The 115,343-nt window shown below is 58.3% G+C and carries 102 protein-coding genes and 1 riboswitch (2 of these 103 cut by a window edge); of the genes, 67 read left to right on the forward strand and 35 right to left on the reverse strand.

What is annotated here, in order from left to right:
- The 5 genes from tkt to ACFFT4_RS05160 all read left to right on the forward strand — a co-directional run.
- On the forward strand, nt 1-1,400 hold the 3' portion of the coding sequence (gene tkt / locus ACFFT4_RS05140; protein WP_378045621.1) for a transketolase. It extends 595 nt beyond the left edge of the window; the window shows 1,400 of its 1,995 coding nt (coding positions 596-1,995); the start codon falls outside the window, past its left edge; its stop codon occupies nt 1,398-1,400.
- Nucleotides 1,401-1,426: 26 nt separating this feature from the next.
- Nucleotides 1,427-2,092: a fructose-6-phosphate aldolase gene (fsa, locus tag ACFFT4_RS05145; RefSeq protein ID WP_378045623.1), complete on the forward strand. Its 666-nt coding sequence runs from the start codon at nt 1,427-1,429 to the stop codon at nt 2,090-2,092.
- 73 nt (nt 2,093-2,165) lie between these two features.
- A complete protein-coding gene (gene gnd / locus ACFFT4_RS05150) occupies nt 2,166-3,572 on the forward strand; it encodes an NADP-dependent phosphogluconate dehydrogenase (RefSeq protein WP_378045624.1) in 1,407 nt (468 codons plus the stop codon).
- 449 nt (nt 3,573-4,021) lie between these two features.
- On the forward strand, nt 4,022-6,217 hold the full coding sequence (locus ACFFT4_RS05155) for an S-layer homology domain-containing protein (RefSeq protein ID WP_378045625.1): 2,196 nt from the start codon (nt 4,022-4,024) through the stop codon (nt 6,215-6,217).
- Between the two features lie 95 nt (nt 6,218-6,312).
- Nucleotides 6,313-7,065: an HAD-IIB family hydrolase gene (locus ACFFT4_RS05160; protein ID WP_378045627.1), complete on the forward strand. Its 753-nt coding sequence runs from the start codon at nt 6,313-6,315 to the stop codon at nt 7,063-7,065.
- Nucleotides 7,066-7,132: 67 nt separating this feature from the next.
- Here the strand turns inward: ACFFT4_RS05160 and ACFFT4_RS05165 are convergent, their stop codons facing one another.
- From ACFFT4_RS05165 to ACFFT4_RS05175, 3 genes are read right to left on the reverse strand one after another with little or no spacing between them, the layout of a single operon-like run.
- Nucleotides 7,133-7,744, reverse strand: coding sequence for an SCO family protein (locus tag ACFFT4_RS05165; protein WP_378045629.1), 612 nt, complete (start codon nt 7,742-7,744; stop codon nt 7,133-7,135).
- A 22-nt stretch (nt 7,745-7,766) separates the two neighbouring features.
- Complete coding sequence (locus ACFFT4_RS05170) at nt 7,767-8,186, reverse strand: disulfide oxidoreductase (RefSeq protein ID WP_378045631.1); 420 nt, start codon at nt 8,184-8,186, stop codon at nt 7,767-7,769.
- A gap of 21 nt (nt 8,187-8,207) precedes the next feature.
- Nucleotides 8,208-8,570: a c-type cytochrome gene (locus tag ACFFT4_RS05175; RefSeq protein ID WP_378045632.1), complete on the reverse strand. Its 363-nt coding sequence runs from the start codon at nt 8,568-8,570 to the stop codon at nt 8,208-8,210.
- Between the two features lie 212 nt (nt 8,571-8,782).
- Between ACFFT4_RS05175 and ACFFT4_RS05180 the strand changes: the two genes are divergently transcribed.
- Entirely contained in the window at nt 8,783-9,448 is a 666-nt protein-coding gene (locus tag ACFFT4_RS05180) for a response regulator (RefSeq protein WP_378045633.1), read from the forward strand.
- Nucleotides 9,449-9,608: 160 nt separating this feature from the next.
- Nucleotides 9,609-10,412, forward strand: a complete 804-nt coding sequence (locus ACFFT4_RS05185) for a Nif3-like dinuclear metal center hexameric protein (protein WP_378045634.1) — start codon at nt 9,609-9,611, stop codon at nt 10,410-10,412.
- A 251-nt stretch (nt 10,413-10,663) separates the two neighbouring features.
- Here the strand turns inward: ACFFT4_RS05185 and ACFFT4_RS05190 are convergent, their stop codons facing one another.
- The 7 genes from ACFFT4_RS05190 to ACFFT4_RS05220 form a co-directional block, all read right to left on the reverse strand.
- A complete protein-coding gene (locus ACFFT4_RS05190; RefSeq protein ID WP_378045636.1) occupies nt 10,664-11,545 on the reverse strand; it encodes a glycoside hydrolase family 43 protein in 882 nt (293 codons plus the stop codon).
- Nucleotides 11,546-11,572: 27 nt separating this feature from the next.
- A complete protein-coding gene (locus tag ACFFT4_RS05195; RefSeq protein ID WP_378045638.1) occupies nt 11,573-13,216 on the reverse strand; it encodes an MGH1-like glycoside hydrolase domain-containing protein in 1,644 nt (547 codons plus the stop codon).
- Nucleotides 13,217-13,243: 27 nt separating this feature from the next.
- Nucleotides 13,244-14,878 carry a response regulator transcription factor gene (locus ACFFT4_RS05200; RefSeq protein WP_378045640.1) on the reverse strand — a complete coding sequence of 545 codons (1,635 nt, stop codon included), beginning with the start codon at nt 14,876-14,878 and terminating at the stop codon, nt 13,244-13,246.
- Nucleotides 14,853-16,676, reverse strand: coding sequence for a sensor histidine kinase (locus tag ACFFT4_RS05205; protein WP_378045642.1), 1,824 nt, complete (start codon nt 16,674-16,676; stop codon nt 14,853-14,855). Before ACFFT4_RS05205 ends, ACFFT4_RS05200 begins: the two co-directional genes overlap by 26 nt.
- Nucleotides 16,677-16,710: 34 nt before the next feature.
- Nucleotides 16,711-17,550, reverse strand: coding sequence for a carbohydrate ABC transporter permease (locus ACFFT4_RS05210; RefSeq protein WP_378045644.1), 840 nt, complete (start codon nt 17,548-17,550; stop codon nt 16,711-16,713).
- 3 nt (nt 17,551-17,553) lie between these two features.
- Nucleotides 17,554-18,444, reverse strand: coding sequence for a carbohydrate ABC transporter permease (locus ACFFT4_RS05215; protein ID WP_378045646.1), 891 nt, complete (start codon nt 18,442-18,444; stop codon nt 17,554-17,556).
- 72 nt (nt 18,445-18,516) lie between these two features.
- Complete coding sequence (locus ACFFT4_RS05220) at nt 18,517-19,854, reverse strand: ABC transporter substrate-binding protein (protein WP_378045648.1); 1,338 nt, start codon at nt 19,852-19,854, stop codon at nt 18,517-18,519.
- 580 nt (nt 19,855-20,434) lie between these two features.
- On the opposite strand from ACFFT4_RS05220, the gene abc-f reads away from it, so the two are divergent.
- A complete protein-coding gene (abc-f, locus tag ACFFT4_RS05225; protein ID WP_378045650.1) occupies nt 20,435-21,913 on the forward strand; it encodes a ribosomal protection-like ABC-F family protein in 1,479 nt (492 codons plus the stop codon).
- 784 nt (nt 21,914-22,697) lie between these two features.
- Here the strand turns inward: abc-f and ACFFT4_RS05230 are convergent.
- The 8 genes from ACFFT4_RS05230 to ACFFT4_RS05265 form a co-directional block, all read right to left on the reverse strand.
- Nucleotides 22,698-23,741: an NADH:flavin oxidoreductase/NADH oxidase gene (locus tag ACFFT4_RS05230; RefSeq protein ID WP_378045652.1), complete on the reverse strand. Its 1,044-nt coding sequence runs from the start codon at nt 23,739-23,741 to the stop codon at nt 22,698-22,700.
- A gap of 115 nt (nt 23,742-23,856) precedes the next feature.
- Entirely contained in the window at nt 23,857-24,711 is an 855-nt protein-coding gene (locus tag ACFFT4_RS05235) for an SDR family oxidoreductase (RefSeq protein ID WP_378045653.1), read from the reverse strand.
- A gap of 291 nt (nt 24,712-25,002) precedes the next feature.
- Nucleotides 25,003-26,157: a GNAT family N-acetyltransferase gene (locus ACFFT4_RS05240; protein WP_378045655.1), complete on the reverse strand. Its 1,155-nt coding sequence runs from the start codon at nt 26,155-26,157 to the stop codon at nt 25,003-25,005.
- On the reverse strand, nt 26,154-27,476 hold the full coding sequence (locus tag ACFFT4_RS05245) for a F390 synthetase-related protein (protein ID WP_378045656.1): 1,323 nt from the start codon (nt 27,474-27,476) through the stop codon (nt 26,154-26,156). The genes ACFFT4_RS05240 and ACFFT4_RS05245 overlap by 4 nt, the downstream gene beginning before the upstream one ends.
- Entirely contained in the window at nt 27,473-28,336 is an 864-nt protein-coding gene (locus ACFFT4_RS05250; RefSeq protein WP_378045658.1) for an MBL fold metallo-hydrolase, read from the reverse strand. The genes ACFFT4_RS05245 and ACFFT4_RS05250 overlap by 4 nt, the downstream gene beginning before the upstream one ends.
- Nucleotides 28,333-29,331 (reverse strand): NAD-dependent epimerase/dehydratase family protein, encoded by a 999-nt coding sequence (locus ACFFT4_RS05255; protein ID WP_378045660.1) that lies wholly within the window; start codon nt 29,329-29,331, stop codon nt 28,333-28,335. The genes ACFFT4_RS05250 and ACFFT4_RS05255 overlap by 4 nt, the downstream gene beginning before the upstream one ends.
- The gene (locus tag ACFFT4_RS05260; protein ID WP_378045662.1) at nt 29,328-30,569 is read right to left on the reverse strand and encodes an ATP-grasp domain-containing protein; all 1,242 of its coding nucleotides are present in this window, start codon (nt 30,567-30,569) and stop codon (nt 29,328-29,330) included. The genes ACFFT4_RS05255 and ACFFT4_RS05260 overlap by 4 nt, the downstream gene beginning before the upstream one ends.
- A complete protein-coding gene (locus ACFFT4_RS05265) occupies nt 30,559-31,560 on the reverse strand; it encodes a beta-ketoacyl-ACP synthase III (protein ID WP_378045664.1) in 1,002 nt (333 codons plus the stop codon). Before ACFFT4_RS05265 ends, ACFFT4_RS05260 begins: the two co-directional genes overlap by 11 nt.
- Before the next feature lie 698 nt (nt 31,561-32,258).
- Here ACFFT4_RS05265 and cyoE point away from each other — a divergent pair.
- The 12 genes from cyoE to ACFFT4_RS05325 all read left to right on the forward strand — a co-directional run bounded on the left by cyoE (nt 32,259) and on the right by ACFFT4_RS05325 (nt 43,243).
- Entirely contained in the window at nt 32,259-33,146 is an 888-nt protein-coding gene (gene cyoE / locus ACFFT4_RS05270) for a heme o synthase (RefSeq protein ID WP_378045942.1), read from the forward strand.
- A gap of 355 nt (nt 33,147-33,501) precedes the next feature.
- Nucleotides 33,502-34,413 carry an ectoine/hydroxyectoine ABC transporter substrate-binding protein EhuB gene (ehuB, locus tag ACFFT4_RS05275; RefSeq protein WP_378045666.1) on the forward strand — a complete coding sequence of 304 codons (912 nt, stop codon included), beginning with the start codon at nt 33,502-33,504 and terminating at the stop codon, nt 34,411-34,413.
- On the forward strand, nt 34,413-35,069 hold the full coding sequence (gene ehuC, locus ACFFT4_RS05280; protein ID WP_378045668.1) for an ectoine/hydroxyectoine ABC transporter permease subunit EhuC: 657 nt from the start codon (nt 34,413-34,415) through the stop codon (nt 35,067-35,069). The genes ehuB and ehuC overlap by 1 nt, the downstream gene beginning before the upstream one ends.
- A gap of 3 nt (nt 35,070-35,072) precedes the next feature.
- Nucleotides 35,073-35,747 (forward strand): ectoine/hydroxyectoine ABC transporter permease subunit EhuD, encoded by a 675-nt coding sequence (ehuD, locus tag ACFFT4_RS05285; RefSeq protein WP_378045669.1) that lies wholly within the window; start codon nt 35,073-35,075, stop codon nt 35,745-35,747.
- A complete protein-coding gene (gene ehuA, locus ACFFT4_RS05290) occupies nt 35,744-36,592 on the forward strand; it encodes an ectoine/hydroxyectoine ABC transporter ATP-binding protein EhuA (protein ID WP_378045671.1) in 849 nt (282 codons plus the stop codon). The genes ehuD and ehuA overlap by 4 nt, the downstream gene beginning before the upstream one ends.
- On the forward strand, nt 36,589-37,089 hold the full coding sequence (ectA, locus tag ACFFT4_RS05295) for a diaminobutyrate acetyltransferase (RefSeq protein WP_378045672.1): 501 nt from the start codon (nt 36,589-36,591) through the stop codon (nt 37,087-37,089). The genes ehuA and ectA overlap by 4 nt, the downstream gene beginning before the upstream one ends.
- 26 nt (nt 37,090-37,115) lie before the next feature.
- The gene (ectB, locus tag ACFFT4_RS05300) at nt 37,116-38,414 is read left to right on the forward strand and encodes a diaminobutyrate--2-oxoglutarate transaminase (RefSeq protein ID WP_378045673.1); all 1,299 of its coding nucleotides are present in this window, start codon (nt 37,116-37,118) and stop codon (nt 38,412-38,414) included.
- A 39-nt stretch (nt 38,415-38,453) separates the two neighbouring features.
- Nucleotides 38,454-38,843: an ectoine synthase gene (locus tag ACFFT4_RS05305; RefSeq protein ID WP_378045675.1), complete on the forward strand. Its 390-nt coding sequence runs from the start codon at nt 38,454-38,456 to the stop codon at nt 38,841-38,843.
- Nucleotides 38,844-38,861: 18 nt separating this feature from the next.
- Nucleotides 38,862-39,734, forward strand: a complete 873-nt coding sequence (gene thpD / locus ACFFT4_RS05310) for an ectoine hydroxylase (protein WP_378045677.1) — start codon at nt 38,862-38,864, stop codon at nt 39,732-39,734.
- A gap of 267 nt (nt 39,735-40,001) precedes the next feature.
- Complete coding sequence (gene ahpC, locus ACFFT4_RS05315) at nt 40,002-40,565, forward strand: alkyl hydroperoxide reductase subunit C (protein ID WP_378045678.1); 564 nt, start codon at nt 40,002-40,004, stop codon at nt 40,563-40,565.
- Nucleotides 40,566-40,579: 14 nt separating this feature from the next.
- Nucleotides 40,580-42,109, forward strand: a complete 1,530-nt coding sequence (gene ahpF / locus ACFFT4_RS05320; RefSeq protein WP_378045679.1) for an alkyl hydroperoxide reductase subunit F — start codon at nt 40,580-40,582, stop codon at nt 42,107-42,109.
- Between the two features lie 138 nt (nt 42,110-42,247).
- The gene (locus ACFFT4_RS05325) at nt 42,248-43,243 is read left to right on the forward strand and encodes a Gfo/Idh/MocA family protein (RefSeq protein WP_378045681.1); all 996 of its coding nucleotides are present in this window, start codon (nt 42,248-42,250) and stop codon (nt 43,241-43,243) included.
- A gap of 279 nt (nt 43,244-43,522) precedes the next feature.
- Here ACFFT4_RS05325 and ACFFT4_RS05330 read toward each other — a convergent pair whose 3' ends face one another.
- Nucleotides 43,523-44,473: a serine hydrolase domain-containing protein gene (locus tag ACFFT4_RS05330; RefSeq protein ID WP_378045683.1), complete on the reverse strand. Its 951-nt coding sequence runs from the start codon at nt 44,471-44,473 to the stop codon at nt 43,523-43,525.
- 168 nt (nt 44,474-44,641) lie between these two features.
- On the opposite strand from ACFFT4_RS05330, the gene selD reads away from it, so the two are divergent.
- From selD to ACFFT4_RS05355, 5 genes are all read left to right on the forward strand, one after another.
- A complete protein-coding gene (selD, locus tag ACFFT4_RS05335) occupies nt 44,642-45,694 on the forward strand; it encodes a selenide, water dikinase SelD (protein WP_378045684.1) in 1,053 nt (350 codons plus the stop codon).
- 27 nt (nt 45,695-45,721) lie between these two features.
- Nucleotides 45,722-46,807 carry a tRNA 2-selenouridine(34) synthase MnmH gene (gene mnmH, locus ACFFT4_RS05340; RefSeq protein WP_378045686.1) on the forward strand — a complete coding sequence of 362 codons (1,086 nt, stop codon included), beginning with the start codon at nt 45,722-45,724 and terminating at the stop codon, nt 46,805-46,807.
- A gap of 119 nt (nt 46,808-46,926) precedes the next feature.
- On the forward strand, nt 46,927-47,160 hold the full coding sequence (locus tag ACFFT4_RS05345; protein WP_378045687.1) for a hypothetical protein: 234 nt from the start codon (nt 46,927-46,929) through the stop codon (nt 47,158-47,160).
- Nucleotides 47,161-47,396: 236 nt separating this feature from the next.
- A complete protein-coding gene (locus ACFFT4_RS05350; RefSeq protein ID WP_378045689.1) occupies nt 47,397-49,127 on the forward strand; it encodes a pyrroloquinoline quinone-dependent dehydrogenase in 1,731 nt (576 codons plus the stop codon).
- A 16-nt stretch (nt 49,128-49,143) separates the two neighbouring features.
- Nucleotides 49,144-50,259, forward strand: a complete 1,116-nt coding sequence (locus tag ACFFT4_RS05355; RefSeq protein ID WP_378045691.1) for a carboxypeptidase-like regulatory domain-containing protein — start codon at nt 49,144-49,146, stop codon at nt 50,257-50,259.
- A 66-nt stretch (nt 50,260-50,325) separates the two neighbouring features.
- Here ACFFT4_RS05355 and ACFFT4_RS05360 read toward each other — a convergent pair whose 3' ends face one another.
- The 7 genes from ACFFT4_RS05360 to ACFFT4_RS05390 all read right to left on the reverse strand — a co-directional run bounded on the left by ACFFT4_RS05360 (nt 50,326) and on the right by ACFFT4_RS05390 (nt 54,933).
- Nucleotides 50,326-51,276, reverse strand: coding sequence for a dipeptidase (locus ACFFT4_RS05360; protein ID WP_378045692.1), 951 nt, complete (start codon nt 51,274-51,276; stop codon nt 50,326-50,328).
- A 7-nt stretch (nt 51,277-51,283) separates the two neighbouring features.
- The gene (pqqE, locus tag ACFFT4_RS05365) at nt 51,284-52,366 is read right to left on the reverse strand and encodes a pyrroloquinoline quinone biosynthesis protein PqqE (RefSeq protein ID WP_378045693.1); all 1,083 of its coding nucleotides are present in this window, start codon (nt 52,364-52,366) and stop codon (nt 51,284-51,286) included.
- Complete coding sequence (gene pqqD, locus ACFFT4_RS05370) at nt 52,357-52,635, reverse strand: pyrroloquinoline quinone biosynthesis peptide chaperone PqqD (protein WP_378045695.1); 279 nt, start codon at nt 52,633-52,635, stop codon at nt 52,357-52,359. Before pqqD ends, pqqE begins: the two co-directional genes overlap by 10 nt.
- A complete protein-coding gene (pqqC, locus tag ACFFT4_RS05375) occupies nt 52,632-53,342 on the reverse strand; it encodes a pyrroloquinoline-quinone synthase PqqC (protein ID WP_378045696.1) in 711 nt (236 codons plus the stop codon). Before pqqC ends, pqqD begins: the two co-directional genes overlap by 4 nt.
- Before the next feature lie 2 nt (nt 53,343-53,344).
- Nucleotides 53,345-54,250, reverse strand: a complete 906-nt coding sequence (pqqB, locus tag ACFFT4_RS05380; protein ID WP_378045698.1) for a pyrroloquinoline quinone biosynthesis protein PqqB — start codon at nt 54,248-54,250, stop codon at nt 53,345-53,347.
- Nucleotides 54,251-54,300: 50 nt separating this feature from the next.
- Nucleotides 54,301-54,372 carry a pyrroloquinoline quinone precursor peptide PqqA gene (pqqA, locus tag ACFFT4_RS35415; RefSeq protein ID WP_185123647.1) on the reverse strand — a complete coding sequence of 24 codons (72 nt, stop codon included), beginning with the start codon at nt 54,370-54,372 and terminating at the stop codon, nt 54,301-54,303.
- 141 nt (nt 54,373-54,513) lie between these two features.
- Nucleotides 54,514-54,933, reverse strand: a complete 420-nt coding sequence (locus ACFFT4_RS05390) for a WGxxGxxG family protein (protein WP_378045702.1) — start codon at nt 54,931-54,933, stop codon at nt 54,514-54,516.
- 132 nt (nt 54,934-55,065) lie between these two features.
- Between ACFFT4_RS05390 and ACFFT4_RS05395 the strand changes: the two genes are divergently transcribed.
- Nucleotides 55,066-55,611: a manganese efflux pump MntP gene (locus ACFFT4_RS05395; RefSeq protein ID WP_378045703.1), complete on the forward strand. Its 546-nt coding sequence runs from the start codon at nt 55,066-55,068 to the stop codon at nt 55,609-55,611.
- Nucleotides 55,612-55,684: 73 nt separating this feature from the next.
- On the opposite strand, the gene ACFFT4_RS05400 is transcribed toward ACFFT4_RS05395, so the two are convergent.
- The gene (locus ACFFT4_RS05400) at nt 55,685-57,136 is read right to left on the reverse strand and encodes a CAP-associated domain-containing protein (RefSeq protein ID WP_378045705.1); all 1,452 of its coding nucleotides are present in this window, start codon (nt 57,134-57,136) and stop codon (nt 55,685-55,687) included.
- A gap of 473 nt (nt 57,137-57,609) precedes the next feature.
- Here ACFFT4_RS05400 and ACFFT4_RS05405 point away from each other — a divergent pair, with 473 nt between their 5' ends.
- Together ACFFT4_RS05405 and ACFFT4_RS05410 are read left to right on the forward strand one after the other, a co-directional pair.
- Nucleotides 57,610-58,188 (forward strand): sigma-70 family RNA polymerase sigma factor, encoded by a 579-nt coding sequence (locus tag ACFFT4_RS05405; RefSeq protein ID WP_378045706.1) that lies wholly within the window; start codon nt 57,610-57,612, stop codon nt 58,186-58,188.
- Nucleotides 58,151-58,948, forward strand: a complete 798-nt coding sequence (locus tag ACFFT4_RS05410; RefSeq protein ID WP_378045708.1) for a hypothetical protein — start codon at nt 58,151-58,153, stop codon at nt 58,946-58,948. Before ACFFT4_RS05405 ends, ACFFT4_RS05410 begins: the two co-directional genes overlap by 38 nt.
- A 126-nt stretch (nt 58,949-59,074) precedes the next feature.
- Here ACFFT4_RS05410 and ACFFT4_RS05415 read toward each other — a convergent pair whose 3' ends face one another.
- Complete coding sequence (locus tag ACFFT4_RS05415; protein ID WP_378045943.1) at nt 59,075-60,508, reverse strand: DHA2 family efflux MFS transporter permease subunit; 1,434 nt, start codon at nt 60,506-60,508, stop codon at nt 59,075-59,077.
- 280 nt (nt 60,509-60,788) lie between these two features.
- On the opposite strand from ACFFT4_RS05415, the gene ACFFT4_RS05420 reads away from it, so the two are divergent.
- The 5 genes from ACFFT4_RS05420 (at nt 60,789) to ACFFT4_RS05440 (ending at nt 65,342) form a co-directional block, all read left to right on the forward strand.
- The gene (locus ACFFT4_RS05420; protein ID WP_378045710.1) at nt 60,789-61,376 is read left to right on the forward strand and encodes a TetR/AcrR family transcriptional regulator; all 588 of its coding nucleotides are present in this window, start codon (nt 60,789-60,791) and stop codon (nt 61,374-61,376) included.
- Between the two features lie 136 nt (nt 61,377-61,512).
- Nucleotides 61,513-61,842: an ArsR/SmtB family transcription factor gene (locus ACFFT4_RS05425; RefSeq protein WP_378045712.1), complete on the forward strand. Its 330-nt coding sequence runs from the start codon at nt 61,513-61,515 to the stop codon at nt 61,840-61,842.
- Nucleotides 61,839-62,258, forward strand: coding sequence for an SRPBCC family protein (locus ACFFT4_RS05430; RefSeq protein WP_378045714.1), 420 nt, complete (start codon nt 61,839-61,841; stop codon nt 62,256-62,258). Before ACFFT4_RS05425 ends, ACFFT4_RS05430 begins: the two co-directional genes overlap by 4 nt.
- Nucleotides 62,259-62,362: 104 nt before the next feature.
- On the forward strand, nt 62,363-64,618 hold the full coding sequence (locus ACFFT4_RS05435) for an ATP-binding cassette domain-containing protein (RefSeq protein WP_378045716.1): 2,256 nt from the start codon (nt 62,363-62,365) through the stop codon (nt 64,616-64,618).
- Between the two features lie 16 nt (nt 64,619-64,634).
- Nucleotides 64,635-65,342 carry an FAD-dependent oxidoreductase gene (locus tag ACFFT4_RS05440; RefSeq protein ID WP_378045718.1) on the forward strand — a complete coding sequence of 236 codons (708 nt, stop codon included), beginning with the start codon at nt 64,635-64,637 and terminating at the stop codon, nt 65,340-65,342.
- Between the two features lie 377 nt (nt 65,343-65,719).
- On the opposite strand, the gene ACFFT4_RS05445 is transcribed toward ACFFT4_RS05440, so the two are convergent.
- A complete protein-coding gene (locus tag ACFFT4_RS05445) occupies nt 65,720-66,481 on the reverse strand; it encodes an EcsC family protein (RefSeq protein WP_378045720.1) in 762 nt (253 codons plus the stop codon).
- Between the two features lie 336 nt (nt 66,482-66,817).
- On the opposite strand from ACFFT4_RS05445, the gene ACFFT4_RS05450 reads away from it, so the two are divergent.
- The 17 genes from ACFFT4_RS05450 to ACFFT4_RS05530 all read left to right on the forward strand — a co-directional run bounded on the left by ACFFT4_RS05450 (nt 66,818) and on the right by ACFFT4_RS05530 (nt 87,088).
- The gene (locus ACFFT4_RS05450; protein WP_378045722.1) at nt 66,818-67,960 is read left to right on the forward strand and encodes a cysteine desulfurase family protein; all 1,143 of its coding nucleotides are present in this window, start codon (nt 66,818-66,820) and stop codon (nt 67,958-67,960) included.
- Nucleotides 67,961-68,338: 378 nt separating this feature from the next.
- Nucleotides 68,339-68,563 carry a glutaredoxin family protein gene (locus tag ACFFT4_RS05455; protein ID WP_378045723.1) on the forward strand — a complete coding sequence of 75 codons (225 nt, stop codon included), beginning with the start codon at nt 68,339-68,341 and terminating at the stop codon, nt 68,561-68,563.
- The gene (gene nrdI / locus ACFFT4_RS05460) at nt 68,560-68,955 is read left to right on the forward strand and encodes a class Ib ribonucleoside-diphosphate reductase assembly flavoprotein NrdI (protein WP_378045725.1); all 396 of its coding nucleotides are present in this window, start codon (nt 68,560-68,562) and stop codon (nt 68,953-68,955) included. Before ACFFT4_RS05455 ends, nrdI begins: the two co-directional genes overlap by 4 nt.
- Nucleotides 68,930-71,023, forward strand: coding sequence for a class 1b ribonucleoside-diphosphate reductase subunit alpha (gene nrdE / locus ACFFT4_RS05465; RefSeq protein WP_378045727.1), 2,094 nt, complete (start codon nt 68,930-68,932; stop codon nt 71,021-71,023). Before nrdI ends, nrdE begins: the two co-directional genes overlap by 26 nt.
- Nucleotides 71,011-71,976 carry a class 1b ribonucleoside-diphosphate reductase subunit beta gene (gene nrdF, locus ACFFT4_RS05470; protein WP_378045729.1) on the forward strand — a complete coding sequence of 322 codons (966 nt, stop codon included), beginning with the start codon at nt 71,011-71,013 and terminating at the stop codon, nt 71,974-71,976. The genes nrdE and nrdF overlap by 13 nt, the downstream gene beginning before the upstream one ends.
- A 182-nt stretch (nt 71,977-72,158) precedes the next feature.
- A riboswitch (cobalamin riboswitch) is annotated at nt 72,159-72,360 on the forward strand.
- A gap of 157 nt (nt 72,361-72,517) precedes the next feature.
- The gene (locus ACFFT4_RS05475; RefSeq protein ID WP_378045731.1) at nt 72,518-72,691 is read left to right on the forward strand and encodes a hypothetical protein; all 174 of its coding nucleotides are present in this window, start codon (nt 72,518-72,520) and stop codon (nt 72,689-72,691) included.
- Between the two features lie 54 nt (nt 72,692-72,745).
- Nucleotides 72,746-75,037 carry a 5-methyltetrahydropteroyltriglutamate--homocysteine S-methyltransferase gene (metE, locus tag ACFFT4_RS05480; protein ID WP_378045733.1) on the forward strand — a complete coding sequence of 764 codons (2,292 nt, stop codon included), beginning with the start codon at nt 72,746-72,748 and terminating at the stop codon, nt 75,035-75,037.
- Between the two features lie 212 nt (nt 75,038-75,249).
- Nucleotides 75,250-76,731 (forward strand): PepSY-associated TM helix domain-containing protein, encoded by a 1,482-nt coding sequence (locus ACFFT4_RS05485; protein ID WP_378045735.1) that lies wholly within the window; start codon nt 75,250-75,252, stop codon nt 76,729-76,731.
- Between the two features lie 20 nt (nt 76,732-76,751).
- The gene (locus ACFFT4_RS05490; RefSeq protein ID WP_378045737.1) at nt 76,752-77,243 is read left to right on the forward strand and encodes a FixH family protein; all 492 of its coding nucleotides are present in this window, start codon (nt 76,752-76,754) and stop codon (nt 77,241-77,243) included.
- Nucleotides 77,244-77,522: 279 nt separating this feature from the next.
- The gene (locus ACFFT4_RS05495) at nt 77,523-78,935 is read left to right on the forward strand and encodes a cytochrome ubiquinol oxidase subunit I (RefSeq protein WP_378045739.1); all 1,413 of its coding nucleotides are present in this window, start codon (nt 77,523-77,525) and stop codon (nt 78,933-78,935) included.
- Nucleotides 78,922-79,935: a cytochrome d ubiquinol oxidase subunit II gene (cydB, locus tag ACFFT4_RS05500; RefSeq protein WP_378045740.1), complete on the forward strand. Its 1,014-nt coding sequence runs from the start codon at nt 78,922-78,924 to the stop codon at nt 79,933-79,935. The genes ACFFT4_RS05495 and cydB overlap by 14 nt, the downstream gene beginning before the upstream one ends.
- Entirely contained in the window at nt 79,935-81,665 is a 1,731-nt protein-coding gene (cydD, locus tag ACFFT4_RS05505) for a thiol reductant ABC exporter subunit CydD (protein ID WP_378045742.1), read from the forward strand. Before cydB ends, cydD begins: the two co-directional genes overlap by 1 nt.
- On the forward strand, nt 81,662-83,398 hold the full coding sequence (gene cydC, locus ACFFT4_RS05510) for a thiol reductant ABC exporter subunit CydC (protein WP_378045743.1): 1,737 nt from the start codon (nt 81,662-81,664) through the stop codon (nt 83,396-83,398). The genes cydD and cydC overlap by 4 nt, the downstream gene beginning before the upstream one ends.
- Before the next feature lie 21 nt (nt 83,399-83,419).
- Complete coding sequence (locus tag ACFFT4_RS05515) at nt 83,420-84,703, forward strand: hypothetical protein (RefSeq protein ID WP_378045744.1); 1,284 nt, start codon at nt 83,420-83,422, stop codon at nt 84,701-84,703.
- 89 nt (nt 84,704-84,792) lie between these two features.
- Nucleotides 84,793-85,617: a sensor histidine kinase gene (locus ACFFT4_RS05520; protein ID WP_378045746.1), complete on the forward strand. Its 825-nt coding sequence runs from the start codon at nt 84,793-84,795 to the stop codon at nt 85,615-85,617.
- A 1-nt stretch (nt 85,618) separates the two neighbouring features.
- Nucleotides 85,619-86,266, forward strand: a complete 648-nt coding sequence (locus ACFFT4_RS05525; protein ID WP_378045747.1) for a response regulator — start codon at nt 85,619-85,621, stop codon at nt 86,264-86,266.
- Nucleotides 86,267-86,335: 69 nt separating this feature from the next.
- A complete protein-coding gene (locus tag ACFFT4_RS05530; protein ID WP_378045749.1) occupies nt 86,336-87,088 on the forward strand; it encodes a cytochrome c oxidase assembly protein in 753 nt (250 codons plus the stop codon).
- Nucleotides 87,089-87,091: 3 nt separating this feature from the next.
- Here ACFFT4_RS05530 and ACFFT4_RS05535 read toward each other — a convergent pair whose 3' ends face one another.
- Nucleotides 87,092-87,832 (reverse strand): response regulator transcription factor, encoded by a 741-nt coding sequence (locus ACFFT4_RS05535; RefSeq protein ID WP_378045751.1) that lies wholly within the window; start codon nt 87,830-87,832, stop codon nt 87,092-87,094.
- A gap of 295 nt (nt 87,833-88,127) precedes the next feature.
- Here ACFFT4_RS05535 and ACFFT4_RS05540 point away from each other — a divergent pair, with 295 nt between their 5' ends.
- The gene (locus ACFFT4_RS05540) at nt 88,128-89,498 is read left to right on the forward strand and encodes a c-type cytochrome (RefSeq protein WP_378045753.1); all 1,371 of its coding nucleotides are present in this window, start codon (nt 88,128-88,130) and stop codon (nt 89,496-89,498) included.
- 15 nt (nt 89,499-89,513) lie between these two features.
- Complete coding sequence (locus tag ACFFT4_RS05545; protein ID WP_378045755.1) at nt 89,514-90,536, forward strand: cytochrome c class I; 1,023 nt, start codon at nt 89,514-89,516, stop codon at nt 90,534-90,536.
- A gap of 63 nt (nt 90,537-90,599) precedes the next feature.
- Here ACFFT4_RS05545 and ACFFT4_RS05550 read toward each other — a convergent pair whose 3' ends face one another.
- Nucleotides 90,600-91,307, reverse strand: a complete 708-nt coding sequence (locus ACFFT4_RS05550; RefSeq protein ID WP_378045757.1) for a response regulator transcription factor — start codon at nt 91,305-91,307, stop codon at nt 90,600-90,602.
- A gap of 193 nt (nt 91,308-91,500) precedes the next feature.
- On the opposite strand from ACFFT4_RS05550, the gene ACFFT4_RS05555 reads away from it, so the two are divergent.
- Genes ACFFT4_RS05555 through ACFFT4_RS05565 form a run of 3 tightly spaced genes read left to right on the forward strand, consistent with a single transcriptional unit; the run spans nt 91,501 to nt 93,366 of the window.
- Nucleotides 91,501-92,355 carry an ABC transporter ATP-binding protein gene (locus ACFFT4_RS05555; RefSeq protein ID WP_378045759.1) on the forward strand — a complete coding sequence of 285 codons (855 nt, stop codon included), beginning with the start codon at nt 91,501-91,503 and terminating at the stop codon, nt 92,353-92,355.
- Nucleotides 92,348-93,004 (forward strand): ABC-2 transporter permease, encoded by a 657-nt coding sequence (locus ACFFT4_RS05560; RefSeq protein WP_378045761.1) that lies wholly within the window; start codon nt 92,348-92,350, stop codon nt 93,002-93,004. The genes ACFFT4_RS05555 and ACFFT4_RS05560 overlap by 8 nt, the downstream gene beginning before the upstream one ends.
- On the forward strand, nt 93,001-93,366 hold the full coding sequence (locus tag ACFFT4_RS05565; RefSeq protein WP_378045762.1) for a GntR family transcriptional regulator: 366 nt from the start codon (nt 93,001-93,003) through the stop codon (nt 93,364-93,366). Before ACFFT4_RS05560 ends, ACFFT4_RS05565 begins: the two co-directional genes overlap by 4 nt.
- A 23-nt stretch (nt 93,367-93,389) precedes the next feature.
- On the opposite strand, the gene arsC is transcribed toward ACFFT4_RS05565, so the two are convergent.
- A complete protein-coding gene (arsC, locus tag ACFFT4_RS05570) occupies nt 93,390-93,815 on the reverse strand; it encodes an arsenate reductase (thioredoxin) (RefSeq protein ID WP_378045764.1) in 426 nt (141 codons plus the stop codon).
- 22 nt (nt 93,816-93,837) lie between these two features.
- Nucleotides 93,838-95,130, reverse strand: a complete 1,293-nt coding sequence (locus ACFFT4_RS05575; RefSeq protein WP_378045766.1) for an arsenic transporter — start codon at nt 95,128-95,130, stop codon at nt 93,838-93,840.
- 92 nt (nt 95,131-95,222) lie between these two features.
- Between ACFFT4_RS05575 and ACFFT4_RS05580 the strand changes: the two genes are divergently transcribed.
- Nucleotides 95,223-95,606 carry a MerR family transcriptional regulator gene (locus ACFFT4_RS05580; protein ID WP_378045767.1) on the forward strand — a complete coding sequence of 128 codons (384 nt, stop codon included), beginning with the start codon at nt 95,223-95,225 and terminating at the stop codon, nt 95,604-95,606.
- 45 nt (nt 95,607-95,651) lie between these two features.
- Here the strand turns inward: ACFFT4_RS05580 and ACFFT4_RS05585 are convergent, their stop codons facing one another.
- Both ACFFT4_RS05585 and ACFFT4_RS05590 read right to left on the reverse strand, forming a co-directional pair.
- The gene (locus tag ACFFT4_RS05585; RefSeq protein WP_378045768.1) at nt 95,652-97,280 is read right to left on the reverse strand and encodes a response regulator; all 1,629 of its coding nucleotides are present in this window, start codon (nt 97,278-97,280) and stop codon (nt 95,652-95,654) included.
- The gene (locus ACFFT4_RS05590) at nt 97,277-99,007 is read right to left on the reverse strand and encodes a sensor histidine kinase (RefSeq protein ID WP_378045770.1); all 1,731 of its coding nucleotides are present in this window, start codon (nt 99,005-99,007) and stop codon (nt 97,277-97,279) included. The genes ACFFT4_RS05585 and ACFFT4_RS05590 overlap by 4 nt, the downstream gene beginning before the upstream one ends.
- A gap of 230 nt (nt 99,008-99,237) precedes the next feature.
- Here ACFFT4_RS05590 and ACFFT4_RS05595 point away from each other — a divergent pair, with 230 nt between their 5' ends.
- The 11 genes from ACFFT4_RS05595 to ACFFT4_RS05645 all read left to right on the forward strand — a co-directional run.
- Nucleotides 99,238-100,749, forward strand: coding sequence for an extracellular solute-binding protein (locus ACFFT4_RS05595; protein ID WP_378045772.1), 1,512 nt, complete (start codon nt 99,238-99,240; stop codon nt 100,747-100,749).
- A gap of 142 nt (nt 100,750-100,891) precedes the next feature.
- Nucleotides 100,892-102,007, forward strand: a complete 1,116-nt coding sequence (locus ACFFT4_RS05600; protein WP_378045774.1) for an ABC transporter ATP-binding protein — start codon at nt 100,892-100,894, stop codon at nt 102,005-102,007.
- A gap of 23 nt (nt 102,008-102,030) precedes the next feature.
- On the forward strand, nt 102,031-105,024 hold the full coding sequence (locus ACFFT4_RS05605) for an extracellular solute-binding protein (protein WP_378045776.1): 2,994 nt from the start codon (nt 102,031-102,033) through the stop codon (nt 105,022-105,024).
- Nucleotides 105,021-105,932 carry a carbohydrate ABC transporter permease gene (locus tag ACFFT4_RS05610; RefSeq protein ID WP_116059046.1) on the forward strand — a complete coding sequence of 304 codons (912 nt, stop codon included), beginning with the start codon at nt 105,021-105,023 and terminating at the stop codon, nt 105,930-105,932. The genes ACFFT4_RS05605 and ACFFT4_RS05610 overlap by 4 nt, the downstream gene beginning before the upstream one ends.
- A 3-nt stretch (nt 105,933-105,935) precedes the next feature.
- Nucleotides 105,936-106,802: a carbohydrate ABC transporter permease gene (locus ACFFT4_RS05615; protein ID WP_378045778.1), complete on the forward strand. Its 867-nt coding sequence runs from the start codon at nt 105,936-105,938 to the stop codon at nt 106,800-106,802.
- Between the two features lie 34 nt (nt 106,803-106,836).
- Nucleotides 106,837-108,885 (forward strand): YIP1 family protein, encoded by a 2,049-nt coding sequence (locus ACFFT4_RS05620; protein WP_378045780.1) that lies wholly within the window; start codon nt 106,837-106,839, stop codon nt 108,883-108,885.
- Nucleotides 108,878-111,061, forward strand: a complete 2,184-nt coding sequence (locus ACFFT4_RS05625; RefSeq protein ID WP_378045782.1) for a DUF5696 domain-containing protein — start codon at nt 108,878-108,880, stop codon at nt 111,059-111,061. Before ACFFT4_RS05620 ends, ACFFT4_RS05625 begins: the two co-directional genes overlap by 8 nt.
- Nucleotides 111,058-111,957 carry a carbohydrate ABC transporter permease gene (locus ACFFT4_RS05630; RefSeq protein ID WP_116059042.1) on the forward strand — a complete coding sequence of 300 codons (900 nt, stop codon included), beginning with the start codon at nt 111,058-111,060 and terminating at the stop codon, nt 111,955-111,957. Before ACFFT4_RS05625 ends, ACFFT4_RS05630 begins: the two co-directional genes overlap by 4 nt.
- On the forward strand, nt 111,954-112,931 hold the full coding sequence (locus ACFFT4_RS05635) for a carbohydrate ABC transporter permease (RefSeq protein ID WP_378045784.1): 978 nt from the start codon (nt 111,954-111,956) through the stop codon (nt 112,929-112,931). The genes ACFFT4_RS05630 and ACFFT4_RS05635 overlap by 4 nt, the downstream gene beginning before the upstream one ends.
- 119 nt (nt 112,932-113,050) lie before the next feature.
- Nucleotides 113,051-114,430 carry an ABC transporter substrate-binding protein gene (locus ACFFT4_RS05640; protein ID WP_378045785.1) on the forward strand — a complete coding sequence of 460 codons (1,380 nt, stop codon included), beginning with the start codon at nt 113,051-113,053 and terminating at the stop codon, nt 114,428-114,430.
- A gap of 107 nt (nt 114,431-114,537) precedes the next feature.
- Nucleotides 114,538-115,343, forward strand: partial view of an alpha-L-fucosidase gene (locus ACFFT4_RS05645; RefSeq protein WP_378045788.1) — the 5' portion only. It continues 439 nt past the right edge of the window; only the first 806 of its 1,245 coding nucleotides appear in the window; the start codon lies at nt 114,538-114,540; the stop codon falls past the right edge of the window.

The following is a 115,343-nucleotide window of genomic DNA, read 5'->3' on the forward strand; positions in this document are numbered from 1 at the left end:
TGTCGTTCGGGGAAAATATCCGCCAGAGAGCGGAATCGGCGAACTGGCACTACTTGCGCGTGGAGGACGGCAACGATATCGTTAAAATCAGCGAGGCCATCGCAGCCGCCAAGGCAAACGACGCGCAGCCGACGCTGATCGAGGTGCGCACGATTATCGGCTACGGCAGCAAAGCGGCCGGAACGAGCAAGGTGCACGGCAGCCCGCTCGGCAAGGACGAGGCCAAAGCGACGAAACAGGTGTACGGCTGGCCTTACGAGGAAGAGTTTACCGTTCCGGCGGAGGTTAGAGCGCATTTCGAGCAGCTCAAGCAAAACGGCGCGACAAAGGAAGAAGAGTGGAACAAACAACTGGCCGCCTACAAAACGCAGCATCCTTCGCTGGGCCGGGAGCTCGCTCAGGCAATCGACGGCACGGTCGCGATCGACACCACCGACATTTTGACGTTCGACGCCGCGAAGTCGGTATCGACGCGCGTCGCCAGCGGAGAAGCGATCAATCATTACGTGAAATCCGTTCCGGCGATTTTCGGAGGCAGCGCGGATCTGTCCGGTTCGACGATGACCGACATTAAAGGCCAGGGCAAGTTCGCCGTCGATTCCTACGCGGCCCGCAACGTCTACTTCGGCGTGCGCGAGCATGCGATGGGCGCGGCCGGCAACGGCATGGCGCTGCATGGCGGCGTGAAGCCTTTCGTCAGCACGTTCTTCGTCTTCTGCGACTACTTGCGCCCGTCGATCCGGCTTGCCGCGCTGCAGAAGCTGCCGGTGATCTACGTGTTCACCCACGATTCGATCGCCGTCGGGGAAGACGGACCGACGCACGAGCCGGTCGAGCACTTGGCCGCCCTGCGCACGATTCCGGGACTGACGGTCATTCGTCCGAGCGATGCGAACGAGACCGCAAGCGCATGGGCGTATGCGCTGGAGCAGAAGGAAGGCCCGGTCGCCCTTATCCTGAGCCGGCAAAACCTCCCGGTCTACGAGGAGACGAAAGCGAACAAGGAGCAAGTCTCCAAAGGCGCGTACGTACTGACGGAGACGAACGACCGGCCGGACCTCATTCTCATCGGAACCGGCTCAGAGGTTTCTCTGGCGGTTAACGCCAAGGCGGAGCTGGAAAAGGACAATCTGTCCGTGCGCGTCGTCGCGATGCCGAGCCGGGAGCTGTTCGAGCGTCAATCCCAGGACTACAAGGAAAGCGTGCTGCCTCGTACGTCCGCGAAGCGCGTCGCCATCGAAGCCGGCATCTCGCTCGGCTGGGATCGCTACGTCGGGCCGGACGGCATAACGCTGTCGATCGACACGTTCGGCGCTTCCGGTCCGGGCGGCGAAGTGCTGGAATACTTCGGATTTTCGGTCGGTCATGTGGTACGATTGGCAAAGGATTTGCTGAAATAATCCAAATATAACGGAGGTTATCGATCATGAAATTTTTTATCGACACCGCGAATTTGCAGGACATCAGGAAGGCGTACAAAATCGGCGTTCTGTCCGGCGTAACGACGAATCCGTCGCTGGTCGCCAAGGAAGGCGTCAAGTTCGAGGACCGGATCGCGGAAATTTTGCGCGAGGTGCCGGAGGTGGAGTCGGTGTCCGCGGAAGTTACGCCCGATGCGCTCACCGCCGAAGAGATGATCGCCCAAGCCGACGAACTGATCAAGATCAACGATTACGACAAAAACATTACGATCAAGCTGCCGATGACGCTGGCCGGCCTGGAAGCTTGCCGCTACTTGAACAAAAAAGGCGTCAAAACGAACGTAACGCTTATCTTCACGGTGAATCAGGCGCTGCTCGCCGCTCGCGCGGGTGCGACCTACGTGTCTCCGTTCCTCGGCCGCCTGGACGATATTTCGGAGGACGGCGTGCTGTTGGTGACGAAGGTCGCCGAGCTGTTCCGCACGCATAATCTGGACACCCAGATCATCGCCGCTTCCGTTCGCCACCCGGACCACGTGACCCGCGTCGCCATGGCCGGCGCGCATATCGCGACGATTCCGTTCTCCGTCATCGAGCAGATCTCCAAGCACCCGCTGACGGATCAAGGAATGGAGAAATTCGCCGCCGACTGGAAAAAAGCCGTCCAATAAGGACGGTTTTTCCCGGAATGCGGGCTTAATGAGATTAAATATAGATAATGGATAAGATGGGGAGGAACCGGCAATGAGCAAGCAGCAGATCGGCGTCGCCGGCTTGGCCGTCATGGGCAAAAACCTGGCGCTGAACATCGAAAGCAAGGGATTTTCCGTCGCATTATACAATCGTTCTCCGGAGAAGACGAAGGAGCTGCTGGAGGAGGCGAAGGGCAAAAATTTCGTCGGCACCTTCAGCGTCGAGGAATTCGTCGCTTCGCTGGAGACGCCGCGTAAAATTTTGATCATGGTCAAGGCCGGTCAGGCGACGGACGATACGATTAACCAGCTTGTGCCGCACCTGAGCCCCGGGGATATTCTGATCGACGGCGGCAACGCCTATTTCCCGGATACACAGAGAAGAAACAAGGAACTGCAGGAGAAAGGGTTTCGCTTCATCGGCGCAGGCGTGTCCGGCGGCGAAGAGGGCGCGCTTAACGGTCCGGCGATCATGCCGGGCGGCCAGAAGAGCGCGTACGAGCTGGTCGAACCGATTCTGACCGCCATCTCGGCGAAGGTCGACGGCGATCCATGCTGCACTTATATCGGCGAAGAGGGCGCGGGCCACTACGTCAAAATGGTGCACAACGGCATCGAATACGGCGATATGCAGCTGATCGGCGAAGCGTACCATCTGCTGAAGGACGTGCTCGGCGTCGGCACAAGCGAGCTGCACGAGATTTTCGCGGAGTGGAACAACGGCGAGCTGGACAGCTATCTGATCGAGATTACGGCGGACATCTTCTCCAAGAACGATCCGGAGACGGGCAAGCCGATGATCGACGTTATTTTGGATTCGGCCGGGCAGAAGGGCACGGGCAAATGGACGAGCCAAAGCTCGCTCGACCTCGGCGTGCCGCTGTCGATCATTACGGAGTCGGTGTTCGCGCGCTTCATTTCGGCGATGAAGGAAGAGCGCGTCGCCGCCAGCAAAAAGCTGGACGGACCGGTGGTATCCGCTTACGGCGGCGATCGCCGCGAGTTCATCGAAGCGGTCCGCCAGGCGCTGTACGCGAGCAAAATCGCGTCTTACGCGCAAGGCTTCGCGCAGATGAAGGCCGCCTCCGAGGCGTACGGCTGGAACCTGAACTACGGCGGCATCGCGATGATCTTCCGCGGAGGCTGCATTATCCGCGCCAGATTCCTGCAAAACATCAAGGACGCTTACGACCGCAATCCGGAGCTGACCAACCTGCTGCTGGACGACTATTTCGGCGGCGTCGTCAAAAACTATCAAGCGGCATGGCGCAAAGTCGTCGCCGTCGCAGTCGAAAGAGGCATCCCGGTTCCGGCATTCGCCTCCGCGCTGGCGTACTACGACAGCTATCGCACGGAGCGTCTGCCGGCCAACCTGCTGCAGGCGCAGCGCGACTACTTCGGCGCGCATACGTTCCAGCGCGTCGATCGCGAAGGCAGCTTCCACTTCCAGTGGATCTAATCGCTCATCTAAACCCCCTGCAAAGATCCATCGCGATCCTTGCAGGGGGTTTTTCTCTATACACACTCATTCACCCAACCGAAACGAACGCATCGCTCCCCCTAACCCTCTCGACGAAGGGCGGCATTGTCTGTAGGTGACGGTGATGTTCTACAGAATCGGCTATCTCCCACTAAAAAGCCTCGGATTGGCTCGAGATGTTCTACAGAATCGGTTATCTCTCACGGAAAAGCCACGGATTGGCTCGAGATGTTCTACAGAATCGGTTATCTCCCGCGGAAAAGCCACGGATTGGCTCGAGTTGTTCTACAGAATCGGTTATCCCATCGCCTCTAGGGAGGGATCGGTCAGCTTCGGAGAGCCGGATGGGGAAGTTGGGAAAATAGGCGAGGAGCGAAACTATCGGCGGGTTACCTTCGTCCAACTTAAGAGAGGAAGGGGAGAAAACGATGAAACAAGGGTCTGTACATAGTAAAACGAGGTGGATGGTGACGCTGCTGATCGCTTTGGCGGTGGTTGTGCAATCGGCAGGTTCGGCATGGGCGGCAGAGGGTGGAAACGGCGATGCGGGAGAGCGTTCGCCCGGATCGCCAATATTTACGGAAGAGATGGAGAAAGCGCTGGAGAAGGCGGAGCCGCTGCTGTACGCGCAGCTGCCGCAGTCGGATTGGGCGGCGGTTGCTTTGGCTCTGAACGGTAAAGAGGTTCCCGACAGCTATTTGCGGCACAAAGGCGACGAGCTGCTCGACAATCGCGGCAAATACGATAAAGTCAGCGAGCTTACCCGCTCGATGGCTGGCTACGCCGCGGCTGGAGGCGATGTTACCTTTATTGCCGGGCTCGACTTGTATCCGGTGCTGATGAACCATCCGGGCATGGAGGCGGAGGGTGTACCGGGGCTCGCCGTCGCTTATAGGGTGGCGAACCGCTCGATGTCGGGAACGCTGGCGCGTACCGAGTGGTATCCGGACCTGATTTATTACAAGCTGGTCGAACGGCAGGCCAAGGACGGAAGCTGGGCGTTGTCCGACAATGAGGCGGGAACAACCCAAAAGGCGGAGGCAACGGGAAGCGTGACGGCGACATCGCTTGCGTTGACGGCGCTGGCGGAGGGGGCGCCGGACTCGGAGGAGGTTCGCCGCGGGCTGGAGTGGCTGAAGGCGCAGCAGACCGACGACGGCGGCTTCGGCGGCACGTCCGATACGGCGCTGGCCGTAATCGCGTTGTCCGCGCTTCGGATCGACGCCGCGACCTGGACCCGAGCGGACGGAAGCCATCCGCTGCGCGATTTGCTGTCGCGGCAGACGGACGGCGGGCGTTTCGCCCAAGACGGAGACGGCGCGATGAGCTTGACGGAGACGACGCAGGCCTACCTGGCGCTGACCGTTTACAAGCGATTCGCTAACGGCGAGGCGCCGCTGAACGCCATACGGAAGCGGCCGGTCGCCGCGAACGGCGTGAAGGTATCCGTCGAAGGGCCGGAAGGCACGATTGCGCAGGGAAGGGGACAGAGCGGAGAGGGGTTCGCCTCCGCGCTGGCTTTTCTCGATCGGGAAGGCATCGCCTATAAGCTGAATACCGACCCGCAAGGCGGCAAAACGATCGATTCGATCGCCGGTATCGCCGCCGGACGTTACGGAGCCAAAGACGGCTGGAAGCTGGCCGCGCGCAGCAAGCTCGGCACTTGGATGTTCCCCGAGAACTTCCCGGGACTGTCGCTTGCGGACGGAGACGAGCTGCTCGTCTATTACGGCTCGGACAATACCGCCGTGCTCGATATGCTCGTAATCGAGTGGAATTATGAAGGGCAGACGATCGGCGGTTCCCCGATCCCCGCCGGCAAACCGTTCCGAATGGAGGTCAAAAAGGCGAATCGCCAGCTCGGATATTTGGTCGCCCAAGGCGTCACCGTCCGAATCGGCGGACAAACGGCGGTAAGCGACGCGCAAGGGAAGGTGTCGTTCGGCGGCCTGACGCCGGGCGTGTACCGAATCGAGACGACCGCGTACCGGAAAAACGCCGTGCCCACGGTAGCCAAAGGCAGTTTCCCGCTGCATGTCTCCGCGCCGGAGCTGTCCGCCTACAAGGATGAGAAGCAGGTGTCCTCGTGGGCGCGCGACGAGCTGTCGTTTATTTTGCGGGAAGGATATATGGAGGGCGTGGACGCGAAAACGCTGGCTCCGAAGCAGGCGCTGACCCGCGCCCAGTATGTCGTGCTGCTGCTCCGCCTGCTGGAGGAAGCGGCGTTGCCGAAGACGGGGACAACGTTCTCGGACGTAGCGGCAAGCGCGTGGTACAGCGGAGCGTTAGCCAAAGCGGCAAAGCTCGGCATCACCGACCGGTCGTCCGGCGCTTTCGAACCGAACCGCGCGATTACACGCGAAGAAGCGGCGATTATGGCGGCCAATGCCGGCCGCCTCGCCACCTACGGCAGCGCGGAGCGGATGGCGCTCTCCGACATCGGCGGCCTGTCCGCTGCAAGCCGCCAAGCGATCCAGGCGGTATTCGAGCACAGCGTCATGACCGGCAGCGACGGCAAGTTCCATCCGCGGCAGACGCTCGTGCGGGAACAGGCGGCGGCCATTCTGGCCAGGCTTCATGCGGTTCTGTCTCCCTACCATAGCGCTTATTATCCGTTTTCATAACGCAGTCCGCAGCACTTTTTCGCGAAATTCGACACCGGTCCTTCCCATCGCACAGGAAACTGCTAGAATGGGAGAAGCGAAAGGGGAGGACGACGTTGCAGTTTGTTTTCGATGTGGACGGGACGATTTGTTTTCAAGGGAAGCCGTTAAGCGAGCCGATCGTCGCCGCTTTGGACGTTCTGACGCGGCAAGGACACGAGCTTATTTTTGCTTCGGCCAGGCCGATCCGGGATTTGCTGCCGGTGCTGCCGCTCCATATGCGTCAAAACGCGATGGTGGGCGGCAACGGGGCGTTCGCGGCGGCGGAAGGGCGGATCGTGGCCGCCGTTCGTTTCGACGAAGTAACGGCGGAAGCGATTGTTCGGCTTATCCGGAAATACGATGCGGATTATTTGGTCGACAGTACGTGGGACTACGCCTACTCGAGCAGAGCGGACCATCCGATCCGCCGCAATCTCGACCCCGAGCGGCTGGCCCGCAGCCTTCCGTTGGAGCAGATGACGGAGATGGTCAAGGCGGTTTTCCTGAGCAGCTCGGACTTGACGGGACTGACGGAGGAACTGCGCAGGCTGCCGGTCGTTCTCTACCGGCACGGAACGGAGGATGTCGTCGATGTCAGTCCGGGAGGCGCGGATAAGTGGACGGGCTTGCAGGCGCTTAACGTCAAGCCGCGCGGGTTCGTGGCCTTCGGCAACGACGCGAACGATGCGCCGATGTTCAGGCAGGCGTTCCGCTCCGTATGCGTCGGCGATCACGAGGAGCTGCTGACGCTCTCTACGGAGCAGGTCCCGGCAGACGAGAGACTCATCGCCGGGCGAATCCGAGCGCTCGGCGAGCAGCTGGCCTGACCGGCGCAGGTCCCGTTCATGCGAATAAAACTCCGAAACGCTTGTCAGGCGGATCGGAGTTTTATTTTTATTCGTTCAGCAGGCTGGCAATATCCTTCAGCACTTCGTCGTTGTCCATGCCGTCGCCCATTTCGTACACGCGCCGAACCTGCTGCCTGGCGTCGATCAATTGCAGCGAAGTGACGTTATGCACGAATTGGCCGTCGCCCATGTTCATGACGTTGATGCCGTACCGGGAAGCCAGCTCCTTCGTCCCGGCTTCCTCTCCGCGCAGCACCTGCCAGCCGCTCATATCCATGCCCATGCGTTCGGCATATTTTTGCAGCACGTCCGGCGTGTCCCGCTCGGGATCGAACGTGACCGCGACGAACTGCACCTTGCTGCCGAATACGCCCTGCTGTATGAGCTTTTCCTGCAGCTGCACCATTTTGTAGGTCGTTACCGGACAAATGTCGGGACAGCTGGTGAACATAAATTCCATCAGCACGACTTTTCCTTCGTTGTCGCCGGCCCGGATCGGCCGTCCGTCGACGTTCGTCAGCTCGAAAGCCGGGGCGGACTGCACGACCGGAAGAGGGGAGCCGGATTCGTTCGCGCGAAAGACGAAGTAGCCGCCCAAACCGAGCACGAGTACGGCCAGCACAACCGGAAACAAATAGCTTTTCAGCCTGGGATTCATGGAACCGCAGCACCTCCTTGTTTCAATTTTCCGCGCGTCTGGCCAGCAGCAAACACGCGAAAATCATCGCGAACGCAGTCAGTGCCAGCATCGGCACGGTGAGAAAGCCGAAGGCGTTCAGTACGTCCGTGGCGCAGGAGACGGGACCGCAGAACGGGGCGTCCCCGCGATGCGGAAGCTCCTGAACCGCGATATGGTAGACGGAAAACCCGGCTCCCAGCACGACCAGAGGCAGGGCGTAGGGGACGATTTGCTTCTGGCCGCGCCAGGAAGCGATGCCGAGCAGCACCGCGAGCGGGTACATGAATATGCGCTGGTACCAGCACAGGCTGCAGGGGGTAAAATGCAAATATTCGCTCAGGTACAAGCTTCCGGCAGTGGCCGTGACCGCGACCGCCCAGGCGTTAAACAGCCAGGAGCCGGAGCCGATCCTTCGACGCATAGGCGACACCTCCAGGTTTGATCATTGCTGCGCGGCCAGCCACGTGGCGATCGTCGCGAGCTCGTCCTCCGTGAGCCGCTTCTCGAAGGCCGGCATGCCCCGTCTGCCTTCCTTGATTGTCTTGTAGAGCTGCTCCTTCGTCATGGCCGAGCCGACGTGCGCCAGCTCCGGTCCGACGGCGCCCTGGAGCCGGTCGCCGTGGCAGGAGATGCACAGGCTTTGGTAAATCTGCATGGAGGCATCCGCGTCTACGGCGCGTTCGGGCACGACGAAATCGGGACTCCGGTCGGCTGCTTCCTCTTTTTCCGGCAGCGCCGCAACCAACAAGTAGACGCCGAACAGACAGGCGGCCGCGATCAATCCGGACATCAGCCATTTGCTCATGACATATCCCCCTTCGATTTCTTTTCCCCTCCATCTTAACAACCGTCCTACCTGCCCGCTATAGCTCGAAAGGGTTACATGGCACCCCGTACAGCCTCGTCCGACAAAATAAATTCACAGCTTCGGCCCGTCAATAGCCCGCAAGAGTCATATGAAACGGAGCGTTTTTTTGTAGAATAGCGGTAAGAGGACGCAGGAGGAGGAGATCAGCGATGAACGCAGCCCGTTTCCGCGTGCTGGTCGTCGACGACAGCAGGCAGGCGAGGGAAGGCATCCGCACGATTCTCGGCGGCGATCCGCAATTCCATATCGTGGCGGAAGGGACGAGCGGGGAAGAGGCGCTGGAGCTTGCGGAGCAGTGGATGCCGGACATGATTCTGATGGACATTCATATGCCGGGGATGGACGGACTGGAAACGACGAGAAGGCTGAAGGAGAAATATCCGTACGTCAAAATCGTCATCGTAACCGTATCCGACGATATCGCCCATCTGTTCGACGCCCTGAAGAAGGGAGCGCAAGGCTATCTGTTGAAAAACCTGAACCCGCGGGCCTGGCTGGACTATTTGCGGGCGATCGCCGTGGACGAAGTGCCAATGACCCGCGAGCTGGCGTTCCGGATCTTGAAGGAGTTCTCGCCCGCGGCGGAGCGGCAGACCTCCGCGGCGAATCCGCTCACCGCCCGCGAGACGGAAATTCTCGGGCTTGTCGCCAAGGGGATGTCCAACCGCGACATCTCGTCGGAGCTGTCGATCTCGGAGCATACGGTCAAAAATCATTTGAAAAACATTCTGCACAAGCTGCATCTGGAAAACCGCGTACAGCTTGCGCGCTACGCTTACGAGCAAGGCTGGATGGGCGGAGGCGCCGAACGGTAACCCGATAGCCGACTGCCGTTCGCGATGACGCGGCTGCCGTTTCGTGCTACGATGACAATTGAAGAAGCTTCTGTGCGGACACGCGGAGTTTGTCCGTGCTTGCGGAAGGATTTTCGCGAGAGGTTGGCCGTCGGAAGCGAAAGGTAGAGGAGAGGACAGGATGGAGCGGATTAACGTACAGGATGTCATCGACGCTCTGTCGATGTGGGGCGGCGGGGCCTCCGGAGGGTCGGACCGGCTGCTTGCCGGCGACTCCTCGGCGCAGGTTCGGGGCATCGCGGTGGCGTTCATGGCAACGCTTGGCGCGATTCGGGAGGCGGTCGAGTCGGACGCGAACCTGCTTATCGTTCACGAAGGGGCGTTTTATTCCCACGACAACGATCCGGACGCGGAGCTTGCGGAGGGCGCGGTCTACGCGGAGAAGCGGCGCCGCATCGCGGACAGCGGGCTGCACGTCTACCGCTGCCACGATGCGGTGCACCGCAGCCGCCCGGACATTATCGAGGAAGGGCTGATTCGGGAGCTTGGTTGGGAGCGCTGCGAGATACGGCATTTGCCGGCCGCTTCGCTGGTCGAGCTTCCGGAGCGGATGACCGGAGAGCAGGTTGTCCGGTACGTCAAGGAGCGGCTTGGCCTCGACCGGGTTCGCGCGGCCGGAAATCTCGCCGCCGACTGCCGGCGGGTCGGGCTGCTCGTCGGCTACCGGGGAGGACGCAAGACGGCCGTTCCGCTGCTGGACCGCCATGGCGCGGATATCGTGCTGTACGGCGAAGGGCCGGAGTGGGAGACGCCGGAGTATGTCCGGGACGCGGCCGAACTCGGCGGAAGCGCCGCCATCGTCGCGCTGGGCCATCTGGAGAGCGAGCAGCCGGGCATGAAGCTGCTGGGCGAACGCCTGCAGGAGCGTTTTCCGGACGTTCCGGTCCGCTTCTGTCCGGTCGAATCGGCTTTGCGCAGCTTGTAGTCGTGAGCAAACACAGGGGCTGTTCCGTAAGCCAGGGCAACAAAAATGATCGAAAAAAAGAATGGGGATATATCTCCTGTAGAGCGAAGCGCCTGCCTCATACGGTCATGAAATTACCCTGTCACGGGTTAATCAAATCCAAATTTCATGACCGTATCAGCTGCGGAAGGAGATATATCCCCATGGTAATAAATCGATCATTTTATATCGTTGGCCCTCTAATGACTTACGGGACAGCCCCGTGAGCTTGTTTACTCGGCGAGCTTAAGCCGCCTGTCTTGCTCAAGCAGCGGAAGGAAGACGGGCCGCTCGAGCGGCGTGGCGTTCGGCGTGTGCAGGGCGAGCAGCAGGTCGCCTGCGAACGTCTTGAAGATCATCCCGTGCCCGCCGTCGCTCTCGTAGATCGGCTCGGGCAGATGCTCCCAGGGCCCGTCGACTTCGCCGCTGGCCGAGCGCGCGATCGCCTGGGCGTACTTGCCGCCGCGGAAGCTCGACCAGAGCAGCAGCAGCGTGCCGTCGGCGCAGCGATGGACGAACGGTCCGTCCGTGACGTAGCCGCTGCCGTGTTTAACCGATTGAACGGCCTCGACCCATGTCGCGTCATGCGCGGCGAACAGCTCGACCGGCTCTCCGATCGCCCGGTCCAGCTCCGGCGACAGACGGACCGCGCACACGGTTCCGTTCTTGATCTGCACCCATTCGTGGCAGAAGATCATCCACGGCTCGCCTTGGCCGTTCACGTACAACGTGCCGTCGAGGCATTCCCAGTCCCGGGGAGTCAGCGGCCCGTCGCTGTGCGGGCGGAAGGGGCCGAGCGGATGGTCAGCGATCAGCGCCTGAGTGCCCCGGCAGACGCCGTCGGCCTTAAACGTGGCGAACATATAATACTTGCCTTGATAAGCATGCACCTCGGGCGCCCAGTAGTTTTTGTCCGACCAGAAGTCGGCATCCGGGCGAAAGGCCGGATACGGGCCTTCCCATTCCTCCAAATCCCGGCTGCGATAGACGTCGAAGCCGATCCCCTTGCTCTTCCAAATGTCCGGGTCGGTCGATCCGTATAAATAATAGCAGCCTTCCCCGTCGTGTCTCAGCACGAATGGATCCCTCATCTGAATCCGGTCTTTCGTCGGCATTGTCGTCCTCCTCCTAAACGGTTGAATTTATTCATAGCCGGGCAGAACGACGCCCGGACGATATGACGATACGAATTCGCCGCCGCTGAATTCCAATCGTTCGTTGCCTTCGACGCGGAAGGCGTATTCCGTTCCGCGCCAATCTATCCGTCCTTCCACCGCTCGGACGGTCATGCCGACGATCGCCTTCAGCTCGCCGTCCCGATCCGTGACGACCCGGATGCCCGCAGGGAAGCGGCCGATCCGCCGCCCGTCGGCATAAATCGAGCAGACCTCGGGGCCGTTCGTCAGCTCGTAGGACACTTCGTTCACGATGCGCGCGTAAGCGGATTGATCCGCCAGCCTGGAGCCGTGATCCATCGGGTAGGGGAGAAGGCCCGTAAACCATAGCTCGCCCTCCGGCGTAGGCAGAATGCCGCACAGTCTTTCGACATAATCGAGCATGCACAGAATGGCCGGGGAATACGACTCCGTATAGCCTTCTTCTCCGGTCCATGGGCTTAGGCATTGCCCGAATCGCGTCATTCTCGACAGCGCCGATAGAATCGGCTGCATGACCCATGTGAGCTCGACGTGCCGGCCGTGCTTCTCAAAAGCGTGGGGCGCGCGAATCAAGCTGAGGAAGTTCGTCGCGCCCGCCCAGCTGTTGTAGGTCGAATGGGGGTCGAATCTCGGATCGTCCATCGCGATCGACGTAAACGGGTATTTGGCGAAAAACTTGCGCGTATTCAGCAAATACCGCCGCAGGCTGGCGGCGAACAGGGCGTCGTCGCCGACCTCGCAGGCAAGCACGCGCAGCAGGTTGTCGGATTGCAGACGCACGAAACGGTCCTGCTTGTCGCCATCGTAGAAGAAGCCGTCCCGCTCGTCGTAGCAGTGCCGGAACAAGGCCTGCAGCGACTCCTCGGCGCGCGCCTCCCAGTCGGCGGCCACTCCCAGCTCCTTCGCCATCCTGCCGAGATAGAGGCGCGAGCAGTATACGCTGGCCGTCAAATCCGGCGCCAGGAACGGGACGAGCGGAGAGTCCGGATCGACCTTGGCCGGATCGTCCAGGTGCGGCGTATCCGCGACATGCCAGAAGCGGGGGGACAGGTCGTGTCCGGTGTCGAAGGCGCAGAACGCTTCGACGCATCCGGTTCCCCGCGTATTCCGGTTCGCCTCCAGCCAGGCGTCGAAGCCGGCCAGCGCTTCGTACATTTTGCGGAGGAAAGCTTGGTCCCGGCCGTTCAGCAAATAGTGGTTCCAGACGCTTCTGGCCGGCGGGGTGACCAGCTGGATCTGGCGGAATACCGGCTTGTTGGCGGCAACCTTGTACGGAATGAGGCCGTCTTCGCGCCGATGGTCGGCGAACTGCTCGTATGTCGCGCCGGAGACGGAGGGGACGAAGCGCGACAGCAGCTCCGCGTTGATCGTTCCCGTGCTTTCCAGCCAGCAGCCCTTGTACACGCCGCCTTCCTGCAGCACGGGAGCGGCTCCTTCCTCGTGCGCGACGCAGTCGAGCAGCTTGTGGACCGCGGAATAATAAGCGCTTTCGAGCGTTCCCGGAGAAGCCGCGAACTTGACGCCCGAGCGGGCGAACTCCGCGAGAACGCCGCGGTCGGCTTCCTTCTTCAGCTTGTCTGCCCGGCCGAGCAGGTCGATCGAACGCAATCGTTCCAATAACGCTTCCATAGGTCGGCACCTCTTTCGGGTTGGGGATCAGCGCTTGTACTCCGACGGGCTGACCCCGGTAATGGATTTGAACACCTGGCTGAAATAGGTCGAATTCTGAAATCCGACCATCTCGCTGATTTCGTAAACCATATACTTGCCGGTAACAAGCAGCTCCTTGGCTTTCTCGATCCGGTATTTGTTGAAGTAGGTCACGAACGGCTCTCCGGTAATCTTCTTGAACAGCTGGCTGAGATAGTTGCGATTGACGTGAATGCTCGCGGCGATTTCCTCCAGCGTAATGTTCATGTGATAGCATTTCTCGATATAGTCGGAGATGACCCGGTCGATCAGGGCGTGGCTTTTCTTCCCCTGCAGGCTTTCCCTGATCTGCGCGATCGTGCGCAAAATCTGTTCGTCCATCCAATCGACGAGCTGTCTGGCGGAGCTGCAGCGGTTAAGCGCGACCAGCGTCTCCTCCAGGCCGTATTCGGACGTCTCCTCGACGGCGGGGGCCGCGGAGGCCATCGTCCACGCCGAGGTGCGCCAGGCGCTGATCACTCCGGAGCATACGCCTTTCAGCGCGGGCAGGGAGGAGGAGAACAGCGCCGGATCGCTCTTGAGCTGCTGCCACAGATCGGACGCGTCCTGAAGCTGCTTCTGGAAGATGGCGTCGTGCAGCTTGCGGATCGTATCGAGCGGCATCATCCGCTCTTCCTCGGCCGGCGATTTCTCGCGATAGGGGTAGATCCGGTTCCAGTCGTTCATCTCGGCCGTCTCGATGGCGCTCTGGCTTTCCAGGAACGAATCGATAATGTGCGCGTAGCCGTCCCTGGCCGTGCCCAATCCGCCGAGCATGGAGATTTTCATAAATTGGAGAACGCTGTCCACGATCGCGGTCGACGCCTCGAGAATAAGCGGTCGGGACGTCTCGCCGGAAGACGGGGAGACGAGAAACACGATGACGAAGTCGGTGTCCGTATATTCGATAATTTCGGCCGACAGCCACGGATGCTCTTCGAGCCGTTTATCGAGCACCTCGCGAATGATGTTGCCGGTCCCAAAGCGCAGGAGCTGCCAGTCCCGCTCCTCGGTTCTCGTTCTGCCTTCGGTCCGGATCAGGCTGAGCGTAAGCACCTGGACGGTCGTTTCCGCCGGCAGGCCCATAAACGAGATGCGCTGCCAGGGCAGCTCGTCGCGCCGATAACGCGTGGACAACAAGTCGCGGAAAAACATCTCTCGCATCGAGCGCTGCACGATGTCCTGCTGCCGGACGTAGCTGGCGAGCAGCTCGTCCCGTTCCTTGGAATCGTTAAGCTGCTGCACGACCTCCCGAACGACGAACTCGATCTCGGAGATGCTCGGCGGCTTCAGCAGGAAGTGATGGACGCCTTCGGTCACCGCTTTCCTGGCGTTGGCATAATCGTCGTACCCGCTCAGGATGACGACGGGAAACGCGGGATCGATCTCGTGAATCGCTTTCGTAAGCTGAAAGCCGTCCATCTCCGGCATATAAATGTCGGTAATGACGATGTCCGGCTTGCATTCGCGGAACAGCTCAAGCGCCTGAACGCCGTCCGCCGCCGTCCCGACGATGCGGATGCCCATCTCGTCCCAGGGAACGTGCTTGAGCAGGCCGTCGATCACGTAGCGGTCGTCATCCACCAATAGAATCGTATTCATTCGCAAGACTCCTCGTAAGTTGATTCAGCTCGTCCTCGTCGCGCAGCAGCGGGAGCCGAATGGATACCTGGGTCAAGCCCGATTCCAGCCGCTCGATGGCGACGCCGAACGACGGCCCGCAATACAGATGAATGCGATCGATGACGTTGCGGATGCCGATGCCTCCGGTCTGCTCGATATCGAACCCGGGAGGGAGGCCGACGCCGTTGTCGAGAATGGAAATTTTCAGGCGCTGCTGTCCGTTGTCGTACTCGGTCTCGACCGTCACGCGCAGGACCGCCTGCTCGGAACGGCTGCCGAAGCCGTGAATGACGGCGTTCTCGAGAAACGGCTGGATGACGATCTTCGGAATGAGGCACGTGAACAGATCGGGCTCGGCGTGTTCGGAATACACAATGGCGAAATTTTGCCGGAATTTCTGAATCGCGATATAGCAGCGGGCATGGTCGAGCTCGTCCTTGACCGTGACGTACCATTTGTCGTTGCTCAGTCCGATGCGGAACAGCCGCGACAATTGGTGGACCATCTGGCTGATTTCATGCGCCTTGTAGTCGAGCGCGCGCCAATGGATCATATCCAGCGTATTGTACAGAAAATGCGGCTTGATCTGCGCGTGGAGCAGGTTAAGCTCCGCCTCCCGGCGATCCCGGTGCTCCTTGTTGAGCCGCCCGATGAGCTCCTTCAGCCGCAGCACCATCCGGTTGAAGTGCGTCGTGAGATACAAATATTCCTGAATGCTCGAGGCGTCCATCCGGACGTTGAAGTCTCCCTTTTCAAGCGCGTGCATGCTCTCGACGATCCCGTGAATCGGGGAAGTGAGCCGCTTGGAGATCCAGAAAGCGATCGGAACGGAGACAAGAATCAGGGCGGCGAGCAGCCCGACGGTAAGCTGCCTGATTTCGCGCCCGCTCTCGAGGAAGACGTCCTTGGGAATGAACTGCATCAGGCTCCAATATTCCGAGTTGCTGCCCGAGTCGATCAGGCTGTAGCTGCGTCCGTCGATTTCTCCGTTCTTCGGCGGCTGCGGCTGCGCTTTGATCAGCTCGAAAAACTCCCCGACCCCCGCGTTGTCCGTTCCGAACCGAAGCACCGCGTCGGAGGGGAGCGTCGACGTAATGTAATTGCCGGTAGAGTCCATGACGACGAAATAATCTTCGCGATGCGAGGAGAGCAGCTTTTGGGACAAGGCGTTGAACAGCATCGTGTCCGGAATATTGATTTTGACGATCCCCAAAGACTGACCGCGATTGCTGATAATCCGCTGCACATAGCTGACCATGCGAATGTCGGACATTCCGTCGGAGTAGGGGTGGGAGGCGAGCCAGAAGCCGTCGGCCCGGGTCATCCGCTCGTACCACCCTTGCTGCGCCGCGTCCTCGTACGTATAGAGAAAACGGTCCTGAACCGGAAGATAGGGGTAATTCCAATCCGTATACAGCTCGATGGAATAAATGCCCGTTTTTACGGACAGCATTTTTTGAAATTCCTCGTACATGTCCTTGCTCTTGGAATAGAAGTCGTAGAAGCTGGTCGGACTCGTCGACAAATATCTGCGAACGAGCTCGTTGGTCACAATGAATCTCGCCGTATCCTGAATTCCGGTCACGTAGTTGGACAACTTCTGGGACGTTTCCTCCAGCAGCTCCGTTTTCGTGGCCCGGATTTCCCGATAGGCGAGATCCGAATAAGTGGAGTAAAAGATACCGGCCGACAGCAGCAGCAGGAAGACGTTAAAGCCGATAAAACAGAGCACCATAAGCGTAAACAGCTTGGTCGGATATTTGAAGAACGTGCGCATAGGCTCAGTCCTTTTCCCAGGGTCGTTTTCTATTTTACCCTTTCAAGCCGGAAGTTGCGATTCCCTGGGTGAAGTACCGTTGTCCCGCGAAAAAGATCAGCAGGCTCGGAACGATGGAAAGCACCGACATCGCGAATACCGCGCCCCAGTTGGAGTTGCCGCTGGAGTCGAGGAACAGGCGCAGACCGAGCGGCACCGTGAATTTCTTGATGTCGCTGAGGTAGATCAGTTGGCCGAAAAAGTCGTCCCATGTGCCGAGGAACGTAAAGATCGCGGCCGTCACCAGAGCCGGCGTGCAGAGCGGCAGGATGATGCGGAAGAACAGCTTGAACCAGCCGGCGCCGTCGATCTTCGCGCTTTCGTCGAGCTCTTTCGGGATCCCCCGGATAAATTGAACGATCAGGAACACGTAGAACGCCTCGGCGAAAAATTTCGGAACGGTAAGCGGCAGGAACGTGTCCACCCAATTCAGCTCGTGAAAAATGATGTATTGCGGAATGAGCGTGACGTGGCCCGGAAGCATGATCGTGCCGAGCATGAGCGCGAACCACAGCTTTTTCAACGGAAAATCGATTCGCGCGAAGGCGAAGGCGGCCATGGACGAACTCAGCACGACTCCGAACACGGCGATTACGCACAGCATGATGGAATTGACGAAGAAGTTGCCGAACTGAATGTTTCGCAGACCGGACCAGCCGCTTCTGTAGTGCTCGAGCGTAAAGTCGCTTGGCCACAGGCTTTTATCGGTAAAGATCAAGGTCGTCGGCTTGAAGGAGCTGCTGATCAGCCACAGGACGGGATACAGCATCAACGCCCCGAAAGCCAGAATCAACACGTGCAGCAGACCGTTTCTGACGCTTTTAGGGATCGTCATCGTTTATTTCCCCCCATCCGAATAGAAGACCCAATAACGAGAGGACAAGAACAGCAAGCCCGTAATGACCGCTATAATAAAGAGCAGTACCCAGGCCATCGCGGAAGCGTAGCCCATATCCAGGAAAGTAAAGCCCTTAATATACAAATAGAGAGAGTAGAGCAAGGTAGAGTTGATCGGTCCTCCGGAGCCGCTGCTGATGATGAAGGCTTTGGTGAACGTCTGGAACGACTGAATCAACGTAATGGTCAGGTTAAAGAAGAGCACGGGCGTGAGCAGGGGCAGCGTAATTCTCGCGAACCGGCGCGCTTTGCCCGCTCCGTCCACCGTCGCGGCTTCGTAGAGCTCCGTCGGGATTTGCTTAAGACCGGCCAGGAAAATGATCATCACCGACCCGAACTGCCAGACGGAGAGCCCGATCAGCGAATAAATCGCGTAAGAGGGACTGGAAATCCAGGCGGGGCCTTCGATGCCGAGCAGGGCCAGCCCTTGGTTAAACACGCCTTCTTTGTCGAAAACCTGCTTCCACAGCACGGAAATGGCAACGCTGCCTCCGAGCAGGGAAGGGATATAGTAGATCGTACGGTACAAATTCAGAAGACGCAGCCCCTGGTTGAGCAGCATGGCGATCGCAAGCGCGAAGGCGAGACGCAGCGGAACCGAGAGGAAGACGTATTTGAGCGTGACCACAATGGAGTCTTTCAGACGATAATCGTCGGTAAACATGCTTACGTAGTTTTTCGTGCCGATCCATTCCGGCGTCGTCAGCAGATCGTATTTCGTGAACGACAAGTACAGCGAGGCGACAATCGGACCGAGCGTAAGCGCGAAAAATCCGATCAGCCACGGCAGCAGAAAGGCATACCCGGCCAAGTAGGTTTTATATTTTCCCATCGAGCATCCTCCTCCATCCTAAGGGAGAAAAAAGGGGAGCCTTGGAGGGCTCCCGCTAAAGAATCCCGTTTTCTATTTGTTCGCTCTGGCGAGCATTTTTTGCATTTCCGTCATGAACTCTTCCGAAGCGGAATCGATGGAAGCGGCGCCGAAGGCGATCTTCTCGCTCGTCAATTTCAGCAGCTTGATGAATTCGTTGTCGTACGGGAAATGCTCGTAGCCGTTGCCGGTCGAAATCTTGGTCGCCAGCGAAATGTAGTCGTACAGGATTTTGTCGACCGGAGTCGATTCCGCGGCCAACGTGTCGCGGATTTTCGCCGAAGGGGGAACGCCGCGCGAGCTTCCCAGAAGAACGGCCGCTTCCGGGTCGTTCACCATGAAGTCCATGAACTTGGCGACTTCTTCCGGATATTTCGTTCCTTCATAGGAAGTGATGAATTGTCCGGACACCGGAGGGCTCATGCCGTTGCCGGCAGGACCGGCCGGGTTCGGCAGCAGGCCGAGCTGGTCATCTGTCAAAGCCTGGTAGCCGAAAATCTGCGAAGCGGAAGCGCCCTGGATCGCGACCTGGCCTTTCACGATCAACGATTTGTCGACGGCGTCGGGCGGGTTGGCGACTTGGACCTCCGCGGGAACGATCGCGCCGGCTTGCCGAAGCTCGTCCCACAGGGCGAACCAGTTGATCACGTCCTGCTTGTCGAACTTGAGCTCGCCGCTGCGATAAAGCTCTTTGCCGTGGGCGGCCAGGTAAGTCGTGAAGGACGCGTTGTCGCTGGACAGGTCGTAAGAGCCGTAGAAGCCTTTGCCGAGCTTCTCGGTAATTTGCAGCGCGCTGTTCTTGAAGTCGTCGAATGTCCAGCTTTCGCCGTTCGGGATCGGAACGCCCGCCTTGTTGAACATCGTCGCGTTGAACAGCAATGCCGTCTGGCTTACGCCCAGCGTAACGCCGTACAATTTGCCGTCCGCGGTCGCTTCGTTGATCAGGCTTTGGTCGAAGTCTTCCAGATGAATCGCATTGCCGACGTACGGCTGCAGGTCGAGCAGCGCATTGCGTTCGACATACTCCATAATGTTGCCGCCCATCTGGATCAGATCGGGAGCGTTGCCCGCGGCGATCTGCGTGTTCAGCTTATCGAAATAGCCGTCGAGACCGGAGTATTCCGCCGTGATTTTAATATTCGGGTATTTCTCCTCGAACAGCTCGATCGCGGCAAGCGTCTTGTCGTGCCGCTCCTGGGAACCCCACCAGGCCATGCGCAATTCCACGTTCTGCTGCTTGTCCGTCGCCGGGGAGGAAGCGTCGGGGGAAGCCCCGCTGCCGCCCGATTGCGAGCCGTTGTCTTTGCCGCATGCCGCCATTACCAGCGAGAACGCGAGCATTGTCAGGATTAAGGGTTTTTTACGTACCATGAAAACTGACCTCCTTTTTTTGTAAAACGATTCAAAAAGATTGCCATTCGCCGTACTTCTCTGAATCGTCTCGGACAACGCCTTTCTCCGTTCCAGCATCGAAGGGCGTCTGGCTTGTCCTGCAAACTAATCATAAGAAGTATGGAGGAAATAGGACATAAAGAAAAGTAAGAGGATGCTTCAAAAATGTCAGAAAGGCACGCGCGAAGACGACAAATTTGGGGCGGGGAAGAGGAAGACGGGAGTTTTAAGGGCATGAATTCTCTTGGGCGAAAAAGAAAAGGGCTGCCGCGCCAAGCGGACGTTCGGTTGAAAAGCCGCCGGGATCGTGTTACGATGGGTTTATTCTAAGGTTGGGAGTGGATGGATCGAATGTGATGACTCTTGCGAACAGTAAAACAATATCGCTGCATGCGATCGTCTGTTTTATTTGTCCTGCAAGAAAGTTGCGTTCATCTTTCGCTCCGACCGCATATCCGGAATTCGGCCCCTAGCAGGGCCGCATTTGCCGTATGAATTCGAGCCGCGAGAAAAGCAACTTTCTTGCGGCTCTATTTCTTTGTGCGGAGGGATATGTTTAATGTCATTAATTCAAGTGCAAAACCTGACGTTTGCCTACGAGGGCAGCTACGATACCATTTTCGACGACATCAGCTTTCAGCTCGATACCGACTGGAAGCTGGGCTTCACCGGGAGGAACGGCAGGGGGAAGACAACGTTCCTCAACCTGCTGCTCGGAAAATATGAGTACGAGGGAACGATCCACGCCAGCGTCGATTTCGATTATTTTCCGTTCCCCGTCCGAAACAGGGAGAGCAATACGCTGGACGTCGTCGACGAAATTTTGCCGGACTACGAATATTGGCAGCTGTCGCGCGAGCTGTCGCTGCTGAAGGTCACCGACGACGCGCTGTACCGCCCGTTCTCCTCTTTGTCCAACGGGGAACAGACGAAGGTGCTGCTCGCCGCGCTGTTTCTTAAGGAAAACAGCTTCCTGCTGATCGACGAGCCGACGAACCATCTGGACTTGGACGGCAGGCAGATCGTCAGCGACTATTTGAAGGCCAAGAAGGGCTTCATTCTCGTCTCGCACGACCGGGCCTTCCTCGACAACTGCGTAGACCATATTTTGTCCATCAATAAGACGAATATCGAAATCCAACGCGGAAATTTCACCGACTGGCGGGAAAACAAGCAGCGTCGGGACGACTTCGAGCTGGCCGAGAACGAGAAGCTGAAGAAGGATATCAAGCGCTTGTCGGAAGCGGCGAAGCGGACGGGCAAGTGGTCGGACGAGGTGGAGAAAACGAAAACCGGCATCCGCAACGCCGACTTTTTCGTGGACAGAGGTTATATCGGCCATAAGGCCGCGAAAATGATGAAGCGTTCCAAGTCGATGGAACGCAGGCAGCAGGAGGCGATCGACGAGAAGTCGAAGCTGCTTAAAAACATCGAAAGCTCGGAGCAGCTCAAGCTCGCGCAGCTTGCCTACCATAAAAGCCGGCTGGTCGAGCTCGATCGCGTAGCGATCCGTTACGGCGAAAAGCGCGCGTGCGAGGACGTCAACTTCACGATTGAGCAGGGAGACCGGATCGCGCTCATGGGTCGCAATGGGTCGGGCAAATCGAGCCTTCTTAAGCTGATCTGCGGAGAGGCGCTCGATTACGAGGGGACATTGCGGCTCGGAAGCCAGCTCAAAATTTCCTACGTTTCGCAGGACACTTCGCATTTGCAGGGCGGCTTGACGGAGTACGCCCGCAGCTGCGGCATCGACGAAAGCTTGTTCAAATCCATTTTGCGCAAGCTGGACTTTGCCCGGGTGCAGTTCGAGAAGGATATGTCCGCCTACAGCGGCGGACAGAAGAAGAAGGTATTGATCGCGCGGAGCTTGTGCGAGAGAGTTCATCTGCACGTATGGGACGAACCGCTCAACTTCGTGGACGTCATCTCGCGCATGCAGATCGAGGAGCTGCTGCTGGAGCATGCGCCGACGCTGCTGTTCGTGGAGCACGACAGCGAGTTCTGCGCCAACATTGCGACGAAGGTCGTTCGGCTTTAATTTGGCAGCTGCGCAGGATAAGGGAAATTTGCGTAGGCAAAGCAAAGGAGGAATTAGTGCGATGGCAGGGCAAGGGGCTTAAAAAAGGCGTACCGAAAGATTGATGTCAGGCGCATCTATCTCCTTACGCTGCTGTACGAACCTGAAATTTTGGATTGGTTAACCTGTAACGGGGGAATTTCAGGTTCGTATGAAGCAGTCTCCGGAAGATAGATGCTTCTTCTTTTTCATCACAATTGACTTGTACCCGCTCGCCAGAACTCCGCATGCATGAAACGCGTTTAACCTCCCGCTATAACTCTCCCCGTGTGCCGATGTGACGATCCTTCGAGTTAATCCCGCTTTTCAGACACCCAAATTGCTCGAAGCCTCCCGGCTACCGTTAGCGGTCCGGCAGACCGTTAAATGCAGTCAGTCGCCTGGATCGGCTTGCGTAGCGGTCCGGCAGACCGCTAAATGCAGCCGGGCGCTCGAATTGGCTTGCGTAGCGGTCCGGCAGACCGCTAAATGCAGCCGGGCGCTCGAATTGGCTTGCGTAGCGGTCCGGCAGACCGCTAAATGCAGTCGGGTGCTCGAATTGGCTTGCGTAACGGTCCGGCAGACCGCTAAATGCAGCCAGTCGCCTGGATCGGCTTGCTTAGCGGTCCGGCAGACCGCTAAATGCAGTCGGGCGCTCGAATTGGCTTGCTTAGCGGTCCGCCGGGTCGCAAAGACGGTCGGTTAGAGCGATGTTGGCACGGTTTCTTCGAGTTTATGTGTGCGTAGTACGCCTTGCGGCTGGCAGTTATCGCACGTAGATGCCTCGCGCATACTGCACGGGCGGCTCGGCCTTTCGACTGACGGTCATGATCGCGTGAAGCGCCCAATACGGATCGTTCAGCATGCCGCGTCCGACCGCGACCAGCTCGGCGTCGCCGTTGCCCAAAGCGGCCTCGGCTATTTGCGGCTGGTCCAGATTGCCGACGGCGATGACCGGCACGTTCAGCGCCTCCTTAAAAGCGCGCGCGAACGGAAGCTGGTACCCGGGATGGTTGCCCGGCTTGCGCTTTCCGGGAGGCGCTTCGCCTCCGCTGGAGACGTGGAACAGATCGACCCCGGCTTCCTTGTAGTGCTGCGCGATCTGCAAGGCGTGGGCGAGATCGTAGCCGCCGTCCATGTATTCGACCGCGGACATCCGCATAAGCAGCGGCATGTCGGGCGGCATCACGCTGCGGGCGGCTTTGACGACTTCCTCTCCGAAGAGGGCGAGATCGCGTCCGTATTCGTCGGTACGGTTGTTGATGCCCCGGGAATGGAACTGGTGGATCAGGTAACCGTGGGCGCCGTGCAGCTCGATGACATCGAAGCCCGCCTCGACGGCGCGGCGGACGGAGTCGCGGAACTTGCCGACCATCGCTTGGACTTCCGCGGTATCCAGCGCACGCGGGCGCCGATAAACGCCTTTCCCGTCCGGTTCCGGAACCGGGATGTCCGACGGCCCGACGGGCGTCGTCGCGTCCTCGGCTTTGCGTCCCGCGTGGGCGATCTGGATGCCGATTTTCGCCCCGTATCGATGGACCTCGTTAACAATTCGCGCATAGGCGGGAATCTGCTCGTCCGACCAGAGCCCCAAGTCACGGTCGGAAATTCTTCCGTCGGGCTCCACGTCCGTCATCTCCACAATGATCAGCCCCGCGCCGCCGACGGCCCGGGAGACGTAATGAACGAAATGCCAATCGTTCGGAGTGCCGTCTTTCTTGTCCACGGAATATTGGCACATCGGAGGCATAACGATGCGGTTTTTCAAATTTAGCCCCTTCAGGGAGAAGGGGGAATCCAGATGGGTCATCGACGTTCTCTCCTTGGATAAAATTTAATGCCATTAAACTTTCTCTGTCCGGCGTCTGGCTGCGCGCGACTGCGTCGGTGCAACGTCCTGCCGACAGCACGGGTCTCGAGCCCGGCTATCCATCCCGGTCCAGCGTTCGGCGAATCGCCGTTTCGATCCAGCGCCAGGGGAGGAAGCGGGCGGCGGCGACCAGTGTGCGAGCCCCGCGTCCGATCGGATGCCGCAGCGTTTTCGAGCGGCCGGGGGCGGCCAGCCGGGCCACAAGCTGGGCGACCTCCTGCGGATGAGGGGCGGACTCGGCCGAACGGCGGGCGAAGCCGAGCACGGATTTAAGCCGCTCCCCGTATGGGGAGTCGGGTTTGGCGTGAATCGAGGCGAAGCCTTTGTCCCAGATCGGCGTCCGATAAGCTCCGGGCTCCACAAGGTATACCCGTATCCCATAGGGCGCAACCTCGAGGCGCAGGCTCTCGCTGAATCCTTCGACCGCGAACTTGGATGCGGCGTAAGCCCCGTAGCCCGGCAGGCCGACTCGACCGCTGACGCTGCCGATCTGGATGACGGTTCCTTCGCCTTGTCGGCGCATCGCGGGCAGCACGGCTTGCGTCATGGCGACGACGCCGATGAAGTTCGTCTCCATCTGCGCTCTCCACGCTTCCGGCGGCACTTCCTCGGCAAAGCCGCCGACGGCGTACCCGGCATTGTTGACGAGCACGTCGATCCGGCCGTAACGCTCGAGCGTCCGCGAGACGGCAGTTTCGATGGAAGCGGCGTCGGTGACGTCCAGGGGTACGACTTCCAATCGGCCGCCAACGCCGAGCCGTTCGGCTTCCTGCATAAGAGCGTCGCGGCGGTCCGGGTCCCGCATCGAAGCGACGACCCGATAACCTCCGACGGCCAAAGCGGCGGAGATCAGCAGCCCGAAGCCGCTCGAGGCTCCGGTTATAAGAGCGATTCGCTCGACGGTCGACATGGGCCGACCTCCTTTCGCTGGGCGGCTGGCAGGCGGAATTTGCCATCTGCGCCGCCGTCTTTTTAAGTGTACCACTTTTATTCCGCTCAAGCTCGCTGACCTGGCGGGGGAGGAACCGAGCAGGGGAGCCGGGTCCGGCTGCGGCTCATCGCCCAGAAGAGGACGAATAGGGATGGGGCGAAGTCGCCTGCAACTCGTTAGCTGACGAAGCAGGAACGGGGACGGAGAGAGAAGTCCGCTGCATTTCACTGGTCGGCGAGGAGCGGAAGGGCGCGGTGAGGAGGAGTCCGTCTACAATTTGTATTTGCGCAGCAAGGGCACTCCGATTCGGGTCAGCAGCTTGGAAAGCGTCGTCCAAGGCATGCGGCGTTTTAGCGGCAGGTGCCGGACGTAAACCGCCGTATATTCGATTTCCGGCACGGCGCCCCGATTGCGTTTGAATTGGGCGGCGCCGGAGCTTTCGTGCAGCAGCAGCCGACGCTCGCCGGCCAATTCAATAAGCCGCGCCGACAGCATCCGGTACAAGCCGAGCTCCTGCGGAAGCGTCGTATCGTAACCGAACAAGGGGGTCGTCATCGCGCCGTCCCTGACATAGAAGCCGAGCACGGCGTCGAGCCTTCCGTCGCGGCGGAAACCGTGCAGCTCGAGTATTCCGTTGTACAACGCCTCTCTCAGAAAACGTTCCGTGAATTGCGGGTTGTGGCGCGAATATTTCTCGAGATAGAGCAGACGGTACAATTCCGCGATGCGGGGCAGATCGGATTCGGTCACATCACCGGGCCCGACGCTCGCGTACCCCGCCTTGGCGGCCAAGGCGCCGTCCCGCTTCAACAGCCAGCGGGATTTGGCGCTGCCGAAGCCGGGTTCGCCGGGATTCAGCAGATAGATCTGCCGGCTCGGCACGAGCAGGCAGCCGCGGGAACGCCAGCCGTCCAGCGTCCGCGCGTTCAAGGACGGACTGAGCGAGCGGAAGGCGATCGCGTGTCCGGGGAAGCGCGCAAGCAGCATCTCCAGCACGGCGTTCCACTGCGCATCGTCAAGCTCGGGGTACAGATTCGTCGACAGCAGCCAGTTGTTGATGTGCACGACCCGGTTAAAGCGGCTGCCCTTCAGCAGAAGGCCGATGCCGGACAGAATGGCGTCCAGGCAGGCGATCAACGCACGATTGCCCAGCAAAACAAGCTCCTGCTTCGCATAGCTCACATAGTGGGTGAAAGGGGAGCAGACGTAGCTGTTGTCGTACTCTTCTTCGTTGACGGTGACGGGAAGCGGAATCCCATCCACCGCAAGCAGGAGCAGCCGCGTGCGAACGTTGCGGACGAAGCGCTCGGAGCCTTCCTGCAGCAGCGGCAGCAAGTATCGCTTGGCATAGCGGCCGTATTCGTCGTTCGGCCAGTCATAATCGCCAATGTTGGCCGCTTCGTACAGCTCGACGCGCGGGCTCATGGCTTGTATCTCCTCTCGACGCGCCGGAGCTTGGCGGTACCGGCTTCGTGCGAGTACGCGGAGAAGACGAGCTGCGGCGTCCGGCAGCGCAGTCGGCCGCACAGCGCGGCGATCGCGGCGCGAACCTGCTCCTCGGCCAAGCCGCGCCGCTCCTCCGGAAGCTCCAACTCGATTGTCCACACGTCCAATTGCGTCTGGATCGCCCGGTATTGCGCAATGGCGGGAGAGGCGCCGATGATCGCGCGCGTCACGAAGTCGGGATAGATCGTGACCGGCTCTTCGCCGGCGCCGCTGCCCGTCGCGTAGAAAATATCGTCGCAGCGCCCCTCGATCCGCTCGATCGCCGTAAACGGAGAGCCGCACGGGCAGGGGAGCTCGCTCTCGGTCAGCAGGTCGTTGAGCCGGTAGCGGACGATCGGCTGCGTCGTGCGCGTAAAGTCGGTGACGACGGGCACGAACGTACGGACTTTGCCGGGCACGTATTCCTTCTCGATATAGACGAGATCCTCGTTCAGGTGCAGCGTGCCGTAAGGGCAGGTGCAGCCGAGAAAGCCCTCCGTGCATTGATAGATTTGGTGGACGGTCTGGCCGAACGCCCGTCCGATATATTCGCGGTCGAGCGGGTCCAGCACTTCCGCGACGGAGATGATCCGTTCGGGCTTCGCGCGCAGCTTGCCGGAGCGGACGGCTTCGGCCAGGCGGCGCAGCACGGAGGGCGGGGCGGCAATCACGTCCGGACGCTGCCGCTCAAGGCGCTCGAGCTGCTCGGAGAACGGGTCGAGCAGATCGTAAAACTCGAAGACCAGCCGTTTGCTGCGCACCGCTTCGTACAGATTGCTGTTCGCCCGCAGGAAGAAGGCGATCGAACGGCGGGACAGCAGGGAGCCGGGCAGCATTTTGCCGAGCACCGCTCCGGCCCAACCGGCCCGCTCGTGCGCGCCGACGAGAAACAGCCCGCGGCTGCCGGACGTGCCGGAGGACAGGCCGATCGTCACGCCGCCGATGGCGGGCTTGAAGTCCCGCGACGCTTCGGCCGCTTCCGCGACCGCGAAGGCTTCGGCCTTCGTAATGCCTACCGTGTTCAGCCGGTCGAAATTATTCATCATTACCGTCTTGTCGATGGCGGGGAAGGATCGCCACTGCTCCGGCGGAAGGGAGCCCCACCACTCCCGGTAAAAGGCGGAACGCTCGCGAACCTGCGACACATGTCTGACGATAAGACGCTCCAACTTGCGCTCGAACGTCTCGCGATCCGCTCTGCCGCCGCGTTGTTTTCCGCTATGATAATGTTTGATAAAAGCGATGGCGTTCCGAATCATAAGCGTCTCGCCTCCCGGCTGTCGATATCGAAAAATTCCCGGCAATGGCTCGGCACGACGACGAGCTCCGGATCGGCCGCCTGCCAGGCGCGCAGCCGCCGGAACGAATCGCGGTAGGCGGCGCGATCGTGCATGACGAGTCCCGCGGCAGGGTGGGGCGGACGATTGTCGCGAAGCGCGCGGCTTGACCAGGCGGCGTCGGCGCAGAGCAGCACGCGCGAGCGCGAGGTGGTCAGCAGCAGGCCGATCTGGCCCGCCGCGTGCCCCGGCATCGGGATCGCGATCAGGCTGCCGTCGCCGAGCAGGTCGTGGCCGAAGTCGAACGGGACGCCTTCCGGCAGGGCGACGCGCCGCTGCGGAGACTCGATCGGCTGCGCGGCTTCGGCGAAGCGGTCCGGCAGCAGCCCGGCGACGAAGCCCGCCCGGGTCGCCCGCAGCGGACCGAGCTGCCGAACGGCATCGTACGCCGCCTGCGGATACAGAAAGCGGGAGGACGGGAAGTCCCGCGCGCCCCCGATATGGTCGGCATGGAAGTGCGAAAGAATGACGCAGCGGACATCCTCCGCGGGAATGCCGAGCGCGGCGAGCTGCCGGACGGCGGTCTGCTCCTCGCGCAGAAAGACGGGCGTCAGGCGGCGATACAGCGAATAAGGAAAAGCGTCGGTCAGCTCCCGAAAGCGCGGGGAGTAGCCGGTGTCGAACAGCATCCAGCCGTAAGACGGGTGACGGATGCAGGCAAACCCGGCCGGGTAGGCGGCCGGACGCAGCGAGCCGCCGCGCAGCGTCACGAATTCCGGATGCAGGCAATAACCGGCGGACAGGAGCAGCAGTTCGACGGGAGCTTGGCGAAGCCGGCTCATGACGGGCTGCTCCTGCGCCAATCCGCGAATCGGCGCAAGCCCTCGTCAAGCGAGACCCGCGGCTCGTAATTCAGCGCCCGGCGCGCTTCGGTCAAGTCGAGCGTCTGGCTGTAGGCCAGCAGACCGACCGTATAGCGGGTAAACGGCGGCTCCGCGCCAAGCGCGGGGAACGCCCTGTACAGGCACTCCAGCGCTTGCCCCGCCGCCAGAGCAGCAGGCCGGGAGACGCGCCGGGTGCGCAGCGGCAGCTCCAGCAGCTCGAACAACCGCCGCAGCAGGTCGACCAGCTTGACGGGTTCTCCGTTCGACAGATTGCAGATCGCGCCGGCCGAAGCTTCCGGCGCGGTGCAGGCCAGCACCAGTCCGTCAACCGCGTTGTCGATATAGGTCAGATCGAGCAGCGCTTCCCCTCCGCCGATGAGCGGAATGCCGCGCGACTCGTTCACGCGCAGCAGCCGCGGAAACAGCGACGTATCCCCCGGACCGAATACGGCTCTGGGCCGCACGATGATCGAAGACAAGCCGTCGGCTGCCGCATCCGCGACGATCCGCTCCGCGATCCGCTTGGTGGCGGCGTAGGCGTTCGCGGGCTTGCGCGGCAGCTCCTCCCGCTCGGAGATATGCAAACGATCCTTATAATTGAAGTAAAGGCTGGGCGTCGAGACGTGCACCAGCCTGCGCACCCCGTGACGAAGACAGCCGGCGACGACATGCTCGGTTCCGGAGACGTTGGTCTCGTGAAACGCCCGGTAGCTTCCCCATGGGGAAGACAGCGCGGCGCAATGGATCACAAAGTTGCGGCCAGCGCAGGCGTCTTCGACCTTCCGCCGATCGCGCAAATCCGCCTGAACGAAGGGGATACCCTGCAAGGTTAACCGGCGGCCGATATTCTCGTCGCGCCCAAGCCCGACGACGTCCCAGCCCAGATCGCGCAGCCGCAAGGCCGTCGCCTGTCCGAGAAATCCCGTCGCTCCCGTTACCAATACTTTTGTCATCGTTCACCATTCCATTCGATATCTGAGGTAGAGGCTTCCTGAAGCGTGAGACCTCGCCGGGCCGCCGTTTTGCGCGTCCAGGCGAGCAGCCGGAACTGCTCCGCGCAAGGCTTCGGGTCCTCGCGGCGAAACACGACGTCGCGGCTGCTCCGCCAGGCCCGCAGCCACTGGCCGAGCGTTCGCTCGCGGACGGCCTGCGCGAGTCCGTAGCTAAGCATGGCCGCCGTCAGCATGGTGCCTCGGCGACCGGCTTCCGGCGCGGGCGCGGCGATGCGTCCGCTTGCAAGAAGAGAGGCGGGCGCCAGCAGCGCCTCCGCCAGCCGTCCTTCGGGGCCGAACAGATGCACGCCGCTCGTCGCCCGGGGATTGCATTCCATCGGCAGGACCGCTCCTTCCGGCGACACCATAAAATCGAAGGCGATCTGCCCGGTAAAGCCGATAGCGGCGACAAAACGCCGCACCCAGTCGAACAATTGCGGCTGCTCGGCCGGCTCGTAGTGAACGCTGGCGCCCCGGCCGGCGCGAAACCGGCTGCGATACGCGGCATGCGCCGCGATCCGGCCTTCGTGCGCCACGCTGTAGGTGCACCATTCTTCGCCGCGCAGCAGCTGCTGCGCCACCCAGGGACGGCGGTCCGATACGCCGGCGGAGGCAAGCAAACCGCTGATCTCCTCGCGACGGGCGGCCGACGGAGGAGCGCGGCGCAAATCCAGCAGCAGCGTACGCGAAGCGAACCGGGAGTAAGCCGGCTTAAGCGCGAGGCCTTCGGCGAACCGCGGGTCCCGCAGCAGCTCCTGCCAGCCGTCCGGCGCTGTGACCGCGACCGTGTCAGGGACGGGCAGTCCCGTGCGGGCCGCGGTTTCGATAAATTTTCCTTTATGATGGAGGGAATCCAGCTCGGCCAGAGGAGCCGCCAGCACGCGGCAGGTCCCCCGGAAGCGCTCGAGCTTCCTGGAAATATGGAAGATTTCCTCGCAGGTCGGAATCAGCACGTCAATGCGGCATTCCCCGGCAATCGCGCACAGCGCCGCGGCGAACGCTTCCGCGCCTTCGGCGGGCGAAGGGACGAGGAAGCTTCGCTCGACGGCGCGGGACACCCGGCACAGATGATACGGCGCGGATTCGGCCGCATATACCCGATGCCCCGCGGCGTGCAGCAGACGGGCCAGCTCCAGCGCCGCGGGAGAGCGGCCGCCGGTAAGCAGAACGCGCAGCGGTCCCGAGGCTTCAGTAGTCAAGAACCAAACCTCCCAAGGTCAGTCCCGCCGCCGTGCCGATCAGCAGCACGCGGTCTCCGCGCGCGATCCGCTTCGTCCGGATCGCCTCGTGCAGTCCCATCGGCAGGGAGGCGGCGATCGTATTGCCGTGGTCCGGCGTAATGTAGACCAGCTGACGCTCGGCTATGCCGAGCTTTTTGCGCATGAGACGCACGGCCATCGCGCTGCCCTGATGGGGGATGACCGCCTTGAAGTCGGCCATGCCCGTTCGCGACGCCTGCAGTAGCTCCTTCGTAAAATCGGGCAGCAGCCGCGACGCCATTCTATAGATGGCCGGACCGTCCATACGGAACAGGTAATCGTCCGCGTCAGCCGGGCGAAAGCCATTCGGGTGGCGTTTCGTGCCGCCCGCGCGAATTTCGGAGAAGCACGCTCCGGCGCTGTAGGTGCGCATGGAGGCGGCGACGATGGCCGACGGCTCCACGTCCTCGGCCGGACCGACGACGACCGCGGCGGCGCCGTCGCCGAATAGCGCCGCGCTTTCCTTATGCGACCAGTCCAAGCCGACCGAGGCGATCTCGGAGGATACGATCAGTACGTAGCGGTACCGGCCGACGGCGATCATGCACGATACAGCGTCGAGCGCGGCCAGAAAGCTGAGGCAGGTCGAATCGATGTCGAAGGCGGGGACGCCCGACTGCTCCATGCCCATCGCCCGCTGAATAAAGGCGGCGGAGCAGGGGAGCGCCTGCTCTTTGGTCCCGCTCGCGCCGACAAGGCAGTCCATGTCGGTAAATTTCAAGTTCGCGGCTTGAAGGGCGGCCTGGGCGGCTTTCGCTCCCATCGCGGAGGCGCTGTCGTCTTCGCCGGCATAGTGCCGGGAGGCGACGTCGGTCACCTTGCGCGTCCAGCCGCGAGCCACTCCGAGCCGGTCGTCCATTTCCAGATCGGAGACCGGACGGCCCGGCATATATTTTCCCGTACCGTATATTTTGACTTTGCGCATATTCATGAAGGCTTCCTCCCTTGACGCGTTGTTTCTGCAAGTTCATTGTGCCGGAACGAAGCCGGGCCGGATAGTACCAACTTCGTCTGGTACCTCCTTATTTCGACTGCAAGCCTACTTGTTCGACATAACCCGCGCCGGTTCCTGTCGCTTGCCCGCGATAGGGAAAACAGCCCGGACCGATGCCGGCCGGGCTGTTCCGAGGACGTTCACTGTTCCGCTTTAATGATGCTTCTGCCGAATAGATACAGAATGCCGACTCCCCCGAACAAGAGAGCGAGCAGGAAATAGAAGTAAAACACGCGTATCACCTCCAGGATCGGATATTCCCAATGTAGAACGGACGGAAGAGGGTGCGACCCTCCAATTGCGGGATTCGTGCGACCAGCCAAGCCGCGGAGCGAAGGAAGGGGAGTGCCGCTCTCCGAAGGCGGCCCGGGTGCTGTAGCAACAGGCTTCGGCTCTGCCGTACCGCCGGTTGCGCAGGGCGCATCAATCGCGGCGGCCGGATGAACGGAGGGTGAAAAGCGCAGCCGAAAGGCTCGCGAATTGTGACGATGCGGACATAAATTTATGACAAAATGGTGGTGTCTCGCCGAAATTCGAGATTGCCGGCGCAAGTTGTGATAGCATAAGGGAAAGAATATCCCGGAAGGAGCGGATAAGCCGTGCAGCGAGTTCAGAACAACGGTCTGAGCCTTGAAATGCCCGCGAAATCGTTTATTCATGTCTTATTCGACACGATAAAAATAGGAATTATCAAATCCAATCTGATCGCGATGTTCGCCGGTCTGTGCATGGCATTGTACGTGGAAGGGATTCCGTTCTTCGACCGGATCGGCACGATCGCGCTGGCCGCAATCGGTTCCTTCCTCGTTATCGGTTCCGCCGGCGCGTTCAACAATTTGTACGACCGCGACATCGACGCGATCATGGAGAGAACGAAGGGGCGCCCGACCGTCACCGGGCGGGTCGGGACGGCCAACGGGCTGTTCATCGCGATCTGGACCGCCTTATTCGGCCTGGTCGCCTTGTACCTCGCGTCTCCGCTGGCGGCGTTGTTCGGCTTTCTCGGTCTGTTCCTGTACGTCGTTCCTTACACGATATGGACCAAACGGACGACGATCTACAATACGGAGGTCGGAAGTCTGTCCGGAGCGATGCCGCCGCTGATCGGCTGGGCGGCGATTTCGTCCGATCTGACGCATTCGGGAGCGCTGGCGATTTTCCTGATGATGATGGTGTGGCAAATGCCGCATTTCTACGCGATCGCGATTCGCCGGATGGACGAGTACCGCGCGGCCGGCATCCCGATGCTCCCCGTCGTGAAGGGCATTCGCCGAACCTATGTGCAGATGAACGTCTACCTGGCGGCTCTTCTGCTGTCCAGCGCGCTGTTCTGGCCGTTCAGTCCGGTAATCGCCGTCTCCAACGCCGCGTTAAGCGTCTGGTGGCTGGCGCTCAGCGTGTCCGGGTACCGCCGCAAGCCGGAGAAGAAGTGGGCGAACGCGATGTTCGTGTTCTCGCTGTCTCACATTACCGTGCTTATGCTGGAAATTATCGGGTTTTCTTTGATCCGGCCTCTATTCTAATCTCGACTGCCAACGATCGAAATCGAGTCCTTACAGGGCTCGATTTTTTTGTCGATGAATGGCGTAAAAACCTCGTTTTTACCCTAATTCATGCAAATAACAAATAAAATGAGGGATATATCTCTCGTTATCTTGAATTTGCTTAATAGGAAGAGTTATTTTGCCAGTTCGAATCAAGCTCTATACGGAAGGATAGGGGAGGATAAGGCCGAATAGGGCTGCTGAGTTCCCCTAAGCATGGCTGAGCCGGACTCAGCCTTGCTGACCCGGGGATATGAAGGGTGAGCCTCCGGGCGATCCATGTTACCATAACAACCGTGTTTGACCAAAATTAGGGAGAAAAGGAGTTCGTGGAATGAAGAAACGGTTTCACGTCGAGCTTGGCTTGGCCTTGTTGGTTGCGTTGGGGGTGCTGGCGGGATGCGGAAGCGGCAAAGGAGGGGACAACGTCTCCGACGCTTCGGGAGCTTCCGCCCCTCCGGCGGAAACGACGTTGGAGAAAGCGCGGCGGGAGGGTTACATTACGGTGGGATTTGCGAATGAAAGACCTTACGCTTATGCGACGCCGGAAGGCAAGCTGACGGGCGAGGCTGTGGAAATTTCCAGAAAAATCTTGTCCAATCTGGGGATTGCGCAAATGGACGGCGTATTGACCGAATTCGGTTCTCTCATTCCCGGATTAAAAGCCGATCGCTTCGCTATGATTACAGCCGGCATGTTCATCACCCCGGAGAGGGCTCAGGAAGTCGATTTTGCCAATCCCGAATACAGCATAGGCGAAGCGCTCGCGGTCAAGACAGGCAATCCTTTGAACCTGAAAAGCTATGAAGACATTCAAGCGAACCCGGAAGCGAAAGTAGCGGTGATGGCAGGGGCGATCGAAGCCGAGTACCTGGAGAAAGTCGGGGTCGCGGATGCCCAAACGGTCATCGTGCCGGATCAGCCGTCGGCCATATCCGCCCTGCAATCCGGACGGGCGGACGCGATTACGATGACCGGACCGGCACTGCAAGCCATGCTGGATTCGGCCAAGGACGACGGCATCGAACGGGTTATGGATTTCGTGCAGCCGATCATTGACGGTAGCGATGTGCGAGGTTACGGCGCGGCCGTATTCCGCAAGGAGGACGGCGACTTCCGCGAAGCGTTTAACGCCGAGCTGCAGAAGCTTAAGGAGTCCGGCGAGCTGCTCGATATTTTGCAGGAATTCGGCTTTACCGAACAGGAGCTGCCGGGCGACGTTACCGCCGAGGAGCTGCTGAAGTAATGGATTGGCTTCACCTGGATTTGCTGCCGCCGCTGCTCAAAGGGCTCAGGATCACGCTTATCCTGACGGTCATCGGCATCGCCGCGGCGCTTGTCTGCGCGTTTCTCGCCGGTCTGGCCAGATTATCGAAATTCGCGGCGCTTCGTTGGTCGGCGGCGGCTTACGTGGAGCTGTTTCGCGGAACCTCGCTGCTCGTCCAGTTATTTTGGATCTACTTTGCGCTCCCCATGCTGCTCGATATTCGGCTGTCGGCGATGGCCGCCGCGGTTATCGCGCTTGGTCTGAACTACGGCGCCTACGGCTCCGAAATCGTCAGAAGCTCGATCGCGGCCGTGTCCAAGGACCAGCTCGAAGCGGCGATCGCTTTGAACATGAAGCCCGGACAGCGGCTTAGAAGAATCGTTCTTCCCCAAGCTTGGAGGATGATGCTGCCCGGATTCGGCAATTTGCAGATCGAGCTGCTGAAGGGCACGTCGCTCGTATATCTGATTACGCTTGCGGACGTCACTTATCAGGCGATGATGCTTCGTTCCTACGATCTGTCGAGTACCGCCGCCATTTTTTCCTGGTTGTTGATTTTGTATTTTGCGGCCGCTTACGCGTTGACTTCGCTGGTTAGATTCGCGGAGCGAAGAGCCGCGACAGGGAGGGGATAGCCGTTGTGGGATTGGGACTATGCGCGAGCGATTCTGCCCAAGCTGCTGGAAGCGATCCCCGTCGCCGCGCTCGCGGCCGCTGCGGGATTTGCGGTCGCCGCTTTGCTCGGACTGCCTCTGGCGCTGGCCAAGAGATCCGGTCGCCGCTGGATTTCGCTGCCCGTGACGGCGGCGGCGGAGTTCGTGCGAAGCACGCCGCTGCTCGTGCAACTGTTCGTATTGGTTTTTGTGCTGCCGCAGACGTTCGGCATAAGCCTGCCGCCGCTATGGGCGGGCGTGCTCGGTCTGGGGATTCATTACAGCACGTACTTGTCCGAGGTATACAGATCGGGCATCGAGGCGGTGCCCAAGGGACAGTGGGAAGCGGCGGTATCGCTGAATTTCGGGAGATGGCGCAGATGGACGGGAATCGTCCTGCCTCAGTCCGTCCCGCCGACAATTCCCGTCATGGGCAATTATCTGATTACGATGTTTAAAGAGACGCCGCTGCTCTCGGCCATCACCGTAGTCGAATTGCTGATGACCGCCAAGATCGAAGGCTCGGCTTCGTTCCGGTACGTCGAGGCGTTCACCGGAGTAGGCGTTCTTTTCCTGGCACTGAGCTATCCGTCGTCCTTGCTCGTGCGAATGCTGGAAAAACGGCTGCGGCGAAGAGAAAGGAGAACGACAATACAATGAGTCAGAATAATCAGATTTCAACGGCGCCTCTTCCGATCGTGCGCTATCGCGGCATCACCAAACAATACGGAGATCGCGTCGTTCTGAAGGAACTGGATTTGGATATTTATCCGGGAGAAAAGCTGGCGCTGATCGGGCCCAGCGGTTCGGGCAAGACGACGATCGCAAGGCTGCTTATGACCTTGGAACAGCCCACTTCCGGCACGATCGAGGTCGACGGCGAAATGCTGTGGCATATGTCGGTCAAGGGCAAGCAATTGCCCGCGAACGAGAAGCATCTGCATCGGGTGCGGGGCAAGATCGGCATGGTGTTTCAGCACTTCAACCTGTTTCCCCACATGACGATTATGCGCAATGTGACGGAAGCGCTGGTTCATGTGCGCGGGCTGGATAAAACGGAGGCGAAGCGGCGTGCGGCCGCGATGCTGGAACGGGTCGGCCTGCAGGAGCATATCGATCACTACCCGTCGCAGTTGTCCGGCGGACAGAAGCAGCGCGTCGCGATTGCCAGAGCGCTCGTGATGGAACCGAAAATCATGCTGTTCGACGAGGTGACTTCGGCGCTCGATCCGGAGCTCGTGGGCGAGGTGCTGGAGGTCATTAAAGGAATTGCGGCGCAGGGAGACATGGCGATGATTCTGATCACCCATGAGATGGATTTCGCCCGGGACGTCGCCGACCGGGTCCTGTTCACGGACGGCGGCAGCATCGTCGAGGAGGGAACGCCCGCGCAAATTTTCGAGCAGCCGCAGAGTCCGAGGCTGCAGGCGTTCCTTTCCCGATTCCTCAATGGCGGACCGGACCGGGAAACAAGCAGCCGGGCGGCCGCGGGGGTCGAACCATGATCGGCGCGCATACGGAAGCGAATGTGTACTGCCGAATTCCGGGGCAAGCCGACGGCGCGCGAATGTGGGAAATGGCCCGCGACAGCGGAAAGCTCGACTTGAACTCCGCCTACTTCTACCTGGCCATGAGCCGCTTCTTCTCGGAAAGCTGCAGAGTGGCGATCGACGCCTCCGACGATTCCTTGGCCGGCTTTATCGTCGGGTTCCGTCAGCCGCAGCGGCAGAACACGCTGTTCATATGGCAGATTGCCGTCGCGGAGCGCCTGCGGGGACGGGGGATCGCCGGAAAGCTGCTCGACGATGCGAGCGCCCGCGATGACATTCGGTATGTCGAGGCAACCGTGTCGCCGTCGAACGGGGCCTCGCGGGCTATGCTCGCGAAATGGGCGCGCGGCCGCGGGCTTGAAGCCGAAATTTCGCCGGGCTTCGAGGAGCGTTATTTTCCCGGAAACGGGCACGAACGCGAGGATTTATATCGAATCGGGCCGTTGAAATGACCGATCAAAGGGAGGAATTGCACCAAATGACAGAACCGCTGGGCAAAAGCAGGGATATGCGAGTATTCGAACGCTGCGAATCGGAGGTGAGAAGCTACTGCCGGTCGTTCCCGACGAAATTCCATCGGGCTTCCGGATACACGATGTGGGATGTCGACGACAACGCCTACATCGATTTCTTCGCCGGAGCCGGGGCGCTGAATTACGGGCATAATCCGCCGGAGATGAAAGACAGACTGATGCGCTATTTGGCCGACGACGGCGTCGCGCACACACTCGATATGGCGTCGGAAGCCAAGGAAGCGTTTCTGTCGAGCTTCGAGGAGACGATTCTGAAGCCGCGGGAGCTCAACTACAAGGTGATGTTTCCGGGACCCACGGGAACGAATTCGGTCGAAAGCGCGCTGAAGCTGGCGAGGAAAGCGACCGGACGACAGACCGTCATGAGCTTTACGAACGCGTTTCACGGCATGACGCTCGGAGCGCTCGCCGTCACCGGCAACAAGTTTAAGCGGGGAGGCGCCGGCGTGCCGCTGCATCATGCGGTATCGATGCCTTACGACGGGTATATGGGACCGGACGTCAACACGCTCGATTATATCGAGAGCTATCTGAAGGACAGCGGAAGCGGCATTTCCCTTCCGGCCGCGGCGATCGTCGAGACGCTTCAGGGAGAGGGCGGAATCAATGTGGCTTCCGACAAATGGCTGAAGGGGCTGGCCGACATATGCAAGCGATACGGCATGCTGCTGATCGTCGACGACGTCCAGATGGGATGCGGAAGAACGGGGACCTTCTTCAGCTTCGAACGCTGCGGAATCGTTCCGGATATCGTCTGTCTGTCCAAATCGATCGGCGGTTACGGATTGCCGATGGCGCTGACGTTGATCAAGCCGGAGCTGGACTTGTGGAAGCCCGGGGAACACAACGGCACGTTCCGCGGGAACAACCTGGCTTTTATCACGGCTGCCGAGGCTTTGAATTTCTGGAAAACGACGCGATTCGCCGAAGAAATCGCGGATAAATCGCGATTTCTTCGAGAACGGCTGACAGACCTGGTGCGCAAGTTCACCGACTTTGAAGGGGAAGCGAGAGGTCTCGGGATGATGCAGGGAATCGCCTTCGAGCCGGGCATTGCCGACCGAATTTCGCGAATGGCGTTCGAGCGCGGACTGATTATGGAAACCTCGGGAACCGACGGCGAAGTGATCAAAATCATGCCGCCGCTGACGATAGACAAGGACGGGCTGAACCGGGGCTTAAACGTGCTGGAGGAATGCCTCGTCGAGATTTCGAAAGAAACGGACGCCGTATTGGCTCGTTAATCGCGCGGAATTTTAATGAAGAAAGAGGTATAAAAAACGATGATCGTAAGGCATTTGGAAGATCGTATCGGCACTGCGTACGACGTTGCCGCCGCCACTTGGAACAGCCGCAGATTGCTGCTGCAGGAAGACGGAGTCGGCTTTTCGCTGCACGACACCGTGATTCAGGCCGGGACGGAAACGCTGATCTGGTATAAGCACCACGTCGAAGCCGTCTACTGCATCGAAGGCGAAGGGGAAATCGAGCTGACCGAGACGGGAGCGACCTACGCGATTCGGCCGGGCATGATGTACGTGCTGGACGGACATGAAAGACATCTGTTAAGAGGAAAAACGGATATGAGGATGATTTGCGTGTTTAACCCACCGTGCACGGGACAAGAGGTGCATGACGAAGAGGGAGCGTACGCCGCCCCTCGACATAACTAACGAAGGAGCGTGTTAAACATGACTACCGCAACCGATTGCTACCCGACTCGCCGAGGGTTGGAGCCTGAGTTTGTCGAGCGGGTCGACCCCGTCGTATACGATCCGGAAATTCGCCAGAAGGAAATCGATAAGTCGCAGCTCGATTTTTACGAGAATAACGGCTATTTGTTTTTGGAGGATTTTTTCGACGAGAACGAAGTAACCGAGTTTAAGAGCGAGACCCGGCGGCTGCTGGCTTCCAGCAGAGGGGCTTCCCGTCCGGAGGTGATTCTGGAGCCGGGCGGCGACGAGGTGCGTTCCGTATTCGCCGTGCACGAGAGTCATCCGTTCTTCGAGTCGCTCGCCGCCCACCCCCGCTTGTCCGCGATCGTCCGTCAGATTCTGGGCAGCGAGGTTTACGTCCATCAATCGAGGATCAACTTCAAGCCGGGATTTACGGGGAAGGAGTTTTACTGGCATTCCGATTTCGAAACCTGGCACGCGGAGGACGGCATGCCGCGAATGCGGGCGCTGAGCTGCTCGATCGCGCTGGAGGACAACAATCCGTATAACGGTGCGCTGATGGTCGTTCCCGGATCGCACCGGACGTTCGTCAGCTGCGTCGGCCGGACGCCGGACGATCATTACAAGCAGTCGCTGCGCAAGCAGGAATACGGCGTCCCGGATCAGGAAAGCTTGACCCGGCTGGTCGAGCAGGGAGGGATTCGGATGCCCGTCGGCAAAGCGGGTTCCGTGCTGCTCTTCGATTGCAACCTGATGCACGGTTCGGCGAGCAATATTTCTCCTTATCCGCGCAGCAACGCGTTCTATGTATTCAACAGCGTCGAGAATCGGCTGCAGGAGCCTTTCTCCGCGGGCATGCCCAGACCTTCTTTCATCGCTTCGCGCTGAGGCCGGCCGAAACCGGTCCGGATCTCGATTATTCGGGGTCTCGGACCGTTTTTTTTCTTATATTTTCCCAACAAATGAGGAAGACTAAAACGGTACGGGGAAAAATGCGGGTGTTCACAAAATGGACAAATTCTCTTCATCTTTTCTTCATGAGAAAGTAGTCGAATGGTGATACTATTTGTAATGAGCAGTAAATAAGAATCATTATAGACTGCTAACGCTTCTCAATTAGGCGTCCCAAAACATTCACTATAGGAGGAATTTCAAATGTCTCTGATTGGAACAGAAGTATTACCGTTTAAGGCGTCCGCTTACCAGAACGGCAAGTTTATCGACGTGACCGAACAAAACTTCAAAGGGAAATGGAGCGTCGTATGCTTCTACCCGGCGGATTTCACGTTTGTATGCCCGACCGAGCTCGCCGACCTGCAGGATCAATATGAAACTTTGAAAGCTCTCGGCGTAGAAGTATATTCCGTATCCACGGATACGCACTTCACGCATAAAGCATGGCACGACAGCTCCGAGACGATCGGCAAAATCACGTACATCATGATCGGCGACCCTTCGCATACGATTTCCCGCAACTTCGACGTGTTAATCGAAGCGGACGGCCTGGCTGACCGCGGCACGTTCATCATCGATCCGGACGGCGTCATTCAGACGGTCGAAATCAACGCGGGCGGCATCGGCCGCGACGCGAGCACGCTGGTCAACAAGATCAAAGCGGCTCAATACGTACGCAACAATCCAGGCGAAGTTTGCCCGGCGAAATGGCAGGAAGGTTCGCAAACTTTGAAACCGAGCCTTGATCTTGTAGGCAAAATCTAAAGGGGGTCTCTCCGGTGTTGGATGCGGATATCAAACAACAACTCAGCCAATACCTTCAGCTCCTGGAAGGCGATGTGCTCATCAAGGCGAGCGCGTCGTCCGACGATGCCGTATCCAACGACATGCTGGCTTTCTTGGACGAGCTGGCCGGCATGTCCTCCCGAATTACGGTCGAGAAAGCTCAGCTGGCCAGATCGCCGAGCTTCAGCGTAAACCGGACCGGGGAAGATACCGGCATCGTTTTCGCAGGCATTCCGCTTGGCCACGAATTCACTTCGCTGGTGCTGGCTTTGCTGCAGACGAGCGGAAGAGCGCCGAAGGTTGAACAAAGCGTTATCGATCAGATCAAAAGCATTACGGGCCATTATGCATTCGAAACTTACGTCAGCTTGAGCTGCCACAACTGTCCGGACGTCGTCCAGGCGCTGAACGTGATGAGCGTTCTGAATCCGGGGATTTCCCATACGATGATCGACGGGGCCGTGTTTAAGGACGAGGTCGAGAGCAAGGAAGTGATGGCCGTTCCTTCCGTGTTCCTGAACGGGGAGTTCTTCGGAAGCGGACGGATGTCGCTGGAAGAGATCGTAGCGAAAATCTCCGAAGCGCCGGACGCTTCGACGTTCGACGCCAAGGAACCGTTCGAAGTGCTGGTCATCGGCGGCGGTCCGGCCGGCGCGAGCTCGGCCATCTACGCGGCGCGCAAGGGCATCCGCACGGGAATCGTCGCGGAGCGCTTCGGCGGCCAGGTGATGGATACGGTCGGCATCGAAAACTTCATCAGCGTGAAGTATACCGAAGGGGCCAAGCTGGGCGCGAGTCTGGAAGAGCACGTCAAGGAATACGACGTCGACGTCATGAAGCTCCAGCGGGCCAAACGGCTGGAGAAGAAGGACTTGATCGAGGTCGAGCTCGAGAACGGAGCCGTGCTGAAGAGCAAGACGGTTATTCTGTCCACCGGCGCGCGCTGGCGCAACGTCGGCGTTCCCGGAGAAGCGGAATTCAAAAATAAAGGCGTTGCTTACTGTCCACACTGCGACGGTCCGCTGTTCGCGGGTAAAGACGTGGCGGTTATCGGCGGAGGCAATTCCGGCATCGAGGCCGCGATCGATCTGGCGGGCATCGTCAAGCATGTCACCGTACTGGAATTCATGCCCGAGCTGAAGGCGGATTCCGTGCTGCAGGACCGGCTGTTCAGCCTGCCCAACGTAACGGTGCACAAGAACGTGCAGACGAAGGAAATTACCGGAACGGACAAGGTAAACGGAATTTCCTTCATCGACCGGGCGACCGGGGAAGAGAAGCATGTCGAGCTGCAGGGCGTATTCGTGCAGATCGGGCTCGTTCCGAACACCGATTGGCTGGGAGACGCCGTCGAGCGCACCCGCATGGGCGAAATTGTCGTCGACCGTCACGGCGCGACGAGCTTGCCGGGCGTATTCGCGGCCGGCGACTGCACGAACAGTCCGTACAAGCAAATTATTATTTCGATGGGCTCGGGCGCGACCGCCGCGCTTGGCGCATTCGATTATCTGATTCGGAATTAAAAGCCGGATGTGCAAGCAAGCCGCAAGAAATGATTGTCGATGGGGAAGATCACTCGAACTCTCGTCTATCATTCTTGCGGCTTTTTGGTATACAATAAAGAAAGCGAATACATATAGACGTCATGGGAGGAATTATCGATGAGCAAGGAAACGGGAAAAATCGGATGGGGAATTCTCGGCGCCGGCGGCATTTCGTCGGCCTTTGCGAAAGATTTGAAGCTGGTGGAGAGAGCGGAGCTGATCGCGGTTGGCGCCCGGGACGCCGCGAAGGCGGAGGCGTTCGCCAAGCAATACGGCGCGGCGCGCTCTTACGGCAGCTATGAGGAGTTTCTGCGCGATCCCGACGTGGACGCCGTCTATATCGGCACGCTTCATCCGTGGCACGAGCAGCAGGCGATCGCCTGTCTGGAGGCGGGCAAAGCCGTTCTGTGCGAGAAGCCGTTTACGATGAACGCGGCGGAGGCGAGCAACGTCGTCCGCGTCGCCCGGGAGAAAAAGGTGTTCGCGATGGAGGCGATGTGGACGCGCTTTCTGCCGCCGATCGTGCAGGTCAGAGAGTGGCTGAAGCAAGGGCTCATCGGCGAGGTCCAACTTCTCAAAGCCGATTTCGGCTTCGACGTGGGCTGGAAGCCGGAGGGACGGCTGCTGAACAAAGAGCTGGGAGGCGGGGCGCTGCTGGATGCCGGCGTCTACCCGGTGTCGTTCGCGTCGATGATCTTCGGCGAGCAGCCGATCAAGGTGATGAGCAGCGCCGCCATCGGGGAGACGGGCGTGGACGAGAGATTCTCGCTGCTGCTCGAATATTCGGGAGGCCGGACGGCCGCCCTGAACGGAGCGGTTCGGCTGAACATGCAGAAGGACGCCTACATCTACGGCACGAAGGGCCATATTCACGTGCCGGATTTCCTGTTCGGAAGGAGCGCCCATCTGCACGTCAACGGCGAGGAGCCGCAGCACGTCTCCGACGACCGCACCTTTGCCGGCTACAAGCACGAGGCGCAGGAGGTAACGGATTGTCTGCTTTCGGGACGGCTGGAGAGCGAGATTATGCCGCTTGACGAGACGGTCCGCATTATGGAGACGCTGGACCAGGCGCGGGCGCCATGGGGCCTTGTGTATCCGAGCGAGCAATAAGCGAGCGGCGGCGAAACGCTGCGCTTGAGATGGTGAAGGGGCTGTTCCCTAAGCAAGGGCGTACGAGATGATCGATGAAAAAGAAGAAGCATCTATCTTCTGGAGCCTGCCTCATACGGTCCTGAAATGACCCATTCACGGGTTTATCGGTTCAAAATTTCAGGATCGTATAGCAGCGGAAGGAGATAGATGCGACTTGCAACCTTCATCGATTATCGTTCGGTACGACTCTTTGTACTTAGGGGACAGCCCCTTTCGCATGAAAGCGGCCATTCTCGCTTAATCCGTCCTTGCTGCGAGCGCCGGAGCGACGATCTCCCGAAATACATGCATCGGGATGCGATCTCTTTTCCTTTTGTCGTCCGTCAGGACAACGACGATTCGCAGCTCGGGAACGACGTAGACGAACTGGCCGCCGTAGCCGCGAGCGTAATAATAATCGAAGGTGCCGCCCGCAGGTTCGTCGCCTTGCTCCGCAAACGTATCCGTCCACCAATGCCAGGCGTAACAGCCCCGATTGGGCGGCGAGGCCGCGATCGCGGGCTGCACGGAACGGAGCGCCTGCCGCTCGGAGATCAGCTGCCGCTCGCCGAAACGTCCCCGATGCAAATACAGCTGCCCGAAGGACAATAAATCCCCGGGGCGCAGCTTCAGGCCGTAGCCGCCGGTGTGGATGCCTTGCGGATCGCTTTCCCATTCGTACTGCTCGATGCCGAGCGGTCCGAACAGCTCCAGCTCGGCGAAGCGCGCGGTCGGCATGCCGCAGCTCCGCGCGAGAATCGCGGACAGCAGCTGGGATACGCCCGAGTTGTACTCCATTTTCCGTCCCGGGGATTCGGCCATCGGCTGCGACAGCACGAAGTCGACCCAATCCTCCGACCGGGTCATGCGCGGGAAGGATTTGATTCCACCGAACTCGGTCCACTCCAATCCGGCGGTCATCGTCAGCAGATGCTCGAGCGTGATGTCCCTTTTCCGGGGATCGGGATCGGTCAGCAGCTTCGGGAAAAACTCGGCGGCGGGCGTATGCGGCTCCGGGAGCAGCCCCCGGTCCATGGCGATGCAGATCAGAGCCGAGAGGACGCTCTTCGTGCACGAATTTACTTTGGCTGTCTCGGCGGTAATGCTCGAATTGCGGTAATGCTCGAATACCATTCGTCCGTCCCGGCTGATCAGGCAGCTTCTCAAGTCGAGAGAGGCGATGGCGGAGGTTAGATGTGAAAGGTTCATACGATAGATGTTATCGTCTGGGGCGGGGGAATGCAAATGCGCCGCGACCGGAAAGCGGATATCGTTTTAAGCGGCCGTAAACGCATGGGAGGAAGAGGGCTTTGCGAATCGGTCCGGCAATCGTGTACTATTTAACTATGGAAACCAGAATAGAGAGGAATATGCGGCATGTCGACCACAGATAAAATCAAATTGACTTCTTACTCCAGCAAAGGAGGCTGCGGCTGCAAGATCGGTCCGGCCGATCTGGCCCAGGTGCTCCGCAATCTTCCGGCCCCTGCCCCGAACCCGAATCTGCTCGTCGGTCTGGACACCAGCGACGACGCGGGCGTCTATCGGCTTAACGACGAGCTTGCGCTCGTGCAGACCGTCGATTTCTTCACGCCGATCGTCGACGATCCTTATTCGTTCGGTCAGATCGCCGCGGCGAACGCGATCAGCGACATTTACGCGATGGGCGGCACGCCCCTGACGGCGCTGAACATCGTGGCGTTCCCGATTGCGACGCTGGACAAGCAGGTGCTGACGGACATTCTGCGCGGCGCGGCGGCTAAGGCGAGCGAGGCGGGCGTTACGCTCGTGGGCGGCCACTCCATCGACGACAAGGAGCCGAAGTTCGGACTGGCCGTAACCGGTCTCGTCCATCCGCAGAAGGTTCGCGCCAATGCCGGCGCCAAGCCGGGAGACCGGTTGATTCTGACGAAGCCGATCGGGGTAGGCATCCTGACGACCTCGATCAAGAAGGACCAGCTCTCGGAGGAAGAGATCGCGCGCGTGACCGCGGTGATGGCGACGCTGAACAAAACCGCCGCGGAGACGATGAGCCGCTTCGACGTGCACGGATGCACGGACGTGACCGGATTCGGGCTGCTCGGGCACGCACTGGAAATGGCCAAGGGCAGCGGAGTGGGGCTGCGCATCGCCAAGGATCGGGTGCCGCTGCTGCCGAGGGTAAGGGAACTCGCGGATAACGGATTTGTCCCCGGCGGGACGAAGAACAATTTTGCCCATATCGAGGATTCGGTCTCGTTCCCGGAGTCGATGGATCAGGTCGATCGGTGGATTTTATGCGATGCCGTCACTTCGGGCGGGCTGCTGATTTCCGTCGCTTCGTCCGACTCCGAGGCATTGCTCGCCGCGCTGCTCGAGGCGGGCGTCGAGGCAAGCCTGATCGGCGAAGCGGTTGCGGAACACCCGGGACGGATCGAAGTTTTGAATTAAAGGCTGCAAGCTTAAGGAGAGAAACTATTGTTTCAAGACATTACGCTGGAAGAGTTAAGAGACCTGCAGCAGAAGCAGGAGCTCGCGTTCGTCGACGTGCGTTCTCCGTCCGAATACGAGCAAGCGACCATACCGGGCAGCCTGAACATTCCGCTGTTCAACGACGCCGAGAGAGCGGAGATCGGCACGATCTACAAGCAGACCAGCGTTCAGGCCGCCAAGGAACGGGGATTGGAGATCGTCTCGGCCAAGCTGCCGGCCTTTATTAAGGAATTCGCGGGCATCGGCTCCAAAAAAGTCGTGTTTTGCTGGCGGGGCGGGATGAGAAGCAAGACGACGGCGACGGTGCTGTCGCTCATGGGCATTCATACGTATCGCCTGGCCGGCGGTTATCGCGAATATCGCCGGTGGGTCGTCGAAACGTTAAGCGCTATGGAGTTTGCTCCGAAAGCGTACGTCATTCACGGCAATACCGGGACGGGGAAAACGGCGCTGCTGCGCAGGTTAAAGGAGGAAGGCTACCCGGTACTGGATCTGGAGGCGATGGCGGGACACCGGGGATCGGTATTCGGGAGCATCGGCCTGGCAAGCCGCAACCAGAAAGCGTTCGACGCGCAGCTGCTGGAAGAAATGCTGCGAATTCAAGCCTCGCCGTATGTCCTGCTCGAGGCGGAAAGCAAACGAATCGGCAAAGTGCTGCTGCCCGATCTGCTGGTCCGCAAAAAAGCAGAGGGAATTCCGATCGAGATCGAGATGCCCGTCGCGGCCCGGGTCGAGCAGATTCTGCAGGATTATCGCCCGGCGGAATATAAGGAGGAGTATATTCAGGCGTTCAGGCAGATCAAATCGCGCATCCATACGCCGATAGCCGCCGAGATCGAGACGCTGCTGCTGGCCGATCGTTATGCCGAAGCGGTGGAGCTGCTGCTCGAGCATTATTACGATCCGCGCTACGCGTACACGGCGGAACAGTACGGGGACCACCCGGAAATCCGCTTCGCCGTCGGCAGCACGGAAGAGGCGCTGGCTGCGGTCCGCGGCTATCTTCAGGAGCAAGAACACCGAGAAGGCCAAGCCGACCCGTCGCTTGAAGCGAAACAGCCTTCCGTTTAACGGGCGGCCCGCTGCCGGAATAAGCGCGACGAACCGAGCGTTAAAGCGATTCCCGGCATAATCCGTCCCATTCCCGGCATACAATCGCTGTAGAAGGAACCGACGGGAGGATGATCCTAATGGGAAAAGCTTTAAGCTCGTCCGTTAAGGGCGCGATTATGGGGGGCGCGATGACCGGCGGTTGGCTCCTTGCCGACCTGCTGCTTCCCGAGCCTTGGGGAGACGTTGTGCTGTTCGCGGCCATGGCGGTCGTGAATATCGGCATCGGCTGGAAGCTCGGGAAGCTGTACGACGAGCAGGAGGGCAAGGTCGCGAACGCCGAAGCGCTCGACGCCAAGAGCGCGCCCAATTAACGCGCCCAGTTCCGCGGGCGAGCGGGCGGCCGGCATCTCAAAGAACCGTCAAGGGGTTTAACCCTTTGACGGTTTTTTTGTCGTTCGGACCCGACAAGCGCCAAAATGCTCCCAAGCTTAATGGACAAAACTGACTGAATTATCCTTGGATTGGAAATACCATAAGCAGCGGAATCGGTTTGCAGCTGGATTGTCGCAGCTTACGAACCGGCTTACTTCAACTTGGGGGTATCGACATGAAAAAAACGCAAGTTAAAATCGGACTGGCGCTGACCTTATTGTGGGCGCTGAGCGCTTGTACCGGCAATAACAACAATAACAACGCCTCGCCTTCTCCGACGCCCGGTCAGACCGCGACGGCTCCGCCGTCGGCAACGGGGATAACCGGCACCTCCTTCGACAATTGGGGCTCCTTCGGGTATACGCTGTCCAATAACCGCCACGTTCCTTTTAAAGAGATTACCGCGGATAACGTCAAGGATTTGGGCGTCATCTGGTCCGCGGATTTAAAAGCGCTCGACCCGGACGTCAAAAACGGCAACCAGTCGTATCCCGTCGTGGTCGACGGTGTCGTCTATGTTACGACGGCGGGCAACCAGGTGTTCGCGTTCGACGCCGTGACCGGGAATACCGTCTGGCACTGGAAGCCGTCGGCCGAACAAGCGGCCGGCTTCGCCAAAGCCGGAGTCATCGCCAATCGCGGCGTAGCGGTGGGCGGAGGCAAGGTGTTCATGCTGGCGGTCGACAATTCGCTGATTGCCCTGAACCAGAAAACCGGCGAACTGGACAAAATGATCAAGCTGTCCGACTATATCGACGGGGTCACGCTGGAGAACGGGTATTACGAGACGAACGCTCCGCAATATTACAAGGGCAACGTCTATATCGGCAGCAGCGGCGGCGACAACGGGGTTCGCGGCTTCGTGGCGGCGTTCAAGGCCAGCGATCTGACGCCGGCCTGGGATTCCCCGTTCTGGACCGTGCCGCCAAAAGGCCAGGATTGGCTGGCGGAGAGCAGCTTCCAGGGGGGCGGAGCGGTATGGTCGCCGGTAGCGATCGACGAAGAAACCGACGTGATGTACTTCGCGACCGGCAATCCGGCTCCGGACTTCTACGGGGCCAAGCGCCCGGGAGCGAACCCGCACACCGACTCGGTCGTAGCCGTCAACGCGATGACCGGACAGCTCGTCTGGGCCAAGCAGGAGGTCAGCCACGACCTGTGGGACTATGACGCCGCGGCCTCTCCGATGATTATCCAGGCGACGGCCAAGGGCGAGAAGAAGAAGCTGGTCGTTCAGGGCGGCAAATCCGGCTTATGGTTCGCCTGGGACGCCGCTACCGGCGAAGACGTATGGAACGGCGTTCCGTTCGCCAAAATCGAACATGAGGAACCGACTCCCGAAGGCGTGGTCGGCTATCCCGGCGTGCTCGGCGGGGAGAACTACGCGCCCGAAGCGTACGATCCCGGCACGAATTACGTGCTGATTCCGGGCATCGAGCAGCCCTCGCTCTTCAAGGCGGCGAAGAACGAAGAGGAAGCAAGCACGCCGGACTTCCCGGGCGCCGCGGCCTTCGGCACGGTGACCGAAGAAGTGCCGGATGTTACGGGATACGGCACCGTTACGGCGATTGACGTAAATACCGGCAAGCAGGCGTATCAGATCAAAACGAACGATCCGCAGCGCGGCGGCTTGACGAGCACGGATTCGGGTCTGGCGTTCTTCGGCGAGCTGGATGGCAAGGTGAACGCGCTGGACATTAAGGCGGGCAAAGTGATCTGGACCTTCCAGACGTCCGGGGACAACGTGCAGTCCGCGCCTTCGATCTTCCGGGTCGACGGCAAATCTTATATCGCGGTCACGACCGGCGGGGCGAAGCCGAAGGTGCACGTGTTCGGACTGGGCGGCGACAAGACGCAGGGCAAGTCCGGCGAAGCGGATACCGGCGGAGCGCACTCGGCGCAATAACGGGGAGCTGTCGAATATGAACAAGCGGAGCAAAGCCGGCTGGTTCGTCGTTCTGGCCGCCGCGGCGCTGCTATCGACCGGCGTTTCCCGCCATGCGGGCGCGCCGGCGGACGCCCCGCGCAGCCGGATTCATCTGGAGACGACCTCCTTTACCGTCAAGACGTGGCAGACGGACGGCTCCCACATGGCCGAGGTCAAAGGGAAGCTGACCTACGAAGGACAGCCGGTCGCCCATGCGGTGCTGCAGACGGATAGGAATAAAAGATTGCTGCAAACCGGAGAGGACGGTTCGTTCGACCTGCGTGTCGACCGCAGTCTGCTCGCGCATGCGTCCGTGCGCGTCGTATTCGCGGAGGAAGCGAGCATTGCCGGCAAGCCGCTCGGCCGGAAGGAGGCGGAGGCGCTATTGTCCGCCTCCGCGGCGATGACCGTCTATCACCCGATCCGGGTGCTCGAGGCGAAGCCCGACGCGGCGGACGCCGGCCAAGTCCGGGTAAGCGCGCGGATGATGAGCGATCCCGGAGCGGCGGTCTCCTTCTTCAAGGTCGACAAATACCGGATTGCCGGCCGGGTGGAGGATGCCGACGGCCGTCCGGTGGAGGGCGCTTTCGTCTGGATCGACCGGGATCGGGGAGAGGGCTTCGCCAAATCGACGCCGACGGACCGGGACGGGGGATACGAAATGTTTTATTGGCCGGAGGAGGAGGACACCCATCTGACCGTCATCGCCGGCACGCGCCGGTACACGCTGCCCGAGGGGAAAGTATTCGTTCTCCCCCGGAATACAAGCGTCGATATCCGGATACGGCTGCCGCGGGAAGGAACGATTATCGAAGACCGGGCTCCGATGCTCGTCAGCACGACGACGCCGGGAGCGACGTACAGCGGCTTGCTGGCGGGACTCGACGTCCCGCCGGAGGTCCGGTACACCGTGACAATCCCCGACCGCGAAGGCCGATTCGCGCTGACGGTTCCGCGGGAAATCTGGGAGCGGCGTCCGGCGTTCTTCGAAACCCGGCTGACGAAGTTCGTGGATCGCGAGAAGGTGTTGCAGGCCGGGGACGCGCTTCCGGCGGGATTCGTCGCCCCGAGCGCTCACGACCCGCGGGTTGTTGCGGAAGCTGTCTCATAAGTCATTAAAGGAGCAACCCTATAAAATGACCGATTTATTACCATGGGGATATATCTCCTTCCGCAGCTATGGGACAGCCTCTTCGTCCGGGAGATGCTCCATATAGAACCGGAACCAGTTCCCGTAGACGAATCGCTCGACGTCTTCCTCCCGGTAATGCCGCAGCAGCAGGTTGACCAGGCGGTCGTATTTTCCCGCGTGCTCCAGCCCGACGAGCCACTCCCGAATTCCGTCGAAGTCGGAGCCGAATCCGAGATGACGGCTGCCGCCCAGCGCGCAGACGCGGTCGATGTGCGGCAGCAGCTTCTCCATCGCGACCGGCTCTTCCTCGCTCACGAACGGAGGAACGAACGTGATCCCGATAACGCCCTCGGCGGCGATGAGCGCGCGAATCTGGGCATCCGTCAAATTTCTCTTGCGTGGGCTGATCGCGGCGGCGTTGGAATGGGAAGCGATAACCGGTTTTCGGGAAGCCTCGAGGAGCTCCCAGAAGCCTGGCTCGGCCAGATGCGAGACGTCCATAATCAGCCCGAGCCGGTTGCACTCCTCGATCAAGCCGAGCCCCGCCGCGGTAAATCCGCCTTGCCTTGGCTCCAGCACGCCGTCGGCGGCCCAATTGGCGCGATTCCAGGTAATGCCGACGCCGGTTAACCCGAGCCGGCGGAGGATGCGCAGCAGGGCCAGGCTGCCGTGCAGGGAATCGACGCCCTCCAGGGAGAGCAGCGCTCCGATTCGGTGTTCGGCGGCGGCGTTTCGTAAATCCGCTTTCGTGCGAATAAACCGCATTTGCGGCGCGCGAAGGATGCGTTCATGGAATAGATCGATGCTTTCCAGAACGTACCTGAAATCGCCGGAGTATCGCTCGGGCAAATAAACGGCAAAATTTTGCACGGCGATGCCCGACGCCTGCATTCTCTCCAGCGTCACGTCCAGTCCGTCCCGAGCGCGGGCGAAGTCCAGTCCGGGACGCTCCAGCAGCTTGCTGAGCGCGTCGCAATGGGCGTCGAAGATTTTCATCTACGGTTCACCTGCCGCGGTAAGAATAGTCGGGCAGTCCGGTATCCGCGCCGGCCATCGTGCCGACCCGGTCCGAGACGATGCCGCGATGGGGGGAACGTATGCAGACGGGGTCGGTCGCCCGCGCGTCGCCGGTCAATAGAAAGGCTTGGCAGCGGCATCCGCCGTAGTCCAGCTCGCGCCGTTCGCAGCTTCTGCAGGGCTCCGGCATCCAATCGCTGCCCCGGTAAGCGTTAAAGGAGGGGGAGTCGCGCCAAACCCAGACCAGCCCGCGCTCCCTCACATTTTCGAAAGTCAGCGTGCGAATTTCCGACGCCGCCGTGCAGGGCAGCACCCGCCCGTCCGGCGCGACCGTTAGCGACACCTGACCCCAGCCGCCCATGCAGGGCTTCGGGAAATCCTCGAAATAATCGGGTAAAATCCATAAAAGTTCGATTTGACGGCCGTAACGTCGCTGCGCTCGCGCGTAGGCGGCTTCGGCTTCCTGAAGCTGCTCTCGCCGCGGGAGCAGCTGTTGGACGTTGCGCAAGGCCCAGCCGTAATATTGGGCGTTGGCCAGCTCCAGCCGTTCGGCGCCCCACGATACACACAGCTCGATGATGTCCTCGAGCTGATGCAGATTGGCACGGTGGAGCACGACGTTCATGTGCAGCGGCAGCCCGATGTCGCGTATTCGCCGGGCGGCCTGCCGCTTCAGCTCGTGCGCCGGGAACCCGGCGATCGGGTCGGCGAGCTCCGAAGAGGCGGCCTGCACGCTTAATTGGATGCTGTCGACGCCCGCCTCCGTCAATTGGCGGAGACGTTGATCCGATAGTCCGACGCCGCTCGTGATGAGATTCACATACAGTCCCAGCTCCCGGGCGCGGCGCACGAGCCGCTCCAGATCCGGGCGCAAGAGAGGCTCTCCGCCCGTGAAATGGACCTGCGCGACGCCGAGCTCGTCGGCTTGCTCCAATACGCTCAGCCATTGATCGGTCGACAGCTCGTTCTCTCTCTTCTGCAGCTCCAGCGGATTGGAGCAATAGGGACAACTGAGGGGGCAGCGGTGCGTAAGCTCCGCGGTCAGGGCATACGGCAGGTTTACGGGCATAGCTCTAGCCACCCTCTTTCCGCCGACGCGGCGAGAAATTCGACGATATCGTCCTCGAGTCCGCTCTGGCCGTAGGTCGATTCCAGCTCGCCGATCACCTGCGCGATCGTGCGCCGGCCGTCGCAGAGCCGCAGAATCGCCCCCGCCGCTTCATTCAGCTCGACGACCCGCTCCGGCAGCAGGAGCAGCTCGGTCTGCCGGGCTTTGTCGTATTTCATCCGCCCCGGACTGCGCAGCCTCGGCCGTTCCGACAGCGCCCGGGCGCTCATCGCTCGTTGTCCCCGTCGGGGAAGGCCAGGCTCAGCGCGTCCAGCAGCGCCCACAGAACGTCGCACTTGAACCGCAAAGCGGAGATCGCCTGGTCCTGATCGTCGCGGTTGCGGCATTCCCGCAGCACAAGGCTTAAGCCGTGGTCCGCGTCCCGCGGCGCTTGATGCAGCCGGGCCTGGAAATAAGCCAGTCCCTCGGGACGAATCCACGGATACAGCTGCTCGAACACGCCGATCCTTTTGGAGACGAGGGTGGGCGCGAACAGCTCCGTCAGGGAGGAAGCGACGGCGATCGGCCACGGCTGCAGCCGGCAGAAGTTCACATAGGCGTCGACGGCGAAACGGACCGCCGGCAGCACATGGCGTTCGTCCAGCATGTCCTCGCGCGGAATGCCGGCGGCTTCGCCCAAGCGAACCCAGGCCTCGATTCCGCCGTCCTCGCCCGCCCGGCCGTCATGGTCGAGAATCCGCTGAATCCACTCGCGACGCTCTTCGCGCGACGGCAGCTTGGACAGGATCAGCGCGTCTTTGACCGGGATGTTCTTCTGATAGTAGAAGCGGTTGGCGATCCAGGCCCGAAGCTGCGCGGGGGAGAGCTTCCCTTCGTGCATGGCGATATGATAGGGGTGTTTGTCGTGATAGCGTTCCTCACCGACCTGTCTGAGGCGCGCGACGAATTGTTCGTTAGACAGCAAATGCGACTCCAACGTCAAACCTCCATTTCCATTCCGTCAACCGCGACTTCGATGCCCAGCTCCGTCAGACTTCGGCGTTCCGGCGAGCGTTCGTCCAGCATCGGATTCGTGTTGTTGACGTGAATATAGATTTTGCGGCGAGCGGGCATGCGCACCAGCCGTGCGGCGCTCCCGTTCGGTCCCGCAACGGGAAGATGGCCCATATCGGCCGCGTCGAGCTCGGATACGCCAAGCGTCCGCAGCTCGTCGCCGCGCCAGAAGGTGCCGTCCAGGAACAGGCAATCGGCCCCTTCCAGTCGGCGCTCCAGCGCCCGGGACCACATCTCGATTCCCGGAGCGTAGACGGCGACGCCGCCCGTCGTCCGGTCCGTTAGGCGATAGCCGACGACCCAGGCCTCCCGTTCCTGGCTGCGGCCGGCGGCGTAGCGGGGAGGCTTGTCGCCCAAAATAAACGGACATACCGATAATTCTCCCCCAAAAAGTGGAAAAGATTCCTCCGGACTCGCTTCCCGCCAGCGAAAGTCCGCATACGGTTCGACGATTCTTCGCAGCGGAAAAACGTCCGTCAGCGCGAGGAGGACGGGAGGGGGAGCGTAAATGTCCAGGGACGTGCTTTGCCTCAACTGCAAAAGGCCGGTCGTATGATCCAATTCCGCGTCGGTCAGCAGCACCGCTTGGATGGGAGAGCCGCGCAAGGACGGTCCCGGACGAAGCGGCCCGTACGCCTCCGTCTGAAGACAGACGTCGGGGCTTGCGTTAAGCAAGGCCCAGCGTTGTCCGTCCGGACTGACGGCCAGCGAATCGCTCCTCCGGGCCCGCACGTCCCGGTCGCCGCTCCGGGCGCGTTCACAGTTCGGGCAGGCGCAGTTCCATTGCGGATAACCGCCCCCCGCGGCGGAACCCAGCACTCGAATGATCATGACCTCTCCCCTTTACATAAGAGATGCCGGATTTCTCCGGCAATGAGCTCTTACTTCCGATAGGCGTAGGCCGTTACTTCGGCGCAAATTTCGATGATCTTAAAAGCGGGCTTCACCCACATCGTCATACCTCCTTCCCGGAATCGCGATAAGGCCGTACGATTCATTGTATGTCGGAAACGGGCTGTCCAAGAAGCGCGAATAACGATGCGGCTCCCGTCCGATTAGCCGGAGCGGGAGCCGCTTTGTCGTTCTCGTGAGGCTCAGCGATTGCGCTGGGGATTGCGATTCCAGAACCCGACGAGGCCCAGCAAGCCCAGCAGGCCGAGCCAGCCCCAGCCCGAGCCTCTGGTCGTGCTCGTGGCGGCGGCCCGATAGCGGCCGTCCGTAGAGGTGCGTTTGCCGTCGTCGTTGACGCGAGAATTCGTCACGCCCGGATTCACCGGATCGATGGTGCGGAACTGGCTGCCCGTTCCGGTGCCGTAGACGCTGACTCCGCGGCCGGCCTTGCCGTCGACTCCTTGCGCGCGGACGCCTGCTCCATGATGGGATTGCGTTCCCATCCCGTTGCCCATTCCTCCGTTTCCGCCGTTTGCCGTCCCCGTCGTATTCGCGTAAGCCGGAGCCGCCAACGTCAAGGATAAAGCGACGATCGACAGCCCTGTTTTAATTCGGTTTCCCATAGCGCACCTGCCTTTACAAGTATTGTTTTTGGGTTAGTTTTCCTTGACGGACGCGATCTTATGCAGGGCTTGTACTAGCGGGTGCGCCTTTGGAATATATCTGTAAAAAAATGAAGCCGAAGGGGCGGGAAGATGGAGACGTTATTCGCTTGGCTTCTTACGATGGGTCTCGGTTTCGATTCGTTGATCGTCTCGGCTTCGCTGGGGTTAAGGAAGGAAACCCGGGACAAAGTGAAGATCGCGCTCGCATTCGCCGCCGCGGAAGCCGTTATGCCCGTCGCCGGGCTCGTCATCGGGGGCGCTCTGGGCCGTCTGTTCCAGCAGGCCGCGGGGATGATCGGCGCTCTGCTGCTGATCGCGGTGGCGATCTATTTTCTTTTTTTCGACGACGAGGAAGGGGAGAAGCAAGCGCTTGGCGCGGAGCTGTCCGGCTGGACGCTGATTGCCGCGGCCGTGAGCATCAGTATTGACGAGCTCGCGGTCGGGGTTTCCGCCGGATTTATTCAGGTTCCGATGCTGCTGACGATTTTGCTGATCGCTTCCCGCTCGTTCGTGTTCACGTTTATCGGAGTGACGTTCGCCGAGAAGCTTAAGCCGTTCCTGGGAGAATGGGCCGAGAAGGGTGCGGGGATTCTGCTTGGACTGATGGGGATATGGATGCTGCTGGAAGCGTTGTGAAGGGAAAGGGAAGGCCGAGCCGCCGATCGCAAGAAGCGACGGCGGCTCGGCTAGTTTGCTGCGCCTCCGGCAATTAGAGAGGCGTATAGAAGCTTTGGGTGTAGTAGATCTGGTATTCGTAACTTTGCGAATAGGCGATGCCGGCGCCCATTCTTTCGTATTTGTCGCCCAAAATGTTTTTGCGGTGGCCTTCGGAGTTCATCCATTCGATATGGGCGAACACGGCGTTGATCTGACCGGCCGCGATGTTCTCTCCCGCCGCGGAATAGGAGATGCCGTCGGCTTCCATGCGGTCGAACGGGCTGAGCCCTTGCAGGTTGGTATGATCGAAAAAGCCTTTCTGTCCCATATCCTTGCTGTGAGCACGCGCCGTTCCGGCGATCTTGGCATCCCAGACAAGCGCCTTCTTGCCGGCCAGAACGCGGGAGACGTTCGCCAGATCGAGCAGCTCCCGCTCGTATGCGGTGAGGAGGGCGGCGTTGACGGTGCCGTAATTTCCGCTGCGCGCGGCGGCGGTTTTCTTCTCGATCATATAAATGCCCATCGTTTGACCGCCGTTAAATTTGTCGAGCATAAACGTCAGATAAGAACCGTCCGTCTCGTAGCTCGGATAGACAGAACTGTCCGCGCGGATATTGACGCGGGTCTGAAGATCCGTCATGCTGCGGGCTTTCCCCAGCTTCGCCTCGATTGACGCTTTCGTAGAGCCTATGCCAAGCCCGTCCGCGCTGCGCCAAGCGTTGGCGTTGGAGAACAAGGCGACGACCTTGCCCCCGGCGATGCCGATCTGCGCGTATTGCTTATAGTCGCTGTTGTAGACGTACCATTGGAACCCGTATTCGCTCGGATCCACGCGATCCGGCTTGCCCAGCTTGGCGGTTACCGCCGTTTCCGAGTCTCCGATAGCAATGCCTCTCAACCGATAACCCGTATTGTCCTCCGGCTGCGGTTCAGCGTCCGTCGCTCCGCCCAGGGCGTTGACGATAAACTGGACGGCTTCCGCGCGGCTTAACGCTTTCTCCATCTGATAGCCTTCGACGGTCGGCGCCGTGACACCTTTCGACAAACCGTTGTCGAGCAAATAGCGGACCGCCTCGGTTCGGCCGAGTATTTGTCCTTTCAAAGCGGCGATAAGCTGCGCCGCTCCGCCTCTGTCGAAGCTGGCGCCGACCCCGGCTAACGGAAAGCCGCGTTCCTGGGCGTAATTGTAATACGGAGCGCTCCACGCTTCGCCCGCCTGACGAGCCGGCAGTTCCCCGGGAACGGCGGCCGCCAGCAGAAGCTTCAGAAACTCGGGCTCGGTTACCCGCTGCGACAAGCGGAAGGTTCCGTCGCTGTAGCCGTCGACCCAGCCTTCCGCCGCAGCCCGATGAACCGCGGTATAAGCCCAATGGGTGACCGGAACGTCTTTGAATTTCGGATCGGCCGCTGACGATGGGTGCGGCGCAGCCGTCAGCCAAAACATGGCGGCTGCAAGAAATAACGTCATAATCCTCCTTCTCGTACTTCCTGCGGTTTCGTTCATCCGAAGTCCTCCCCTAGTCGTAATTGAAAACCGTGTCCTTTCGGATTGTTTCATAAGGACAATATCTTTTTCGGCCATCCGATCTTTTCTCCAAATAGGTACAATTACTCATCATCTCTTTCGACAGGGTCTTTAGGACCAAATCTTGCATGCAACACGCGATGTTTATGTTAGAGGAAATGAATATTCCGTTCTGCTCCAATGAGGTTAACGTTTAAGCTAGGGCGTGTATGCAAACCCGCTCGGGGGCATCTTTCACCGCCTTTTCGCCCCCTGCTTCGTCCCTTTGACGTACCCCCGGTACGCCTTCACAAAAGTTCCTTGCATGGCACGAAAATTCAGCAATATCTGCTATCCTCGGAGTATGCGTACACGCCCTAGAGGGAACAAGTTTTTTCTTGTTTGCCGATTGCTTGCAACAATTTGGCGCGAAAGCGGATAGATATAGGCAGCGGGCGTCAGGAGGGGATAAGTTGGAGGAGTCGATATTGCTGAAACAATTGAAACAGAGGCGGCAATCCGCATTGGAGGAGCTGATCGGGCTTTACGGGGCCTACGTAAGCACGATCGTCAGAAACGTGATCGGGAGCCGGATGAAAAACGAAGACGTCGAAGAGGTCGTGTCGGACGTGTTCGTCCTGTTATGGACGCATGCCGAACGGATTCGCGACGACAGTACGACCATTAAATCCTATCTTGCAGCGATCGCAAGGAACCAGTCTCTCAAAAAATGGAGAGAGCATCACCCGCACACGTATCCGCTGGACGACGATATTTTGACCGCGGAGATTTCGACGAACGAATGGGCCGAGCTCGAACGGAGGGATTGGCTGGAGTGGGCGCTGTCGCTGATGAGCGAGCGGGATCGGGAAATCTTCATCCGCTATTATTTTTTGATGGAGAAAACCGCCGTCATCGCCGAGCAATTGCGGATGAACGAATCCACCGTAAGAAGCAGACTTTCGCGAGGCCGCGAAAATTTGAGACAAGCAATCGAAAACGGAGGTCTCACTGATGAAAATAAAAATATCCGAAATGTTCGAGCGGATTGACGTCAACGTGGATGCGATCAAGATCGAAGAAGATAGCCGGGTCGACAAGGATAAAATTCGGAAAATGGCGCTCGATAAAATCAACGCTCGGGAAGCGGGTACTGCCGCCTCTCCAGCGCACAGGAAAACCTCTCGCAGGACGGTCGTCCTTGCGGCGGCCGCAGCGGCCCTGCTGGCGGCGGCGCTTGGCGCCAACGCGGCTACCGGCGGCAAGCTGTTCGGCGCAATCGTGCTGAACGACGACAACAGGCACCTGGCACAAGCTCCCGATTACGCTTCAATGCGAGAGGAGTCCCCCGGTTCATCGATTAATGACGTTAACAAAACCGCTCTGACCAGCACGATCATTCGCGAAGAGCAGCTCCAGAGCGTTAACGCCGGTTCGATCACAAACATCGCCCTGGAGGAGCAGGACGGTAGGTTTCTTATTCCACAGCTGCTTACCGGCAACGGCGACCTGGTCATTTTCACCAAAGAGGAGGGGGGAGGATGGGAGTTGGAGCCGGGCGACGAGCTGTCGATCCGCTTTAAGCTCGACCTGACCCACAATTATTCGGACCCGAACGGAGAGTATATGGAGCTGGGCTTCATCCGCAACGGGGAGCCGATTAAGGGTTCTTTCGACAAAACGCCGAGCTTCGATTATACAGTTACCGCGGACGAAGCCGGCGTATACTACCTTTATACGGAGAACTACTCGGCAGGCAAAATCATCATCGATAGCGGGGCTGTGTCGAGTACGCTAAAGCCCGGAAGTTGATCGTTCTCGGCCTGCTTGGAGCGAGGAAGAGGAACGGGGGTCGCCTCCAATAAGGAAGATATAAGTTATGCCAGCAGCGGCGGATCAAGACTTTGTTTTAAAGTCTCGGTCCGCCGCTGTTGTCCATCAGGATTCCGCAACCGCGCGAGCTTTAACCGCTTCGGCATGGGGATCGGAAGCCTGCGTCGTACGTTTGATGAAGAAGGAGAGAAGCAGCGCGATGACGCCGAATCCGATAATGACGACATAGGAATCGTTAATGCCTTGGATCGTGGAGGCCGTCACCAGCTGTTCCTGCGTCATGCTCGCCGCTCCGCCCGAGGCCATCATGTCGGCGGCGTGCGTTTTGGTGCGATCCATCATGATCGTTACGAGCAGGGAAGTCCCCACGGCGCCGGCAACCTGACGGATCGTATTGGAAATGGCCGTCCCATGGGCGTTCAGCTTCGAGGGCAATTGGTTAAGGCCCGCGGTCTGCAGCGGCATCAGCAGAAGCGCCATTCCGATCCGCCGCCCCGTGGACATGAGCAGCAAATAGGTGTAGCTGGTGGTATCCGTCAGGTCGATGAAACCGATCGTTGTCACGATCGTGATGAGCATACCGACGATTGCCAGCCACTTCGCGCCGAAGCGATCGAAGAGCTTGCCGGCGGCCGGCATGAGAATGCCCATGACGATCGCGCCGGGCAGCATCAGCAGACCGGACTCGAGAGCGGTATAGCCGCGAGCGTTCTGCAAATAAAGCGGAAGCAGCATCATATCTGCGTACATGACCATCGTCACGGCAATGTTGATTAAGGTCGTTAAAGTAAACATGTTGTATTTGAACGCCCGGAGATCCAGGAGCGGTTTATCCGCAACGAGCTGACGCCAGGTAAACAAACCAAGCGAGACGACGCCCACGACGATCATTGCAATAACTTCGGTACTCGACCATCCAAGACTTCCGGCGCGGCTAAATCCGTACAGCAGCGCTCCGAAACCGACGGTCGAAAACGCGACGCTCGGCACGTCGAGCTTCGTACTGCCTTTTTCCGATACGTTTCTCAAATAAATAAGGCCGCAAACGATCACGATGAGAGTTAACGGAATCATGCCGTAGAACATCGTCTCCCATGCGTAGCTTTCCAGAATGTAGCCGGCAAGAACCGGTCCCACGGCCGGAGCGAAAATGATGGCCAACCCGACCATCCCCATCGCGGCTCCGCGGTTGTTGGGAGGGAAGATCGTCAAAATCACGTTCATCAGCAAGGGCATAATAATTCCGGCTCCGGCTGCCTGGATTAAGCGTCCGGTCAACAAAACGGGGAAGTCCGATGCAAGGGCGGAGACGATGGTCCCGACAAGAAAGATCCACATCGAAGCCTGGAAGAGCTGACGCGTGGAAAATCTCTGCATCAGGTACGCCGTAATCGGGATCAGAACGCCGTTGACGAGCATGTAGCCTGTCGTCAGCCACTGGGCCGTCGCCGCCGTAATGGCGAATTCCCCGATTAACTTCGGAATGGCAACGGTCATCACCGTCTGATTCAGCGTGGCCAGAAAGGCGCCCAAGATCATGACGAACAAGATCGGCCCCTTCTTGATTTCACTTCGATCTTCTGTACTGCTGTGACTCAAATTTCATCATCCTTCCGTCTTGCTGCATGGACTTAATTTACAATGTGTTGTATAGTTGACATTGCATAAATTACATTATAAGCGGGCTCAACTCATTTACAAGCGACAGATTCGCGGGAAATGTAAATAAGTAGGTTTTGGTCTCGCTTACAGTCGATTATGTTCCGGAAATTCAACACCTATCGCAAAACTGTCGTTTACACGGAGAGGTTGAGTCAAAATGAATAAACGTCCGAAGCCTGTGGATCCTCGAATCGTTCGCACGCGCCAGATGTTAAAAGAAGCTTTCGTGGACTTGATGGACGAAATGGAAACCGAGAAAATCACGGTGAACCGGCTTGCGGAGCGCGCCAAGATCAATCGCGTGACGTTCTATCTTCACTATAAGGACATTCCGGATATGATGGACAAGCTGGCCGATGAAATGATCGAGGAGATTCAACGGATTTTGCTCGACAACCCGGAGACGACTCCAAAACCGCGAGAGGACGAGCAGTTGGTCAAGCTGCTGGAGCATATTGCGGCCAATCCGAAATTTTACAAAATCGTTCTTGCCACCAAACGGATTCCGATTTTTACCGAGAGGCTGTTAAAGCTGCTCTCCGCGTTAATTACGGGACGGTTCGACAACATCAGGAACGACGCTTACTACGCCAAGAAGCAAATTCAAAAGGATATTGCGATCTGGTACGGTTCTTCCGCCTTGATTGGCGTCATCGTGTCCTGGCTTCGCTACGATATGCCTTATTCGCCGCAATATCTGGCCAAACAATTTTTAATGATGACGTCGCCCAAGTATAAGGAATGACCGGATTTGATCAAGCCTTCATTGACATGACACCTTTTAGTGGCCTACAATAAAAACGTCACTGAATGGTGTCCATTCATGAAGGTTGGTGAAATTAACGGCTCTCCCTTGGCCACAATGTAGAGGAGAGGGTGTTATGAGCGAGAGCGTCCAAATGCGAGACGTATTCGAGGCGATTGCGGACCCTACCAGGCGCCGCCTGATTCGTCTGCTGGCGGAATCGGAGGAGATGCCTCTTCATGAATTAACGCCGCAGTTTCAAATGGGCCGGACGGCGGTATCCAAGCATTTGACGATTCTTAAAGGCGCAGGGCTTGTGCAAGACCGCAAAGTCGGACGGGAAACGCGATTCAGGCTGAATGCCGCCCCGCTTAGAGAGGTTCAGGACTGGCTGTCCTTCTATAACCAATTCTGGTCGACGAACCTGCTGCGCTTGAACCAACTGCTGGAGGAGGAAGAGGAGTGAGCTTGGTTTTAACATTGGATTTCCAGTACAAGACAACGATCGGGAAACTTTGGTCGGCATTGACCGATTCAAGCAAGCTGGCCAAGTGGGTGTCGAACATCCACAGCGGTCAGGCGATGGAAAATAATTTCAAGCCCGTCGTAGGACATCGGTTTCAGTTCCGCACGCAGCCAAGCGAATGGTGGAACGGCATTATCGATGGCGAAGTTCTCATCGTGGACGAGCCTTATCGCTTGTCCTATACGTGGGCCAGCGGTGAGGAGAAGCATACGATCACCTGGACGCTTCGGGAGCTGGAGGACGGCAAAGTGAATCTCCGCCTCGTACAAACCGGCTTCTCGAACCCGCAGGGACTCCAAGGCGCCAAATACGGCTGGGGCAAATGGTCCGGAGATCTGGCGAAGCTGTTCGAATAATCGCCGTTCCGGCACGACACGCAATCCCATCAACCGGCTGCCTAGCTTGCAGCCGGTTTTATGTCTGGCATGAACTATAAAACGCGATTGGAAGGATGTCGGTCATGAGCGAAATCAATCAGGAGTATATCGTCATCTCGGGAGCGAGGGAAAACAATCTCAAAAACGTATCTCTGCGGATTCCCAAGCGGAAGATTACGATTTTCACCGGAGTGTCCGGGTCCGGCAAATCTTCGATCGTCTTCGATACGATTGCCGCGGAATCGACGCGCTTGCTGAACGAGAACTTCAGCATGTTCGTGCGGACGTTCCTGCCCCGCGTTCCGCAGCCGGATACGGACGGGATCGAAAACCTGAGCATGGCCGTTATCGTGGATCAGAAACGGCTGGGCGGCGGCTCGCATTCCACGATGGGGACGATTACCGATATTTCTCCCATTTTACGTCTTCTTTTCTCCCGGGTCGGTCAGCCTTACGTCGGTCATGTGAACATGTTCTCGTTTAACGACCCGCAGGGGATGTGTCCGGAATGCAACGGGATCGGCCGCAAGCTGGGGGTCAATATGAGCAGGGCGGTCGATCTGTCGAAGTCGCTTAACGAAGGCGCCCTGATGCTGCCCGATTATGCGATCGGCGGCTGGGAATGGAACATGATCCTGCAGTCGGGGGGCTTCGATCTCGACAAGAAGCTGAGCGATTATTCGAACGAAGAGCTGGAACGGCTGCTGTACGCCAAAGCCAGGAAGGTCCAGGTCGATTTCGGGGGCAAGGCGATGAATATTACGGTGGAAGGCGTGCTCGAGAAGTTTACCAACAAATATATCAAACAGGATTTGAAGACGAAATCCGAGCGTACGCAAAAAACGGTCGCACCTTACATCTCCGAAGGGCCGTGCCCGGGCTGCCGCGGTGCGCGGCTCAGTCCGGCTACGCTCAGCTGCAGAATCGACGGCTACAACATTGCGGAGCTGTCCGCCATGGAGGTCGGCCAGCTGATTCGCGTCGTTCGGGAGATAGACGACCCGGTCGCCGCGCCGATCGTCAAATCGCTGACGGAGCGGCTGCAGCATCTGGTGGATATCGGACTGGACTACATGACGCTGGATCGCGAGACGGATACGTTATCCGGCGGCGAGTCGCAGCGCGTCAAAATGGTGAAGCATCTGAGCGGCAGCCTGGTGGACGTCACTTATATTTTCGACGAGCCCAGCGTCGGTCTGCACCCCCGCGACGTGCACCGCCTGAACGAATTGCTGCAGAAGCTGCGCGACAAGGGCAACACTGTCATTGTCGTCGAGCACGATCCCGATGTGATCAAGGTGGCAGACCATATCGTCGACGTCGGTCCTCATGCCGGCAGCCGCGGCGGCACCATCGTATACGAAGGCAGCTTCCAGGGCTTGCTGGAGGCCAATACGCTGACCGGCATGCATATGAAGCGGCCGCTCCTCCTGAAGCAGAATTGCAGACAGCCGGCCGGCAAGCTGCCGGTCAAGGACGCCTCGCTGCACAATCTGCGGAACGTCAGCGTAGATCTTCCGACCGGCGTGCTGACGGTTGTGACCGGAGTTGCCGGCTCGGGCAAGAGCACGTTGATTAACGACGTCTTCCTCAGCCAGCATCCGGACGCGATCGTGATCGACCAATCGGCAGTGGGCGTGTCCACGCGTTCGAATCCCGCGACCTATACGGGCATTATGGACGACGTGCGCAAAGCGTTCGCTTCCGCGAACAAGGTGAATCAAGGCTTGTTCAGCTTTAATTCCAAAGGAGCCTGCGAGAACTGCCAAGGCCAGGGCGTCGTGTCTATCGATCTTTCCTTCCTGGACAGCGTGGAGCTGCCGTGCGAGGTTTGCGGAGGCAGACGGTTCAAGGAAGAGGTGCTGGCGTACAAGCTGAACGGCAAGTCGATCGCCGACGTGCTGGAGATGACTGTGGAGCAGGCGCTGGAGTTTTTCGAGCAAAAGGAAGTCGCGCGCAAGCTTCGGGCGATGAGCGACGTCGGTCTGAATTATATTACGCTCGGCCAGCCGCTCAGCACGCTCTCGGGCGGGGAATGCCAGCGCATCAAGCTGGCCAGCGAGCTCCACAAGAAGGGCAGCATCTACGTGATGGACGAGCCGACGACCGGGCTGCACATGTCGGATATCGGCCAGCTCTTGGGGATCATGAACAATCTCGTGGACGCCGGCAATACGGTGATCGTAATCGAGCACAATCTCGAGGTGATCGGTCAGGCGGATTGGATCATCGATATGGGACCGGACGGAGGCAGCAGGGGCGGACAGGTCGTATACGAGGGCACGCCTTCGCAGATCGTCCATGCGGAGCAGTCGATTACGGGAAAATATTTGAATTAAAAGGGGGGCAGGGGAAATGGGATTTTTTCCGGACTTTATATCCGTATTGAAAAAACGGGAATTGGTTTTCATCGAAAGCCGGAAGGAAGCGGATGAGGTCTATTCGTTTCTGTTCGAGAAGGCGGACGACTTAACCTGGAAAGCGGGGCAGTACGGGCTGTTCAGCATTGCCCACAAGAGCGTCAAAAACGCCACGCGCCCGTTCAGCCTGGCATCCGCTCCCGCCGAGAATGTCGTCCGAATAACGACGGTCGTTCGCGAGCAGCCCAGCGAATTCAAGCAAGCGCTGCTGGAATTGAATCCGGGCATGAAGGTGAAAATGAGCGGACCTTTGGGCGCTTTTAATCTTCAAGACAGCAGCCCCTCGCTCCTCGTTGCGGGCGGAATCGGCATTACGCCGTTCCGGTCGATCGTCAAACAAATAGAAGCGGAAGGAAATAAAGACGGGCGGCAAATCCAACTGCTCTATATGGACAGCGGGAAATCGTACGTATTCAGGGACGAGCTCGACCGCGCTGCGGACGGCGCTTGGCTGCGTGTCGCTTACCTGGATAAGAGGGACGACCTGCGGCAGGAGCTGGATCAGTTTGCCGGCTTGCACGGGAACAGCGGGAGCTACCTGATTGCCGGCTCGAAGTCATTCGTGAAATCCATTGCCGGCGATTTGAAGGATAAGGGGATTGCGAAGGGACAGATCAAGAAGGATTCCTTCTTCGGCTATTAGTGCCGCAAAAGGGGGGGAGGGCGAATCTGCTTGGCCTGCTGCAGAGTTTCAGTTGGGTCTCTGTCCCCGAAGTGGAGTGGGGCGGAACAGGAATCGGAGGGCGAAATGGCGCGAATAGTGCGGCGGCGATGTTCTAAGAAATCGGTTATTGTGGTGCGAAATGGCGCGAATGGCGGGCCGATGTTCTAAGAAATCGATTATCGTGGCGCGAAATGGTGCGAATAGTGCGGCGATGTTCTAAGAAATCGGTTATCGTGGCGCGAAATGGCGCGAATGGTGCGGTGATGTTCTAAGAAGTCGGTTATCGTGGCGTGAAATGGCGCGAATGGTGCGGCGATGTTCTAAGAAGTCGGTTAACGCAGGGCAAACCTGCTGCCTCATGTCTCGGCAGCAGGTTTGCCCCGCGGAGCGGCTTCGTTTAGCCTGCGCAGCCGGTAGGCGTTGGTCGCCGTTTGGCCCAGCTCCTCGAGGATGGTGTAATTCGCCCAAGCGCCCGCGACGGCGCCGATTCCCGGCACCATCTGCAGCAGCTTGCGAAAGTCGATTGCGTCGCGGTATTCCTTCTGAAACGTCTCCCAGTCCATGCTTTTGGCGTAATCGCCGTCGGAGGACCAGCGATTTTTCTCGGAATCCCAATTTTTGACCGTATTCAGCAGCTTGGCGCGCTGCTCCGGTCCGGAGAATGTCAATTGAAAGACTTTGAGAATGAATACCCGTTCGGAAAAAGATTTCGTGTCGTACCCGTAATTGTGAGCCAGCTCGAACAGGTATTTCATTTTGATCGCGATAAGCGCGGGGAAGTCCGCAACGTTGAGCAGAATGCCGCCCGCCCCGGTGCCTGCCCCTTCGGCTACGGCGATTTTCTGATACAAGGAAAACACGCGCTGCGCTTCCCGATCGTTCAATTCCAGGTCGCGGACCCGCTGGACGGGTCTTTTCGGCGTGTATTCCGCTCCGAACAGCGCCGTTCTCACGATCGATTTGATCGTAGTCGTAATCACATCCTGCACCTTGGAAGGGATCAGGCGGTTCATGCCGGTGCCGATCGTCTTCGAGGTTCTCTCCAGCCAGCCCGGCGGCTTGAACAGCCGACGCTCCCAGGCGGCAATCTCCTCGCGCGCCTTCCGTTCGTAATCCATCCTGCATCGCTCCCCTGAAAAACCTGGCTATAGTATACCGGATATCGCCGCGCCGCATAACCGTCCGAGGGAGGTAATGACGCCCGACTCAAGTCGTGGAACCGCCGCAGGGGGCTGCGGGCGAGCGCGCCCGCAACGCGGCTTGACGTGAAAACCGTCTTCCTTCATAATTCGACTCATCCATGGAACGGGGATAACGAAACGAAATTCGACTCATCGCTCTAACGGGGATAACGAGACGAAATTCGACTCATCGCTCTAACGGGGAACGGGACGACCGAGCCTGTCCATTCCTTAAGCTTGGAACGCATAACGAACGGAGGAGGGAGTTATGGAATGGCTGGAGAAGCAAGCGATAACGCGTCAAAAAGAATTTATCTCGATTACAATGCCAGCACGCCCGTAGCCGCCGAAGTGCTTGAAGAAATGCTGCCTTATTTGCAGCGATTTTACGGCAATCCTTCTTCCACGCACTGGGCGGCGGAATCGCTCACGCCTGCGCTCGAGCAGGCCAGATCCCGGGTAGCGGCCGCTCTGGGCGCCGATTCCGGCGAAATCGTCTTTACGAGCGGAGGCACGGAAGCCAACAATCAGGCCTTAAAGGGCGTTTACTTTGCATCGCGGGCGCGCGGCCGACATATCGTCACGACAACGATCGAGCATCCGGCGATTTTGAACCCTTGCGCTTTTCTCCAAACCCTCGGAGCGGAGATTACTTTCGTTCAGGTGGACGGTATGGGCAGGGTGTCTCCCGAAGCGATAGAGCGGGCCGTTCGGCCGGACACGATTCTAATATCCGTCATGCATGCCAACAGCGAAGTCGGCACGATCCAACCGATCAAGGAGATTTCCGCAATCGCCCGACGTTACGGCATTCCGCTGCACACCGACGCCGCGCAGTCGTTCGGCAAAATTCCCGTGAATGTGGACGAGCTGGGCGTCGATCTTTTGTCCGTTGCCGGCCATAAGCTGTATGCGCCCAAAGGCGTCGGAGCGCTGTACGTCCGCAAAGGCACGAAGATCGATTCCTTCATGCACGGAGCCGGACATGAATCCGGCAGACGGGCGGGCACCGAAAACGTGCCTTATATCGCCGGACTGGGCAAAGCCGCGGAGTTGGCTGCGGAACTGACGTTTTCTTCAGAGATTCGCAGACTCAGAGAGAGATTAAGAGAAGGGCTGCGCGCGGCTTTCGAAGAGAAGGTGCGCTTTAACGGCGATCCGGACGACTGCCTGCCCAACACGTTAAACGCGAGCTTTCCAGGCCGAAACGGGCAAGACCTCCTAACTCTATTCCCGGAGATCGCCGCTTCTACCGGATCGGCCTGCCATTCCGGGAACGCGACGCTTTCTCCAGTGCTCGCCGCGATGGGCATAAGCGAGTACGAAGGATTGGGCGCCATTCGGTTCAGCTTGGGCCGATACACGACCAAGGAAGAAATCGAGCGTGTGCTCGCGCTGTTCCGCGAACGGCTTTGAAGGCGGTCCGGAGCGGGCGAGAGGCGCTGCGACAAGGAATACGGGGATCTAGATATTGATTCTTTTGGGCGGTTAGCACCTCTATACATACTGTATCTTGGAATCTACGATCGCGTGTGCTACAATTGGTTTAATTTCATATTTTGTTCCGGCCCGAGGCCAAGCCAGATAAGCCCTCGCGGCCGGAACGGGTCTTGCATTTCTCCGAGGGCTGAGGAATGGAACGAATTCAACAAGATTGATCGGCAGCGCATGCCTGAATACGGTTGCGTATTTCGTTGTCGAAACGGCACAATGGGGTTTGGCTGTTTGGTAGAATGCCCGGGATACGAGGGTGTTCTTTTTCTTTGCACTCTACATATTGAAGGAGACGAGAAAATGAAGCTTTATACGAGAACGGTATGTCCGAAATGCATGTGGATCAAATCCGAATTGCAGCGCGCGGAGCTTGAAGTGGAAATTATCAACGTCGATCACGACGCGGAAGCGTTCGAAAAACTGGTGGCCGCAGGCGCGATGAGCGTGCCCGTTCTGGAGGTTGACGGCGAGTTTATTTTCGATCCGAACGAAATGGTCAAACAAGTCGAGCGCCTGAACGTATGATCGCCTTCGCGAGCCGTACGGGCAACGTGCGGTATATCGTGTCGCGGCTTCGATTGCCCGCGATCGAAATCTCCGACGGCTTAAAGCTGTCAGAGCCGTTCCTGCTATTCACCTACACGGACGGGCTGGGCGACGTGCCGCGGGCGGTGACGCAGTTTATGGAGCGAAACGGCGCGTTGTGCCGCGGCGTGATCGCAAGCGGCAACAGCAACTTCGGCCATCTCGTGTTCGGCGGGGCCGGCGACGCCGTTGCCCGGCAATGGCGGGTTCCGCTTGTCCGCAAAATCGATTTGCGAGGCTTTGCCGAAGATTACGAGGAGATCCGCCGTTATTACGAGCGGTGCTTCCGGGAGGAGAGAAAGTCGGATGAAGTCCTACTTGAAGTTAAATAATGAAGTGCTCAATCAATACAGCAGGACGGGAAAGCTCGACCTCGCGAAGGACAAAGAGGCGACGCGCCGGTATTTCTTGGAACACGTAAACGTAAAATTGCGCTATTTTATCGATACGGAAGAGAAAATTCGCTATCTCGTCGACGAAGGTTACTACGAACCGGGCTTCCTGAAGCAATATCGGATGGAGTTCATCGAGGGGCTTTACGAGAAGGCTTACGCATACAAGTTTCGTTTCCCGTCGTTCATGAGCGCCAGCAAGTTTTACGAGAGCTACGCGATGAAGAGCCGCAACGGCGAAGAAATTCTTGAAAAATACGAGGATCGCATCGTCATTATCGCTTTGTACTTGGCCCAAGGGGACGAGCGGCTGGCCGAGCTGGCGGTGGAAGCGATGATGTCGTCTTACCAGCCGGCGACGCCAACCGCGCTTAACAGCGGTAAAATGGCGCGCGGAGAGCTGGTCAGCTGCTTTAAGCTGACGATGGACGATTCGATGAACAGCATCGCCCAAAATATCGGCTACTGCCTGGAGCTGTCCCGTCTGGGCGGAGGCGTCGGAGTGAACGTAACCGACCTGCGGCCGCTCGGCGATCCGATCAAAGGCATTCTCAACCGCGCGAGCGGGGTTATGCCGGTAGCGAAGCTGCTGGAAAACTCCTTCTCCTATTCGAATCAACTTGGCCAGCGCAACGGCTCCGGGGTTATTTACCTGAACGTTTTCCATGCCGATATCGAGAATTTTATTTCCGCCAAGAAACCCAACGCCGACGACAAAATCCGGCTCGCCACGCTGTCGACGGGCATTATCGTGCCGGACATCTTCTTCGATCTGATGAAGCGCGACAAGGACATGGTGCTGTTCAGCCCGTACGACATCTACAAGGAGTACGGCAAGCGGATGTCCGAGATCAGCATCACCGAGATGTATTACGAGCTGCTGGACAACCCTAACGTTCGGAAAATCAAGCGGATCAACGCCCGCAGACTGTATACGGAAATCAAGAAGGCGCAGTTCGAATCGGGCTACCCGTTCGAGGTGTTCATCGACCATGTAAACGAGAATCACGCCTTGCGCAACATCGGCCGCGTGAAGATGTCGAACCTGTGCACGGAGATTTTGCAGGTGCAGGAGACGAGCGTCATTCACGATCACGGAACCGAACACGAATACGGCATGGACGTCTCCTGCAATCTGGGGTCCATTGACATTCATAACGCGACGAAGGAAGAATCCTTCGAGCAGTTGATCGACACGGCGATGCGGCTGCTGACGAACGTGTCGAACATGACCGACATTCGCAACGTGCCGTCCGTTACGAAAGCGAACCGCTGCATGCATTCCGTCGGTCTCGGCGTGATGAACCTGCACGGACATTTGATCTCGCAGGGATTGGAGTACGGGTCGCCGGAGTCCGTTCGCTTCGTCGACGCGTTCATGGAGGCGCTCAATTATTATTCGCTGCTCGCCTCGATGCAGATCGCCAAAGAACGGAACGAGACGTTCTACGGGTTCGAGCAGAGCGATTACGCCAACGGAAGCTTCTTCGACGCGTACGTCTCCAAAACCGTCGAGCCGCTGCCCGAGAAGGCGGCCGCGGCGCTGGGCAACGTTCCGCTTATTACGGCGGAGATGTGGGCCGAGCTGAAGGAGCAGGTCATGACGCACGGACTGTTCAACGCGTATCGGCTGGCCATCGCGCCGACCGGAAGCATTTCCTATATCCGCAACAGCACGGCTTCGATCGCGCCCTGCACGGAGAAGGTGGAAATTCGGGACTACGCCGACAGCCGCACGATCTATCCGATGCCGTTCCTGAACGACGACAATATCTCGCTCTACAAGGAAGCTTACGAGATCGATCAATACCGCATGGTCGATATGTACGCGGCCGCGCAGCGTCATATCGACCAGGGAATTTCGATGACGTTGTATGTGACGGATCAATGGACGACCGAGCAATTGGCGCGTCTGTACATCTATGCCTGGCTGAAGGGGATCAAGACGGTGTACTATGTGCGCCAGCGTCTGCAGACCATCGAGGAGTGTGTATCGTGTTCGATCTAAAAGTATTCGAAGCCGTCAACTGGAACCGGAGCCAGCAGGAGCTGACGAAGGTATTTTGGGATCAGCAATGGAAGCAAATCTGGTTTCCCGAAGAGATTGCCGTCAGCAAAGACGTGAAGCAGTGGCAGGACTTCGCGCATCAGGATACGTACAAGAAAGTATTCGGCGGCCTTACGCTGCTCGATACGATTCAGACGAATATCGGCATGAACGAGATTGCCCGCCACGCTCCGGACCTGCAGGAGAAGGCGCTCTATACGGTATTCGCCTCGTTCGAAGCCATTCACGCGAAGTCGTATTCGTATATTTTCACAACCTTGTGCACGAACAGCGAGATCGACGCGATCTTCGAATGGGTCAAGCACAATGAGTATTTGCAGTACAAGGCCAAGCGAATCAGCGACGTCTATCTCGCGGTTGAAGAGGGCGACGAGGTATCCTTGTGGAAGGCGATGTTCGCCTCCGTCATGCTGGAATCGTTCCTGTTCTATTCGGGCTTCTTCTTTCCGCTCTATTTGGGCGGACAGGGCACGCTGCGGAACAGCGCGGAAGTGATCTCGCTCATTTTGCGGGACGAATCGATCCACGGCGTCGCCGTCGGCTATTTTGCGCAGCAGCGGTTTAAGCAGTTTTCGGCCGAACAGAAGGAAAAGCTGACGGTGTGGGCTTACGAGTACCTGCTGGATTTGTATCATAACGAATTGAACTACACGAACGACTTGTACGCGGAAACCGGACTGAGCCCGGACGTGAAAAGCTATGTTCGCTACAACGCGAACAAGGCGCTGATGAACATCGGCTTCGAGACGATGTTCCCGGACGAAGAAGTGAACCCGATCGTCATGAACGGCATTCGCAACGAAGGCTCGACCTACGACTTCTTCTCGCAAAAAGGCTCGACGTACGCGGTGGCGAAGGTAGCCCCGATTACGGACGATACGTTCCGATTCTAATCTCCAGATCGCGAATCATTCGGATTTGCGCCCCATCGGGTCAGCCGGCAAACTTGCCGGCTGGCCTTTTTTTAACGCCAACCCTCCGCCGGAATCGTCTTCGACAGGTCGAGCCGTAATGGGATCGACTTGTTTTTTGCCCAGGAAATCGACTATGATGTAGCTGTATTTCATTTTTTATAATTGAATATTCGGGAACAGGTGTCCGATCGGCAAGAGAATTGCGGATCGGACTTAAAAGGGAAGTCGGTGCGAAACCGACGCGGTCCCGCCACTGTAACGGAGGAGCAAGCAGCTCATACGCCACTGATCGAGCCGATCGGGAAGGCCGCTGCCGAGCGAAGAGTCCGGAGCCAGGAGACCTGCCTGTTCTGACAGCACTGCTGTACCTACGGGAGATAGGGAGGTGTTAGATGTACCGTCATAATTTACCAATTATGAAGGCGTCTTTCCCTATGCTTTTTTAGGGAGGACGCCTTTTTGCGTGCGGCAGGTTCGACAAGCCGAACTCGCAAAAGGCGGTAGGGGAGGGAAACAATCAATGCGGCATGAAATCATTCACTTGTTGTCTCATGTCAAAGACGAGCAGACGATGAGCGAAGTCCTTGCGAGCTTAAATGCCGAGGCTTATGAAAGTTTGCAGCATCATCTGCGGTATACGTCTCCGGAAACGCAGGAGAGATGGCGGGAGCTATTGAACAAAATGCTGCGTTAAATTAAGCGGCAAAACATTTCGAGCAACAATTATCCGAATAAAGGAGCTGGCAAAATGGCCATTAGCAGTATTTTGGGGTATCCGCGCATTGGCGTTGATCGGGAGTGGAAGAAATCGCTGGAGGCGTTCTGGGCGGGCAAAATCGACGAGGAGACGTTTCAGCGGCAGCAGCAAGAAATCCGCTTGAATCATCTGCGCAAGCAGCAGGCCAAGGGAATCGAACTCATTCCCGTCAACGACTTCAGCAACTACGATCATATGCTGGATACGGCCGTGATGCTCGGAATCGTTCCGAAGCGCTTCGGGTACGAGGGAGGCGTCGTTCCGCTGTCCGTTTATTTCGGCATCGCGCGCGGGACGAAGGAGGCGACCGCCAGCGAGATGACGAAGTGGTTCAATACAAATTACCATTACATTGTGCCAGAGCTTGGCGACGCGCTGCCGACATTGACGGAGAACCGTCCGCTGCTGGCCTACCGGGAAGCGAAGGAAAAGCTTGGCATCGAGGGCAAGCCCGTGATCGTCGGTCCTCTGACTTTCTTGAAGCTTTCCAAAGGGTATGCGGCCAATGAAACGGACGCGTGGCTGGAGCGTCTGCTTCCGCTGTACGCGCAAATGGTTCGCGAGCTCGCGGACGAAGGCGTGAAGTGGGTGCAGATCGATGAGCCGATCGTCGTGACGAAGCTGTCGGACGAGGACGCGGCCCGGTTAAAATTGATTTATACGACGCTTACGGAAGCGGCGCCTTCTCTTAACATTATGCTGCAAACGTATTTCGAAGCGGTCGAGAACTATCGGGACATCGTATCGCTGCCGGTAAAGGGGATCGGACTCGACTTGGTTCATGGCTTAGACGGGAACTTGGCCGCTATTCGCGAGTACGGCTTCCCTGCTGATAAAGTGCTGGGAGCGGGCGTCATTGACGGCCGCAGCATCTGGCGGGCCGACCTGAACGAGAAGCTTGCCCTTCTGGACGAACTGCGCGGCATCGTTCCGGAGGAGCGCTTGATCGTGCAATCGTCCTGCAGTCTGCTGCACGTCCCCGTATCGACGGAACGCGAGACGAAGCTTCCGGCCGAATTGAAGGGGGCGCTCGCTTTCGCCGATGAGAAGCTTGACGAGCTTGTCCTGCTGACGAAAGCCGTCTCGCAGACGGCGGACGCCGTGCGAGAGCAGCTAAATGCGGCGGATAAGGCGCTCGGCTTGCTGAAAAATTCCGCAGCCCGCAATCGCCGCGATGTCCAGGAGTCGGTAACCGCTATTGCCAAGCAGGAGCCTGGTCGCAGCAAGCCGTTCGAGTCGCGTTATTCGGCTCAACAGCACAAATGGCAGCTGCCGCTTTTTCCAACGACGACGATCGGCAGTTTCCCGCAAACGGCCGAAGTGCGCAAGGCCAGACAGCTATGGCGTAAAGGCGAGTGGACGAACGAGCAGTACAATGCCTTTATTCGCGAACAAATCGATACCTGGGTGAAGCTGCAGGAAGAGATCGGGATCGACGTCTTCGTGCACGGCGAATTCGAGCGGACCGACATGGTCGAGTTCTTCGGCGAGAAGCTGGAGGGCTTCGCTTTCACGCAGAACGGATGGGTGCAGTCGTACGGCTCGCGCTGCGTGAAGCCGCCGGTCATTTACGGCGACGTTGCCTTCCATGAGGCCATGACGGTTCCGGAGACCGTGTATGCCCAATCGCGGACGAACCGTCCGGTGAAAGGCATGCTGACCGGGCCGATTACGATCATGAACTGGTCGTTCGTGCGAGACGATATCCCGCGCGAGCAGGTTGCCTATCAGTTGGCTTATGCGCTCAGACAGGAAGTCGAGGCGCTGGAGCAGGCGGGCATCGGTATGATTCAGGTCGACGAGCCGGCCGTGCGCGAAGGTCTGCCGCTGAAGGAAGCCGATCAGGCGGATTATCTGGCGTGGGCCGTTAAGGCGTTTAAGATTGCAACCAGCACCGTGCAGGATACGACGCAAATTCATACGCATATGTGCTATTGCGAATTCCATGACATGATCGACTCGATCGAGGCGATGGACGCCGACGTCATCTCGATTGAAACTTCCCGCAGCCACGGCGAGCTGATCTACAGCTTCGAGGAGAACACCTATAAGCTGGGTATCGGTCTTGGCGTGTACGATATCCACAGTCCTCGCGTACCGGACGTAGAGGAGATGACGGGGATGATCGACCGCGCGCTGCGCGTGCTCGACCCGAAGCTGTTCTGGATTAATCCGGACTGCGGTTTGAAAACGCGCGGCCGCGAAGAAACCGTCGCATCGCTTCGCAACATGGTCGAGGCTGCGCGGAACGCTCGGGAAAAATACAGCTTGGCCTTGAAGTAAAAGTCTTCAGAATGGAAGATCGCAATATCTCGGCGCGGAACGTCAGGTCAGCCGGTTTTACCGGCTGGCCTATTTGGGTTGCTGTTCGAGCTTTAACGCCGTCACCGCCGATCCGTTTATGATTTTCAAAAAAATTCACATAACGTACACAGCTTTCGCAAGATTATGGCCCCTATGAGCCATACAGTTCTCCCACGTATGTGACTATACTTTTGCTTGCATATTTCAAGTTTAGATCGGAGGAGCACTCATTGAGCGAATTGGCCAAAGCAATCCCCCCGCAAGAAAGCGATCCTTCCCAGGCAATCCAAACGCTGCAAGGAGGCAGGTCTTCCAAAGCGCCAAATGTAAGGCAAGCCGTTTTTCAGGCCGTATGGAGGTGGCATTTTTACGCCGGTATTATCTTTGCTCCATTTCTGATTGTTTTAGCGATCAGCGGCTCGGCTTATTTGTTCAAACCGCAAATCGAAGATTACCTTTACAGGGATTTCCTGACGGTAAGCCAAACGGGTCAGCATCCGATGTCTCCGGCGGAGGTGATTGCCAAGACCGAGAAAGGTTATCCGGGCGCGAAGGTTTCTTCCATTACGCTAATGAAAGCGCCGACTGACACGTATAGGCTTTCTGTCAGTCATTTTGGCACGCCGACAACCATGTATGCCGATCCTTATACCGGGAATATCAAAGGAGCGTTAAACGCTGACAAAACGTTCTCGGCTATCTTCAAGAAATTGCATAGCCAACTGCTTATCGAAGGAACCTGGACGAATCGTCTCGTTGAACTGGCGGCATGTTGGGCGTTGATCCTTGTTCTGACCGGGTTGATTTTGTGGTGGCCTCGCGGCAAAAAGAATATCTGGGGCACGGTATTGCCCCGGCTGAGCAAGCCGGGAAGCCGAATGTTCTGGCGCGATCTGCATGCCGTGCCGGCTTTTTGGATTTCGCTTGTGCTTGTCGTGATGATATTGTCAGGGCTGCCTTGGTCCGGCGTACTTGGTCCGCGGATCAGCGAATTGGCCGACTCCACCCGTACGAACGTTCCTCCTTATGCTTACAGCTTCGGCGCAAAACCGGAGTCGACTACGGTCGCGAAAGATATTGCCGAGGATCTCCCCTGGGCCGCGGAAAACTTGTCTGTGCCGGCGTCGTCCGCAAGCGGAGGATATGTGGCGCTGACCGTCAACGACGTTGCCGGTATTGCCGACAAGCTGGACGTCTTAAAGCCTTACACGATCACGCTCCCCCGCGGGGAAACCGGCGTATTCACCGTGTCGACTTCGCACGACAAGCCTGACACAAGCGCGACGCTGCATATCGATCAATACAGCGGCGCCGTGTTGACCGATGTGCGCTTCGCCGACTACGGCATTATGGGCAAATTGATCTCGTATGGCATCGCCTTTCATGAAGGTCATCTGTTCGGATTGGCCAACCAACTGCTCGGTCTGTTCGCCGCCTTGGGACTCGTGCTTGTCTCGATCAGTTCATATTTCATGTGGCGTAAACGCAAGCCCGACGGACTTGGCGCGCCGAACCGATCCAAAAACCGCAAGGTTTCGGTAGCCGTGCTGGTATTGATGGTTGTGTGCGGCGTCGTCATGCCGCTTGTCGGATTGTCGCTGATCGTCGTCGTGCTACTTGATTGGTTCGTCATTCGCAGAATCAAGACGCTGCGGCACTGGTTCTCAGCTTAAGAAGAGGGTGGGGGTAAGATATGAAGTTTCAATTTAAGTCTGTCCGCAATGGTCTGGCACTCGCCGTTCTTGCAATCGCCCTCGGAGGCTGTACATCGGACACGGAAGGAAGAGACGAACGCGGTTTCGCTCCCCATCTGACCGTCGACCTGAGCGCGCCGGCTCCGGCGGATGCCCAATCGGAAGTTTTGCTGTCCGTAGAGGTGAAGAAAAACGGGCAGCCGCTGCTTCAAGCAGATCAAGCGGAATTCGTCGTCTGGCCCGAAGACGATCCAGCGGGAGCGTTGACGGTCCCTGCGCGAGAACAAACGCCGGGCGTATACGCGGCGAATTATGTATTCGGAGCGGAAGGATTGTATATCGTGCAAAGCCGTATCGCTTCCGCCAATCTGGAGGCGATGCCGGCCAAACGAGTGGCCATCGGCGAGGAAGCCGTAGAGAGACTGTCGCAATTGGAGCATGCAGGCGATGAAGAGGTCGCCATACCGGAAGGCGGTCACCATGGTCATTGAGCGTGGATGCGGAGAGAATCGAGCTTAGAAGCTACCCCGACTCCGAGATGAAAACGCTGCTCGAAATTTTGCGGTACAACGCGGAACAATTGGGACTTATTTCTTAAGAACAACGATTTCTCGGAAGTTCACTTGATTGTAACTGTTTTCACATAGCTGTCTCCACCCTGTCACAGAACGCTCACGCGTCTCCCTCTTTCGGGCCATATACCGGACGATCCTTTTTCTTATAATAAGGAGAACTCCGGAGCCAGAAATAACGCGGGAGGAAGTGATGGAGTGGAAGTCGTCGAATTGGCCAGGCTTCAGTTTGCGCTGACCACCATTTTTCATTTTGTGTTCGTTCCCATATCCATCGGTCTTTCATTGATCGTGGCGATTATGGAGACGCTGTACGTCGTGAAAAGGGATGAAAGATTCAAGCGTCTGACAAAGTTTTGGGGGACGTTCCTGCTTATCAACTTTGCCGTGGGCATCGTGACGGGCATTTTGCAGGAATTTCAGTTCGGGATGAATTGGTCTGATTTTTCGCGCTTTGTGGGCGATGTGTTCGGAGCTCCTCTGGCAATCGAAGCTCTGCTCGCATTTTTTCTGGAATCGACCTTTATCGGGCTTTGGGTGTTCGGCTGGGAGCGCCTCTCCAAAGGTTTACATCTGGCTTGCATGTGGCTCGTTGCAATCGGTACGATGCTGTCCGCGCTGTGGATTCTGGCGGCGAATTCGTTTATGCAGCGTCCGGTGGGCTTTGCGATCCGCAACGGGAGAGCGGAAATGACCGATCTGGCTGCGCTGCTTACCAACGGCCAGCTATTATGGGAATTTCCGCATACGCTGTTTGCCGCATTTGCGACGGGCGCGTTCCTGGTCGCCGGAATCAGCGCCTGGAAGCTGTTGCGAAGAGAAGAGACGGATTTCTTCAAGACGTCGCTCCGAATCGGGCTGATCGTGGGCGCGGTGTCCTCGCTGGCGATCGCGCAGTTCGGGCATGGTCAGGCGCAGTACTTGGTGGACACGCAGCCAATGAAGATGGCGGCCAGCGAAGGCTTGTGGGAGAGAAGCGCGGACCCGGCTCCATGGACCGTATTCGCGGCAATCGATAACGAAGCCCAAGAGAATCGTTGGGAACTCAAGGTCCCCTATTTGTTGAGCTTCCTGTCGTACAGTCGGTTCGACGGTTCCGTGCCGGGCATGAAGGAATTGCAAGCGGAATATGAACAAGTTTACGGACCGGGCAACTATATCCCCCCCGTGAAGACCACATTCTGGAGTTTCCGGATCATGGTGAGCGCGGGAAGCGGCATGATCCTGCTCAGTCTTTACGGGCTGTATCTCATGCTGCGCCGCAAAGCGGGCCAGCTTCCGAAAGTTTATCTGTTTCTGATGGTGGCGGGAATATCGCTGCCCTTCATCGGAAACACCGCGGGCTGGATCATGACGGAGATCGGAAGACAGCCCTGGACCGTATTTGGATTGCTTCGCACGGAGCAATCGGTTTCGCCCGGCGTAAGCGCTGGGCAGGTCGGATTTTCGCTGGTCGCTTTTACCGCTATCTATATCCTTCTGCTGGGACTGGCGGCTTGGCTGTTTTATCGTACTGCCCGCAAGGGACCCGAGTCGGCAGAGCGTTCCGGTGAAGAAACGATTTTCGATCCTTATCGAAGGGAAGGGGGACAAGAGCATGTCGTTCAATGAAATATGGTTTCTGCTGATCGCCGTGCTTTTTACCGGTTTTTTCTTTCTTGAGGGATTCGATTTCGGAGTGGGCATGGCTGTTCGTCGGATCGCGGACAACGACCTTGAGCGCCGCACCGTCATTCATACAATCGGTCCGTTCTGGGACGCCAACGAGGTGTGGCTCATTACGGCGGCCGGAGCGATGTTCGCGGCATTTCCCCATTGGTATGCGACTCTGTTCAGCGGCTATTATTCGCTGTTGGTTCTCGTACTGCTTGCGCTCATTTGTCGCGGCGTCGCTTTCGAATTCAGAGGCAAGGCGGAGGGAGAAGGCTGGAGGAAGCTATGGGACGCGGCGATCTGGATCGGCAGCTTCGTTCCGCCCTTGCTTCTCGGCGTTCTGTTTGCCGGCACGCTGAAAGGCGTTCCTATCGGAAGAGACATGGAGATGAACGCGCGGCTGGTCGATATTTTCAACGGTTATTCTCTGCTTGGCGGCGCGGTTGTCGTCGGCTTATGCTGGCTTCACGGGCTGGTTTTTCTTTCTCTCCGCACTTCAGGGAAGCTGAGGGAGCGAGCCCGGACGAAGGCGCTGCGCTGGCTTCCCTGGCAGGCTGCGCTGTTGTCCGGCTTTGCCGTCTTGACCGTCTATTCCACGGATCTGGCGGCAAGGCGCGAACTTTGGCTCATTCTCGCCCTTGTTCTGGGGGCAGCATCCGTTCTGCTTGCAGGCTTCTTTCTGCGTCGCGGTCGCGAGGGTTGGGGGTTCGTCATGACGGGCTTCCAAATTGTACTGCTCTTTGCGACTTTGTTTATCGGACTTTTTCCGCGTCTCATGGTCAGCTCCATGGCGGATGAATTCGCTTTGACGGTCTTTAACGCCGCTTCAGGAGAATATACGCTGCGCGCCATGACAGTCGTTGCTGTCGTTCTGCTTCCTTTCGTCGTGGGATATCAGGCGTGGAGTTACTTTGTTTTCCATAAGCGAATTACGAACCGCGACCATCTGGAATACTGATGGACAGAAACTGGTTTGCGCTTTCAGGCTTCAGACGGCTTGCGCTCAAGCTGACGGCCGTTTCCGCGTTCCATGCGGGAGCGGTTGTAGCGCAAGCGTTGTTCCTGGCAAAAGCGATTTCGCTCTTGTTCGCAGGAAGTCCTATTCGGGATGCTCTAGGTTCACTGTTGTTGTTCGTGATCGTTTTTTTCGCGCGCCAAACGTTGGCCTGGCTTCAGCAGACAGCTGCCGGATCCTTCGCGGAGCTGCATGCCGAAGAGGAAAGAGAGCGTTTTATTTCGGCCGTCTTCTCCAGAGGTCCGCGGTTTGCTGCCCAGGAAGGCGGCGGCGAGTTGACCGCTCTGGCGATGGAAGGTCCGGATAAGCTTCGCGTCTATCTGGAACTGGCCATTTTTCGCACTATTGACACTCCGGTCGCGACGCTGGTCATCCTGCTGTGCGTCTTCGGATTAGACTGCGCATCCGGAATCATTCTCTCGCTTGCCATGCCGGTTATCATCGCTTTTTTTATCGTGCTTGGGTTGGCCGCTCGCAAGCAGGCCGATCGCCAGTGGCAGACGTTCAGGCGGCTTGCCGGTCATTTTGCCGACACCTTGCGCGGCTTGGAAACGCTGCTGGCTTTGGGCGTTAGCCGGGAGCACGGCCGATTGATCGCGAGAACGGCGGAAAGATACAGGCATACGGTCATGAAGACCCTTCGCATTGCCTTTCTCTCCTCACTGTCGTTGGATATTTTCAGCATGCTGGCTATAGCGGGAGTCGCGGTTGGGCTCGGTTTTCGTCTTATCGACGGAAGCGTAGTCTTCGAGAGAGCGCTTGCGGTGCTGCTGCTTGCCCCCGAATTTTTTGTTCCGATCAGACAATTAGGGGCGGATTATCACGCTTCCCTGGATGGCAAAGAGGCTTGGAAGGAGCTCAAGAAGGTGTCGAAGGGGGCATTCGCTCCGAATTTCCCGGATTCCGGAAACTCCTCGAGGAGAGTGAACGACGAGGCGCCAGGGACATTGACGCTCAATCAAGTTGTCGTTTCGGCGCCTGCAGGAGAAGCTCTGCTGAAGGGGATTACATTGGATTGGACTGCGGGTGCGGGCTGGATCGGAATCGCTGGCGCAAGCGGCGCAGGCAAGACGACGCTGCTCGGAGTGATCGGAGGACTGATCGAAGCTTCTTCTGGGGAAATGCTGCTCGACGGCCGACGGATGGAGGGGGCGACGCGGAGAAGGTGGCTGGAGCGTATGGTCTATCTTCCCCAGCACCCGCATATTTTTAGCCTGTCATTGGCCGATAATATCCGCTTTTACGAGCCTTCGGCAGGCTCGGAAGAAGTGGAGCGGGCCATACGAGCGGCGGGGCTGGAGCAGCTGGTTCGCGGATTGCCTCACGGTATCGACGAACCGATCGGAGAAGGCGGTCGGCAGCTTAGCGGAGGAGAGGCCCAACGGGTCGCGTTGGCGCGCGCGCTGGTGAGCGATCGGCCGATCGTTCTACTGGATGAGCCGACGGCGCATCTCGATATGGAAACGGAGTGGGACCTCAAGCAGACGCTGCTCGAGGTCCTGTCCGACAAACGGGTGATTATAGCCACTCACCGTTTGCACTGGATGAAGGAAATGAAGGCGGTATGGGTAATGGAGAAAGGACGAGTGGTCGAGGTTGGAACGCATGAAGAGCTTCGGCGACTCGGCGGCATTTACGGGGGCCTGCTGGATAAGGGAGGGGCACAGGCATGAAGGAACGGCTGGACAAGCACGACGGATGGCTGTTGACGGGCGGAAGAAGCTCCTGGAGAGCGATCGTTCTTGCCGTACTGCTTGGAACCGCGGCCGCGGGCTGTGCCGCGGCGTTGATGTTCACATCCGGCGAACTGATTTCCCGTTCGAGTCTTCGTCCTGAAAACGTGTTAATGGTGTATGTACCGATCGTGCTGGTGCGGACTTTCGGGCTCGGCCGGGCGGCGCTTCAGTACGCGGAGCGTTTGGCCGGGCATCATGCCGCGCTCACCGCGTTATCCGCCATGAGGATCAGGCTGTATCATGCGTTGGAGAGCCAGGCTATGGATCTCCGATCCCGTTATCGGCTGGGTGAGCTGCTCGGTCTGGCTGCCGACGACATCGAGCGGCTGCAGCAGGTTTACCTTCGGATCGTTTTTCCAGCGCTTTCCGGAGCATTGGTCTACGGGACGACCGCAGCGCTTCTCTCCCGTTCCGGAGGAGCGACCTCCTGGTGGCTAATCGCCTACGGAGGTCTGTGGTTGTTTATCGTCCCTTTGGTCTCCGCGCGCCGAGCTCGTACTGCGCAGCAAAGAGTCGGCATGCAGCGCTCCCTGTTCTATAGCGACTTGTCGGATGCCTGGTCGGGTTTAACCGATTGGGTATTAAGCGGCAGAACGCAGCAAGCTGTCGCCGCCTTGCGGGTCAGGCAGACAACCAGCGCAGAGAGGGAAAAGGCGAGTCGGGCAGCGGAACGGGGAAGACAGTGGCTGGCCCGCTCCGCTGCGGGAGGAGCTGTGCTGCTGACCATTCCCTGGGTTGTCGGACGCGTTGAGGCGGGAGTAATGGAATCTGTCTGGATCGCGGCTTGCGTGTTGGCCGTTTTTCCCATAATGGATTCGATCGTGAAAGTCAACGATGCGCTCGCCCGTTGGCCCGAGTATCAAGACTCCTTTCGGAGGCTCGCGCAGACGGAATCGGCGCGGCCGTATACGGCCACGGGCGACAATCCGACTGTCTCCGCAGCGTTCGCCGGCCCCGTTTACATCAAGCTGGAACGGCTAGGCTATCGCTATTCTCTCGATGCCGAACCGGCTTTAAAGGGAATTGATCTCGAGCTTCCGCAAGGAAAAAAAATCGCCGTGCTGGGACGAAGCGGTGCGGGCAAGTCCACTCTCCTTCAGGTGTTGAGCGGACAGCGCGAGGCTGGAGAAGGAACGATGACGATAAACGGTTCGCCGATGAGCGCTCTGCAGAAACACCAATTTTCGATCCTGAACCAGCAGCCCCACCTGTTCCATACGACAATCGCCAACAACGTTCGAATGGGTCGGAAAGATGCCACGGACGAGGAAATACGAGACGCTCTTCGGCAGGTCGGGCTTCAACCGCTGGTAGCCGCTCTTCCGAAGGGAATCGAAACGCCTATGGACGAGGCTGGAAGTCGCTTCTCCGGTGGGGAGCTTCAGCGTGTCGCCTTGTCCCGCATCCTGCTGCAGGCAAGCCCGATCGTGCTGCTTGACGAGCCGACCACCGGTCTGGATCGTCCTGCAGAGCTTGCGCTTATTCGAACTTTGCTCGAAACGTTGAGGGAACGTACGATCGTATGGTTCACGCACCGGTTGACGATGTTGGAGAAGATGGACGAAATCTTGTTTTTGGAGCGCGGGGAGGTTCGAATGCGGGGAACGCATCGGGATCTGTCGAAGCGCGAGGAGAGATACCGCAAATGGTATGAATTGGATCGTTTTTGAGAAGAGGAGGGACGCTCGGGCATGCGCACCAAAATTAACCGATGGCCCGCGGCCGCTTTGGCGGCCGCGGTTTGCCTGTTTTTCCTGCTTACGCCCGGCGGAGAGACAAGCGGAGCCGGACACGAGCACGCGCACGGCGCGACTGAAGGGGAATGGGCGACCGTGTTTGGGATTATCGGCCGGGCGGCAGCGAAGGGCGCTGTTATGGCATTGCTTGGAATTGCCGTATTTCGAGCCTTTATATGGCCGGATATGAACGGGGATGAGACGACGGAACGGATCGTCCGAAGACTGGAGAAAGCGGCGGCCGTTGTCGTTCTTTACGTGCTGATGTTTTCGGACCAAGAGAGCGCCTGGACCCTCTCAAAGATGGTTGTCGCCGTGCTGACAGTGCTGGTCGCTTGGGATACGATTCCGATCCCTCGCATCTCCAGATCTGCAAAGCTGTTATGCCCGCTTGCCTTGATTCCGCTTATCCACGCCGACGGCGGCGGAGGAATCTCGACCTCCGCAGACCTGCTTGCACTTCTCGCGGAAACCTTGCATACCTATTCAATGGCGATATGGTTCGGAGGAGGGCTCGCGCTCTTCTGTGCGTTGTCCCAGGCTGCGTCGGAAATACGGACCGAGCTTCCGTTCGCACGCTTCATGACCTGGTCGGCCGCAGCCTGGTGGGGATTCGCGACAACCGATGCGGGCGGCGTTCTCCTGCTTTGGAACACTCGGGAAAACGGCGCTGCGACGTGGATCCTGATTGAATTACTGCTATCCGTCCTCATTGCGTTGATCGTCAGAATCGGTTATAGAAATTGGAACAGGGATCGTGAGACGAAAGGGGCTTATCAGCCGTTTCGTTTTAAGCAAAACCTGAGACTTTCGCTAAGCCTGACCGTAGTCGTCCTGCTCGTCTCGGCGTTATTTTCCCGATCCGTTCCGCTTGAAGGCGCTCTTAGAGAACCCTTGTACTGGCATGTGATGGGGATCGACGCCCACATGTCTCTTCGAGTCTCGCCTAGCAAAGGCGCGAGCGGACAGCTCGTCCGTCTCGATATCTGGCTGCCTAGCGGAATGGGCAAGCCGGCTTCGGCAGAAGTGTCTCTCGGGCGGGAGGAAAGACGTATGACGGTTCCCCTGAGCTTCAAGGAGGGAGGACCCGATCCTTACGGCTTCGAAGGCTTCGATAAATATACCTATGAAGCGGAAGGTTCCTACATTGATGCTAACGGCGTTTGGAAGCTCGAGGTTGCTGTTGTCGACGAAGCCGGAAAGTCTTACGCCTATGAGAAAGAGGAAGTTCTTCCATAAGGCGAGTAGTCATTTAGAGTCATATCTGTTCCTCTCCCGTCAGGTTAAAATAAGAAGGAAACATTGGCTAGCGAAGGAGGAGACGCGTTGTGACCTACAAACAAATCAAGTGGCTCATTTTAACGATTCCGACCCTGACAATCGGACTCTGGGAATATGTTAGACATGAATTTCTGTTGCCCTATATTTCCATGGAGCTGGGAAACTGGCTGGCACCCGTGTTCGTTCTGTTTGTCTCTCTGCTGTTTTTGACTCAGCTGTTCACGATGATCGAGCATAATCAAGACGAGCTCAATCGGGCCAAGGCGGTACAGGCCGTTCTTCAGGAACGGGAGAAGATTGCCCGAGAGCTGCATGACGGCATAGCGCAGTCTCTGTTTTTCCTGAACGCTCAGATCTCCCAGATGGAGAGCAGGCCCGCAACGGACGGTCCCATGCTGCAGAAGCTGAAGGAAAGCGTACACCGCACCAACGATTATGTTCGGCAAGCGATCGCCAACTTGAGACATCCGGCCAAGGCGGATACGATCCCCTGGCTGGAGGGAGTGGAAGTCTTGATCGACGAATTGAAGTTGGAAACGGCTCTCCAGTTCGACGTCCAATGGGAAATTCCCGAATCCCGCCTATCCTCGAAGGAAAAAATCGAGCTCCTCGCAATTGTCCGAGAGGCTTTGATGAATATTCACAAGCATGCCGAAGCCCAACGCGTAACGATTCGAGCAACAATAACGGAAAAAGGCTGGATGTGCCGACTGGCCGACGATGGCAAAGGCTTTCCTCTGGAGGAGACCATGGTCAAAGGACGATACGGCTTAAAGATGATGAAGGACCGAGCCGAAGCGATGAACTGGCATTTGGGGATTGAAAGATCAAACGGGGAAACGATTATATCGGTGAGGAAAGGGGAGGCTTAAAATGTCGCCTTTCAGAGTGCTGGTCATCGACGACAGCGAAATGGCACGGGAAGGGATTCGAATGATCCTGCAAAGCACGCCCGACTTTGAGGTAGTAGCGGAGGGGAGCAGCGGGGAAGAGGCAATCGCGTTAAGCGAGCAATGGATGCCGGATTTAGTGCTGATGGACATTCAGATGCCCGGCATGGGCGGTTTGGAGGCCACCAAGCGTCTGAAGGAAAAGTATCCGTATCTCAAAATCGTCATGGTCACTGTATCCGACGATATTGCGCATTTGTTCGATGCGCTCAAAAAAGGCGCTCAAGGTTATCTGCTGAAAAACCTGAAACCGGAGGCGTGGCACGAATATTTGAAGGCGATCGCCTTCGACGAGGTTCCGATGACTAGGGATTTGGCGTTTCGTATTCTGAAGGAGCTGTCTCCTGCGGGAATCACCCAGACGCGGAGCAATCCGCTTACCGCCCGCGAAGGAGAGATTCTGGGGCTTGTAGCCAAAGGCTTGAGCAACAAGGACATCTCCGGTCATCTGGAGATATCGGAGCATACCGTAAAAAATCATTTGAAAAACATCCTGCAAAAATTACATTTGGCCAATCGAGTGCAGCTAGCTCGCTATGCCTATGAGCAAAGCTGGATCGGAAAAAAATAAAACGGGGAGGACAGTCGCGTGAACGGACTGATAGACCGCTACGGGTGGCACGGAGTTCTGACGCCGGAATTGCTGGTCGTCGTGGCTGTGGCCGCTTTGTTATACGCCAAAGCGGGCAACGGAGAAAGAAGGGGCGATCACGAGGCGGTCCTGTCTCCCGCAAGACAAGCCTCTTTCTACGCCGGCCTTCTTTGTCTTTACTTCGGCTATGGCGGAGTGTTGTCCGCGCTTGCCCGCCAATCAATCGATACGTACGTTCTTCAGCTTTGCCTTCGCTATCTTGCCATGGTGCCGCTGATGATCGCGGGCTTGCCTCAATGGATTCGCCAGAGTTTGCTCCGTCGTATTTCAGGAGGAGTGCGCTTGATAAGAAACGGACAGGAGGGTACGTTAGCCGCGCTTTTATTTTTCTTGTCGTTGTCGGTATTGCTGTGGCCGAAGGCCTATCAAATGATGAATGAGTGGGAATTGCTCCGTTTTCCGCTCCAGGGAATTCTTCTCGGAAGCTCCTGGTTCATGTGGGAAGCGATGCTTCGTCCTTGCGCGGCGCGGAAGCAGCGTCTTAAAATCCGCACCCGGCTGTCCATTCTGGGGAGCGTTGTGCTTTTCCCCGTATGTGTGGCCATGACCGGCTCACAGTATGGAATCACTACGTTTAGGCCAATTTCCATGTCCGAGCTATGCGGCGCTCCGCAGACGGGGGTCTTGACGACTGCCTCTACGGTCGCCAGTATCTCCATGCTCGGAGGAATTCTGTTGATGGGAGCGCTTCAGCTTTCATTGGCTTTGGCGGCCGCCGGAATGAAAAACCGCACTCTCTGACGTTCAACCGGTTTCGGCTGCCGGATCCATCAGACAATAACCTCGACCTCTCTCCGTTCGAATTATCCCTGCCAACTCCGGTTGGAGTTGCTTTAGTTTTTCACGAATGCGCTTGATGTTAGTATCCACAGTTCGACAATAGCTGACTGAACTGGTCGGCCAGACGGCCTTTAAAAGCTCTTCTCTGCTGACGATTCGGTTGCTGCGATCGGCCAAGTACTTAATCAGCTTGAATTCACAGGATGAAAGGCGCACAGAGAAATGAGCAATGCGAATGAAGGGACCATTGCGGCCAATCTCAAGCCTGGAGCGCAGCAACGAATAGCGTCTGCGAACGATCTCCGCCTGCTCTCTTACTTCAACTGCCCTTTCAAGCATCCCTTTCATTCTGTACAACAATTCCCGGCAACTGAACGGCTTGCTGACGCAATCGTCGGCTCCCGCCTCGAAGGCTGTCAATCTTTCCTCCACGCCTCCTTGCTTGGACGTTACGGCGATGATCGGTATGTTCGGCGCCGTGCGCTTCAACGTAGCGAATAGCCTCCAGCCGTCCTCTCTGAATTTCGATGCGTCTATGAGTGCGAGCGCATACTCGCCGGACCTTGCTTTTTCCATGCATTTTGCCCGCGAACAATCTGCGGTTACTCGCCAACCGAGCATAGCGGAGAAGTAATCGACTGCCTGGAAGAGCGGCTTCGAGAAACCAAACAACAAAATTTTCGGGGCTTTTATCGTCGCGATCATGGTACCCTCCATCCTTGTCGAACGTTCCAATTCTTTCAATTCTAGCACCGTCTGCAATGACCTTTCCATGACCATATGGTGCTATTTTATGCTTCTGCAAGGAACCGCTCCAAAGAGCTAGCCCTTTATAACTAAAGAAAACGAGAGAATAATGGATTTAAATATAGATAAATGAAGTTATTCTGGACCATTCACAATAAATTCATCTAATTTCGATTAAAATGACTACTATTGGCCATTTTTTGTCCGAGACCCTCTGGATATACTGATGACTTGACAAGAGGAGGGGATGAGGTTGAATTTTCCGACGATCGATTTCGGCTGGCTGGGCAACGGCAACCTGATCGGGATGATGGCCGTGCTGCACGTCATGATCAATCATGCGGTGGCGATCGGAGGGTGCGTGCTGATGGTGTCGATTGAGTATCGGGCGCACAAGGACAACAATCCGGTATTGGAGGGATACGCCCGTACCCTGAGCAAATGGATTATGATCATCACGACAACAGCCGGTGCGATGACCGGCGTCGGAATCTGGTTCACCACTACGGTAATATTGCCGGATGCGATCGGATCTTTGCTTCGTATTTTTCACTGGGCGTGGTTCACGGAGTGGCTCGTATTCGTGTCGGAGGTCGTGCTGCTGCTAACGTATTTTTACACATGGGACAGATGGAAGGGAGCGGACAAAAGAAAACACCTTCGCATCGGGATTGCGTTGTGCGTGATGTCCTGGCTGACGCTGGTCCTCATTACAGGTATTCTGGCTGCGCAAATCAACCCCGGAAACTGGGTGGAAACGCTGTCGTTCTGGGACGCTTTCTTTAACCCTACGTGGATCCCATCGATGATCTTCCGTACGTTCGCGGCGATCGCGCTGGGTGTGGCAGTCCTGCACGTGTTGAACCGATGGATGGTCAAGAGCGTGCGGGATCGTGTGACCGTACAGCGTATTTTCGGCAGATGGCTGGCCATCTCGGTGCCCGTTATGCTGCTTAGCGGTTTCTGGTACCTGAGAAGTCTGCCGGATAAAGCGCAGACGCTGGTGAAGTGGGCGTCCGGCATGAGCGAGTCCGCGTTCATTTGGCTGAACATCGGAGGGTTGCTGTTGATTTTTATTCTCGCCGTGACGCTGCTGGACGGAAAACCCAAATTTCCGATCGCATTGACCGTATTTACCGGCGTGTTTTCACTGCTGCTCATTACCGAATTCGAGATCGTGCGCGAGAACATTCGCAAGCCGTATGTCATTTACAATTACATGTATGCCAACGGCGTTCTCAAGGAAGATATGGAGAAATATGCACAGGACGGATTTTTGAAGCATGCCAAATTCACCAAAATCAAGGAAGTAACGGAGGCCAACAAATTAGAGGTCGGGGAAGAAATATTTGCGATGCAATGCATGGCCTGCCACAGCATCGATGGGCCGCGCAGAAGCCGGGCGATGACGGAACGGATTGACGGATGGAGCGAAGACGCTCTCGTCAGCTTTATCCCTTCCATGCACCTGATTCGGGATGTTATGCCCCCGTTCGCGGGAACGCAGGAGGAGGTCGAGGCGGTAGCCGCCTATCTGGCCAACGTCGTCGCGCAAATAAATGGCGATTCTCCGACGGATAGTGAAGCGAAGCCGCAATCCGCCGAAACGCCGCAAAAGGATTAAAAGGAGCCGTCGTATATGCCATTTTCTCTCAAAACCGAATCTCCCGTTCCCAACGACCTGGGACTGGCGATACCGGGGAACCTGCCTTTGTTCGAAGTGTTGATCGTTGTCGGTTTTATTTTGCATCTGATCTATGTCAACATTACGGTAGGCGGCGCGGTCTACGCCGTGCTGCTGGAGATTGCTGGCATTCGCAAACGCGACGCGGTCGCAGACAAGCTGGCGCTGCAGTTGGCCACGATGGTCGCCATTCACAAGAGTATTGCCGTTGTGCTCGGCGTCGCGCCGCTGCTTATTATCAGTACGATTTACACGCAATTCTTCTATCCGTCCACCATTATGATCGGCAAGTGGTGGCTCATGTTGATCCCGTTGCTCATCATTTCGTTTTTGCTGCTTTACGTTTATAAATTCATGTGGGACAAATGGCAAAATCGCAAGGGACTTCATCTGGTCTTCGGGATATCGGGAACGGCGATCCTACTGTTCGTGCCGTTGCTGTTTATTACCAATGTCGCTTCAATGCTCCAGCCGGAGCTGTGGGACGGGTCCAAAGGCTTCTGGGATTCCCTGTTCCGCTATCCGACGATTTGGCAGCGGTATTTGCACTTCATGGCGGCTGGATTTGCGGTAATCGGCATGTATATGTTCTGGTGGGGAAAACGCAAGAGCCGTCGGGGAGACGATCCGGTGTACGCGCTGGCGAGAAAGTTCGGTAAGGGATCTGCCTTCCTGTTTACACTGCTGCAGCTCATCGCAGGACCGCTGCTGCTGCTGAGCATGAACTCGGAGGTGCGTTCCAGCTTCCTTGGCGGGTCTTTCTTTCACACATCTCTGCTAGGTACGGCTATCGTTCTGGCAGTTGCGCTTGTCGTTCTGTTGTACAGGCTGTACAAGGCCGACTCGCGCAGGCTGTTCCTATCCTCGCTTGTCGTACTGCTGGTCATTATGGGATTGATGAGTTGGATTCGGCACGAGGTTCGCGAGCTGTACCTGGCTCCATATATGGAAGAAGTTTCGAGGACTCTGCGGAAGTAGAAAGGAATTAAACGTCCCCCAAAACGGCTGGCTCGCGGTCCGTTTCGGGGGACGTTTTCAATTTTAACTCTGCGTGATGCCGTAACCGTAGCCTCGTATCGTTTGAATCAGGACGCCGGAGCCAGGCGCGACCTCGTTCATTTTTTCCCTGAGCCGTTTGACATGGGTATCCACCGTTCTGCAATCGCCTTGATAGGGATATTTCCAGACGTTTCTGATCAGATGCCCTCTGGAAAACGATTTGCCGGCATGCTCGGCTAAATAGTAAAGCAGATCGTACTCCTTCAAAGTCAAGTCCAACGGGCCCCCGTCCACCGTAATCTTGTGCGCTCTGGGATCCAGACTGATGCGAGGCAACACGATCAAACTGCTCGCCGCCTGTTTTTTGCACTGGATCTGCTGAGCCGAAATCCGTCTCAGGATACCGCTGATCCGATGCACCACCTCGCGCGGACTGAACGGCTTGAGAACGAAGTCGTCGGCTCCAGCCCGGAAGCCGTCTATCTTGTGGTGTTCGCCTTCTTTTCCGGAGATGAAAACAACGGGAATATTGCTCTCGCTTCGAATGATCGCGCACAGTTCCAGACTGTCGATTCCTGGCAATTCGGTGTCGAGTACAACGAGGTCGAAACGATGATTCAAAATTTGCCGAAGGGCGTTTAGCCCGTCCGATTCCTCCTTGACCTCGAAGCCCTCTCTTTGTAGGTGCCTGCTCAATGTGCTTCGGATCTGCTGCTCCTCGTCGACAATAAGAATTTGAGTATGAATCACCGATATTGGCCTCCTTTTGACGGTTGTACTTTCACTTTACGCCAATTCTCGGAAGCGATGGAATAACTCGAATGTGCCATAAAAGAACGTAATTATGACGAAATCGTTACACTGCCGGGCAATTGACAGAACAAATCGCTCTGTGATATATTGTGCATGCACAACATGCACAATTTTGGCGGGGAGGCGCGATATGCTGGCTTTGGAGGTTCGGAACGTCAATAAGAAATACGAAGGCTTTCAGTTAAAGAATGTATCGTTTCGGCTGGAACAAGGTTATATTATGGGATTTATCGGTGCCAATGGCGCGGGAAAAACGACGACGATCAAATCGATCCTGAATATGGTTCATATCGATAGCGGAGAGGTATGCGTTCTGGGCAGAAACATGGCCGAGCACGAAATCGAATTGAAGCAGGAGATCGGCTGCGCATTCGGCGGCATCGATTTCTATACGCGCAGCAAGATCAAGACGCTGACCGGCGTCATTAAGAAGTTTTATAAAAATTGGGATGACGAGACCTATTACAGGTATCTTAGAAGATTCAAATTGGATGAAAACAAAAAAATCTCCGAATTGTCGACGGGAATGAAAGTCAAGTTCGGCCTGGCGTTGGCTCTGTCCCACAACGCGAAGCTTCTCATTCTCGACGAACCGACAAGCGGACTCGATCCGGTCGCGCGCGACGATCTGTTGGATCTCTTCCAGGAGCTCGTAATCGATGGGGAAATCAGCATTCTTTTCTCCACTCACATTACATCCGATTTGGAAAAATGCGCCGACTATATTACCTTCATTGAAAACGGACAAATTATCAACAGCTCCGAAAAAAACGAATTTATAGAGTCCTATTTCTTGCTGAACGGAAAAGAAAGCCAACTAAATTTGGTGAAAGAGAAGCTGATTTCTTACAAGGTAAACTCTTTCGGTTTTACGGGGTTGATCCATTCCAAAGACTTCGTTCCCTCTTCCGACATTAAGGCGACTGTGCCTAACCTTGAGGAAATCATGGTTTATTTCGCGAAAAAGGAGGATATGCATGTATAACCTGGTCATGAAGGATTTACGCTTGGGAATCAACTCGTTTTTTTTCGTTCTTCCCGTTCTGACGGGAGCCTTGATGTTGGTCCCCGGTTGGATCTATTTTCTCGTCCCCCTGTATTTCTGCTGGCTGACGGTACCGAACATGTTTGGCGGCTTTAAAGCTCAGAACGACTTGCTTTTTACCGCGATGATGCCCGTAACCAAAAAAGACATGGTGAGAGCAAGAATCGTCGTCATTGTCTTGCTGGAATTGCTGCATCTTGCTCTCGCCATGATCTTCGGCGCGATCACGCTTCGATTATACCCGCATTTGACCTATTATTTCTTCGCACCGCATATGGGCTTCTGGGGGCTCTGCTTGGCCATGTTCGCGATCTTTAATCTGATCTTGATTCCCATGTACTATAAGACGGCGTACACCTACGGCAAGGCAACGGCTGCCTCCATCACGGCCGCCATGCTGTTCGCCGGAATTGCGCAATGGCTGGGAATCCAAAATTCTTCTGTAGCCGACGTTTTCATAGGAACCGGCGTCGACAATACGGCACTTCAAATTTCGATCCTGGCCGCGGGAATCGTAATCTTCCTTGGCTTTACGCTGATGGCTTATCGAATCGCGGTGCTGCGGTTTCAGAAAGTGGAAGCCCAATGAACGTAGCGATTTCGAACACATCCGAGAAACCGATTTATCAGCAGCTGTTCGAGCAGATCAGCGCCCAAATTCTGAAAGGCGAATTGGAAAGCGGCTATTGCTTGCCGCCGATTCGACAAGCGGCCCAGGAGCTTCGCGTCAGCGTCATCACCGTGAAGAAAGCCTGGGAAGAGCTCGAGCGATGCGGACTGATCCATACGATAACGGGCAAAGGGTGCTTCGTGGCCGAATTCTCATCCGAGGAGATGCTGCGAATACGCGATGAAATGATCCTGAAGAAAATGGACGTCGACGCCTCTTACTATAAATCCTTCGGTCTCACTCTGGATGAGGTCGTTCAGCTGTTGAAGAAGATCTATTAGCGGCAACAGGCAGGCCTGACCGCTTATTCGGTCAAGGAGCGGCAAAGCATTTCCACCCGCGATCGAATCGCGTCGCGAACGGCACGGAACTGTTCCCGAATTTCTTCTTCGGTTCCGGTCGCCTTCGCGGGATCGTCGAAGCCCCAGTGCCATCTAATCACGCCGGGATTGGAGACGACCGGACAATGTTCGTCGGCATGTCCGCACAACGTAATGACATAAGCCGCCCGATTCAAAATATCAGGGTCAATGACATCCGACGTATGGGAAGAAATATCTACGCCGGCTTCCTTCATCGCTTCAACGGCTCTCGGATTAAGCCCATGCGCTTCAAGGCCCGCGCTTTTCACTTCGCAGAGATGACCTCCGAGCGCCTTCATAAAACCTTCAGCCATTTGGCTTCTGCATGAATTGCCCGTGCAAAGGAAGTAAATCAATGGTTTTGTCATGTCATCCGCTCCTTCTTCTGTCTTATTCATACATAAACTTCAGCCACAGGTACAGGCTTGTCAGCGTGAGGAAGAGAACGGGAATCGTCAACATCACGCCGACCTTGAAGTAGTAGCCCCAACCGATTTTAACGCCTTTAGCGGACAGGACGTGCAGCCATAGCAAGGTGGCCAGCGAACCGATAGGCGTTATTTTCGGCCCCAGATCGGAACCGATCACATTCGCATAAATGAAAGCTTCCCGGATTTCTCCAGCTGCGCCGCTCCCTTGAATCGCCAGAGCTGCGATCATGACCGTCGGCATATTGTTCATGATGGAAGAGAGAAGGGCCGTAATAAATCCGCCACTCAACGCGGCAGCGTAAAGCCCTTGATCGCCGGCCCAGGCAAATAATTTACCGAGTTCCTCCGTAAATCCGACATTGCGGAGCCCGTATACCACGACGTACATCCCGATGGAAAAGACGACTACCGACCAAGGCGCCCCTTTCACGAGCCTCGCCGCATGAATTCCTTTGCTGTGATGGGCGAGCCATAGGAGGAGTATCGCCGCCGCTCCCGCTATGATCGAAACCGGAATCCGCAGGAATTCGCTGCTTAAGTAAGCGGCCAGCAGTACGGCAAGGATTACCCAAGAAATCCGAAACAGCCGCAAGTCCCTGATAGCCTCTTTCGGTTGTTTCAATTGAGCAAGGTCGTATTGCTTCGGAATCCTTCGGCCGAACACAAGATACAGCACCAACAAGCTCGATCCGATGGCGAACAGGGCAGGGACGATCATGTGTCCGGCATATTCGAGGAACCCGATCCCGAAGAAATCCGCGGACACAATGTTCACCAGGTTGCTGACGACGAATGGAAGAGACCCGGTATCGGAGATAAAACCGCTGGCCATGATAAAGGGCAAAATCATTCGTTCATCGAATTTCAAAGCTCTGACCATAGCCAGCACAATCGGAGTCAGAATAAGCGCGGCCCCGTCATTGGCGAAGAAAGCGGCAGCCGCTGCGCCAAGCAGGATGACATAGACGAACATCAGAGCTCCGCTGCCTTTGGCAAACCGGGCCATATAAAGCGCAGCCCATTCGAAAAATCCGATTTCGTCCAAAATCAAGGAGATCAGAATCACCGCTGCGAAAGCAAGCGTAGCGTTCCAAACGATCTGCGTCACTGTCCAGACGTCATCCCAGCTAACGACCCCGGCGATCAAGGCCAGGATAGCGCCGGCACAAGCGGACCACCCGATATTAAGTCCGCGAGGCTGCCAAATGACAAAAATCAAAGTCGCGATGAAAATTCCGATAGCCGTGAACATGGATCCTCCCCCAAGTTGTCCTAAACGGATGAATCTTGTATGCTGGGAAAAGAATATCACTTCAAGTCAGCTTGAAGTCAAGGGGGAGCAGCATGTTATCTATCGGCGAAGTCGCTGAGAAGAGCGGCATCACGACTTCGGCTTTGCGCTATTATGAACAAATCGGATTGCTGGAGCCCCCGCAGCGCACAAGCGGGAGACGGATGTACGAAGATGAAGTTCTAGGGCGAATCGGTACGATTAAGCTGGCCCAAAGCGCGGGATTTCAAATTCAAGAAATCAAGCAGCTGCTGGACGGCTTCGACTCGGGAGTGGCGCCTTCCGAGAGATGGCGGGCGATGGCTCTGAAGAAGCAGGAAGAGCTCGAAGAAAAGATTGAAAAAATGGCGCGTATGAAAAAGATTTTGGCGAACAGCGTAAACTGCGAGTGCTTGACCTGGGAGGAGTGCTTTCAAGAGATCGCGGATCGCGGATGAACGGTCTATGGAAAGGAGCGATAAACGAATGAGTATATCGACTCCTCAAAGCAGGCGTTCCCGATACTCCTGTGGCGTCAGGCCGTAATGCTTTTTGAACATTTTGATAAAATGCTGCGTCTGGTTGTATCCGAGTTCGCCGGAGATGTCGTACACTTTGATTCCTTTATTTTTGAGCAGCGCAACGGCTTTCTCCATTCGGACGCGCAGCACGAAGTCGCTGAAGCTCTCGCCCGATTCCGACTTGTAGATTCGGGACAGGTAGGAGGGATGCAGAAAAACGCTGTTGGCGACCGTCTGGATCGATATGTCTTTGCCAAGGTTGGCCATGACGTATTCGTTGACCTGTTGAACGATGGCGGCGCGGGAATGCTGGCGTTCCCGATCGACGAGCTCGAACAGCCGATCGAGAATGCGGAACGTCCATTCCCGCAGCGACTTGACCGTCTTGAACGGCAGTCCGCCGGCGACCTTCTCGTATTCGTCCCCGATCAGTTCCGCCAGCCTGCGGCGATTTTTGTGCGCGATATAAGCAAGCATCCCGCCTATTTCGAGATAGACCTCCAGAATATGCTCCTCGAACTGAAATTCGTCCTGCAGCAGCTCCTCGAAGATCCGCTCCAGCTTCCCGCGCAGCTCGTTCCACTGTCCGGCTTCGATGGTCATCTTCAGCGTCGGCGGCTCGTACAGGCTGGACAGGAACGCCGTCTTGTGGACTTCTTCCGTGCTGCCGATCGTCATAAAGAAGGCCCGTTCGCTCCCGATCCGCTGACGGAACGCGAACAAGCATTGCTGGTAGCGGTCCGAGACGGCCTCGGGGAACTCGAACCAATCGCTGACGAGCGCGGATATGCTTCCCTTGAGATAGACGCCGACATAATGCTGAAGATGCGCCGCGCCCTGTTCCAGCATCCGCTGCCGCTCCGGCTCGGGCAAATCTCTCGTTCCTTCGCCGAGTCCTACGAGGAAGATTAAATAGCCGTAGTCGTCGAGACAGCTCCATATTCGGAAATCGTCGCGGAACAGCTCTTCCGCGATGTTGGCGATCGCGTATTCGAGCAGCGATACGCTTCGCTGGTCGTAGTCGGCAAGCGGCTCCTCCAGCCGAACGAGCACGAGCGCCGCTTTCTCCCGGACGGTGAAGGGGAGCTCGTACAGATCCAGCTTCTCCTGCAGCAGGCTGTCGGGCAAGCGTCGGCCGCGCAGCAGCTCCAGCAGGAGGCCGGTCTTCAGCGCGGGAAGATGCTCGCGGAACGTATGGAGCACCCGCTGGCTGGAAACGACGGCCTGCCATTCGGCCGCCTTTTTGTCGAGGACGCCGCGGATCGACCGGATCAGTTCGTCGTTCGGAACCGGCTTCAGCAGGTAGTCTTCGACATCCTGACGCAAGGCCTCTTTGGCGTATTCAAAATCGGCGTACCCGGACATCAGAATGATTTTAATATCCTTCCAGCGTCTGCGGATTTCGCGAATCAGCTCCAGTCCGGACATGACGGGCATGCGAATGTCCGTCACGACCAGATCGACGGGCACGATGTCCAGCGTCTGCAGCGCTTCGTGAGCGGAATACGCTTTATGAACGCCGACAACCCCCATTTCCGTCCACGGGAGCGTGCGGGCCATGCTGTCTACCTGATGCGGATGGTCGTCGACGATCAGCACGTGATGCATCATGAGGGGCCTCCTTTGTTTTCATGATCCGTCCAATGCAGGACAGTGCGCAATCCGCCGCCGGGGGAGGGGGACATCTCCACGCCCGCCTCCGGCCCGAACCGGTATTTCAGCCGCTGGTGCACGTTCCACAATCCGCAGCCCGATTCGTTGTCGAGCGGCGTATCCAGCTTGATCCGCAGCTTCTCCAACGCGTCTTCGGAAAGTCCGACGCCGTTGTCCTCCACGATCAGACGGTTGCCCGAGCCGTCCCGTTCGCCGGAGATCCGCAGCCATCCCCATTCCATCCGCGGCTCAAGTCCGTGGAGGATCGCGTTCTCGGCGATCGGCTGCAGAATCAGCCGCGGTATCCGCAGCTCCAGCATGTCGTCCGGGACGTCCAGCTCGAAGTCGAAGCGCTGCATCTGCAGGTTCTGGATCGTCAAATAGTTGCGCACCAGCTCAAGCTCCTCGCCCAGCGTCGCTTCCTGATTTTCCACGCGGGTCGTATAGCGGTAGTACTGACTTAAGTTCAGCGTCATCGCGATCACGGCTTCTTTCTCTTCCAGCTCGGTCATGCTCTTGATGAACGCCAGCGAGTTGTACAGGAAGTGCGGATTGATCTGGGACTGCAGCTGCTTCAGCGTTGCTTCCTTCGAGCGAAGCCGCTCGGCGAACACGTTCTCGATCAGCTGCTCGATCTGGGACGCCATCTGGTTAAAGCGGTGGAACAAATAGCTGAATTCGTTCTTCTGCCTGTTCGTCAGACGGACGGAGAACTGGCCGCGTTCCATATTGCGCACGCCGTGAAGCAGCTGCGATACCGGCATCTGTACGTTGCGGTACAGCAGCAGGGCGAAGGCGATGCTCATGGCCAGCAGCATGCCGATGCAAGCGTAGAAGAGCAGGGAGCTGTTCTTGATCGGGCTTAACCGGTATTCCATCGGGACGTAGTCGACGAGCACCCAATTGAGCGTTTCCGACTTGACGTAGTTGATCATATATTGACGTCCTTGCAGCCGAACGTATTCGGTGCCGCTTTCCGCGCGGTCCGCGTCCACCTTGCGCCCGTTCAAATAGTCGACGACGCCCTCCGCCAGCGTTTCGTTAGCCGTCCGATTCATAATCGGCAGCTCGCCCGGATGGTAAAAAAACGGATCGTTTTTTCCCTTCAGCTTGATCTGATCGAGCATGTTCCGAATGTTGTCCGCCGTGAAGCTGACTTCGACGATAATCCGCGAGCCGGGGTACACGGTATGCCTGACGAATTGCTTGACCGGTACGCCGTTCTCCGACGTCTCCCGATACTTCCATTCCTTCGTAATCGCGTCCTCCGCGAACATGGCCCCGTAATCCGCCGAATTCAAAGTGGTGACCCCGGTGCCGGCCGCCGGGGCATAGACGGTAAATTGGTTCGTCCAGTTGCTGGAGGCACCGGACAATCTCAGCTTCTCGATAATGTCCTGCTTGATCACGACTTTCTCGTAGTTGCTCGGCTTCTCGTCGATATGGATCAAGTCGTCGATGACCTGGAACCGTCCGATCGTATTGGCGGCGAGCATTAATTGCTCTACCGTCACTTCCGCTTGCCGCAGTAGAAAGGACAGATGCTGCAGGTTCGACTCCTTGATCTCGTTGCGCACGACGCGTACGCTCACTTGATTGGAATACATATACAGTCCCAGAATCGGCAGAATGAGGAGAACCAGCATCAGAATCAGTCTGCGGAAAATCGTCATTTTAACCGGCATTCCGGGGTCCCTCCAAGTAGGTAAGCGATTTCATGGCTCGTATCCATTATACTATGGAGGAAGGCCGCCGAGGCGGGAATCGACGCAAGAGGTGTTCAAAACGGCATGAAAGTAAGCAAACCGTCATAGCGCCGCGCGCCTTCGCGATTTACGATACTATCAAGACGAGATCGCCGGAAGCCGCCGCAACGGGTGGCCGCGCGGCGGTCGAATCCTCCGGGAGGTTACCCATGATCCGTATCTGCGTTTTCCGGAAATCCGCCGTCCTGCCGCTGGTCAGCGCCGTCGCCGCTTTGAGCGCTTGTTCGCTTTCGCCCGATTCGTCGAACGGAGGCAAGGCCAATGCGAGCCCTCCGCTCGAAGTCTCGTGGATGAACATCGCTTACGGGGCGCCCCCGCCTGGGGGAGACGCCGTCGGTCAGCGCATCGAGGCGGAGACGAACACGAAAATCAGTTGGCAGTGGGTGCCGCTTAACGGGTACAAAGAGCGATTAAACGTGGCGCTCAATACCGGGGACCTGGCGGACATCACCCAAGTGCCGACCAGCAATCCCATCTACGAGACGGCAACGAACGAAGCGATCCAGGCCGGCGTATTCCACGATCTGACCCCTTATCTGACCGGGGACAATCTGCGGAAATACCCGAATCTTGCGGCTTACCCGTCCTCGATCTGGGACAACATGGTGTACAACGGGAAGATATGGGGCATCCCGCGACACCCGAATCCGCCGATTTTCACAACGGTGCATATCCGCAAGGATTTGCTGGACAGGGAGGGGCTGCCGGTGCCGACGACCTGGGAGGAATTGACGGACGCGCTCTTGCGGCTCAGCAATCCTCCCGATCTGTACGGGCTGGCGATGAAGTCGACGTCCAGCGCCGACGTGATCGCGAACGCGATTACCGGCATCCAGAATTGGGATGTGGACGGCGAGGGGAATTTCCGGTATCGCGACTTTATGCCCGCCTTCAAAATTTATTTGCGGTGGCTCAAGCAGCTGTACGACGCGGGAGCGATCCACCCGGAGTTCCCGATCGTCGAAGGCAGCGAGACGGACCTGTTCAAAACGGGCAAATACGTGGCGGTGGCCGCCAATACGCACATGTTCACGATTCCGGATTGGCTGGAGAAGCTGAAGGAGAACGCGCCGGAGGCGGACGTATTGACGCTCAAAGTGCTGCAAGGGCCCCAAGGCTACGCAACGAGCATGGCGACGGGCTCGTGGACAAACCTGATGATCGACTCGCGCGTGCCGGAGGCCGACATTCCGCGTCTGCTGGAGCTGATCGACTTCACCTCGTCGCCCGTCTATCAGCGATTGGCGCTGTACGGCATTGAAGGCGTTCACTATGAGCTCAAGAACGGCGTTATCGAGCGCAACGACAAGTACAGGAACGAAGGCATCGAGGCGTACACGTGGAACGACGGCACCTACACGGGGGCGGACAATTATCTGCTCTGGGACGCCGACCCGGTCAGGCTGCAATGGTACAAGGAAGTATTCGAAGATTCGCAGTTGAAATCGACCTATTCGAATCCGGCCTATAATCTGTATTCGCCGTCGCTCGTCGATAAGTGGGGCGATCTGACCCGGGACCTCGAGCGCAACAAGGTAAAGTTCGTCATGGGCGTGCTGTCCGAAGAGGACTGGGATCAATACGTGAATCGACTGGTTTCGTCGGCGGACTACGTTCAAATCGCCGATGAGCTGAAGAACGCTTATCTCAAGTACAAGTAACGTACAAGTAACGGGCGGGCACTCCCGCCGGCACCGGCAGCTATCGTCCATACAAGGAGCAGGTTTGCGATCCCGCAAGCCTCTTCGGCGAGCCCTGCGGCAGGGGCCCGCTATCAAATTCGACCGGGAAGAGGAGATTGGCATGGCGAACGTCTCGTTCCATCACGTCAGCAAGCAGTATCGCGCGGAGAAAAAGCCTTCCGTCGTCGACTTTCACCTCGATATCGCCGACGGAGAGTTCGTCGTGCTGGTCGGCCCTTCCGGCTGCGGCAAAACGACGACGCTGCGCATGCTGTCCGGACTGGAGGACATTACGGAAGGCGAGATTTATATCGGGGACCGGTTCATCAACTACGTGTCGCCCAAGGATCGGGACATCGCCATGGTGTTCCAGAATTATGCGCTGTACCCGAATCTGTCGGTGTACGAGAACATGGCGCTCGGCTTGAAGCTGCGGAAGACGGCCAAGCACGAGGTTGAGCTGCGGGTGAAAAAAGCGGCCAAGACGCTCGAGATCGGCGCGCTGCTGCACAAGAAGCCGAGTCAACTGTCGGGCGGACAGAAGCAGCGCGTCGCCCTCGGGCGGGCGATCGTTCGCGAGCCCGAGGTGTTCCTGATGGACGAACCGCTGTCCAATCTCGACGCCAAGCTGAGAACGCAGACGCGGGCCGAGCTGATCCGGCTTCATCAGGAGCTGCGCACGACGACCGTCTACGTGACGCACGATCAGACCGAGGCGATGACGATGGGTTCGCGGATCGTCGTGATGAAGGACGGCGTCATCCAGCAGGCGGATACGCCGGACCGCATATACGGCTATCCGGCGAATCTGTTCGTGGCCGGGTTCATCGGCTCGCCGGCGATGAATCTGATCGAAGGGGCGATCGCGGAGGAGGACGGCAAATATTATTTTCGCAACAAACGGCTGCGGCTGCGGCTGCCCGACTCCTATCGGGCGTTCGTCACCTCGGCGAGGTTCGGCAAAATCGTCATGGGCATCCGGCCGGAGCATGTGGAGATGGAGCCTCGCCAAGCGCCGGACAGGGAGGACGAGACCGTCGAGGCCCGGATCGACATCATCGAGCGGATGGGCGCCGATTCCTACTTGTATATGAGCCTTGGCGACATTCGGCTGATCGCCCGGGTCGTGGAATCCGACTCCCGGTATCATGCGTCGGACAAAGTCGACATCGGCTTCCGGATGGAGAAGGCGCATTTCTTCGACGGAGAAACCGGCCGGAATCTCGGAATCTTTTAATGAACGGAAGGCGGGAAGACGGAATGAGGCTGCGCAGATGGATGCTGGTTACGATTTTGCTCGCCGTCGTCGCGGCGGGATACGTCATCCGGTCCTGGGGACAGGAGGAGCCGTTCTACCCGGCGGTAGCCGCTTCGGCGATCGCCGGGGTCGCGGGAGACGAGAACGGCGTGCCGTATTACGCCGCCGAGGTTAACCGCTTGCAGGCGGAAGACGTGCCCGCCTACGCGGGAGAAGCGATCGAGATCGATCCGTCCGGCTATGCCGCCGCTTCGCCCGACGCGGCGCTGTCCGCGGGACCGGATGCGGAATTGGGCCGCCGTGCGCTCGTCTGGGAGAACGGCTCCGGCTGGACGGAATGGAAGGTCGAGGTGCCCGCGGACGGAATTTACGAGCTGGAATTCACCTACAAATCGATCAAACAAGACAGCAGCAGCTCGATCTTCTACGGGCTGGAGATCGACGGACAGACGCCGTTCTCCGAGGCGGGCAGCCTGGAATTCGTCAAGCGGTGGCGCGACAAGGACGTTCCCTTCCGCAAGGACGCGATCGGCAACGAAATCCGCTCGCTGCAGACGGAGTCCTCCGTATGGCTGACGGCCCGGATGACGAACTATGCCGTCTCGTCGGAGCCCTTGAAGTTCCGGCTGTCCGCAGGCGTTCATACGCTGCGTTTTACGGCGCGGAACGAGCCGATGGCCTGGGGAGCGATCCGTCTGCGCGCGCCGGAGCCGATGCCGGATTATGCGGCCTATTCGGCGGGCGCGGGAACGGGAGATGCCGCGATCCGCGGCGTATCGGAAGCTTCGGCGACCGGCGTCTCCGCTGCGGCGGGAGACGGGGACTGGTTCGCGCTGATCGAAGGGGAGCGGTATTCGCAGAAGTCCCACCCGGCCGTGCAGTCGGGCACGCAGAACGAACCCTACGTGTCGCCGGACGGCCAGGGCCGTTTCGTTTACAACATCCTGGACGGCCTGCGCTGGAAGCGGGCGGGAGAATGGGCGGAATGGTCGTTCGAGGTTCCGTCCGAGGGCTGGTACGAGATCGACGTAAAGTATTTTCAGCGTTTCGTCGGCAAAGCGAACGCCTATCGCACCGTGCTGATCGACGGCGGGACGCCGTTTCGCGAGCTGCTGCATTATCCGTTCGCGTACAACGATCGGCTGGAGGTTCACACGCTGGGCGGGGCGGACGGCGAGCCCTTCAAGTTCCGCCTCGCGGCGGGAGAGCATACGATCCGGTTCGTGACCGACACTTCGCCGCAGTATCCGGCGCTGCTGTCGCTGCAGGACACCGTCCGGGAGCTGTACGACCTCGAGCAGAGGCTGCGCAAGCTGACGGGCGATTACGGCGCCAACTCGGGCGACGCTTTCCGCACATGGGACATCGCGGGCTTCATGCCCGATATCGGCGACCGGCTGGAGGACATTCGCGATCGGCTGCAGACCGCGATGGCCTATCTGGACGGTCTGAGCGGAAGCAAGACCGACGCGACCCAGTCGCTGCGCATCGGCCTCTCGATTATGGACGATCTGCTTCGGGACGTCGACGCCGTGCCGAACAAGCTGGGACGGTTTCCCGATCTGCAGATGCGGATCGGAACCTGGATGGACACGCTCGCCAACGGCGGCATGTCGATCGACTTTCTCGTCGTTCGCGAGCCCGGGGCCCATCCTTCCCTGAAGGAAGCGACGACGTTGAACAAGATCCCGTATACGGCGGTTAATTTCGCGCGGACGTTCATCCTGAATTACAATGCCAGATCCCTTAACGACGAGCATGCGCTCGAGGTGTGGGTCGGCCGAGGCAGAGACTACGCTTCCCTGCTGCAGGAGATGATCGACCAGAGCTTTACGCCGGAGACGGGCGTCGCGGTGAACGTCAATTTCATGCCGGACGCCGCCGCACTGACGCTTAGCAATGCCGGAGGAGATCAGCCGGACGTGGCGCTGGGGCTGGCTCAGGATACGCCGGTCGATTACGCGATGAGGGAAGCCTCTGTAGATTTGTCGCAATTTTCCGACTTTAAGGAAGTCGCTTCGCGGTTCCACCCGGGCGCCATGCGTTCGTTCGGATATGGGGAAGGGGTGTACGCGCTGCCGGAAACCCAGAGCTACCCTTTGCTGTTTTATCGCAAGAGCATCCTGAACGAGCTCGGGCTGACCGTGCCCGACACCTGGGAGGATTTGCAAAAGCTGCTGCCGACGCTGCAGGAGAGCGGGATGAAGTTCTATTTCAACGCCAAAGATTTCGTGCCGTTCTTCTACCAGCGGAACGCGGAATTTTATACGCCGGACGGCGCCGGTCCCGCGTTCGATACGGACAAAGCGTACGAAGCGTTCGCGCAATGGACGGAATTGTTCGGCAAGTACGACTTGCCCCAGGAGGTGCCGGCTTTTTTCCAGCATTTCAAGCTGGGCACGATGCCGATCGGCGTAGCGGATTTCAATACGTACGTTCAGCTGCTCACGTCCGCGCCGGAAATACGCGGCGACTGGAGCGTCGCGCCGATGCCGGGCACCCCTCAAGACGACGGAGAGGTGGCGCGCTGGGCGATGAATACGATGACGGCGGCGATGATTTTGAACAAAAGCGACAAGAAGGAGCAGGCCTGGCGATTTCTCGAATGGTGGACGCGAGACGACGTCCAGCTGCAATACGGCAATGCGATGGAATCGTTCTACGGTCCGGAGTACCGCTGGAACACCGCGAATATGAAGGCGATGTCGCTCGCCCCTTGGCCGGCCGACGACATGGCGGCGATCCGGGAGCAGAACCGCTGGGTGCGCAACGTGCCGTTCCTGCCGGGCGGATATTTGCTGGCGCGGGAAATGGAGTTCGCCTGGAACCGGACGGTCGTGCAGAAGTTCCCGGCGAAGGATTCGCTGGACCGTTCGTTCACGGCGCTGGAACGGGAAATGGCGAGGAAGAGGAAGGATCTCGGGCTGCGCGACGACGATCGGTTGAGCTTTCCCGTCGTCGACCGGCCGTACGATTGGGGGGAGGAGAAGCCATGATGCTGTCTCTGCTGCGCAGAATGTGGGGCGAACGGGTCGCCTACGCGTTCATGGCGCCGTTCCTGCTCTGCTTCGCGGCGTTTATCCTGCTGCCGGTCTTCATGGCGATTCTGATGAGCTTTACGTCTTACGACGCGTTCCGGTCCCCGCATCTGATCGGTTTCAAAAACTATGCGGCGCTGCTGACCCAGGACACGATTTTCATGAAATACGCGCTGCCCAACACGATAAAGTTCGCTTTTTTCGTCGGTCCGATCGGGTATTTGCTCACGTTTTTCCTGGCCTGGCTCATCTATCAGCTGCCCAAAAGCGTGCGGGATATCGTCACACTGGCGATGTACGCCCCGTCGATGGCCGGCGGCGTCGCGCTCGTCGTCGTGTGGCAGGCCGCGTTCAGCGGCGATTACGTCGGCTACCTCAACAGCTTCCTGATGCGTATGGATTGGATCCAGACGCCGGTGCTGTGGCTGCAGGATCCGAAGTACCTGCTCAACGTCATGATTCTGGTCACGATCTGGATGAGCTTCGGCGTCGGATTTCTGGCGATGCTCGCCGGCTTCGACACGGTCAATCGGGAGCTGTACGAGGCGGGGCGCATCGACGGCATCGCGAACCGGCTTCAGGAGGTGTTCTACATTACCGTGCCGTCGATGAAGCCGCAAATGCTGTTCAGCGCCGTGATGGCGATCGTCGGCACGCTCAAGGCGGGGGCGATCTCCGTGCAGTTGACGGGGCTGCCGATTACGAAGCAATATGCCGGACATTTAATGCTGAACCATATCGACGATTATGCCTTCATCCGGTTCGAGCTCGGTTACGCGTCGATGCTCTCGGTCGTGCTGCTGCTGTTTTCCTATGCCGCGATGAGGCTAAGCTATCGGCTGTTCGGCCCGAAGGAGGGGGACTGAGGCATGGCAACGATCGCCAATCAACTGCGCAAGATGACGCCGTTCGAAACGCTGCTGCTCATCGGCTTGCTGCTGCTGGCCGCCTTCATGTCGCTGCCGATCGTCTTCATCGTGAATCACGCGTTCAAGCCTTTTCACGAGCTGTTCCTGTTTCCGCCGACGTTCCTGGCGAAGGAGCCGACGCTGACGAATTTTTACGACCTGTTCCTGCGTCCGGGGGCGACGATCGTGCCGTTCTCGCGCTACCTGTACAACAGCGTGCTCGTGGCCGCGCTGGCGATGGCCGCCGTCATCCTGTCCAGCTGCATGGCCGCGTACGTGCTGTCCAAGCTGAAATTCGGACCGAAGCGGATCGTGATGGCTGCGATTATGCTGGCGCTCATGTACGCGGCCGAGACGGTGGCGATTCCGCGCTATTTGATCATCGGCTGGCTGCACTTGAACAATACGTACTTCGGCCACGTGCTGCCGATCGTCGCCTCTCCGGTCGCGGTGTTTCTGATCAAGCAGTTCATCGATCAAATTCCGAACGAGCTGCTGGAGGCGGCCAAGATCGACGGAGCGTCGGAATTCCGGGTGTTCGCCCGCATCATCGTGCCGCTGGCGATGCCCGCCATCGCCACGATCTCGATCATCACGTTCCAGGGCGTGTGGGGCGATACGTCCGCATCGACACTGTTCATGCAGGACGAGACGATGAAGACGCTGCCTTATTATATGACGACGCTCACGAGCGGGGCGGCGAATACGGTTGCCGGCCAGGGGATGGCGGCGGCCGCCGGGCTGCTGCTGTTTCTGCCGAATCTGATTATCTTCCTGCTGGCGCAAAGAAGGATCATGGAGACAATGATCCATTCGGGCGTGAAGTAGAACGAAACGAGGCGAATGTATGAGGATGCGAACGATGGCGAGATTCGTCCCGACGCTGCTGGCCGTCCTCCTGTTGTTCCCGGAGTACGCCTCCGCCTGGCAGCCCTACGATACGTTCTATGTCTCTCACGGAACCGGAGGCGCAGGCACGAGAACGTACTGGATGCAGGATGTCTACACGGTCGGAACGACGATCGTCGGAAAAGACGGGCAGGCGATGAAGCAGCCGAGCGACCTGTTCGTCGCGCCGGACGACCGGCTGTTCGTCGCGGACAAAGGCAACGATCGGGTGATCGAATACAACCGCGAGGGGAGGTGGACGAGAAGCATCGGCGACGGCGAGGGAGACGGCGCGCTGAAGGCGCCGGAAGGGGTGTTCGTTCGGCCGGACGGCACGATCTACGTAGCCGATACGGGGCATCAGCGCATTGCCGTGTTCGCTGCGGACGGGACCTTCCTGCAAGCGTTCGGGAAGCCGGAGGAAGGGCTGATGCCGCCGTCCTACTTTTTCATGCCGACGAAGGTGAGCGTGGATGCGAGAGGCGTTATGTATATCGTCTCCAAAGGCTCCTATCAGGGGCTTGTGCGAATGGACGGGAAAGGCGAATTCACCGGCTTCTTCGGCGGCAACCGCACGGCGGGCACGTGGCTGGATCGGCTGAAGCGGACCGTGTTTACGAAGGAGCAGCTGGCGAAGGAGGAGCTCAAGCGGCCTCCCGAGCCGAGCAACGCGACGATCGACGACGGCGGGTACGTGTACGTGACGACGACGGGAGTGACCGCGGACGCGGTGAAAAAGCTGACCGCCGGCGGCGTGAACCGGTTCACGCGCCTTAAGACGGCCCCATTCGCCGAATCCGACCAGATCGCGGATGTCGCGACGGACGGGCGGGACTTCTTCTACGTCCTCGACCGGAAGGAAAACACATGGGACGGGATGATCTCGATCTACAGCCCCGGAGGGACCCAGCTGTTCGCGTTCGGCCGCGTTCGCAAGGAGCCGCAGCAGCGAGGCGTGCTGTCCTATCCGGTCGGGATCGGCATCGATTCCCGGCATCGCCTGTGGGTGCTCGATTCCGATCAGGGGCTGCTGCAGGCCTACGACCGAACCGAATTCGGCGACGCGGTGCTGACGGCCGCGGCCGATTACTACGTCGGCGATTACGAGAAGAGCGAACAGAACTGGAACAAGGTGATGTCGTATAACGAGCTTATCGGCCTGGCCTATTCGGGAATGGGGGAAATCGCGGCCAAGCAGGGACGAACGAAGGACGCGATGGAGGCTTTCCGCATCGCCTACGACAACGAAAGGTATTCCGACGCCTATTGGACCTACCGGCTGGAATGGATTCAAAGCGATCTCGGCTACATCGCGGGCGCCGTCGCGCTCGCTTGGGCGCTCTACAGGTTTGTCCTGCGGCGATTCGCAGGGCGGGCAAGCAAAGTCGTTCCGGCTTCCGTCGGCCGCGTCGGCCGGGAGCTGCGGGATGCCTGGCGGACGATGTTTCATCCGTTCGACGGCTTCTACCGGATCAAAGGCCGGAAGCTGTCATCATTCACCTTGCTGGCGATCGTTCTGCTGCTCGTCGGGGTGAAGACCGCTTCCTTGTATTGGACCGGCTTTATCTTTCATCCGTACAACCTGGACAGAATCAAGCCGGTATCGGAAATCGCCCGCTTCCTGGCTCCGCTCGCCGCGTGGGTGGTCGCCAACTATTTGGTCAGCACGGTCAAGGACGGGGAAGGGCGGTTCCGCGACGTGCTGCAGTCGAGCCTGTTCGCGCTGATGCCTTATATCGCGCTCATGCCGCTGTCGATCGCGCTATCGCGCCTGCTGGTGCTGGAGGAAGGCATTCTCGTCTCGTCGCTGGCGACGCTGACATGGCTGTGGAGCGGCGCTCTGCTTCTCGTCAGCTCCCAGGTCGTCCATAATTTCGAATTCGTGGAAAACGTGAAGAACAGCGCCATCACCGTCGTGGCGATCGGCATTCTGTTTCTGTTCGCCGCGGTTACGACCGGCCTGACCTATAATGTGTCGGACTTTATCTATCAACTGTACAAGGAGGCGACCGTCTTTGGCTAACTTGACCGGACGCAAGAGACTGTGGCTTGCCGCGGCGCTCGTCGCGGCCGCGGTCCTCGCGGGACTTGCGATTCGCGGCCTGGCGGCGCCTCCCGCGGCGGAATCGTTCGATGCCGCGGCATATGCGGCCGCGCCGATCGCCCTCCCGCAGGGCGCCGCTTGGCAGCCGTCGGACCTCGACGCGCAGGGCTTCGCGGTGGCGGCGCGAACGCAGCGCTACGAGCTGCTCGTGCAGCCTGCCACGGGCCAGGTCATCGTCCAGGATGCAAGCAGCGGCGAACGGTGGCGGAGCAATCCCGATCCGGCCGCGCTGGAGAACGAATCGGTCGGCGGCGCCTTGCGAAAGAACCTGGAATCGCCGTTCATTCTGGAATATTACGAGCAATCCAAGGTGCAGCGCCTGGTGACGAACGTCCTGGAACCAAGCGCAACGCCGACCTTCACCGCCATGGACGACGGCGTGGCCGTGCGGTTCGACATCGGAAAGCTGGATATTGCGTTCAGCATGCTGTATCAGTTGACGGCGGACGGCTTCCGCGTGTCGATCCCCGCCGCGGGGATCGAGGAGAACGGCAAGTTCCGCATCCTGTCGATCGATCCGCTGCCGTTCTTCGGCGCGGCCGACGATGCCGTGCCGGGCTACCTGTTCGTGCCGGACGGCCCCGGCGGACTGATCCGTTTTCCCCGGGAACGGGAAATCGTCGGGGGCGGCTACTACCAATACGTGTACGGCCCGGAAATGACGAACAAAACGTTCGGCCCGGTTACGGTCTCGATGCCGGTATTCGGATTGAAACGCGGAGACCGCGCCTTCGTCGCCGTCATCGTCGCGGGGGAGAAGGCTTCCGCCATCCGGGGCCTGCCCTCGGGCCTGGTCAGCACGCTGAATTCCGTCAACGCGCGTTTTCTGTACCGCGAGGAATACAACCGGCGGCTTAATCTGAGCGGCCGATCGCTCCGGGTGTTCCAGGAGGAGCCGCTGCGGGAGGACCGGGCCATCCAGTACGCGTTTCTGGACGGGGAGGAAGCCGACTATGCCGGCATGGCCAAGCGCTATCGGCAGCAGCTGCTGGACGCCGGGCAGCTCGGTCCGCCGTTGGAGCCGCAGCCGGATGTCCCGCTGCATCTGACGCTCGTCGGAGGAGATACGATCTACTACGGCAGCCGCCGTTACGAGACGGCGACGACTTTCGGGCAGGCGGAAGAGATGCTGGCGCAGCTCAAGGAGGCGGGCCTGAACAATGTCCAAGTTACGCTGCTGAATTGGCAGCGCGGAGGCAGCATGAGCCCGACGTTAAAGCTCGACCCGGAGAAGAAGCTGGGCGGGGAAGAGGGGTTAAAGGCGCTCGTCGATACGGCGCACGAGCTCGGATACCGGCTCTATCTGGCGGTCGATCTCGTGCAGGGCGATTCGGAGGCGCTCAAGCTGGCGCCCAAGACGCACGGCATTCGTTCGGCGGAGGGCGACGTCCTGTTCCTGGACGAATACTTCTTCCTCAATCCGAACGTGACCTACGAGTTGGCTCTGGATTTGATTCGCGACGCCGGCAAGCTTGGCGCGGACGGCATTCTGTACGATTGGCTCGGCGACGCGTTATTTCGGGACTACAATCCGCAGCGCGGCTATACGAGGAACGATACCGCCGCCGCGTTCAACCGGATTCTGGAGCTGACGCGGCGCGAACTGGGCGGAGTCGGCGCTTATCTGGGCAACGCCTACGCGCTCCGATCGCTGACGGACATTCAGCAGCTGCCGTCCGAAACCCATAAATACTACGCGATCGATGAGACCGTCCCTTTTTATCCGATGGTCCTTCACGGCAGCGTCGCGTATTCGATGACCGACGGGAACCTGCGCGACAATAACGAGGACGAATTTCTGAAGGCGATCGAATACGGAGCCGTTCCTGCCTTCACCTTGACGGCGGAGAGCAGCCGAACGCTGATGGACACGAAGACGCGGGGATTGTTCGCAAGCCGATTCTCGCAGTGGAAGGAAAAGCTGGTGCGGGAATACGAGGCGTTTAACCGCTTGGCGGATATCGCCGATCAGCCGATGATCGGGCACGCCAAGCGCGCGGATGGCGTCTTCGCCACGAAGTATGCGAACGGAACGACGGTCGTCGTCGATTATAACGCCAAATCTTTCCGCGTGGAGAAAGGAGGAGCGGAATGAACCCGAACCGTTCCCGCCGACGGGCCAAATTCCGGTACCAATGGAGAAGCCGGGGGCAGGCCTATCTGTTCATGCTGCCCTGGATGATCGGGTTCTGCGTCTTCATGGCGTTCCCGATCGGCTGGTCGCTGTACCTGACCTTCCAGAAGGTGAATCTGACCGGCTCCGGTTCGTTCGCTTACCGCTTCGTCGGCCTGCAAAATTTCAAGGACGCGCTGCTGAAGGACAACGAGTATCCGATTCAGCTGCTGACCTTCTTCCAGCAAATGATTCTGATGCTGCCGATCATCATCGTCTTCTCGCTGCTCGTCTCGCTGATGCTGAACCAGAAATTCAAAGGGAGGTTCGTCTATCGGGCGATCTTTTTCCTCCCGGTCGTCTTCTCTACGGGGCAGGTGCTTACGGAGCTGTTCCAGCAGGGAGCCGGGAACGTGCCCTTCCTGACGCAGTACGGCATTGACGGATATATCAAGGACAACTTCAGCCCGTCGACGGCGGCGATGATGACGCAGCTGCTGGGGATGATGATTCTCATTCTGTGGTCCTCCGGCGTGCAGATTCTGATCTTCATCGCCGGCTTCCAGACGATCCCCAAGGCGATCTACGAAGCGGTCCGGATCGACGGGGCTTCGCCGTGGGCGAGCTTCTGGAAAATCACGCTTCCCGGCATCAAGCCGTTCATCGGGCTGAATTTGCTGTACACGATGGTAGATTTATTTACTTTCCCGTTTAACCCGGTCATGGAGCAGATCAGGAGCAACATGTTTAACGTCTCGACGGGCTACGGCTACGCCAGCGCGCTCGCCTGGTTCTATTTTCTGCTTATCGTCGTGATGATCGCGCTGATCCTGTGGTTTCTGAACCGCACGGGCCGGAACAAGGAGGAATGGACATGAAGACCGCGCTGCTCGTGAAGCAGTATTCGCAGAGGGCGCGTCTCGCGCTCGTAAACCGGAAGGCGCAGAAGGTCAAATTGCTGCTTCTCGGACAGCACATGAACGACGGCCTCGTCGCCAAGCTGGTTCTGATCTTCCTGCTGTCGATCGTGGCGTATCTGTACCTTCAGCCTCTCTTTTACATGATTTCGACGATGCTGAAATCGCTGGCGGACTTGCTCGACCCGACGGTGCAGTGGATTCCGCGGGCGATCGACTGGGGCAATCTGGACAATGCGTACACAGGTCTCCATTACGCCAGCTCTCTCGTCCATACGCTGACGCTGGCGGTCGTTCCGTCGCTCATCTCGATTCTCGTCTGCTCATTGACGGGATACGCGCTGGCGAGGCTCCAGTTCCCGGGGAAAAGCGTGTTTTTCGCGCTCATTTTCATGACGTTCCTGATTCCTCCCCAGATTATCATCATTCCGCTGTACGTCATCTACAGCAAGCTGGGGTGGCTGGATACGCCGCTTGTGTTCATCGTGCCGGCTCTGTTCGGGCAGGGGCTCAAGAGCGCGCTGTTCATCCTTATTTTTCGGCAGTTTTTCCTCTCGCTGCCCAAGGCGCTGGAGGAAGCGGCGATGCTCGACGGCGCCAGTCTGTTCCGGCTGTTCTTCCGGATCATCCTGCCTTTGTCGGTTCCCGCCTGCCTGGTCGTCTTCCTGTTCTCGTTCGTCTGGCACTGGAACGAAGGCTACCTGTCGTCGATGTTTCTGTCGCACGATTTTGTGCCGCTGTCCCTGCGGCTGTCCAATCTGGAGACGGAAATCTTCGGCCAGGCGCCGACGATGGAAATGCTGGCCGTCAATCCGGTGACCGAGGGAACGAAGATGGCCGGCGCTTTCCTGATCGTCTTCCCGCCGCTGCTGGTCTATATGATCGCGCAGAGATGGTTCGTCGAAGGCGTGGAACGCACCGGAATCGTAGATTAAGAGGCCAGAGATTACGTTCGGGAGGGATGCCATTGCCGTTAACGCAAGCGTAATCGCAAGAGACAGGTCAGGGGTTATGTGCACAGGTGCAACGCCAATTCCAATCGGGAGATGAGAAAATGTTAAAAAAACGCAAGCATGTGATGGTTCTCGTATCGATTCTGCTGGCCGCAATGGTCGCAAGCGGCTGCTCGGGCGGCAACGGCGGCGCAAGTCCGTCGTCGGCGGCGAGCCAGCCGTCGGAGTCGGCCGCGGAAAGTCCGTCGCCGTCCCCGGAACAGCCGGAGGAGCCGGTTACGATCCGCCTGCTCGTCTGGGGACCGGAGCTGTGGACCCAGACGATTCCGGAAAAATTCCAGGAGAAGTATCCGAACATCACGCTGCAGGTCGAGAAAATCGACGGCGGCGACAACGCCTCCGTGCTCGAGAAGCTGACCGCCCTGAGCGCCGCCGGCACGCCGGCCGATCTGACCTGGGTGCCGGGCATTCCGGGCTTTATGAAGGACGACTTGCTGCTCGATCTTACGCCGTACATGGACAGCGATTCGGTGCTGTCCGCGGCGCAGCTGTCCGACCCGGTCAAGGACGCGCTGTCCTGGAAAGGAAAGCTGGTCGCCCTGCCCCGCGCGGTCGACGCGCACGTTCTGTTCGTCAACAAAGATCTGCTCGCCAAGCACGGCATGGATATGCCGACGAAGGATTGGACGTGGGACGACTTCCGCGACATGGCCAAAAAAGCGACGGACGCGAACGCCGGAGAGTTCGGGCTTGCTTCCGGTCCGTTCAACTTTATGACCACGCCGCAGGTGTACGCGGTGTCCAACGGACTTGCGCCGAATCTGAACTTCATGAACGAAGACTGGACCCAGAGTCTGATTACCGATCCGCAGGTTCTGCAGGCCGTGCAATGGTACGGCGATCTGGGCTGGGTGGACGGCTCCCGTCCGAGCGAAGCGCAGTCGGGCGAAGCCGGTCTTGACGCCAACGGCTGGGGGAGCTGGCTGTCCGGCAAAATCGCCTTCGACATCATGGGGACGTGGGAAGGCAACGCTCGCAAGCAGGGAGCGCAGTTCGACTGGGACGTCGTGCCGTTCCCGAACGGCTCGAACGGATCGGTCGGCTACAACGCGATCTCGCCGATCGGCATTCTGAAGGGCTCCAAATACGCCAACGAAGCGGCCAAATTTCTCTCCTGGCTCCTGTCCGAGGACGGGCAGCGGGTGCTCATGTCCGACGGCAATATTCCGCTCACGGCGGATGCCAAGCTGTGGGACGAAGTCGCGCAGACGGGAAGCTGGGAAGGCAAGAACATCCGGGAAGCGGTCCAGGCCGACAGCTGGATACGGACGGTCGTCGGCGAAGAGAAATATATTCCGTGGTGGGGGGAGGAAACCGGGGCGCTGTTCAAGAATGGAGGAGACGTAAGCGTCTTTCAGAAGTGGGGAGAAGAGTTCAATAAGGCGGCGCCCGCACTCCGTCAGGAGATGGGCTTGGAATAAGCAAGGCCGGGCGGTCGCCGGGTAGACACAAGCGAAGGACGTGGGAAGGACGGGGCGGATCGAATGCCGTCCCGTCTCCCGATGAGATTCGGAAAGGGGAAGGATTGATGAAGGCAGCAGGGGCAAGACCGACGGTTCAGCAGCTGCGCTGGCAGGACTATGAGCTCGGCATGTTCTGCCATTTTGGGCTGAACACGTTCGGCGATAAGGAATGGGGGGACGGGACGGACGATCCCGCGCGGTTTGATCCGCAGGCGTTCGACCCGAGGCAGTGGGTGAGCGCGGCGCAGGCGGCGGGGTTCCGCTACTTGATTCTGACCGCCAAGCATCACGACGGCTTCTGCCTGTGGCCGACGGAGACGACTGATTATTCGGTGCGCTCCAGTCCGTGGCGGGACGGCAAAGGGGACATCGTGCGGGAGGTGGCCGACGCCTGCGCCGAGGCCGGACTGCCGTTCGGCCTGTACTTGTCGCCGTGGGATCGGCATGAGCCTTGTTATGCCGACAAAGAGGCGTACGACGATTTCTACTGCCGCCAGTTGACCGAGCTGCTGACCGGCTACGGACCGCTCGTCGAAGTATGGTTCGACGGGGCGGGCTCCGAAGGACGGGAATACGACTGGCGGCGGATTATGGATTTGGCGGCGAGACATCAGCCGGACGCCATGATCTTTAACATGGGCCGTCCGACGATCCGCTGGGTCGGCAACGAGGACGGCGTCGCGCCTTATCCGTGCTGGAATACGGCGGAAACGGCCAAAGCGAGCCTGTTTACGAAAGATATGCTCACCTGGCTGCCGGATACGTCCGCCTGGGTGCCGGCGGAATGCGACGTGCCGATCCGCGAGCTGCAATGGTTCTGGCATCCCGGCGCAGAGGAGCGCTTACTGCCGCTTGAACGGCTGCTCGACAT

It is taken from the genome of Cohnella cellulosilytica, assembly GCF_042431195.1.
In the GTDB taxonomy this organism is placed as follows: Bacteria; Bacillota; Bacilli; order Paenibacillales; family Paenibacillaceae; genus Cohnella; species Cohnella cellulosilytica.

What these genes read in the sequence shown, in the direction of transcription:
- ACFFT4_RS05445 (WP_378045720.1), bottom strand. Translation starts at nt 66,481, where the DNA reads ATGGATTACGAACGGAAGGCGCGCGAGGAGATTGCCGCCTGGGAGCGT.
- ACFFT4_RS05615 (WP_378045778.1), top strand. Translation starts at nt 105,936, where the DNA reads ATGGCAACGATCGCCAATCAACTGCGCAAGATGACGCCGTTCGAAACG.
- ACFFT4_RS05555 (WP_378045759.1), top strand. Translation starts at nt 91,501, where the DNA reads ATGCTGGCTTTGGAGGTTCGGAACGTCAATAAGAAATACGAAGGCTTT.
- pqqB (WP_378045698.1), bottom strand. Translation starts at nt 54,250, where the DNA reads ATGATCATTCGAGTGCTGGGTTCCGCCGCGGGGGGCGGTTATCCGCAA.
- ACFFT4_RS05165 (WP_378045629.1), bottom strand. Translation starts at nt 7,744, where the DNA reads ATGAATCCCAGGCTGAAAAGCTATTTGTTTCCGGTTGTGCTGGCCGTA.
- ACFFT4_RS05595 (WP_378045772.1), top strand. Translation starts at nt 99,238, where the DNA reads ATGATCCGTATCTGCGTTTTCCGGAAATCCGCCGTCCTGCCGCTGGTC.
- ACFFT4_RS05210 (WP_378045644.1), bottom strand. Translation starts at nt 17,550, where the DNA reads ATGACGATCCCTAAAAGCGTCAGAAACGGTCTGCTGCACGTGTTGATT.
- ACFFT4_RS05305 (WP_378045675.1), top strand. Translation starts at nt 38,454, where the DNA reads ATGATCGTAAGGCATTTGGAAGATCGTATCGGCACTGCGTACGACGTT.
- ACFFT4_RS05395 (WP_378045703.1), top strand. Translation starts at nt 55,066, where the DNA reads ATGGAGACGTTATTCGCTTGGCTTCTTACGATGGGTCTCGGTTTCGAT.
- ACFFT4_RS05195 (WP_378045638.1), bottom strand. Translation starts at nt 13,216, where the DNA reads ATGGAAGCGTTATTGGAACGATTGCGTTCGATCGACCTGCTCGGCCGG.
- thpD (WP_378045677.1), top strand. Translation starts at nt 38,862, where the DNA reads ATGACTACCGCAACCGATTGCTACCCGACTCGCCGAGGGTTGGAGCCT.
- ACFFT4_RS05610 (WP_116059046.1), top strand. Translation starts at nt 105,021, where the DNA reads ATGATGCTGTCTCTGCTGCGCAGAATGTGGGGCGAACGGGTCGCCTAC.
- ACFFT4_RS05325 (WP_378045681.1), top strand. Translation starts at nt 42,248, where the DNA reads ATGAGCAAGGAAACGGGAAAAATCGGATGGGGAATTCTCGGCGCCGGC.
- ACFFT4_RS05250 (WP_378045658.1), bottom strand. Translation starts at nt 28,336, where the DNA reads ATGAGCCGGCTTCGCCAAGCTCCCGTCGAACTGCTGCTCCTGTCCGCC.
- ACFFT4_RS05525 (WP_378045747.1), top strand. Translation starts at nt 85,619, where the DNA reads ATGTCGCCTTTCAGAGTGCTGGTCATCGACGACAGCGAAATGGCACGG.
- ACFFT4_RS05515 (WP_378045744.1), top strand. Translation starts at nt 83,420, where the DNA reads ATGCGCACCAAAATTAACCGATGGCCCGCGGCCGCTTTGGCGGCCGCG.
- ectB (WP_378045673.1), top strand. Translation starts at nt 37,116, where the DNA reads ATGACAGAACCGCTGGGCAAAAGCAGGGATATGCGAGTATTCGAACGC.
- ACFFT4_RS05640 (WP_378045785.1), top strand. Translation starts at nt 113,051, where the DNA reads ATGTTAAAAAAACGCAAGCATGTGATGGTTCTCGTATCGATTCTGCTG.
- ACFFT4_RS05440 (WP_378045718.1), top strand. Translation starts at nt 64,635, where the DNA reads ATGGGATTTTTTCCGGACTTTATATCCGTATTGAAAAAACGGGAATTG.
- ehuB (WP_378045666.1), top strand. Translation starts at nt 33,502, where the DNA reads ATGAAGAAACGGTTTCACGTCGAGCTTGGCTTGGCCTTGTTGGTTGCG.
- ACFFT4_RS05420 (WP_378045710.1), top strand. Translation starts at nt 60,789, where the DNA reads ATGAATAAACGTCCGAAGCCTGTGGATCCTCGAATCGTTCGCACGCGC.
- ACFFT4_RS05630 (WP_116059042.1), top strand. Translation starts at nt 111,058, where the DNA reads ATGAACCCGAACCGTTCCCGCCGACGGGCCAAATTCCGGTACCAATGG.
- ACFFT4_RS05255 (WP_378045660.1), bottom strand. Translation starts at nt 29,331, where the DNA reads ATGACAAAAGTATTGGTAACGGGAGCGACGGGATTTCTCGGACAGGCG.
- ACFFT4_RS05565 (WP_378045762.1), top strand. Translation starts at nt 93,001, where the DNA reads ATGAACGTAGCGATTTCGAACACATCCGAGAAACCGATTTATCAGCAG.
- ACFFT4_RS05435 (WP_378045716.1), top strand. Translation starts at nt 62,363, where the DNA reads ATGAGCGAAATCAATCAGGAGTATATCGTCATCTCGGGAGCGAGGGAA.
- cyoE (WP_378045942.1), top strand. Translation starts at nt 32,259, where the DNA reads ATGCCCGCGAAATCGTTTATTCATGTCTTATTCGACACGATAAAAATA.
- pqqE (WP_378045693.1), bottom strand. Translation starts at nt 52,366, where the DNA reads ATGCCCGTAAACCTGCCGTATGCCCTGACCGCGGAGCTTACGCACCGC.
- ACFFT4_RS05580 (WP_378045767.1), top strand. Translation starts at nt 95,223, where the DNA reads ATGTTATCTATCGGCGAAGTCGCTGAGAAGAGCGGCATCACGACTTCG.
- ACFFT4_RS05425 (WP_378045712.1), top strand. Translation starts at nt 61,513, where the DNA reads ATGAGCGAGAGCGTCCAAATGCGAGACGTATTCGAGGCGATTGCGGAC.
- ACFFT4_RS05180 (WP_378045633.1), top strand. Translation starts at nt 8,783, where the DNA reads ATGAACGCAGCCCGTTTCCGCGTGCTGGTCGTCGACGACAGCAGGCAG.
- ACFFT4_RS05415 (WP_378045943.1), bottom strand. Translation starts at nt 60,508, where the DNA reads ATGATCTTGGGCGCCTTTCTGGCCACGCTGAATCAGACGGTGATGACC.
- pqqD (WP_378045695.1), bottom strand. Translation starts at nt 52,635, where the DNA reads ATGAGCGCCCGGGCGCTGTCGGAACGGCCGAGGCTGCGCAGTCCGGGG.
- ACFFT4_RS05450 (WP_378045722.1), top strand. Translation starts at nt 66,818, where the DNA reads ATGGCTGGAGAAGCAAGCGATAACGCGTCAAAAAGAATTTATCTCGAT.
- ACFFT4_RS05170 (WP_378045631.1), bottom strand. Translation starts at nt 8,186, where the DNA reads ATGCGTCGAAGGATCGGCTCCGGCTCCTGGCTGTTTAACGCCTGGGCG.
- ACFFT4_RS05585 (WP_378045768.1), bottom strand. Translation starts at nt 97,280, where the DNA reads ATGATGCATCACGTGCTGATCGTCGACGACCATCCGCATCAGGTAGAC.
- ACFFT4_RS05600 (WP_378045774.1), top strand. Translation starts at nt 100,892, where the DNA reads ATGGCGAACGTCTCGTTCCATCACGTCAGCAAGCAGTATCGCGCGGAG.
- cydC (WP_378045743.1), top strand. Translation starts at nt 81,662, where the DNA reads ATGAAGGAACGGCTGGACAAGCACGACGGATGGCTGTTGACGGGCGGA.
- abc-f (WP_378045650.1), top strand. Translation starts at nt 20,435, where the DNA reads ATGTCATTAATTCAAGTGCAAAACCTGACGTTTGCCTACGAGGGCAGC.
- ACFFT4_RS05155 (WP_378045625.1), top strand. Translation starts at nt 4,022, where the DNA reads ATGAAACAAGGGTCTGTACATAGTAAAACGAGGTGGATGGTGACGCTG.
- ACFFT4_RS05545 (WP_378045755.1), top strand. Translation starts at nt 89,514, where the DNA reads ATGCCATTTTCTCTCAAAACCGAATCTCCCGTTCCCAACGACCTGGGA.
- metE (WP_378045733.1), top strand. Translation starts at nt 72,746, where the DNA reads ATGGCCATTAGCAGTATTTTGGGGTATCCGCGCATTGGCGTTGATCGG.
- ACFFT4_RS05575 (WP_378045766.1), bottom strand. Translation starts at nt 95,130, where the DNA reads ATGTTCACGGCTATCGGAATTTTCATCGCGACTTTGATTTTTGTCATT.
- ACFFT4_RS05490 (WP_378045737.1), top strand. Translation starts at nt 76,752, where the DNA reads ATGAAGTTTCAATTTAAGTCTGTCCGCAATGGTCTGGCACTCGCCGTT.
- ACFFT4_RS05330 (WP_378045683.1), bottom strand. Translation starts at nt 44,473, where the DNA reads ATGAACCTTTCACATCTAACCTCCGCCATCGCCTCTCTCGACTTGAGA.
- ACFFT4_RS05185 (WP_378045634.1), top strand. Translation starts at nt 9,609, where the DNA reads ATGGAGCGGATTAACGTACAGGATGTCATCGACGCTCTGTCGATGTGG.
- ACFFT4_RS05400 (WP_378045705.1), bottom strand. Translation starts at nt 57,136, where the DNA reads ATGAACGAAACCGCAGGAAGTACGAGAAGGAGGATTATGACGTTATTT.
- ACFFT4_RS05390 (WP_378045702.1), bottom strand. Translation starts at nt 54,933, where the DNA reads ATGGGAAACCGAATTAAAACAGGGCTGTCGATCGTCGCTTTATCCTTG.
- ACFFT4_RS05350 (WP_378045689.1), top strand. Translation starts at nt 47,397, where the DNA reads ATGAAAAAAACGCAAGTTAAAATCGGACTGGCGCTGACCTTATTGTGG.
- ahpC (WP_378045678.1), top strand. Translation starts at nt 40,002, where the DNA reads ATGTCTCTGATTGGAACAGAAGTATTACCGTTTAAGGCGTCCGCTTAC.
- ACFFT4_RS05205 (WP_378045642.1), bottom strand. Translation starts at nt 16,676, where the DNA reads ATGCGCACGTTCTTCAAATATCCGACCAAGCTGTTTACGCTTATGGTG.
- ACFFT4_RS05190 (WP_378045636.1), bottom strand. Translation starts at nt 11,545, where the DNA reads ATGCCGACGAAAGACCGGATTCAGATGAGGGATCCATTCGTGCTGAGA.
- ACFFT4_RS05230 (WP_378045652.1), bottom strand. Translation starts at nt 23,741, where the DNA reads ATGACCCATCTGGATTCCCCCTTCTCCCTGAAGGGGCTAAATTTGAAA.
- ACFFT4_RS05245 (WP_378045656.1), bottom strand. Translation starts at nt 27,476, where the DNA reads ATGATTCGGAACGCCATCGCTTTTATCAAACATTATCATAGCGGAAAA.
- cydB (WP_378045740.1), top strand. Translation starts at nt 78,922, where the DNA reads ATGTCGTTCAATGAAATATGGTTTCTGCTGATCGCCGTGCTTTTTACC.
- ACFFT4_RS05535 (WP_378045751.1), bottom strand. Translation starts at nt 87,832, where the DNA reads ATGATCGCGACGATAAAAGCCCCGAAAATTTTGTTGTTTGGTTTCTCG.
- selD (WP_378045684.1), top strand. Translation starts at nt 44,642, where the DNA reads ATGTCGACCACAGATAAAATCAAATTGACTTCTTACTCCAGCAAAGGA.
- ACFFT4_RS05235 (WP_378045653.1), bottom strand. Translation starts at nt 24,711, where the DNA reads ATGTCGACCGTCGAGCGAATCGCTCTTATAACCGGAGCCTCGAGCGGC.
- gnd (WP_378045624.1), top strand. Translation starts at nt 2,166, where the DNA reads ATGAGCAAGCAGCAGATCGGCGTCGCCGGCTTGGCCGTCATGGGCAAA.
- ectA (WP_378045672.1), top strand. Translation starts at nt 36,589, where the DNA reads ATGATCGGCGCGCATACGGAAGCGAATGTGTACTGCCGAATTCCGGGG.
- nrdI (WP_378045725.1), top strand. Translation starts at nt 68,560, where the DNA reads ATGATCGCCTTCGCGAGCCGTACGGGCAACGTGCGGTATATCGTGTCG.
- ACFFT4_RS05345 (WP_378045687.1), top strand. Translation starts at nt 46,927, where the DNA reads ATGGGAAAAGCTTTAAGCTCGTCCGTTAAGGGCGCGATTATGGGGGGC.
- nrdE (WP_378045727.1), top strand. Translation starts at nt 68,930, where the DNA reads ATGAAGTCCTACTTGAAGTTAAATAATGAAGTGCTCAATCAATACAGC.
- ACFFT4_RS05360 (WP_378045692.1), bottom strand. Translation starts at nt 51,276, where the DNA reads ATGAAAATCTTCGACGCCCATTGCGACGCGCTCAGCAAGCTGCTGGAG.
- ehuC (WP_378045668.1), top strand. Translation starts at nt 34,413, where the DNA reads ATGGATTGGCTTCACCTGGATTTGCTGCCGCCGCTGCTCAAAGGGCTC.
- arsC (WP_378045764.1), bottom strand. Translation starts at nt 93,815, where the DNA reads ATGACAAAACCATTGATTTACTTCCTTTGCACGGGCAATTCATGCAGA.
- ACFFT4_RS05175 (WP_378045632.1), bottom strand. Translation starts at nt 8,570, where the DNA reads ATGAGCAAATGGCTGATGTCCGGATTGATCGCGGCCGCCTGTCTGTTC.
- cydD (WP_378045742.1), top strand. Translation starts at nt 79,935, where the DNA reads ATGGACAGAAACTGGTTTGCGCTTTCAGGCTTCAGACGGCTTGCGCTC.
- ACFFT4_RS05475 (WP_378045731.1), top strand. Translation starts at nt 72,518, where the DNA reads ATGCGGCATGAAATCATTCACTTGTTGTCTCATGTCAAAGACGAGCAG.
- ACFFT4_RS05590 (WP_378045770.1), bottom strand. Translation starts at nt 99,007, where the DNA reads ATGCCGGTTAAAATGACGATTTTCCGCAGACTGATTCTGATGCTGGTT.
- ACFFT4_RS05560 (WP_378045761.1), top strand. Translation starts at nt 92,348, where the DNA reads ATGTATAACCTGGTCATGAAGGATTTACGCTTGGGAATCAACTCGTTT.
- ACFFT4_RS05635 (WP_378045784.1), top strand. Translation starts at nt 111,954, where the DNA reads ATGAAGACCGCGCTGCTCGTGAAGCAGTATTCGCAGAGGGCGCGTCTC.
- ACFFT4_RS05620 (WP_378045780.1), top strand. Translation starts at nt 106,837, where the DNA reads ATGGCGAGATTCGTCCCGACGCTGCTGGCCGTCCTCCTGTTGTTCCCG.
- ACFFT4_RS05605 (WP_378045776.1), top strand. Translation starts at nt 102,031, where the DNA reads ATGAGGCTGCGCAGATGGATGCTGGTTACGATTTTGCTCGCCGTCGTC.
- ehuA (WP_378045671.1), top strand. Translation starts at nt 35,744, where the DNA reads ATGAGTCAGAATAATCAGATTTCAACGGCGCCTCTTCCGATCGTGCGC.
- ACFFT4_RS05355 (WP_378045691.1), top strand. Translation starts at nt 49,144, where the DNA reads ATGAACAAGCGGAGCAAAGCCGGCTGGTTCGTCGTTCTGGCCGCCGCG.
- ACFFT4_RS05455 (WP_378045723.1), top strand. Translation starts at nt 68,339, where the DNA reads ATGAAGCTTTATACGAGAACGGTATGTCCGAAATGCATGTGGATCAAA.
- fsa (WP_378045623.1), top strand. Translation starts at nt 1,427, where the DNA reads ATGAAATTTTTTATCGACACCGCGAATTTGCAGGACATCAGGAAGGCG.
- ACFFT4_RS05215 (WP_378045646.1), bottom strand. Translation starts at nt 18,444, where the DNA reads ATGGGAAAATATAAAACCTACTTGGCCGGGTATGCCTTTCTGCTGCCG.
- ACFFT4_RS05200 (WP_378045640.1), bottom strand. Translation starts at nt 14,878, where the DNA reads ATGAATACGATTCTATTGGTGGATGACGACCGCTACGTGATCGACGGC.
- ACFFT4_RS05410 (WP_378045708.1), top strand. Translation starts at nt 58,151, where the DNA reads ATGAAAATAAAAATATCCGAAATGTTCGAGCGGATTGACGTCAACGTG.
- ACFFT4_RS05220 (WP_378045648.1), bottom strand. Translation starts at nt 19,854, where the DNA reads ATGGTACGTAAAAAACCCTTAATCCTGACAATGCTCGCGTTCTCGCTG.
- ACFFT4_RS05240 (WP_378045655.1), bottom strand. Translation starts at nt 26,157, where the DNA reads ATGAGCCCGCGCGTCGAGCTGTACGAAGCGGCCAACATTGGCGATTAT.
- ACFFT4_RS05265 (WP_378045664.1), bottom strand. Translation starts at nt 31,560, where the DNA reads ATGAATATGCGCAAAGTCAAAATATACGGTACGGGAAAATATATGCCG.